The sequence below is a fragment of the Pseudomonas sp. Irchel 3E19 genome (assembly GCF_900187585.1).
GTDB lineage: Bacteria > Pseudomonadota > Gammaproteobacteria > Pseudomonadales > Pseudomonadaceae > Aquipseudomonas > Aquipseudomonas baetica.
The window spans coordinates 57,672-173,014 of the sequence record NZ_FYDT01000003.1 but is presented as its reverse complement, the minus strand read 5'-3'; the positions used below and the strand labels follow the sequence as shown (position 1 = coordinate 173,014).

At 60.6% G+C, this 115,343-nt stretch carries 95 protein-coding genes, 3 pseudogenes and 1 riboswitch (2 of these 99 cut by a window edge); of the genes and pseudogenes, 51 read left to right on the top strand and 47 right to left on the bottom strand.

Translation table 11 applies throughout. The features are described from left to right. The 10 genes in view from gspD to gspM are tightly spaced (at most 3 nt apart) and all read left to right on the top strand, a layout consistent with a single transcriptional unit that may run on beyond the window. Window positions 1-872: the 3' end of a type II secretion system secretin GspD gene (gspD, locus tag CKW18_RS03270; RefSeq protein ID WP_371857602.1), read on the top strand. 1,054 nt of this gene lie to the left of the window's left edge; the window shows 872 of its 1,926 coding nt (coding positions 1,055-1,926); the start codon falls outside the window, past its left edge; its stop codon occupies window positions 870-872. Further along, complete coding sequence (gene gspE, locus CKW18_RS03265) at window positions 869-2,350, top strand: type II secretion system ATPase GspE (protein ID WP_095187438.1); 1,482 nt, start codon at window positions 869-871, stop codon at window positions 2,348-2,350. Before gspD ends, gspE begins: the two co-directional genes overlap by 4 nt. A 2-nt stretch (window positions 2,351-2,352) precedes the next feature. Continuing rightward, complete coding sequence (gene gspF / locus CKW18_RS03260) at window positions 2,353-3,564, top strand: type II secretion system inner membrane protein GspF (protein ID WP_095187437.1); 1,212 nt, start codon at window positions 2,353-2,355, stop codon at window positions 3,562-3,564. Window positions 3,565-3,567: 3 nt separating this feature from the next. Then, window positions 3,568-4,017 (top strand): type II secretion system major pseudopilin GspG, encoded by a 450-nt coding sequence (gene gspG, locus CKW18_RS03255; protein ID WP_095187436.1) that lies wholly within the window; start codon window positions 3,568-3,570, stop codon window positions 4,015-4,017. Window positions 4,018-4,019: 2 nt separating this feature from the next. Continuing rightward, window positions 4,020-4,490, top strand: coding sequence for a type II secretion system minor pseudopilin GspH (gene gspH, locus CKW18_RS03250; protein ID WP_095187435.1), 471 nt, complete (start codon window positions 4,020-4,022; stop codon window positions 4,488-4,490). Beyond that, a complete protein-coding gene (gene gspI, locus CKW18_RS03245; protein ID WP_095187434.1) occupies window positions 4,480-4,845 on the top strand; it encodes a type II secretion system minor pseudopilin GspI in 366 nt (121 codons plus the stop codon). The genes gspH and gspI overlap by 11 nt, the downstream gene beginning before the upstream one ends. Further along, complete coding sequence (gene gspJ / locus CKW18_RS03240) at window positions 4,838-5,398, top strand: type II secretion system minor pseudopilin GspJ (RefSeq protein ID WP_095187433.1); 561 nt, start codon at window positions 4,838-4,840, stop codon at window positions 5,396-5,398. The genes gspI and gspJ overlap by 8 nt, the downstream gene beginning before the upstream one ends. Next, window positions 5,395-6,264: a general secretion pathway protein GspK gene (locus CKW18_RS03235; RefSeq protein WP_095187432.1), complete on the top strand. Its 870-nt coding sequence runs from the start codon at window positions 5,395-5,397 to the stop codon at window positions 6,262-6,264. Before gspJ ends, CKW18_RS03235 begins: the two co-directional genes overlap by 4 nt. Further along, window positions 6,261-7,370, top strand: a complete 1,110-nt coding sequence (gene gspL, locus CKW18_RS03230; protein ID WP_095187431.1) for a type II secretion system protein GspL — start codon at window positions 6,261-6,263, stop codon at window positions 7,368-7,370. Before CKW18_RS03235 ends, gspL begins: the two co-directional genes overlap by 4 nt. Next, complete coding sequence (gspM, locus tag CKW18_RS03225) at window positions 7,371-7,841, top strand: type II secretion system protein GspM (RefSeq protein ID WP_095187430.1); 471 nt, start codon at window positions 7,371-7,373, stop codon at window positions 7,839-7,841. It begins immediately after the preceding gene. A gap of 3 nt (window positions 7,842-7,844) precedes the next feature. Here gspM and CKW18_RS03220 read toward each other — a convergent pair whose 3' ends face one another. Beyond that, complete coding sequence (locus CKW18_RS03220; protein WP_095187429.1) at window positions 7,845-9,119, bottom strand: MFS transporter; 1,275 nt, start codon at window positions 9,117-9,119, stop codon at window positions 7,845-7,847. A 120-nt stretch (window positions 9,120-9,239) separates the two neighbouring features. Between CKW18_RS03220 and CKW18_RS03215 the strand changes: the two genes are divergently transcribed. Then, window positions 9,240-10,142 carry a LysR family transcriptional regulator gene (locus CKW18_RS03215; protein ID WP_095187428.1) on the top strand — a complete coding sequence of 301 codons (903 nt, stop codon included), beginning with the start codon at window positions 9,240-9,242 and terminating at the stop codon, window positions 10,140-10,142. Between the two features lie 142 nt (window positions 10,143-10,284). Here the strand turns inward: CKW18_RS03215 and CKW18_RS03210 are convergent, their stop codons facing one another. The 22 genes from CKW18_RS03210 to CKW18_RS03105 form a co-directional block, all read right to left on the bottom strand. Then, complete coding sequence (locus CKW18_RS03210; RefSeq protein ID WP_095187427.1) at window positions 10,285-10,722, bottom strand: excinuclease; 438 nt, start codon at window positions 10,720-10,722, stop codon at window positions 10,285-10,287. 147 nt (window positions 10,723-10,869) lie between these two features. Then, window positions 10,870-11,313 carry an excinuclease gene (locus tag CKW18_RS03205; protein WP_095187426.1) on the bottom strand — a complete coding sequence of 148 codons (444 nt, stop codon included), beginning with the start codon at window positions 11,311-11,313 and terminating at the stop codon, window positions 10,870-10,872. A 21-nt stretch (window positions 11,314-11,334) separates the two neighbouring features. Beyond that, the gene (locus tag CKW18_RS03200) at window positions 11,335-12,570 is read right to left on the bottom strand and encodes a beta-ketoacyl-ACP synthase (protein WP_095187425.1); all 1,236 of its coding nucleotides are present in this window, start codon (window positions 12,568-12,570) and stop codon (window positions 11,335-11,337) included. Further along, on the bottom strand, window positions 12,570-13,298 hold the full coding sequence (gene fabG / locus CKW18_RS03195; protein WP_095187424.1) for a 3-oxoacyl-ACP reductase FabG: 729 nt from the start codon (window positions 13,296-13,298) through the stop codon (window positions 12,570-12,572). Before fabG ends, CKW18_RS03200 begins: the two co-directional genes overlap by 1 nt. Further along, complete coding sequence (locus tag CKW18_RS03190) at window positions 13,291-13,755, bottom strand: hotdog family protein (RefSeq protein WP_095187423.1); 465 nt, start codon at window positions 13,753-13,755, stop codon at window positions 13,291-13,293. The genes fabG and CKW18_RS03190 overlap by 8 nt, the downstream gene beginning before the upstream one ends. Further along, window positions 13,752-14,948 carry a beta-ketoacyl-[acyl-carrier-protein] synthase family protein gene (locus CKW18_RS03185; RefSeq protein WP_095187422.1) on the bottom strand — a complete coding sequence of 399 codons (1,197 nt, stop codon included), beginning with the start codon at window positions 14,946-14,948 and terminating at the stop codon, window positions 13,752-13,754. Before CKW18_RS03185 ends, CKW18_RS03190 begins: the two co-directional genes overlap by 4 nt. Beyond that, window positions 14,945-15,412, bottom strand: coding sequence for a hypothetical protein (locus CKW18_RS03180; RefSeq protein ID WP_095187421.1), 468 nt, complete (start codon window positions 15,410-15,412; stop codon window positions 14,945-14,947). The genes CKW18_RS03185 and CKW18_RS03180 overlap by 4 nt, the downstream gene beginning before the upstream one ends. A gap of 140 nt (window positions 15,413-15,552) precedes the next feature. Continuing rightward, window positions 15,553-16,278: a class I SAM-dependent methyltransferase gene (locus CKW18_RS03175; RefSeq protein WP_095187420.1), complete on the bottom strand. Its 726-nt coding sequence runs from the start codon at window positions 16,276-16,278 to the stop codon at window positions 15,553-15,555. Further along, entirely contained in the window at window positions 16,275-17,522 is a 1,248-nt protein-coding gene (locus CKW18_RS03170; RefSeq protein WP_095187419.1) for an NAD(P)/FAD-dependent oxidoreductase, read from the bottom strand. The genes CKW18_RS03175 and CKW18_RS03170 overlap by 4 nt, the downstream gene beginning before the upstream one ends. Next, window positions 17,509-18,672, bottom strand: a complete 1,164-nt coding sequence (locus tag CKW18_RS03165; protein WP_095187418.1) for a sodium:proton antiporter — start codon at window positions 18,670-18,672, stop codon at window positions 17,509-17,511. Before CKW18_RS03165 ends, CKW18_RS03170 begins: the two co-directional genes overlap by 14 nt. Then, the gene (locus CKW18_RS03160; RefSeq protein WP_095187417.1) at window positions 18,669-21,008 is read right to left on the bottom strand and encodes an MMPL family transporter; all 2,340 of its coding nucleotides are present in this window, start codon (window positions 21,006-21,008) and stop codon (window positions 18,669-18,671) included. Before CKW18_RS03160 ends, CKW18_RS03165 begins: the two co-directional genes overlap by 4 nt. Beyond that, window positions 20,992-21,594, bottom strand: coding sequence for an outer membrane lipoprotein carrier protein LolA (locus tag CKW18_RS03155; RefSeq protein WP_095187416.1), 603 nt, complete (start codon window positions 21,592-21,594; stop codon window positions 20,992-20,994). Before CKW18_RS03155 ends, CKW18_RS03160 begins: the two co-directional genes overlap by 17 nt. After that, window positions 21,591-22,016 carry a thioesterase family protein gene (locus tag CKW18_RS03150; RefSeq protein ID WP_095187415.1) on the bottom strand — a complete coding sequence of 142 codons (426 nt, stop codon included), beginning with the start codon at window positions 22,014-22,016 and terminating at the stop codon, window positions 21,591-21,593. The genes CKW18_RS03155 and CKW18_RS03150 overlap by 4 nt, the downstream gene beginning before the upstream one ends. Then, on the bottom strand, window positions 22,009-23,553 hold the full coding sequence (hutH, locus tag CKW18_RS03145) for a histidine ammonia-lyase (RefSeq protein ID WP_095187414.1): 1,545 nt from the start codon (window positions 23,551-23,553) through the stop codon (window positions 22,009-22,011). The genes CKW18_RS03150 and hutH overlap by 8 nt, the downstream gene beginning before the upstream one ends. Beyond that, window positions 23,534-24,481: a glycosyl transferase gene (locus CKW18_RS03140; RefSeq protein WP_095187413.1), complete on the bottom strand. Its 948-nt coding sequence runs from the start codon at window positions 24,479-24,481 to the stop codon at window positions 23,534-23,536. Before CKW18_RS03140 ends, hutH begins: the two co-directional genes overlap by 20 nt. After that, window positions 24,478-25,212: a glycosyltransferase family 2 protein gene (locus CKW18_RS03135; RefSeq protein WP_095187412.1), complete on the bottom strand. Its 735-nt coding sequence runs from the start codon at window positions 25,210-25,212 to the stop codon at window positions 24,478-24,480. The genes CKW18_RS03140 and CKW18_RS03135 overlap by 4 nt, the downstream gene beginning before the upstream one ends. Then, a complete protein-coding gene (locus CKW18_RS03130; RefSeq protein WP_095187411.1) occupies window positions 25,205-26,884 on the bottom strand; it encodes an acyl-CoA synthetase family protein in 1,680 nt (559 codons plus the stop codon). The genes CKW18_RS03135 and CKW18_RS03130 overlap by 8 nt, the downstream gene beginning before the upstream one ends. After that, window positions 26,881-27,426: a hypothetical protein gene (locus CKW18_RS03125; protein ID WP_095187410.1), complete on the bottom strand. Its 546-nt coding sequence runs from the start codon at window positions 27,424-27,426 to the stop codon at window positions 26,881-26,883. The genes CKW18_RS03130 and CKW18_RS03125 overlap by 4 nt, the downstream gene beginning before the upstream one ends. Then, window positions 27,423-27,677, bottom strand: a complete 255-nt coding sequence (locus CKW18_RS03120; protein WP_095187409.1) for an acyl carrier protein — start codon at window positions 27,675-27,677, stop codon at window positions 27,423-27,425. Before CKW18_RS03120 ends, CKW18_RS03125 begins: the two co-directional genes overlap by 4 nt. A 9-nt stretch (window positions 27,678-27,686) precedes the next feature. Next, entirely contained in the window at window positions 27,687-27,947 is a 261-nt protein-coding gene (locus tag CKW18_RS03115) for a phosphopantetheine-binding protein (RefSeq protein WP_095187408.1), read from the bottom strand. Continuing rightward, complete coding sequence (locus CKW18_RS03110) at window positions 27,928-28,737, bottom strand: 1-acyl-sn-glycerol-3-phosphate acyltransferase (protein WP_095187407.1); 810 nt, start codon at window positions 28,735-28,737, stop codon at window positions 27,928-27,930. Before CKW18_RS03110 ends, CKW18_RS03115 begins: the two co-directional genes overlap by 20 nt. Further along, window positions 28,713-29,438, bottom strand: a complete 726-nt coding sequence (locus CKW18_RS03105; RefSeq protein WP_095187406.1) for a beta-ketoacyl synthase chain length factor — start codon at window positions 29,436-29,438, stop codon at window positions 28,713-28,715. Before CKW18_RS03105 ends, CKW18_RS03110 begins: the two co-directional genes overlap by 25 nt. Window positions 29,439-29,794: 356 nt before the next feature. Here CKW18_RS03105 and CKW18_RS03100 point away from each other — a divergent pair, with 356 nt between their 5' ends. Next, the gene (locus CKW18_RS03100; RefSeq protein WP_095187405.1) at window positions 29,795-30,565 is read left to right on the top strand and encodes a ParA family protein; all 771 of its coding nucleotides are present in this window, start codon (window positions 29,795-29,797) and stop codon (window positions 30,563-30,565) included. Between the two features lie 132 nt (window positions 30,566-30,697). Here the strand turns inward: CKW18_RS03100 and trxC are convergent, their stop codons facing one another. From trxC to CKW18_RS31385, 6 genes and pseudogenes are all read right to left on the bottom strand, one after another. Beyond that, on the bottom strand, window positions 30,698-31,132 hold the full coding sequence (gene trxC, locus CKW18_RS03095) for a thioredoxin TrxC (RefSeq protein ID WP_095187404.1): 435 nt from the start codon (window positions 31,130-31,132) through the stop codon (window positions 30,698-30,700). 80 nt (window positions 31,133-31,212) lie between these two features. Next, window positions 31,213-32,676, bottom strand: coding sequence for a protein adenylyltransferase SelO (gene selO, locus CKW18_RS03090; RefSeq protein WP_095187403.1), 1,464 nt, complete (start codon window positions 32,674-32,676; stop codon window positions 31,213-31,215). A 48-nt stretch (window positions 32,677-32,724) separates the two neighbouring features. Beyond that, on the bottom strand, window positions 32,725-36,078 hold the full coding sequence (gene mscK, locus CKW18_RS03085; RefSeq protein WP_095187402.1) for a mechanosensitive channel MscK: 3,354 nt from the start codon (window positions 36,076-36,078) through the stop codon (window positions 32,725-32,727). A gap of 34 nt (window positions 36,079-36,112) precedes the next feature. Next, the gene (locus tag CKW18_RS03080) at window positions 36,113-37,855 is read right to left on the bottom strand and encodes a potassium/proton antiporter (protein ID WP_095187401.1); all 1,743 of its coding nucleotides are present in this window, start codon (window positions 37,853-37,855) and stop codon (window positions 36,113-36,115) included. 240 nt (window positions 37,856-38,095) lie between these two features. Next, window positions 38,096-38,695 (bottom strand): annotated as a pseudogene (locus CKW18_RS31390) (methyl-accepting chemotaxis protein); the annotation flags it as partial. A gap of 303 nt (window positions 38,696-38,998) precedes the next feature. Then, window positions 38,999-39,655, bottom strand: a pseudogene (locus CKW18_RS31385) (MCP four helix bundle domain-containing protein); the annotation flags it as partial. A 346-nt stretch (window positions 39,656-40,001) separates the two neighbouring features. On the opposite strand from CKW18_RS31385, the gene CKW18_RS03070 reads away from it, so the two are divergent. Together CKW18_RS03070 and CKW18_RS03065 are read left to right on the top strand one after the other, a co-directional pair. Further along, window positions 40,002-40,232, top strand: a complete 231-nt coding sequence (locus CKW18_RS03070) for a hypothetical protein (RefSeq protein WP_095187399.1) — start codon at window positions 40,002-40,004, stop codon at window positions 40,230-40,232. Beyond that, window positions 40,229-40,531, top strand: coding sequence for a cell division protein ZapA (locus CKW18_RS03065; protein ID WP_095187398.1), 303 nt, complete (start codon window positions 40,229-40,231; stop codon window positions 40,529-40,531). Before CKW18_RS03070 ends, CKW18_RS03065 begins: the two co-directional genes overlap by 4 nt. A gap of 104 nt (window positions 40,532-40,635) precedes the next feature. Here CKW18_RS03065 and CKW18_RS03060 read toward each other — a convergent pair whose 3' ends face one another. Further along, complete coding sequence (locus tag CKW18_RS03060) at window positions 40,636-40,992, bottom strand: hypothetical protein (protein ID WP_095187397.1); 357 nt, start codon at window positions 40,990-40,992, stop codon at window positions 40,636-40,638. A gap of 210 nt (window positions 40,993-41,202) precedes the next feature. Here CKW18_RS03060 and CKW18_RS31380 point away from each other — a divergent pair. Beyond that, window positions 41,203-42,288 (top strand): annotated as a pseudogene (locus CKW18_RS31380) (cache domain-containing protein); the annotation flags it as partial. Between the two features lie 21 nt (window positions 42,289-42,309). Next, on the top strand, window positions 42,310-43,155 hold the full coding sequence (locus tag CKW18_RS31375) for a methyl-accepting chemotaxis protein (RefSeq protein ID WP_371857605.1): 846 nt from the start codon (window positions 42,310-42,312) through the stop codon (window positions 43,153-43,155). A 147-nt stretch (window positions 43,156-43,302) separates the two neighbouring features. Here CKW18_RS31375 and CKW18_RS03050 read toward each other — a convergent pair whose 3' ends face one another. Next, window positions 43,303-45,105 carry an acyl-CoA dehydrogenase gene (locus tag CKW18_RS03050; protein WP_095187395.1) on the bottom strand — a complete coding sequence of 601 codons (1,803 nt, stop codon included), beginning with the start codon at window positions 45,103-45,105 and terminating at the stop codon, window positions 43,303-43,305. A 260-nt stretch (window positions 45,106-45,365) separates the two neighbouring features. Beyond that, a complete protein-coding gene (putA, locus tag CKW18_RS03045) occupies window positions 45,366-49,319 on the bottom strand; it encodes a trifunctional transcriptional regulator/proline dehydrogenase/L-glutamate gamma-semialdehyde dehydrogenase (RefSeq protein WP_095187394.1) in 3,954 nt (1,317 codons plus the stop codon). Between the two features lie 456 nt (window positions 49,320-49,775). On the opposite strand from putA, the gene putP reads away from it, so the two are divergent. From putP to CKW18_RS03025, 4 genes are all read left to right on the top strand, one after another. Further along, window positions 49,776-51,260, top strand: a complete 1,485-nt coding sequence (putP, locus tag CKW18_RS03040; protein WP_095187393.1) for a sodium/proline symporter PutP — start codon at window positions 49,776-49,778, stop codon at window positions 51,258-51,260. Window positions 51,261-51,614: 354 nt separating this feature from the next. Beyond that, window positions 51,615-53,630 carry a type VI secretion system tip protein VgrG gene (locus CKW18_RS03035; protein WP_095187392.1) on the top strand — a complete coding sequence of 672 codons (2,016 nt, stop codon included), beginning with the start codon at window positions 51,615-51,617 and terminating at the stop codon, window positions 53,628-53,630. Continuing rightward, the gene (locus CKW18_RS03030) at window positions 53,620-54,324 is read left to right on the top strand and encodes a DUF4123 domain-containing protein (protein ID WP_095187391.1); all 705 of its coding nucleotides are present in this window, start codon (window positions 53,620-53,622) and stop codon (window positions 54,322-54,324) included. Before CKW18_RS03035 ends, CKW18_RS03030 begins: the two co-directional genes overlap by 11 nt. A gap of 331 nt (window positions 54,325-54,655) precedes the next feature. Further along, on the top strand, window positions 54,656-54,976 hold the full coding sequence (locus CKW18_RS03025) for a hypothetical protein (RefSeq protein WP_095187390.1): 321 nt from the start codon (window positions 54,656-54,658) through the stop codon (window positions 54,974-54,976). Between the two features lie 107 nt (window positions 54,977-55,083). Here CKW18_RS03025 and CKW18_RS03020 read toward each other — a convergent pair whose 3' ends face one another. Further along, complete coding sequence (locus tag CKW18_RS03020; RefSeq protein WP_095187389.1) at window positions 55,084-55,497, bottom strand: hypothetical protein; 414 nt, start codon at window positions 55,495-55,497, stop codon at window positions 55,084-55,086. A gap of 162 nt (window positions 55,498-55,659) precedes the next feature. Here CKW18_RS03020 and CKW18_RS03015 point away from each other — a divergent pair, with 162 nt between their 5' ends. Then, the gene (locus CKW18_RS03015) at window positions 55,660-56,499 is read left to right on the top strand and encodes a 23S rRNA (adenine(2030)-N(6))-methyltransferase RlmJ (RefSeq protein WP_095187388.1); all 840 of its coding nucleotides are present in this window, start codon (window positions 55,660-55,662) and stop codon (window positions 56,497-56,499) included. A gap of 109 nt (window positions 56,500-56,608) precedes the next feature. Here the strand turns inward: CKW18_RS03015 and msrA are convergent, their stop codons facing one another. The 5 genes from msrA to aceE form a co-directional block, all read right to left on the bottom strand. Then, the gene (gene msrA, locus CKW18_RS03010; RefSeq protein WP_095187387.1) at window positions 56,609-57,274 is read right to left on the bottom strand and encodes a peptide-methionine (S)-S-oxide reductase MsrA; all 666 of its coding nucleotides are present in this window, start codon (window positions 57,272-57,274) and stop codon (window positions 56,609-56,611) included. Window positions 57,275-57,483: 209 nt separating this feature from the next. Beyond that, window positions 57,484-60,180, bottom strand: a complete 2,697-nt coding sequence (locus CKW18_RS03000; protein ID WP_095187386.1) for a bifunctional diguanylate cyclase/phosphodiesterase — start codon at window positions 60,178-60,180, stop codon at window positions 57,484-57,486. Between the two features lie 253 nt (window positions 60,181-60,433). Then, a complete protein-coding gene (locus CKW18_RS02995) occupies window positions 60,434-61,831 on the bottom strand; it encodes an alkaline phosphatase D family protein (RefSeq protein WP_095187385.1) in 1,398 nt (465 codons plus the stop codon). Between the two features lie 281 nt (window positions 61,832-62,112). Next, the gene (gene aceF / locus CKW18_RS02990; RefSeq protein WP_095187384.1) at window positions 62,113-64,083 is read right to left on the bottom strand and encodes a dihydrolipoyllysine-residue acetyltransferase; all 1,971 of its coding nucleotides are present in this window, start codon (window positions 64,081-64,083) and stop codon (window positions 62,113-62,115) included. Window positions 64,084-64,094: 11 nt separating this feature from the next. Then, entirely contained in the window at window positions 64,095-66,740 is a 2,646-nt protein-coding gene (gene aceE, locus CKW18_RS02985) for a pyruvate dehydrogenase (acetyl-transferring), homodimeric type (RefSeq protein WP_095187383.1), read from the bottom strand. Between the two features lie 384 nt (window positions 66,741-67,124). Here aceE and glnE point away from each other — a divergent pair, with 384 nt between their 5' ends. The 15 genes from glnE (at window position 67,125) to CKW18_RS02910 (ending at window position 85,320) form a co-directional block, all read left to right on the top strand. Continuing rightward, window positions 67,125-70,064 carry a bifunctional [glutamate--ammonia ligase]-adenylyl-L-tyrosine phosphorylase/[glutamate--ammonia-ligase] adenylyltransferase gene (glnE, locus tag CKW18_RS02980; protein WP_095187382.1) on the top strand — a complete coding sequence of 980 codons (2,940 nt, stop codon included), beginning with the start codon at window positions 67,125-67,127 and terminating at the stop codon, window positions 70,062-70,064. A gap of 310 nt (window positions 70,065-70,374) precedes the next feature. Then, a complete protein-coding gene (waaF, locus tag CKW18_RS02975; protein ID WP_095187381.1) occupies window positions 70,375-71,409 on the top strand; it encodes a lipopolysaccharide heptosyltransferase II in 1,035 nt (344 codons plus the stop codon). Between the two features lies 1 nt (window position 71,410). Further along, window positions 71,411-72,472: a lipopolysaccharide heptosyltransferase I gene (gene waaC / locus CKW18_RS02970; RefSeq protein ID WP_095187380.1), complete on the top strand. Its 1,062-nt coding sequence runs from the start codon at window positions 71,411-71,413 to the stop codon at window positions 72,470-72,472. Continuing rightward, a complete protein-coding gene (locus tag CKW18_RS02965) occupies window positions 72,472-73,593 on the top strand; it encodes a glycosyltransferase family 4 protein (protein ID WP_095187379.1) in 1,122 nt (373 codons plus the stop codon). The genes waaC and CKW18_RS02965 overlap by 1 nt, the downstream gene beginning before the upstream one ends. After that, window positions 73,594-74,400, top strand: coding sequence for a lipopolysaccharide core heptose(I) kinase RfaP (gene rfaP / locus CKW18_RS02960; RefSeq protein ID WP_095187378.1), 807 nt, complete (start codon window positions 73,594-73,596; stop codon window positions 74,398-74,400). Continuing rightward, a complete protein-coding gene (locus CKW18_RS02955; RefSeq protein WP_095187377.1) occupies window positions 74,400-75,134 on the top strand; it encodes a lipopolysaccharide kinase InaA family protein in 735 nt (244 codons plus the stop codon). The genes rfaP and CKW18_RS02955 overlap by 1 nt, the downstream gene beginning before the upstream one ends. Further along, entirely contained in the window at window positions 75,131-75,883 is a 753-nt protein-coding gene (locus CKW18_RS02950) for a lipopolysaccharide kinase InaA family protein (protein WP_095187376.1), read from the top strand. The genes CKW18_RS02955 and CKW18_RS02950 overlap by 4 nt, the downstream gene beginning before the upstream one ends. Next, window positions 75,883-77,334 carry a lipopolysaccharide kinase InaA family protein gene (locus tag CKW18_RS02945; RefSeq protein ID WP_095187375.1) on the top strand — a complete coding sequence of 484 codons (1,452 nt, stop codon included), beginning with the start codon at window positions 75,883-75,885 and terminating at the stop codon, window positions 77,332-77,334. The genes CKW18_RS02950 and CKW18_RS02945 overlap by 1 nt, the downstream gene beginning before the upstream one ends. 215 nt (window positions 77,335-77,549) lie before the next feature. Next, the gene (locus tag CKW18_RS02940) at window positions 77,550-77,885 is read left to right on the top strand and encodes a YceK/YidQ family lipoprotein (RefSeq protein ID WP_095187374.1); all 336 of its coding nucleotides are present in this window, start codon (window positions 77,550-77,552) and stop codon (window positions 77,883-77,885) included. Window positions 77,886-78,057: 172 nt separating this feature from the next. Further along, entirely contained in the window at window positions 78,058-79,815 is a 1,758-nt protein-coding gene (locus CKW18_RS02935) for a carbamoyltransferase (protein WP_007967355.1), read from the top strand. Beyond that, window positions 79,799-80,929 carry a glycosyltransferase gene (locus CKW18_RS02930; protein ID WP_095187373.1) on the top strand — a complete coding sequence of 377 codons (1,131 nt, stop codon included), beginning with the start codon at window positions 79,799-79,801 and terminating at the stop codon, window positions 80,927-80,929. Before CKW18_RS02935 ends, CKW18_RS02930 begins: the two co-directional genes overlap by 17 nt. After that, the gene (locus CKW18_RS02925) at window positions 80,929-81,825 is read left to right on the top strand and encodes an antimicrobial resistance protein Mig-14 (RefSeq protein WP_095187372.1); all 897 of its coding nucleotides are present in this window, start codon (window positions 80,929-80,931) and stop codon (window positions 81,823-81,825) included. The genes CKW18_RS02930 and CKW18_RS02925 overlap by 1 nt, the downstream gene beginning before the upstream one ends. A gap of 8 nt (window positions 81,826-81,833) precedes the next feature. Further along, window positions 81,834-83,270 (top strand): PIG-L deacetylase family protein, encoded by a 1,437-nt coding sequence (locus tag CKW18_RS02920; protein ID WP_095187481.1) that lies wholly within the window; start codon window positions 81,834-81,836, stop codon window positions 83,268-83,270. Then, window positions 83,267-84,421, top strand: coding sequence for a glycosyltransferase family 4 protein (locus CKW18_RS02915; protein ID WP_095187371.1), 1,155 nt, complete (start codon window positions 83,267-83,269; stop codon window positions 84,419-84,421). The genes CKW18_RS02920 and CKW18_RS02915 overlap by 4 nt, the downstream gene beginning before the upstream one ends. A 14-nt stretch (window positions 84,422-84,435) precedes the next feature. Then, a complete protein-coding gene (locus tag CKW18_RS02910; protein WP_095187480.1) occupies window positions 84,436-85,320 on the top strand; it encodes a glycosyltransferase in 885 nt (294 codons plus the stop codon). 18 nt (window positions 85,321-85,338) lie between these two features. Here the strand turns inward: CKW18_RS02910 and CKW18_RS02905 are convergent, their stop codons facing one another. Then, the gene (locus CKW18_RS02905) at window positions 85,339-86,556 is read right to left on the bottom strand and encodes an acyltransferase (protein WP_095187370.1); all 1,218 of its coding nucleotides are present in this window, start codon (window positions 86,554-86,556) and stop codon (window positions 85,339-85,341) included. Next, window positions 86,556-88,418, bottom strand: coding sequence for an O-antigen ligase family protein (locus CKW18_RS02900; protein WP_095187369.1), 1,863 nt, complete (start codon window positions 88,416-88,418; stop codon window positions 86,556-86,558). The genes CKW18_RS02905 and CKW18_RS02900 overlap by 1 nt, the downstream gene beginning before the upstream one ends. A gap of 153 nt (window positions 88,419-88,571) precedes the next feature. Between CKW18_RS02900 and msbA the strand changes: the two genes are divergently transcribed. Together msbA and hldE are read left to right on the top strand one after the other, a co-directional pair. After that, window positions 88,572-90,374 carry a lipid A export permease/ATP-binding protein MsbA gene (msbA, locus tag CKW18_RS02895; RefSeq protein ID WP_095187368.1) on the top strand — a complete coding sequence of 601 codons (1,803 nt, stop codon included), beginning with the start codon at window positions 88,572-88,574 and terminating at the stop codon, window positions 90,372-90,374. 289 nt (window positions 90,375-90,663) lie between these two features. Further along, window positions 90,664-92,085 (top strand): bifunctional D-glycero-beta-D-manno-heptose-7-phosphate kinase/D-glycero-beta-D-manno-heptose 1-phosphate adenylyltransferase HldE, encoded by a 1,422-nt coding sequence (gene hldE, locus CKW18_RS02890; RefSeq protein ID WP_095187367.1) that lies wholly within the window; start codon window positions 90,664-90,666, stop codon window positions 92,083-92,085. Between the two features lie 85 nt (window positions 92,086-92,170). Here the strand turns inward: hldE and CKW18_RS02885 are convergent, their stop codons facing one another. The 4 genes from CKW18_RS02885 to CKW18_RS02870 form a co-directional block, all read right to left on the bottom strand. Further along, entirely contained in the window at window positions 92,171-93,139 is a 969-nt protein-coding gene (locus CKW18_RS02885) for a metal ABC transporter ATPase (protein ID WP_095187366.1), read from the bottom strand. Window positions 93,140-93,170: 31 nt separating this feature from the next. Further along, complete coding sequence (locus CKW18_RS02880) at window positions 93,171-93,983, bottom strand: aldo/keto reductase (RefSeq protein WP_095187365.1); 813 nt, start codon at window positions 93,981-93,983, stop codon at window positions 93,171-93,173. Then, window positions 93,980-95,155, bottom strand: coding sequence for an FAD-binding oxidoreductase (locus CKW18_RS02875; RefSeq protein ID WP_095187364.1), 1,176 nt, complete (start codon window positions 95,153-95,155; stop codon window positions 93,980-93,982). Before CKW18_RS02875 ends, CKW18_RS02880 begins: the two co-directional genes overlap by 4 nt. 200 nt (window positions 95,156-95,355) lie before the next feature. Beyond that, window positions 95,356-95,688: a multidrug efflux SMR transporter gene (locus tag CKW18_RS02870; RefSeq protein ID WP_007915730.1), complete on the bottom strand. Its 333-nt coding sequence runs from the start codon at window positions 95,686-95,688 to the stop codon at window positions 95,356-95,358. Between the two features lie 104 nt (window positions 95,689-95,792). Here CKW18_RS02870 and CKW18_RS02865 point away from each other — a divergent pair, with 104 nt between their 5' ends. Both CKW18_RS02865 and waaA read left to right on the top strand, forming a co-directional pair. Beyond that, a complete protein-coding gene (locus CKW18_RS02865) occupies window positions 95,793-96,695 on the top strand; it encodes a LysR family transcriptional regulator (RefSeq protein ID WP_170947212.1) in 903 nt (300 codons plus the stop codon). 11 nt (window positions 96,696-96,706) lie between these two features. Next, window positions 96,707-97,981 carry a lipid IV(A) 3-deoxy-D-manno-octulosonic acid transferase gene (gene waaA / locus CKW18_RS02860; RefSeq protein ID WP_095187362.1) on the top strand — a complete coding sequence of 425 codons (1,275 nt, stop codon included), beginning with the start codon at window positions 96,707-96,709 and terminating at the stop codon, window positions 97,979-97,981. Between the two features lie 84 nt (window positions 97,982-98,065). Here waaA and CKW18_RS02855 read toward each other — a convergent pair whose 3' ends face one another. After that, window positions 98,066-99,499, bottom strand: coding sequence for a TolC family outer membrane protein (locus tag CKW18_RS02855; RefSeq protein WP_095187361.1), 1,434 nt, complete (start codon window positions 99,497-99,499; stop codon window positions 98,066-98,068). A 204-nt stretch (window positions 99,500-99,703) separates the two neighbouring features. Further along, window positions 99,704-99,809, top strand: a riboswitch (TPP riboswitch). A 146-nt stretch (window positions 99,810-99,955) separates the two neighbouring features. Here CKW18_RS02855 and thiC point away from each other — a divergent pair. After that, entirely contained in the window at window positions 99,956-101,848 is a 1,893-nt protein-coding gene (gene thiC, locus CKW18_RS02850; protein ID WP_095187360.1) for a phosphomethylpyrimidine synthase ThiC, read from the top strand. 178 nt (window positions 101,849-102,026) lie between these two features. Next, a complete protein-coding gene (gene cytX, locus CKW18_RS02845) occupies window positions 102,027-103,319 on the top strand; it encodes a putative hydroxymethylpyrimidine transporter CytX (protein WP_095187359.1) in 1,293 nt (430 codons plus the stop codon). On the opposite strand, the gene CKW18_RS02840 is transcribed toward cytX, so the two are convergent. Next, on the bottom strand, window positions 103,288-104,034 hold the full coding sequence (locus CKW18_RS02840) for an RsiV family protein (RefSeq protein ID WP_095187358.1): 747 nt from the start codon (window positions 104,032-104,034) through the stop codon (window positions 103,288-103,290). The genes cytX and CKW18_RS02840 overlap by 32 nt on opposite strands. Window positions 104,035-104,262: 228 nt before the next feature. Here CKW18_RS02840 and CKW18_RS02835 point away from each other — a divergent pair, with 228 nt between their 5' ends. The 9 genes from CKW18_RS02835 to CKW18_RS02795 all read left to right on the top strand — a co-directional run bounded on the left by CKW18_RS02835 (window position 104,263) and on the right by CKW18_RS02795 (window position 113,643). Then, window positions 104,263-104,880, top strand: a complete 618-nt coding sequence (locus tag CKW18_RS02835) for an NUDIX domain-containing protein (RefSeq protein ID WP_095187479.1) — start codon at window positions 104,263-104,265, stop codon at window positions 104,878-104,880. Continuing rightward, on the top strand, window positions 104,871-105,323 hold the full coding sequence (locus CKW18_RS02830; RefSeq protein ID WP_095187357.1) for a DUF1249 domain-containing protein: 453 nt from the start codon (window positions 104,871-104,873) through the stop codon (window positions 105,321-105,323). The genes CKW18_RS02835 and CKW18_RS02830 overlap by 10 nt, the downstream gene beginning before the upstream one ends. Before the next feature lie 99 nt (window positions 105,324-105,422). Beyond that, on the top strand, window positions 105,423-106,238 hold the full coding sequence (cpdA, locus tag CKW18_RS02825) for a 3',5'-cyclic-AMP phosphodiesterase (protein ID WP_095187478.1): 816 nt from the start codon (window positions 105,423-105,425) through the stop codon (window positions 106,236-106,238). Window positions 106,239-106,395: 157 nt separating this feature from the next. Next, a complete protein-coding gene (locus tag CKW18_RS02820) occupies window positions 106,396-107,004 on the top strand; it encodes a YqiA/YcfP family alpha/beta fold hydrolase (protein WP_095187356.1) in 609 nt (202 codons plus the stop codon). Between the two features lie 41 nt (window positions 107,005-107,045). Further along, entirely contained in the window at window positions 107,046-108,953 is a 1,908-nt protein-coding gene (gene parE, locus CKW18_RS02815) for a DNA topoisomerase IV subunit B (protein ID WP_095047278.1), read from the top strand. Then, on the top strand, window positions 108,953-109,942 hold the full coding sequence (locus tag CKW18_RS02810; protein ID WP_095187355.1) for an esterase-like activity of phytase family protein: 990 nt from the start codon (window positions 108,953-108,955) through the stop codon (window positions 109,940-109,942). The genes parE and CKW18_RS02810 overlap by 1 nt, the downstream gene beginning before the upstream one ends. Beyond that, on the top strand, window positions 109,939-110,463 hold the full coding sequence (locus CKW18_RS02805; RefSeq protein WP_095187354.1) for a TIGR02281 family clan AA aspartic protease: 525 nt from the start codon (window positions 109,939-109,941) through the stop codon (window positions 110,461-110,463). The genes CKW18_RS02810 and CKW18_RS02805 overlap by 4 nt, the downstream gene beginning before the upstream one ends. A 7-nt stretch (window positions 110,464-110,470) precedes the next feature. Beyond that, window positions 110,471-112,735 (top strand): DNA topoisomerase IV subunit A, encoded by a 2,265-nt coding sequence (parC, locus tag CKW18_RS02800; RefSeq protein WP_095187353.1) that lies wholly within the window; start codon window positions 110,471-110,473, stop codon window positions 112,733-112,735. Between the two features lie 176 nt (window positions 112,736-112,911). Beyond that, entirely contained in the window at window positions 112,912-113,643 is a 732-nt protein-coding gene (locus CKW18_RS02795) for a membrane integrity-associated transporter subunit PqiC (protein WP_095187352.1), read from the top strand. Window positions 113,644-113,962: 319 nt separating this feature from the next. On the opposite strand, the gene CKW18_RS02790 is transcribed toward CKW18_RS02795, so the two are convergent. Next, window positions 113,963-115,343, bottom strand: partial view of an AhpA/YtjB family protein gene (locus tag CKW18_RS02790; protein WP_095187351.1) — the 3' portion only. Its footprint extends 125 nt past the window's final position; 1,381 of the gene's 1,506 nt are visible here — the last part of the coding sequence; its start codon lies beyond the right edge, outside the window; its stop codon occupies window positions 113,963-113,965.

Genomic DNA, 115,343 nt, shown 5'->3' with positions numbered 1-115,343 from the left:
TCTCCGGCGACATCAATGAAGCGCTCGGCGTGCAATGGGGCGTGAATGGCGGTGACGTCAAGGGCGGCATTACCTTTCCGGGCGCTGGAAGCACGATTGCCGGGCTCTTGGGTTCGGGAGCCAACGTCAAGTTGCCGGAAGGCGCTGCACTGAAAATCGGCGGTGATCGTTTCGGCGTTCTGGTGACCGCGTTGGCTAGCAATGCCCGTAACAATTTGTTGTCGACGCCGAGCCTGCTGACGCTGGACAACCAGCAGGCAGAAATTCTGGTGGGGCAGAACGTGCCGTTCAAGACGGGCTCCTACACCACCTCCAGCAGCGGCTCGGATAATCCCTTTACCACGGTCGAGCGCAAGGACGTCGGCATCAGCCTGAAGATCAAGCCACACATCAACGAGGGCTCGACACTCAGGCTGGAAGTCGAGCAGGAAAACTCCGAAATCGCGCCTGCGGTCAGCGGCCTCACCAGCGAAGACCTGATCACCAACAAGCGCTCGCTCAAGAGCACCATTCTGGCTGATGACGGCGAGATCATCGTGATTGGCGGCTTGATCAAGGACAGCGTGCGGACGGTGGAAAGCAGTGTGCCGTTCCTCGGCCGCATTCCGCTGATCGGCGGGCTGTTCCGCTCAAGCAAAGACACCGTGACCAAGACCAATCTCATGGTGTTCCTGCGCCCGACCATCGTCCGCAGCAGAGAGAACCTCACCGAGATCACCGAGGATCGTTACAACGACCTGCGTCACTTGAGCAAACCGGGCGCGCGGCAGAACAACTCATTGTTGTTGCCACGAGACCCACAACAATTGTTCGAAGGCTCCAACGACAATCAACTGATTGATCTGCGCAAAGACAAGGTGCGAGCACCATGAGTGCGGTGCCGAAGTCCCCTGCTAGATTGCCATTCGGCTTTGCCCGTCGTTTCGGGGTGTTGCTCGAAGGCGAGGGGGACGATTTGCGCGTACTGTTTCGCGATGACACCCCGTTGACTGCGCTGGCCGAAGTGCGCCGTTTGAGTCCCCGGGATCTGCCCTGGCAGCGGCTCGACGAACAGACGTTCGCCCTGCGTCTGGCGCAGTGTTATCGCGCCGGAAAAAGCGCCGCCGAGCAAGTCGCACAGGGGCTGGACGATGAACTGGATCTGGTCAGTCTGGCGGATCAGGTACCGCAGACTGCCGACTTGCTGGAGCAGGAGGGCGATGCACCGATCATTCGTCTGATCAACGCGTTGCTCAGCGAAGCCGTCCGCGAAAAGGCCTCTGACGTGCACCTGGAAACGTTCGAACAGTACCTGTCGGTGCGCATGCGGGTCGACGGTCAATTGCGTGAAGTGCTACGGCCCAAGCGTGAGCTGGCGAATCTTCTGGTGTCACGAATCAAGGTCATGGCCAGGCTGGATATCGCCGAGAAGCGTATTCCTCAGGACGGTCGTATCGCCTTGCGTCTGGCTGGCCACGAGGTTGACGTGCGGGTGTCGACCCTGCCTTCGGCCCATGGCGAGCGAGTGGTTTTGCGTTTGCTCGACAAGCAGGCCGGTCGCCTCGACCTGCAGCGTCTGGGCATGCCGGCCGAGACGCTGGTGCGGTTTCAACAAATGCTTGGCAAACCCCACGGGATCTTTCTGGTCACAGGTCCGACGGGCTCGGGCAAGACCACTAGCCTGTATGCCGCGCTGACCCATCTAAATGATCAGACACGCAATATCCTGACCGTCGAGGATCCGATCGAATATCACCTGCCGGGCATTGGCCAGACCCCGGTCAACCCCAAGGTCGATATGACGTTCGCCCGGGGTTTGCGGGCGATCCTGCGTCAGGATCCGGACGTGGTGATGGTGGGCGAAATTCGTGACCGCGAAACCGCGGAAATTGCTGTGCAGGCTTCCTTGACCGGTCACCTGGTGCTGTCGACCTTGCACACCAACAGCGCGGTGGGTGCAGTGACCCGGTTGCTGGACATGGAAGTCGACGCGTACTTGTTGGCGTCTTCGCTGGTCGGTGTGCTGGCCCAGCGTCTATTGCGTACGCTGTGCTCCGAATGCAAATCACCCTATGTGGCGGATGCGGCCCAGAGCCTGCGGCTCGGCTTGGCGGTCGATGCGGCGCCAAGCCTTTATCGGGCCGTGGGTTGTGAGCATTGCCAGCAGGGGTATCGCGGACGGATCGGCATTTATGAACTGATCAGCGTCAATCCGGCGTTCTCGGCATTGATTCATCGCGGGGCCAGCGAGCCGGAGCTTCAGCGTGAAGCACGCAACAGCTCCCCGAGCCTGTTTCAGGATGGGCTGCGGCGGGTACTTGATGGCTCGACCAGCCTCGATGAACTGTTGCGCGTGACCCAGGAGGACTGAGCATGCCGGCATTCGATTATCAGGCGCAGGATCGCAACGGTCGCAGGATCAGAGGCTCGCAAGAGGCGGAAAGTCCCAGGCAGGCGCGTCAGTTATTGCGTGATCGCGGCCTGATGACCACCCACTTGAGGGAGGCCCGACGGGTAAAAAATCCGGCCGGTCGGTTCACCAGTAACGCGCGCTTGAGTGCCAGCGAACTGGCCCTGGTCACACGTCAGCTATCGACGCTGATTCAGGCCTCGTTACCACTGGAAGAAGCCTTGCAAGCGGTAGCCTCGCAGAGTGAAAAACGACGTGTCAGCAGCCTGCTGCTATCGGTGCGCAGTCGTGTCCTTGAAGGTTACACACTGGCGTCGGCACTGGGCGGATTTCCCAAAGTGTTCCCCGAACTGTATCGCGCCACGGTCGCTGCGGGTGAGCGCTCCGGTCATCTGGAGCAGGTACTGGAGCAGTTGGCCGACTACACCGAGGCCCGTCAGCTTTCGCGCCAGCGCATTCAGCTGGCGCTGGTTTATCCACTGATTCTGATGTGCGCATCGTTGGCCATTGTCGGTTTGTTGCTGGCCTACGTGGTGCCCGACGTGGTGAAGATTTTTATCGACAGTGGCCAGCCATTACCCATGCTGACTCGCGGACTCATCGCTCTCAGCGATGGCTTGCGCGGTTATGGCCTGTGGCTGTTTTTGCTGATCTTCACTTTGGTCGCGGGTGTACGAGCGGCGTTACGTCAGCCCGCCATGCGCTTGCGCTGGCATGCATTGCTGCTGCGCATGCCGCTGCTTGGCGGGGTGTTGCGCGCGACTGAAGCGGCACGGTTCGCCAGTACCTTGGCGATTCTCGGCAAGAGCGCCGTGCCGCTGGTGGATGCTCTGGAAATAGCCGCCGCGGTGATTGCCAACCAGACCGTCCGCGCCCGCATGAGCGATGTCGCCCGCTCTGTGCGTGAGGGCGGCACGCTGGCTCGTGCCCTGGAACGCAGCGGTGATATCCCGCCGATGATGCTGCACATGATCGCCAGTGGCGAGCGCGCCGGTGAACTGGACAGCATGTTGGCGCGAGCCGCCGAGCAACAGGAAAAAACCCTGGCAGCGCGCATCGCACTGGCGGTGAGCCTGTTTGAACCTTTCATGCTGGTGGTGATGGGCGGCGTGGTGTTGCTGATCGTCCTGGCCATCCTGATGCCGATTCTGAGTCTTAATCAACTGGTGAGCTGAACCATGAAACCCTTTGTACATAGCGGCGCACGTACCCAACGCGGCTTTACCCTGATCGAAATCATGGTGGTCGTGGTGATCATCGGCATTCTCGGCGCGATCGTCGTCCCGCAGTTCATGAGCCGACCTGATCAGGCCAAGGTCACTGCTGCCAGAACCGATATTCAGGCGATCGCCACGGCGCTGGAAATGTATCGCCTCGACAATCACAACTATCCCTCGACTCAACAAGGACTCGAAGCGCTCAGCAAACGCCCGACAGGTACACCGACGGCGAAAAACTGGAACCCGCAGGGTTACCTGAAGAAACTCCCGGTCGACCCGTGGGGTACGCCTTATCAGTACCTGGGGCAGGGCGTTAAAGGGCCGGGTTATGACCTCTATTCCTTCGGTTCGGATGGCGTCGAAGGTGGGGAAGGGCACGCGGCTGAAATCGGCAATTGGGACAACTGAGGATGAAGCGCAACGCCCGTGGTTTCACGTTGCTGGAGATGCTCGTGGTGATTGTGGTGATCAGCGTGGTGATCGGAATGATCACCCTGGTGGCCGGCGAGAGCCCGGCACGTCAGGCGCGGCAGCAAGCCCTGGCCGTTGCCCAGTTACTGAACACCTCACGGGAAAGCGCGGTGCTGGAAGAGCGTGAATACGGCGTGCGTCTGGAGCGTGAGAGTTATCAGTTGTTGCGTTTCGAGCGTTCGACCTGGCAGCCCGTCGGCGCGCCAAGTCATTTGCCTGCGGGATTGTTCATGACGCTTGAGCAGGAAGGTCGACCGCTGACCTTGAGCGACTCGTCGGCGCAACCACAGATTTTGCTGCTCAGCAGTGACGAACTCAGCCCCTTTGTCTTGAGTTTTTCCAGCAAGAGTCAACGTTGGTTGAGTCTTTCCAGTGATGGTTTGAGTGAGCCGGTCATCGATGAAAACTGAGCGCGGATTTACCTTGCTGGAGGTGATGATCGCCCTTGCGATCTTCGCAACCCTGGCCGCCGCCGCCCTGTCGGCCAGTCAGTATGTATTGCAGCAGGGTGCCGGTCTGGAGGAGCGATTGTTTGCCTCATGGCTGGCGGATAACCAGTTGAACGAACTGAGCCTGCAACGCAATCTGCCATTGGGCAGTCAACGATTCGTTGTCGCCTTCGCCCAGCGAGAGTGGGTGCTCAGCCAAGTCATTCGAGCGGCAGAAGACTCGCGTCTGCTTGCGGTCGAAATCAGCGTGCGCCGTGGCGACAGTGACGACATCGTGAACCACAGCCAGCGCTGGTTGCAGGCGCGAGATGAATAGACAGTCGGGTTTCACCTTGATCGAGTTGCTGATCGCCATGGCCATTTTCGTTGTGTTGGGGATGGCGTGCTGGCGATTGTTCGACGGTGTTGCCAGCGCCGAGCGCAGCAGTGTCGACCATCAACTGGCTCTGCGCAGCTTGATGCGCGCCGTAGCGGTGATTGAGCGCGATGTGCTGCAGGTGGTGGAGTCGCACCCGGGGCGCACGATGCTGCTTGATGGCGGTTTGCTGAATTTTCAACGGGGTAACTGGCGCAACCCGCTGGATCAGCTGCGCAGTGAGTTACAGGAAGTCAGTTACACCTTCGAAGGTGAAACGCTGTGGCGTTACAGTCGCGCTGTTGGCCAGGCCGAGGCGCAACGGCAGAAGTTGCTCGAAGGCGTGACGCAGGTGCGTTGGCGGTTGTTTGATGAAAAAAGCGCCTGGCGCAGTGAGTGGCCCGTTGACGCAAAAATGCCGATGGCGCCGCCCCAGGCTGTGGAACTGCAGTTTTCCTCGCCGCGCTTCGGCCAGATCCGCCGCGTGTTCATTTTGCCGCAGGCTGTGCGATGAAGAGCCGTCAGCAGGGCGTTGCATTGATCACGGTGCTGCTGGTGATGAGCCTGGCGCTGTTGCTGGTCGGGAGTTTACTGCGCAGCCATCGCCTCGCCGTGCAAAGCAGTGCGCAGCAACTTCATCAATTGCAGTTGCGTCAGTTGGGGCTGAGCGGTGAAACCCTGGCTCGGCAATATCTGCAGAACCCACAATGGCGAGCGTCAAAAACGATTCAGCTGGGGCAAGAGTGGGGCCAGCGCCGTAGCGCATTCGACATCGACGGCGGGCGGGTGCACATCCACATCGAAGACCTCGCCGGGCGTTTCAATATCAATCAGTTGCTCAAGGCCGGTCAGGTCGACCAGATCACGCTCGGGCGCTGGTCGCGGCTGTTGCAGGCGCTGAACCTGAATGCCCCGGATTTGAGCGCTTTGCGCCCGCCCGATGGCCCGGGGCTGCTGTCCGATGTTTCCGGATTACGGTTGCTGCCCGGCGTCGATGCGCATTGGCTGGCGCGCATCAAACCGTGGATTGCCGTGCTCCCCAAGGAGGCCACGCTAAACGTCAACACCGCCTCGGCAACGGTCCTCGCGACCCTTGAAGGAATGACCATCGACAGCGCCCAAGCGTTAGTGGCGCAACGTCCTGATGAAGGTTACTCCAGTGTGCAGAGCTTCACTCAGGCGCCTGCCATTGAGGGCTTGGGTGTGCTCAGCCATGGGTTGGGCCTGAACAGCCGCTGGTTTCGCGTCACGGTGGATGCTGAGTTGGGCCAGCGCCGTCTGCGCCTGATCAGCCAATTTGAACGTGATTTGAGTAATGGCCGGCTACGACTGCAACAACGAAGTTTCGTGGCCTCGACTGAAAGTGAAACTGCCCAATGAAAACCTGGCTTTACCTGACCGCCGAAGGCTTGCCTAAGGCCTCACCCGATTGGCCATGCTGTTTCTGGCGTGACGACGAGGCGCCGAATCTCATGCCGTTGGCCAACGCCGCGACCGTGTTGGCCGGTGCCAGCGTCATGCTGATACTGCCAATGGAGGTTTGTAGTTGGTGGCTCACCGACGCGTGGCCTAACCGACGACGGCCTTCCGTACAGGCGCTGACGTATGCGATTGAGGACCAATTGGCGCAGGAACTGGACAGCGTTCATGTGGCGGTCGGGCGCTCAGACGCTACGCGACGTTATCCGCTGTTGGTAATCGACCGGCAGTGGCTGGAAACGTTGTTGGTCCTGCTGAAGTCCTTGGGTATCGAGCCGGCAAGCTGTTACGTCGATGCCGATCTGCTGCCCGACGATCAGCCTTGTGGCGCCTGGTGGTTCGGGCGCTGGATCGTCGGAGGGACTCAGCAAGCGAGGCTGGCGCTGACCGATCAAGGACGTGAAACCTTAAAGGAAAACCCGGCATCCCCCGTGCATTGGCTGAACACACCGGGCTCTGCGCTGACAGCGCTCAGCACTGTGCTGGCCAGACAATCCCGGCACGCCATAGACCTGCGTCAGGGCGAATATGCTCAGTCGCAGCGACGCTTGCCCTGGTCGCTTGTGGGGGGGGCGGTGGGTCTGACGTTCCTGATGCTGTGGGGGTTCACTCAGGCACGTAGCCATTTTCTTGAACAACAAGCCGGGCTTCTTTACGCCGACAGCGTGGAGCGGTTCAGAGCCATCTATCCCCAGGAAACCCGCATTGTTGACCTGGCTGCGCAATTGCGTGCCTTGCAAACGCAGGGTGATACGAATCAGCAAACCCGCCTGGCGCGTTTGCACAGCCTTGCCGAACAGGTAATCGGTGGCAGCAGCGTCGAGGTACAACGCATCGAGTATCGCGCCGGCGAGGGTTGGAAAGTGCAACTCACAGCCAACAGTTTTGCCGAACTTGAGCAGTTGCGCGAGCGCGGCAGACAGAGCGGCATGCCAATCAAGCTCGGCAGTGCCAGCAAAGACCAGAACCGCGTGCGGGCAATATTGACGCTGGAGGAGTCGTCCTGAATGAAGTCTTACCTGAAGTTACCGCCAGTCTTGCAGGAAAAATGGCAGCAACTGCCGCGCAGGGATCAGAAAATGCTGGTCTGGCTGGGCATTTTCCTGATCGCCGTGCTGATGTTCAGTGGGCTCTGGCAACCGGCACAACAGCGTCTGGCTGCCGCTGAACGACTTTATCAACAACGGTTGGCGCTGGCGCTGCAAGTGCAGCGCGCACTGCCGTCGCAGCAGCGCCCGCTGGTGTCCGCGCCGCTCTCCACCCGGCTCAGTGACAGCGCATTGGCGCAGGGGCTGGACCTGGAACAGTTCGAGGCCGATGACAATGTCCTGCGCATCACCTTGCGGGGCAATGCGCAGACATTACTGAAATGGCTGGAGGGCGTCGAACGCGACGGTGCTCAATTCGAATCCCTGAGCCTGGATAAAAAAGATCAGTTACTGGAAGCGCAACTGGTGGTTCGTGCCGAGCCATCCTGACGGTCAGGGTGGCGCGCTACCCAGTGTTGGCAATTTCGCCAGCTTCAACGCCACCAACAGCGCAATCAGCAACAGCGCGCCGATAAACAGGCCAATACCGTTCCATCCCCCCAAGTGCCAGAACACCCCACCCGCCGTGCCGGCAATGCTCGACCCTGCGTAATAACTGAACAGATACAACGACGACGCCTGCCCCTTGGCCTTCAACGCCCGTCGTCCGATCCAGCTACTCGCCACCGAGTGCGCGCCAAAGAAGCCGAAGGTGAAGATCAGCATGCCGATGATCACCAGCGGCAATGGTGTGAGCATCGTCAGCGCGAGGCCGACGAACATCAGCGCAATCGTCGCCCACAACACTTTGCGTCGCCCCAGTTTGTCCGCCAGTGAACCGATCTTCGCCGAGCTGTAGATGCCCGACAGGTACACCACCGAGAGCAAACCGACGAACAGCTGATCAAGGTTGTACGGTGCGGCCAGCAAGCGATAGCCGATGTAGTTGAACAGCGTCACGAACGCGCCCATCAGCACGAACGCTTCAAGAAACAGCAGCGGCAAACCGGCATCGCGAAAGTGCATGGTGAAACCGTCGAGCAGGCTACGCGGGTGCAGTGAGCGCGAGCGGAAGTTGCGTGATTCCGGCAGAATCTTCCAGAACACCGCCGCCGCAATCATTGCCAGACCGCCGATCACCAGCATTGCCGTGTGCCAGCTGACGAAGTCGATCAGCACCCCGGTGATCAACCGTCCGCTCATCCCGCCAATCGCGTTACCACCGATGTACAGACCCATCGCCAGACCGATGTGTTGCGGGTGAATCTCTTCGCTCAAGTAAGTCATCGCCACCGCCGCCAGACCGCTCAGCGACAAACCGATGAGCGCGCGCATGATCAATACACCTTCCCAGCTCGGCATCATCGAACTGGCGATGGTGCACAGCGCCGCTGCGAACAACGCGGTGACCATCACCGGTTTACGCCCGACCCGATCGGAAATCGGCCCGGTAATGAGCAGGCCGATGGCGAGCATGCCGGTGGCCACTGACAGAATCAGGCTGCTCTGCGCCGCGTTGATCCCGTACTCGTGGGACAGCAGCGGCATCATCGGTTGCACGCAATACAGCAGGGCAAACGTCGCAAACCCACCGCTGAACAGCGCCAGCACCGTGCGCATGAACATCGGTGTGCCTTTTTCGATGTAGAGCTCTTGCAGCTCGGCGACGACATCGTCGGCCGCAGCAGGTGGTACTTCATGGGCAAGAGGGGCGGCGGCGGTTTTCACATCAGACCTCGGGAGAGCACGGCCAGGCAGGCAATGGAAAAAAGCATATAGCTGGCTAATGTTTCTATCCAATATATTGTTCGACCTGTTTGATAGCTTTAACGACCTAATGGAGTTTTCATGGAATTGCGTCACCTGCGCTACTTCATCGCCGTTGCCGAAGAACTGCATTTCGGCCGGGCCGCACAGGTGCTGGGGATTTCTCAGCCGCCATTGAGCCAGCAGATTCAGTCGCTGGAGCAAGAGGTCGGCGCACGGCTGTTCGAGCGCACCAATCGTCGGGTCGAGCTGAGCGAGGCCGGCAGATTGTTTCTCGAGGAGGCGCGCTTGGTACTGGCGCAGGTCGACAAAGCGGCGGATGTCGCCCGTCGTGCGCAACTCGGCGAACTCGGGGAACTGAAGATCGGCTTCACCTCTTCTGCGCCGTTCAACTCGACGATTCCGCAGGCGATCTTTTCCTTTCGTCAGCGTTTCCCGGCGGTGCACCTGAACCTGCGGGAAATGAGCAGTACACAGGTCGCGGAGGCGCTGGTGGACGAGTCGATCGAAGTCGGCATCATGCGTCCGCTGGGCCTGCCCGATTCCTTGAGCGTGGTGGAATTGATGCGCGAGCCTTTGGTGGCTGTGCTCAGCGCCAAGCATCCGTTGGCCCAGGGCAGCGAGGAGGGCCTGTTTCTTTCGGCGCTGGCGCTGGAGCCGTTCGTGTTCTTTCCGCGCAGCTATGGCAGCGGTCTTTACGCACAACTGCTCAGCCTGGCGCGTGACGCAGGCTTCAGTCCGCACTTTGCCCAAGAGGCGGGGGAGGCGATGACCATCATTGGTCTGGTGGCAGCGGGGTTGGGCGTCTCTGTCTTGCCAGCCTCTTATCAGCGGATGCGCATCGACGGCGTGGTGTATCGGCCGCTGCTGGATCCTGAAGCGATTTCGGCGGTGTGGCTGGTGCAGCGCAAGGATCAGAAATCACCGATGGCCAAGGCGTTCGTCGAACTGCTCACGCGCAAGGTCGACCCTTTGATTGTGTAATGGCTGCTGGTCTCTTCGCGAGCAAGCCCGCTCCCACAGGGGATTTGTGTCATGCGTACAGTATGTGTTCACTGAAGATCAATTGTGGGAGCGGGCTTGCTTGCGAAGAGGCCGGCCGCTACGCCAAAAAATTCCAGAATGCCTAAGGCAACCGCACCAAATCCCCCTTCAATGCCACCCGCGTGACAAAAATCCCCGCCCGGCACTCATAGGTATTCAAATCCTTGCGCACATGCCGGTCGTAATAGCTGACGATATTGACCACCGCATTCGCCCCGACCCGCTTGGCCTCGGCCTGCAACTTGATCAGATTCGACTGCAACACCCACTCGCAGGAATTGTGGTCGCTCTTGTTGAAACCGTTGGTCTTCAGATCACTGATCACATCGCGGCGTAATAACTGCTGTGTGCCCTGCGGGCCATTGCCGACCAAATAGAACTTCACGCTGCCATCCAGCCGCCCGGCGCGAATCGCATCCGACAGCACGGTTTCGAAGGGCATGTACATCAGATTGGTGGCGTGGCTGGCGCTGGGCAGCAGGCTGAAGAGCGTGGCGGCGATCAGGGCTTTCACTTGCATGGTCATCTCCTTGACGGTGAAAGAGAAGCGCGAGTGCAGGGGGGATTGGGCTCGCCGCTCCGGCAGGCGGTGCGATGGCCTGTCAGGATGAGTGTAGATGCTGAAATGAGCAGGGCGCCGAATGGCGCCCTTTGTGGTTTCTGGCGTTTACTGCACCTTCGCCAGATCACCCTTCAACGCAACCCCCGCCATGATCGCGCCGGCGTGGCATTCGTAGGTCTGCGCATCCTTGCGCTCGTTGCTCTTGTAGAAGCTGACGATGTTGGTCACTGCGTTGGCGCCGGCGCTTTTCGCGGCCTGGTGCAGGCTGATGATGGCCGATTGCACGACCCACTCGCAGGCCTCTGTGTCGGACTTGTTGAAGGCGTTGGTTTTCTTGTTGGTCACGGCACCTGGGCTGAGCACGGTGACTTTGCCGGCCGGGGTGTTGCCGGCCAGATAGAACTTCACGCTGCCATCGATTTTTCCCGAACGGGTCGCTTCGGCGACGGCTTTGTCGAACGGCAGGTAAACCGCCGTGTCGCGGGCCTGGCTCACGGCCGGCAAGGCGCAGAGCAGCAGAGTGATGGCAGCGAGTTTCTTGAAGTGCATTGGAGGTCTCCTTGACCTGGATTAATTCGGTTGCGGCCAGCGGCGGAAAATCAACGAGGTGTTGACGCCACCAAAAGCGAAATTGTTGTTCATCACGTAGTCGTGGTGCATCTGGCGGAATTCGCCGCGTAGGTAATCGAGCTTGCCGCAGTGCGGATCGACCTCGTCGAGGTTGAACGTGTGCACGTACAGGTCGCGGTTCATCATCTCGATGCTGAACCAGGACTCCAGCGCGCCGCAGGCCCCGAGGGTGTGGCCGAGGAAACTCTTCTGCGAGCTGATCGGCATGCGTTCGCCAAACAAACTGCTGGTCGCCAGTGTTTCGGCAATGTCGCCCTGTTCTGTAGCCGTGCCGTGACCATTGACATAACCGATGGCATCCGGCGTCAGGCCGGCGTCTTCCAGCGCCAGCTCCATCGCACGGCGCATGGTGGTTTGTTCCGGGCGTGTGGTGTGCTGGCCGTCGGCGTTGCTGCCGAAACCGACGATTTCGGCGTGGATGTGTGCGCCGCGAGCGAGCGCGTGTTCCAGCTCCTCAAGCACCAGCATGCCGCCACCTTCGCCGATCACCAGGCCGTCGCGGCCCTTGTCGTACGGGCGCGGGCTGGTTTGCGGCGCATCGTTTTTCAGGCTGGTGGCGTAGAGCGCGTCGAAGACCATGGCTTCGGTCGGGCAGAGTTCTTCGGCGCCGCCGGCGAGCATCAACGGCAAGCGACCGAACTTGATCGCCTCATACGCGTAGCCGATGCCCTGGCTGCCGCTGGTGCAGGCGCTGGACGTCGGGATCAGGCGTCCGGTGAGGCCGAAGAAGATGCTGATATTGGCGGCGGTGGTGTGCGGCATCATCCGCACGTAGGAGTTGGCGTTCAGGCCTTCGGCCACCGAGTTGAGCAGCATGTTGCCGAAGGCTTTGATCTCGTCGGTGCTGCCGGTGGACGAGCCACAGGCCACGCCCATGCGCCCGTCCTTGATCGAGGCGTCGCCGAGCAAACCGGCGTCGGCCAAGGCTTGTTCCGCCGCACCGACTGCCAGCCGCGACACCCGGCCCATGCTGCGCAGTTGCTTACGGGTCCAATGCGCGGGCACCACGAAATCATCGATGGGCCCGGCCAGGCGTGTGTTGAGTTCGCTGAAGCGATCCCACTCGTCCATCCGCCGAATACCGCTGCGGTTGGCCGCGAAGTTGCCGGCGATGGTGTCCCAGTCGCTGCCCAGCGAGGTGATGCCGGCCATGCCGGTGACGACGACGCGCTTCATCAGCACAAGCCTCCGTTGACCGCCAGTACCTGACGGGTGATGTACGAGGCTTCCGCCGACATCAGGAAATTTACTGCAGCGGCCACCTCTTCGGGGGTGCCCATGCGTTGCGCGGGGATCATTTTCATCAGTTCTTCCACCGGCACGTTTTCGTCGAGCATCGCCGTGTCGATCAGGCCCGGCGCGACGCAGTTAACGGTGATTTTGCGCTTGCCCAGCTCAATCGCCAACGCTTTCGCTGCGCCGATAACGCCGGCCTTGGAGGCGCTGTAGTTGACCTGGCCACGGTTGCCGATCAGCCCCGATACAGACGTGATGCAAACAATGCGACCGGCGGCACGGCGGCGGATCATCGGCATCATCACCGGGTGCAGGACGTTGTAGAAACCGTCGAGATTGGTGCGCAGCACCACGTCCCAATCGTCATCGCTCAGCGCCGGGAACGCGCCGTCGCGGGTCAGACCGGCGTTGAGCACCACGCCGTAATAGGCGCCGTGGGTTTCGACGTCGGCTTCAAGAATGCTTTTGCAGGCTTCACGGTCGGCAACGTCGAATTGCAGGATGCGCGCGCTGCGGCCCAGCGCTTGGACTTCGGCTTGCACAGCTTGTGCCTCGGCAATGCCGCTGCGGCAATGCAGGACGATGTCATGCCCGGCTTGCGCCAGACGCAAGGCAATGGCGCGGCCGATGCCACGGCTGGAGCCGGTGACCAGTACGGATTCAGTCATCGTTCGACTCCTTTGCTTGTTGCAGATATTGGGTTGGCTGTGGCGGGCGGAACACGTTCAAGCGTGCGCTGGCGGCGATGCCTGCGCCGTTGATGTGACACTCGAAAACGCCCATGCCGTTGTCGTCTTCCAGCGAGCGGATGCCATGGATGGTCAACTCGCAGCCCGCAGGAAACGCGTCGACGTTGCACTCGAACTTGCGTGTGCCAAGCAAAAAGCCCAGCTCCACCGGATTGCCTTTGCGTCGCGCGTGGCAGCCGGCGAACGCGGCGACGCTCTGCGCCATCAGCTCGATGCCGACCCACGCTGGCAAACTGCCGTCGGGCAGGCTGAACAGGCCGTCAGGCTTGACCGTGAGGCGGGTGTAAATCTGCTCTTCGTCGAAGCTGAGAATCTGCTCGATCAGAATCATGTCGCCCGCGTGGGGCAGCAGTTCGGCGAGCGGCCAGTCGGTCATGGGGCGTCTCCGATAATCAGGCTGACGTTATTGCCGCCGAAGGCAAACGAGTTGCTCATCAGGTAGCGGGGTGCAATGGACGACAGGCGTTCGCTTGCGGTCACCCAGTTGAGCGGCGGCAGGGCTGGATCGGCCTGACCATCCCAGACGTGCGGCGGCAAGGCGTGTGTCGGGTTGTCATCGCTCAGGCTCAACCAGCAGAACGCGGCTTCCAGTGCGCCGGCTGCGCCCAGGGTGTGGCCGGTCATCGGTTTGGTCGAGGAGCAGGCGACCCCGTCGGGAAACAGTGTGGCGACGGCCAGGCTTTCCATGGCGTCGTTGTGCTGGGTCGCGGTGCCGTGCAGGTTCAGATAGTTGATTTGCGCCGCTTGCAGATCAGCGCGGCGCAAGGCTTTCTGCATCGCTTGCAGGGCGCCGCGACCGCTCGGCTCTGGCGCTGAGATGTGGTGCGCATCTGAGCTGGCGCCGGCACCGAGCAGGGCGATGGCTGGGCCATCGCCACGTCGCTTGGTCATCACGAACAGCACCGCCGCTTCGCCGATGTTGATGCCGTTGCGGTTGGCTGAAAACGGATTGCAGCGCTCGTCGGACACCGCGTCCAGTGAAGAGAAACCGTTGAGGGTCAACTTGCACAGACTGTCGACGCCACCGCACAGCACCGCGTCGCACAGACCGAGATCGAGCAGGCGTTGCGCGCTCATCAGTGCGCGGGCGCTGGACGTGCAGGCCGTGGAAATCACGTAGGCCGGGCCGCTCAGTTGCAGCCAGTCGGCGAGGAAATTTGCCGGAGCGCCGAGTTCCTGTTGTCCGTAGTCGTATTGCGCCGGGAAATGCTGCTCACGGAGGAAATGCGCCAGGCCTCGGCTGGCTTCATCGATGCCTGAGGTGCTGGTGCCGAGCACGACGCCGATGCGGTCGCGGCCGTAAGTCTGGATCGCGTGATCGATGTCGGCGCGAATCTGCAGCGCGGCTTCCAGCAACAACTGATTATTGCGACTGCTCTGGCCGGCCAGTTCTGGCGGGATCGGCGCCAATTCACCGTGTACGGCGGCCACCGGCAACTCACGCTCCGCCACCCAGCCCGACTCGGGGCGCATGCCCGAGCAGTCGCCGGCGAACAGATTGCGCGCGATTTCTTGCTTGTCGCGGCCAAGGGCGCAGATGACGCCGAGGGCATTCAGGTAGGCGGTCATGGCGTCGGTTCACCGAGTGGAGAAACGCGATAGTGCGGGCCTTGGGGCAGGTCTAATTCAAAGCTCAACGGTTGTACATAACGAATGTTCCAGCGCGCGGACAATGAACGTTGACCACCCTGTTGCTGCGCGGAGGGGTAATTGCGCATCAGTTCGCCAGACGGCGTCAGGGCGAACAGCAGCGCGGCGAACAGCTCCCGGGCTTCCGGATTGGGCGGCAGCAGACCGTCGGCCTGCCAGTGGCCGTCGATCAGTTGCTGACGGGCCTGAGGAATGCCCAGCGGGTCCATCATCGACCAACGGATGCCTGGGCCTTCGCGCTGAATGACGAGCAGCCAGTCCTGGCGTTGTTCGGCTTGTTGGCGTTCGATGTGCAGTTGCAAGGGCAGCGGCAACGTCGGGTTGCCGGTTGGCAGCGGCGCCTGGCTGGCGCAACCGCTTAGCAGGGCAAACATCGCCAGCATCAGCCACACCACAAACCCTGTGGGAGCGGGCTTGCTCGCGAAGGCGTCGGCACTTTCAACATTGGGGCTGACTGATACACCGCTATCGCTGGCAAGCCAGCTCCCACAGGGTTTGGAGTGTACAGGTCGAAAGTGTTGCATCAGATATCACCTGCCAATGGCTTGCGCGCGACAACGTTCACCAGCGTTTCCTCACGCTCGCCAAACGGCTTCGGCTTGCGCAACCCGAACCGCTCCAGCAAACCAAAATCCTTCGAGCGGCTCCACCACAAATACGGGTACGAGACGTTGCGCTCGCCAAACTCGAAACCCTGCTCGCGAATCATCTGCAGATACTGCGCAGCGCTCTTTTGCACATGCATCGGATGGCGGAACAGCCAGCGGATCACCCACGTATCGATGTAAGCCTCGGTGGATTCGGCGAACAGCAGATAACCGCCGGGCTTGAGCACTCGATAAAACTCGGCGAGGGCCTTTTCCTGCTCGACCAGATGATGAAAGGTCTGATGACAGAACAGCAGATCGACGCTGGCGTCCGGCACGTTCAGCGTCGCGCAATCGCTGCCGATCAACTCGACATCCAGGCCTTGGCGCACCGCTTCTTCGCCGCTCAATTCAAGGCTGTGCGGATCGGCGTCGATGCCGATCAAACGCTGTGGCGCGAAAGTCTGGCGCAGGTGACGGAACGACTTGCCCTGACCGCAACCGGCATCCAGCAACACCGGATTCGCCGGCAACGACTCGCTGAACAACCCGCGCAGATCGTTGATCGCCACGCGCAACACATGGTGTTGCCAGGTGTGGCTGCGCAGGAACCAGAAACCGAAGCGGGTTTCCTCGACGTAGCTGTCGCTCAGGTAAGTCATGGGGCGTCCTTTGCGCAAAGTTCGGAAATCATCTTCAACCGGCGGCGCGCTTCGCTGACGAACGGGTTGCGTTCGTCCCAGGCATAACCGGCGAGGATCGAGCAGATCATCCGGCGAATCTCCGCCTGGCTGTCTTCATAAAAAATCACGTCTTGAAAGGTCCCGGCGTACCAGCCCTCGACGTAGCAGCGGAAAGTGTCGACGCCGCGTTTCAGCGGTTCGGCAAATTCGCTTTGCCAGTCGACGGTTTCGCCCTGCAACTGACGGTGCAGCACCGCCGCTGCCATGCTCGCCGAACGCATGGCGATGGTCACGCCGGAGGAGAACACCGGGTCGAGAAATTCTGCTGCGTTGCCCAGTAGCGCGAAGCCTGGCCCATGCAAGGTTTTGACGTTGGCTGCATACCCGCCAAGCGTGCGCGCTGGCGTGTCCCACACGGCGTTGTTCAGGACGCCGGCCAGGCTTGGCGTCTCGGCGATGAAACCACGCAGACAGGCATCAAGATCGTCATCGCGGCCAGCGAAGTGCTCCGCTGCGGCAACCACGCCCACCGAGCAACGACCGTTGCTGAACGGGATCGTCCAGAACCAGATATCGCGATGCTGCGGGTGGGTGGTGACGAGGATTTTTTCGCGGTCGAACGCCGGGTTGTCGATGTGATCTTCGACGTGGGTGAACACGGCTTGGCGCACCGGGAAGTTCGATGGCGCTTCCAGATCCAGCAAGCGCGAGAGCACGCGACCGTAACCGCTGGCATCGAGGACGAAATCGGCCTCGACGCGGTATTCGCTGCCGTCTTCACGACGCACATCAAGTTGTGGTTTTGTCCGGTCGAAATCAACGCTGACGATGGCATCGCCATAGCGGATCTCGGCACCTTGCAGCGCCGCTTGATCGGCCAGCAATTTGTCGAAATCGGCGCGCTGCACCTGGAACGTGGTCGGCTTGCCGTGGGTGAAGGTGTCGCCAAAATCAAACGCGCTGTAGCGCTCGCCCCAGGCAAACGCGGCGCCGGTCTTGCGCTGGAATCCGGCGGCGTTGACGGCGTCGAGCATGCCGGCTTCTTCGACGAAGTCCAGGCAATGACTGAGCAGGCTTTCGCCGATGGAAAACCTTGGGAAGTGCTGACGCTCGATGACCAGCACGTCGTGGCCCTTGCGCTTGAGCAGTGCGGCGGCGATGGCGCCGGACGGGCCGGCGCCGATGATCACGACCTGACGGGATTCCATTTCAACGATTGGCACGTGAGCTCCGGGGTAATGAGGTAGGCAAATTCAGTGGCGCACGGTGCAGGCCGATCAGGGCCGGTAACAGCGTGGCGATCAGGCCCATCAGCATCAGCGCGAAGTACAGCGCCGGGGTGATGAGGTGTTGTTGCAACAGCAGATTGAGAAAGACGATTTCGCTGAGGCCACGAATGTTCAGCAGCACGCTTTCACGCCAGCGGCTGGCGCCTGCAAACGAAGCACCGGCCCAGCCGAGGCCGAGCCAGTTGCCGAGCAGTTTACTGGCAATCGGCAACAGCAGCAGCGCGGCCCATTGCCCGGCGCCGAGGCTGGCGAGAGCCGCGTGCACATCGATCTGGACGATGCCGAAGGTGAGGATCAGCGGGATCGCGATCCACGTCTGCAAACGGCTCATCCAGCGCGCCGGTAGCGGCAGCACCAGCGGTACTTTCAGCGCGGCCATGCACAGCAGATAACCGATGCCGAAAATCAGTGCGTTGAGTTTGTAGTGCTCGGCCATGACCAGCAGCGCGAAGAAACCGAGGCTGTAAGTCAGTGGTCGGCGCACACCGGACAGATACAGCACTAACGGCACGCACGCGAGGCCCAGCGGCAGCAACAGACCGCTCAGGTGCAAACTGCCCTGAGCGAGGCCGAACAGCGTCCAGCATGTCAGATCGATCAGGATCGCTGTCTGCACCAGGCGCCGGGTGGCAGAGGGCGGGTAATCGATGTGGCGCAGATACAAGTACAGCACCGGGATCGCGGTAATCGCGAACACCAGACCGATGGCCAGTGAGTTGAGCCACGGTTGCGCGGGCAGCAGCCAGTACGCAGCCGCCAGACCACAGGCAAACGGCACGGCGAAACTCGGCACGGCGATTTTCACGCTCTGGCGATCCAGGCGCAGATCGATCACATCGCTGAGGATATGCCCGAGCAACAGCGCAAAACTCAGGCTGTAGAGGTTTTTCAGCCACACCGGTGCGATCAGTTCGGCACCGCTGAGCTGCCAGCCCGGTTCGATCCAGAAATACATCAGCAGCGGCAAACCGAAACTCGCCAGCAGCAACTGGCTGACAATCGGTATCAGGCCGAAGTGGCGGCCGATGCGAGTAGCTAAGACGAACAACGCCAGGGCCAGCAGCCAGAAACCGATGACCATCATGCTGCACGCTCCGAAACGCTAGCGGTGTGTTCATGACGCCCGGCCCAAGGCGCGAGCATGAAACTGAACGCCAGACCTAGACTCACCGACAAACCGAAATTGCTCACCGCTGGTGTGCTGGAAACCGCCAACAAGCCAAACGACAGCCATGTGGTCACGGCCGCCAGCAAGGTGCCGAGCAGACTCACCGCCGCGCCGCCGATCTGCTCACGCATGAGAATCGCGTAGTCAACGCTGATCGCCGTCACCAGCAGCAAGCCGAACAAGCTGAACAGGGTCAGCGGCTGACCGAGCCAGCCGAGGCTGGCCAGACTGCACAGCGCTGCCAGCAACGGCAGAGCAACGATGCGCAAAGCCCCGCCGAAGCCGAAGGGCAGGATCAACACCAAGACGATCAACACGCAGGAGGCGAGTTTCAACTCGGCGGCGCTGATCTGCGTCGCGGCAAAAACGTTGTTCAGATCACCGAGGCGATCCACCAGCACCACGCCCGGCAGATCCAGCGCCTGCACGCGCAGCAGCGACGGATTGTTCAGGCCTTGCAGGCTGGTCATCGCCGCCACGCCGTCTTCGGTCGGACCGAGCCACAGCGTGCGGTACGGCTCGCCGAGCGGCCCGGCCAGTGCAACGTCGATGTCCTCAAGGGGCAGCGACTGCAACTGTTGCAGCTCGGTTTGCAGCGCGGCGACGGGCACGCCGAGATCGATCAACGGCTGCCAGAACTGTGGCAGTTTGTTCAGTGCTTCGCGCACTTGCTGTTGCTGACCCGGCGGGCTGAGCAGTTGATCGAGGGCCAGATAGCCTTGCAGCTTGTCGAGGTTGACCAGTTGCTGCAGACGCTCGCTCAGCGCCGCCTGACGTTCGAGCAATTCCTGCTGGTTGGCGGCGCGCACCAGAAAGAACTGGCTGGTCGGCTGATAGCCGGTGATGCGTGCGATGGTCTGCGCTTCATCGGTCAGGCGTTGCGGTGCGCCGACCCACTGGCGGATATCGTTTTTGCTTTGCAGTTGCAGCAGACCGCCTACGCAAAACGCGATCAGCAGTGCGAGCAACACCGGGGTGCGCACGCGTTCAAGTAGTTTTTCCCGCAGACCGACTAGCCGCTCGGCCAGATGCAGCGGCCATTGCGCCGGACGCAGTTCGACATTCTTCAGCAGCGCCGGCAGCAGACACACCGCCGACAGATAGGCGCCGAGCAACCCGGCAGCGGAGAACACTGCGATTTGCGTCAGCGCCGGGAACGGCGTCCACGCCAGCGCCAGATAACCGATGGCGCTGGTGATCAGGCTCAACGTCAGCCCGGACAGGGTCAGGCGCAAGGCCGGCCAACTGCGCCACGGCTTGAGGCTCCAGCTCTTGGATAGATAGTGCAGCGGATAATCCACCGCCACGCCGATCAGGCTGGAACCGAGCACCAGTGTCATCACATGCATATGACCAAACAGCGCCACACACGCCACCGCACCGAACAGCATGCCGACCAACACTGGCACGAAAGCCAGTAGCACCCGCCAGCGGCGGAACGCCAACAGCAGCAACAACAGAATGCCCAGCGTGGCGCCTCCGCCGACCCAGGTCATTTCGCGTGTGGCTTGTTGCTGGCCATTGGCGGCGTAAAGCAAACCGCTGGCGGCCAGTAATTGCACGTCGGACTGTGCCGCTTGGTCACGACTGTGCTGAAGCAGATCCGCCACTTGCAGCGGCAGGTTCATGTCGAAGGCATTACCGGTGGTGCGCGCGCGCAGCAGCACCCAGCTCTTGCCGTCAGCGTCGGCGACCAGCGCGCCGCTGCCGATGTCCAGTTGTACCGCGCCGTGTTTCGGCTGGCTGTTCTGGATGCGTCCGGTCAGGCCCAGCCAGTCATCCTGACTCGCCACCAGACTGAAACCGGTAAACGGGTCAAACAGCGCCTGCACCCGTTGCTGAATGAACGCGTCGGGGTGCTCGATCAGCAGTTGCCGATCATCTGCCGAGAGCATCGCCAGCCGCCCTTGCAGCAGTTGCGTGCGCAGGGCCGGCAGATCGGCTTGCAGGTTCCACTGCACTTTGTCGAACAGTCCGCTGGCCTGCCATTGCTCGCCCAGCGTCTGCGCCATGGCCAGCGCTTGCTGGCGATCAGCGTGACCGACCAGCACCAGCATTTCGCGATTCAGCGGTTCCTGCATGCGCTGTTCGGCACGCAGTTCGAGGGCGTCGGGGTTCGTGCCCGGCACCAGTTCCATCAGGTTCGCCGACAGCGGCGCACCGTTGCGCCACTGCCAACCGGCCAGCGCGATGACGGCCAGCAGCAGAATCAGGAACAGCCACGGCAGTCTGCGTTCACTCAGCAAAGTCATGTTGCTCCGCGTCGCTCAACGGTTGGCCGGCGCTGCTGTCCTGCATGCGCAGCACGGTGCTGTCGCCTTGGGTTTCCAGCAGTTCGATGGTTTGCACCAGTGCGCCGCCGTCGATGTTGATCTGCTTGAAGACTTGTTTGAGTAGCAATGAACGCGGCGTCAGCGTCAGTTTCCACTGCTGCGCATCGCCGCTCAGGGCCAGTTCGAAATCCCGTTGCAGACCACTGCTGTCGCCTTGCAGCACGGCGAGGAACAAGCGGTTCTGCTCGGCGCCAGCGCTCTTGTTCGGCAGCAGCTGCCAGCCGTTGCCGTCACGCCGGGCAATGCCTTTGGCGTTGATGCGGTAGTCCTGTTGCAGTGGTGATTTCAGCAGCCAGAGCAGGCCGTGATTTTTCGCGAGAACGAAGCTGCCCTTGCTGATCAGCGGCTGGGGCAGGGCGCGCAGGTGTTTTTCCTGGATGAACTGGCCGTGGATCACGTCCGGTTTCGCCAGTTGTTCACTGAGCTGTTGCAGATCGAAGGCGTTAGCCAGAGACGACATCGCCAGCAGCGCCAGTGCGCTCAAGCCTTTAACAAAAACATTCATCGCAGCATCCTTTCCACGGCATCGGTGAAGACTTTTGGTGAGGCCAGTTGCATCTCGCGGCTGCTCACTTCGACCGCCACTTGCACGGAGCTTGCGCGGGTCAGGCGCTCGCCGCTTTGCAGGTCGGTGATCAGGTAGTTGATCTTCAGGCGGTTTTCCCACTCCACCAGACTGGCGCGTACGTTGAGCTTCTGGCCGAACACTGCGCCGCGCACGTAGCGCAGTTGCAGGTCGATGATCGGCCAGGCGTAACCGGACTCGACCATGTGCGTGTAGTTGTGGCCGATCTTGTCGAGCAGCGCACAACGCGCTACTTCCAGGTATTTGACGTAATGGCCGTGCCAGACCACGTGCATGGTGTCGACGTCAAAAAACGGCACGAGGATTTCCGTATCGGCGTGAAGCACTCCGGCACTACGCATGCAGCCTCCAGTGTTGCGCGGCGATGCGTTGCAGGCACAGGCGCAGCTCGCCTTCCAGCGCACGGTCTTCGATGACCGGCGGGAAGTCCTTGGCCAGTTCTTCGTGCATCGCCGCGAGAGACGGTGGCAACGGTCGCGCGTCTTCAGCCTGACCTCGCAGCCACACGCCCTGGTTGGCGGCGAGCAGCGTGGCGGCGGCGACCTGTTCGGTCAGCTCCAGTACGCGGATCGCGTCGCGGGCGGCGATGGTGCCCATGCTCACCTTGTCCTGGTTGTGGCACTCGGTGGAGCGCGAGAACACGCTGGCCGGCATGGTGTTTTTCAACGCTTCGGCGGTCCAGGCGCTGGTGCCGATCTGCACAGCCTTGAAGCCGTGATTGAGCATCGCTCGATCGGCACTGGCGCCGGACAGGTTGCTCGGCAAACCGTGGTTGTAACGCTCGTCCACCAGCAACGCCAGTTGACGGTCAAGCAGGTCGGCGACGTTGGCCACCAGGTTTTTCAGGCTGTCCATGGCGAACGCGATGTGCCCGCCGTAGAAGTGCCCGCCGTGCAAAACACGTTCGGCTTCGGCGTCGATGATCGGGTTGTCGTTGGCGCTGTTGAGCTCGGTCTCGATGAACGCGCGCAGCCAGTTCAGGCTGTCGGCCAGCACGCCGAGCACATGCGGGGCGCAGCGCAGCGAGTAGCGATCCTGCAAGCGATGCAGCGGCGCAGTCGGCGCGTCGATCGCCAGATCCTTGCGCAGCCACGCGGCGACTTGCATTTGCCCAGGGTGCGGTTTGGCGGCGAACAGGCGTTCGTCGAAGTGTTCCGGGTTGCCTTGCAGCGCCACCACATTGAGTGCGGTGATGCGCGTGGCCAGTTGCAGCAGGTAATCGGCGCGGGCGTAGGCGAGGCAGGCGAGGCCAGTCATCACGGCGGTGCCGTTCATCAAGGCCAGCGCTTCTTTGGGGCGCAGCACCAACGGCGTCCAGCCCAATTCGCGGTGCACATCGGCTGCCTGACGACGCTCGCCGCGGAACATTACTTCACGCTCGCCGGACAGCGTCGCGGCGACATACGACAGCGGCGTCAGATCGCCGCTGGCGCCGACCGAACCTTCTTCCGGAATCAGTGGCAGGATGTCGTGTTCAAGAAAGGCGTGCAGACGCTCCAGCAGTTCCACGCGTACCCCGGATACGCCGTGGCACAGCGACTGCAAACGTGCCGCCAGCACCGCGCGGGTGGCCTGTGCGTCGAGCAGTTTGCCGAGGCCGCAGCCGTGGAAGGTGTAGAGGTGACGCGGCAACGCTTCAACGTGATGCAGCGGCACCGCAACCACGCAGGAATCGCCGTAACCGGTGGTCACGCCGTAGATCACGCCTTCCTTGTCCAGCAGCGAATCGAGGAACCGCGCGCCCTTGGCGATGCGTTCGCGGTAAGCCGCGTCGCTCTGCAACTGCACGGGCGCCTGACGGTTGGCCAGGGCCAGCACGTCTTCGATGCGCAGAGGGCGTTCGCCGAAGGTTACCGGCTCATGGGTTGGCGTCGTCATCGGTCTTCCAGAAAGGGTAAAAGTTGAACCATTGTTGCGGCGCTTCGAGGCAATAGTGACTCAGGCGCTGCGCATAGCGGGTGGCCCACTGATGAATGACCTGCTCGCGCTCACTGCGCTTCCACACCACGGCGTCAGCGAAGGGTTCGAGGGTCAGGCGATAGTGGCCGTCCGGTTGTTTGAGGCACATCAGCAGATTGACCGGGCACTTGAGCAAACCGGCCAGCAGCCAAGGGCCTTGCGGGAAGGGCGCGGGATGGCCGAGGAAGTCGACAGTAACGCTGCGCCCGCCATGCAGCGGCACGCGGTCGCCGGCAATCGCCAGCCACTCGCCGCGTTCCAGGCGTTCGTGCAGTTGCAGCATGATCACCGGGTCAAGTTCGCTGACCTGAATCAGGCGCAGATTGGTCGCCCCGGCCTCGCCGAGCAACCGGTTGAATTGCTCGGCGTGCTTGGTGTGTACGAGGACGTTCATCGTGACCTTTTCGCCGATCTCCGCCAGCGCCCGGCACACTTCGAGATTGCCCAGGTGCGCGCCGACCAGCAGTTGCCCGCGACTGCCGCGCAGTTGATTGCGCAGCAGCGCCGGATCGATGATTTCGATCTGCTCGATGCGCAGCTTGCCGTTCCACACGTCGAGCTTGTCGAGCATCGAATCGGCGAACGCCATGAACTGGCCAAACACGCGCCAATGACTCGGACGCAAGTCTTCGCGTTTGTTCCAGTCAGCCAAACGCTGCTGGTACTGCCAGGCACTGCGCCGGGCGGTGCGGCCAAACAGGAAAAAGTACAAAACGATGCCGTACAGCAACGGGCTCAGCAGACGCCGGCCAAGGACTTTGGCGGCGAGTGCGGTGAATTTCATCAGCAGGAAACTGCCGCGTTCTTCGCGGTCGGCCCAGTGCTTTTTGTCGGTCTCGAGGCTCATGTGCGCCACCGCCGCCAGAGGATGACCGGCAAGCGCAGCAACATGCCAAAGAACAGCCGCGTATGCATGCTGGAAATCAGCGCGTTGTCGTGGAGCAGCCGGAAGTGCGACACGCCATCGAGCGGGTAATGCACGCTGGTTTGCAGCCAGCGCATCGGCTGATTGCGCCATGACAGGCGCACCAGAATGTCCGAGTCGAAGTCCATGCGCTTGCCGACTTTTGCCGAATCGATCAGCGCGAGGGTCGGCGCCAGTGGATAGACACGAAAGCCGCACATCGAATCGCGAATCTGCAACGACAGCGTGTTGATCCAGACCATCACGTGAGTCAGGTAACGCGCGTACAACCGGCCCTTTGGCACGCTCTCGTCGAACAGCGGATAACCGCAGATCATCGCTTCAGGATGGGCGCGGGATTCTTCGACGAAACGAGCGACGTCGAGCAGGTCGTGCTGGCCATCGGCGTCAACCTGTAAGGCATGACTGAAGCCCAGGCGTGAGGCTTCACGCAGACCGGTCATCACCGCGCCGCCCTTACCCTGATTGACGGTGAGCCGCACCAGATAGACGTTATCGCGCTCGGCCAGGCCATCGAGCACGCGCGCGCAGGATGGCGTACTGGCGTCATCGACCAGGATGCACGGTAGATTTTGCGCGAGCAAAGCGTCGACCACGGTGCCGATGGCGGTTTCGTGGTTGTAAACCGGAATCACGGCGCAGGGGTTATGCATGATCCGCCCCCAGCAAAATCCGCCCGCTGGAGCAGGTCGCCGTGTCATTGCGGTAAGCGAAATACAGCTTGCGGCGCTCGGGGTCGAAGCGCAGATGCAACTGGATTTCATCGCCGGGGCGCACCAGTTGCTGGAACTTCAGCACTTCCATGCCGGTGAACGCTGCGTTCAGGTTCAGCAACTGGCGACCGAGGTTCAGCGCCCATTCGACCTGCACCACGCCGGGCAATACCGGGGCCTTGGGGAAGTGGCCGCTGAAGTAGGCCAGATCCGGTGGCACGCTGAGTTGCAGGCTCCATTCGCCGTCGGTTTCGACTTGCTCCAGCACTTCGGGGGCTTTCGGGCGATCAGCGATGAGCAGCGCTTCGATGTCGGCCTGCGGCAGCTTGCCTTGGCTGTTCAACGGCAGTTGCCGCACCAGACGCCAGCGCCGCGGCAGGGCCAGGGCCTCGCAATGCTGGCTCAGGTGCTTGCGCAGGGTTTCGGTCAGGCTGCGGCGGCCGTGTTCGCGTAACGCAAACAGGCCGTCTGCACTGAGCACCAGTAATGCGCCGAGGACGGCACGATTTTCCTGCACCACACCCAGACGCGCTTCGGCGACCCAATCGTGGGCGACCAGCGCTTGCTCGAGCATCGGCAGGGAAATGCGTTTTTCTTCAAGTTTGACGATACGGTCCAGCCGCCCCAGCAGTTCGAAGCGACCATCGGCAGCGATGCGCGCAGCGTCGGCGGTGTGTTCGACATGGCCGGCGGGCAGGTAAGGCGAGGCGATGAGCAGGGCGCCGTCGGCGTCCTGACTCAGTTCGACAGCGGCGAACGGCTGCCACAGGGTTTCGCCCTGACGCCAGGCAATGCCGCCGGTTTCCGAGCTGCCGAGGATTTCCGTCGGCCACTGTTGCAGGCGTTGATGCAGGCTCTGCGCGGCTTCGGCCGGCAACGCGCCGCCGGAGGAAAACACCCGGCGCACGGCGCTCAGGGCCGGCCAGTCGAGGTTGTCGCCCATGCGCTTGAGCAGCGCCGGACTGGCGACCCAGGCGAAGGCCGGATGCTCGCGACTGGCGCGCTGCAAATCCTCGGGGAAGGGCAGTTGCTTGCGCAAGAAGGTTCGCCCGGCGCACAGCGGCCACAGCACGCGAAACAGCAAGCCGTAAATGTGTTGGGTCGCGACGCTGCCGATGATGCAGGCTTCACCGAGGTCTGAGCCCCACAGCTGTTCCAGCGCTTGGACCTCATTGGCCATTTGACGCAGGGTCTTGTCGATACGCTTCGGTTCACCGCTGGAGCCGGAAGTGCACAGGCTCAAGCGGCACTCATCGAGGTTCAGCTCAGCGCCTGGCATTGCAGGCTCATGCAAGTCAGCCAGGCAGCTGTCACCGGTTTGATCGGTCAGCCACAGATCGACTTCGCCCGACCAGCGCTGGCGGGTCTGCGCTTGCAGATCCGCGGGCAGCAACACGCTGACGCCTGCACGCCAGGCGCCGAGCAGGGCGATGGCCAGTTCGGCGGCGTCTTCCAGATGCACGGCCAAGCGCTGCACACCTTGGGCTTGCAGGCCGGCGGCGACGCACAGCGCCTGTTCGCACAGTTGCGCGTGATCGAGTGCCGGTGCGTGGCTGATGGCCCGTGCCGGCAGGGTCTTGAGCAACAACTGCTCAAGTTTTATCCAGTTCATGTACGGCCTCTTACCCGTTGTCGTATCAGCCATTCAATGGCAAACATCAAGCCGATCAATCCGTAGGAGATCAGGCCGGTGTACAACATCCACCAATGCAGCGGCGCCCACAGGGTGAGGAGGGCGGCGCACAAACCGTTGCAGAAGAAAAACACGCTCCAGGCCACAGTGACCTTTCGGGTGTAGGCAATCGCGTTGGCCGGCAACTGCGGTTCGCGTAGCCGCGCCAGGCGCTCGACCATCGGCGGGCCGAATTTCAGACTCAGGCTGAACAGCACCAGCATGAAGCCGCTGATCAGCACCGGATACCAGCGCAGCAACAGCGGGCTGTCGAACACCGCCAGCAGCAGGCAGAAGACAATGGCCACGCAGGCCATCCACAGGCTGCCAGGCTTGCGTTCGCCGGTCAGCGCGCGCGCCAGCCACAGGCCGCCCAGCAGCAAACCAAACTGCCACGGGGCAAAGTGCTCCATGCCGAAATACACCGCAAAGGGGTACAGCAGGCCGGCCAGCAGCAGGCCCAGGCCGATCAATCGGCTCATGCGGCCGGTTGAACCAGACGGAAAACCGCCTCGACCACGTCACCGACGGTGCGCACCGATTTGAATTCTTCGGCGGCGATTTTCTTGCCGGTCTGACGCTTGATGTGATCGATCAGATCGACCGCGTCGATGCTGTCGATTTCCAGATCCTGATACAGGTTTGATTCCAGACTGATGCGCGCAGGCTCCAGTTCGAACAGCTCGACCAAGGCATCGCGCAGGGTGTTGAAAATATCGTCACGAGTTTGCATGGTCCGGTCTCAAGCTGCCTGTTTTGCCGTGACGAAGGCCGCGAGGCTCGCCACATTGGTGAAGTGGTTACGGGTGTCTTTGGCGTCGGCGTCGATCTTGATGCCGTATTTTTTCTGGATCGCCAGACCCAGTTCCAGCGCGTCGACCGAGTCCAGGCCCAGGCCTTCGCCAAATAGCGTCTGGTCGTCGCCAATGTCGTCGACGCTGATGTCTTCGAGGCCGAGAGCGTCGATGATCAGCAGTTTGATGTCACGATTCAGATCGCTCATCTTCGGCGAGCTCCTTAATAAAGTAAGAGTGCAAATAATCGTTGAGCTTGCGCGAGGCCTGCGGGGCAGGGCCCATCGCGGCAAAGGTCTGTGGGTCTATATCGGCCCCGACACGAAAACTGAAGTGCACGCGACGGCGCGGGATCCGATACCAGGGTTCGGCCTTGGTCAAAGTGGTCGGGCTGACCTTGATGATCACCGGGGTAAGAATCTTCGCACCACGCAGGGCAATCGCCGCTGCTCCCCGATGAAAGGCCGGTGCCTGGCCCGGTTGAGTACGGGTGCCTTCGGGAAAAATAATCAGCGTCTGGCCGTTTTGCAGGGACTCGGCGGCGGCATCGAGCATGTCCATGCTGCCGTCGTTGCTGATGTATTCGGTACGGCGTAGCGGGCCACGGGTAAAGGGGTTTTCCCACAGGCTTTTTTTCACCACGCAATTGGCATGGCGCACCAGTCCTATGAGGAAAACCACATCGATCAGCGACGGGTGGTTGGCGATGATCATTTGCCCCGGACGGCCCAAGCGCTCGGCGCCCTGAATGTCATAGGTCAACACGCCGGTGCGGGCCATGAACTGCACGAAGAACCAGAACAGCCGACTCACCGTTTGCCGCGCACGCTGGCGGTGTCTGGCAGCATCGCCTGGCAGGCAGGCGAGCAGTGGAAAAACCACCAAACGCAGGCACAGCCCGCCGAGCCCGAACAGAGCAAAGCTTGCTGCGGTCGCCAGCAAGCGCCAGTAGTAGGCGTCGCGGTTTTTCTCGGTCACGGGTTGCGTTGCCAGGTCCATACACGATTTTTCCAGGCATGTTGGCAAAGGGATTGCTGGCCAAGCAGGGTGCGCAGCAGGTTGAGCGCATGGGGCCAATGCGCTTTGGACAGTGCTTCGGTGCTGCTGTTCAGGGTCAGCCGCCAGTCGGTACCGGGGGTGAGCAGCAGTCCCAGCGCGTAAGGAAACGGTACATCGTCGATCCACTGCGAATAGGCGGCGGGCGGTTGTTCTTCAGTGATCACCAGCAACACCGCCGGAGCGCCTTCATTGAGCAGCGCCGCCGCTTCGAGCATGCCGTGTTCCAGACCGTCGCCCGCGGCGGCGAGGGCGGTCATTTCGCTGGTTTCGCCGCGCATGATCGACCACAGACCGATGATCGCGTTGTGCACCGACAGGCTGAACTGAGTCGGCGACAGCGGTTCATCTTTGGCAAGGTCGCTGAGAATGTCGTAGGTGCGCGGGGTTTCGCCGTGTCGCGAGACAAACACCAACGGCAGGTTTTCCCGACCATCGGCCAGTGGCCAGCCGACACTGAAGGCCATTCGGGCCAGACGGCTGAGGCGGCGGCGTTGCATGGCCGGTAAAAACGACACATCGGGCGCGGCATCGTTGCTCTGGAGCACGACCGGCTGTCGGCTCCAGGCCTGCCAGGCGTCCACGCTGTCGAGCCCAGGGGCCCACGCGCGCCATTGGGCGATGTTGAAGTTGATCACGGACATTCATCCCGCCCCTGCGGGCTTTTGTTGACGCGTTGAATCGCCAGAGCCGCAGCAGACTTGACGTGGCGCATGGCGCCGGGTGGCGCGCATTATCCCGGTGCGACGAGTCTGTAGCAAATGCTGGTTACATTTTGCGCAATGAAATGTACCGAGTGGTTCGCAGAAAAACTGTCACTTGGCCATTATCCAGATTGATTGGGATTTGTCTGTCAGGCATCTCGACGATTAATGACGTTTTCTGCTCTGTCGGTATTCGGATATTTGCATCAGACCTTGTAGTCCGCTTCCGTGAAGGTAGCGAAGCGAGGTCTCGCGCATCTACACTCGGTCATTCTTTGATACACGGAGGTTTTGTCATGCGGCGCGTGGTGTTCAATCAGAAAGGTGGCGTAGGCAAGTCCAGCATTGCCTGCAATCTCGCAGCGGTGAGCGCCAGCGAGGGTTATCGCACGCTGTTGGTGGACCTCGATGCCCAGGCCAACTCCACTCAGTATCTGACCGGGCTCACCGGCAACGACATCCCGATGGGTATTGCCGACTTCTTCAAGCAGACACTGTCTTCCGGGCCGTTCTCCAAGAAGAATCAGGCGGACATCTACGAAACGCCGTTCGACAACCTGCACATCATCACCGCGACCGCCGAGCTGGCCGATCTGCAGCCCAAGCTTGAGGCCAAGCACAAGATCAACAAGCTGCGTAAGTTGCTCGATGAGCTATCGGAAGATTACGACCGGATCTACCTCGATACGCCTCCCGCGCTGAATTTCTACGCTGTATCGGCGCTGATTGCCGCGGATCGCGTGCTGATCCCTTTCGATTGCGACAGCTTTTCGCGCCAGGCCTTGTATGGCTTGCTGGCGGAAATCGAAGAATTGAAGGAAGACCACAACGAAGGGCTGGAAGTCGAAGGCATCGTGGTCAACCAGTTCCAGGCCCGGGCGAGTCTGCCGCAGCAAATACTGGATGAGTTGATCGCCGAAGGTTTGCCGGTGTTGCCGGTGTACCTGACCAGCTCGGTACGGATGCGTGAGTCGCACCAAGCCAATACGCCGTTGATCCACCTCGATCCGCGACACAAGCTGACTCAGCAGTTTGTTGAGCTGCACAACCTGCTTGAAGATCACTGATTTGCCGGATTGCACCCAACCTACCTGTGGGAGCGAGCCTGCTCGCGAAGCGGTCGGTAGATTCAACATCTGAGTTGACTGACCGAACGCCTTCGCGAGCAGGCTCGCTCCCACAATTGGAGTTGCGTTGGGTCAGATCCCCTGGCTACGCAGCCACGCCATCAACTGCGGCAACGGAAACGCGCCACTCTGGCGCGCCACTTCCCGGCCGTTCTTGAACAGAATCAAACTCGGAATCGAGCGAATCCCCAACTGCGCTGACAACTGCTGATTGGCTTCGCTATCAAGCTTGGCCAAGCGGCACTTGCCGGCCAATTGCGCAGCCGCCTGCTCGAACACCGGCGCAAACGACTTGCATGGCCCGCACCAGTCCGCCCACACGTCCACCAATAACGGCAGATCGCCCTTGATCTGGCTGGCGTAGTCGCCTTGCTTGAGTTCGAACGGTTTGCTTAACAGCACTGCAGATTTGCAGCGCCCGCACTTCGGCTGGTCGGCGAGGCGCTCGGCTGGAATGCGGTTAAGGCCGTTGCAGGATGGGCAGGGGATGAGGAGTGGGTTGGTCATGTTCGGCTCGGAGAAGTTTTACGATGCGTACGCCTTATCTGGAGACGCACGAATCGCTTATCAAGATGGAGTTCAGCCCTTTAAGAAGAACAACTGATCTCCAAATGCTTGCCCCACTCCGGCGGCCGCTCTGCATAACTCTCCATCCCCGGCTGTTCCTCGAACGGCTTGCTAAGCACAGCATGCAAGCGACGAACCTCCGAGTAGTCGCCTTGCTCGGCGGCATCGATGGCTTTTTGCGCCAGATAGTTACGCAGGATGTACAGCGGATTGACCGCGTGCATCCGCGTGCGGCGCTGTTCCTGATCGAGCGCGCCTTCACGGGCAACCCGAGCTACATAACGCTCGCCCCAGGCATCGAAGCCTTTGATGTCGACGAAGTCGTCACGCAATTGCGTAACGGCCAGTTCCGCAGATTGATCACCCAGGCGGCGGAAGAACAGCGTGTAATCAACGCCGCTGTTCTGCATCAGTTGCAGCAGGTTTTCCAGCAGCAATTGATCGTCATCTTCAGCGGTGGTGAAGCCGAAGCGGCGGCGCATCAGGTCGAGGTAGTGCGCCTGAAACAGCGGCAAATACAGACCCAGCGTTTCGCGCAGGGCTTCGACGCTGATGAACGGCGTCAACGCTTGGGCGAGGGCGCTGAGGTTCCACTGGCCGATGGGCACTTGATTGCTGAACGAGTAGCGGCCCTGATCGTCCGAGTGGTTGCAGATGAAGTTGGCGTCGAAGTCATCAAGAAAGGCGAACGGGCCGAAGTCGAAAGTGATGCCGAGGATCGACATGTTGTCGGTATTCATCACGCCGTGGCAGAAGCCGTAGGCCTGCCATTTGGCGATCAGTTCGGCATTGCGCTCGACGATCTCGCGGAACATCGCCAGATACGGTTCCGGCTGTTCCAGGCATTCGGGGTAGTGCATCGCCAGCACATGTTCGCCGAGCTGCTTCTGCTGCTCGGGCCGTTTGGTGTAGTAGAAATATTCGAAGTGGCCGAAGCGGATATGGCTCGGTGCCAGACGCAGCACCATCGCCGCGCGTTCCTGCTTTTCGCGCCAGACCGGGGTGTCGGAACCGATCACGCAGGCCGCGCGCGAAGACGGGATGTTCAGCGCATGCAGCGCTTCGGAGGCAAGGAACTCGCGGATCGACGAACGCAGCACCGCACGGCCGTCGCCCATGCGCGAAAACGGCGTCTGTCCGGCGCCCTTGAGGTGCAAGTCCCAGTGTTCGCCGGCTTCGTTGTAAACCTCGCCCAGCAACAAGCCCCGGCCATCGCCCAATTGCGGGGTGTAGCCACCGAACTGATGCCCGGAATAGACCATCGCCCGCGGCTCGGCATCGGCCCACAGCTTGTGGCCGCCAAACAGTTCGGCAAATTCCTCGGTTTGAGCGGTCGCCAGGTCGAGGTCCAGCAAGGCCAGGGCCGCCGGACTGGCGACGACCAGACGCGGATTGTCGATCGGCTCGGGTAGCACGTGGGCGCAGAACGCGTCGCCCAGGCGGGCGAAGCGATTGTCGAAGGTCAGTTCGTCGAGGGCTTTCAAGGGCCTGCTCCAGCAGAATGTCCGAGCATTCTGCTGGGATTAGACCGGTTAGTCGAGTTTGGCCGGCGGCGGCTCTTGCAGCGGTTTCTGATCGTCGGGCACCGCGACGATGGTTTTGGTTTCCGGCTCGATCGGCACCATCTTGTATTCCTGGCCGTGCAGGTTCTTCAGATAAACCTCCATCTGCCGGAACGAGATGTTGATGTGCTGCTTCTTGAACTCGCGGTTGATGAAGCGGTTGACCTCGTCGAGCACCGGGTTGCGGTCACCGAGGTCACGCACATGCATACGCAGTTCGTGGTCGAGGGTGCTTTCGCCGAAGTTGAGGAAGTACACGTGCGGCTCGGGTTCCTTGAGCACGCGCGGGTTTTCCCGGGCAGCCTTGAGCAGCAGTTCTTTCACCAGATCCAGATCGGAGCCGTAATCGACACCCAGCTTGAGCGTGACTCGGGTGATGGTATCTGTCAGCGACCAGTTGATCAGTTGCCCGGTGATGAACGTCTTGTTCGGGACAATGATGTCCTTGCGGTCGAAGTCGGTGATGGTCGTGGCGCGGATGCGGATCTTGCTCACCGTGCCGGACAGGTTGCCGATGGTGATGGTGTCACCGATCCGCACCGGGCGTTCGAACAGGATCATGATGCCGGAGATGAAGTTGGCAAAGATCTCCTGCATGCCGAAACCGAGACCAACCGACAGCGCTGCCACCAGCCACTGCAACTTGTCCCAGCTCACACCAAGCGTCGACAGGGTCGAGACGAAGCCGACGCCGGCGATCACGTACGACAGCAGCGTCGTGGTGGCGTAAGCACTGCCCTGAGCGAGATTGAGCTTCGACAGCACAAACACTTCGAGCAAACCGGGCAAGTTGCGCGCGAGGGCGAAGGTGATGCCGATGATGATCAGCGCGCCGAGCATGTCGCCGATGCTGATCGGCACCATGCTCATGTTGGCGCCGGTGCCGCTGGTGTATTCGTAGAGGGTGATGTTGTCCAGGTACGAGAACACCGAAATCAGGTCCGACCAGACCCAGTACAGCGCCGCGATAAAGCCGCCGAGCAGCGCCAGGCGAATCAGGCGCAGAGACTGTTCGTTGACCTTTTCGATGTCCAGGGTCGGTTCTTCGATCACCGCTTCGCCGTCGCCGGCCTCTTTCGCTGCCTGGCGTTTGGCCAGGGCGCGCTGATAGGCCAGACGCCGCGCCGCCACGCTCAGGCCACGCACGAAGGTGGCTTCGATCACCAGCCAGAACATCAGCAGGTAGAGGGTGTTGATCAAGCGGTCGCTGAGTTTCAGTGCGGTGTAGTAGTAGCCGAAGCACACCGCGACGAACAGGGCGATGGGCAGCAGGGTGAACATTACCCCGACAGCCTTGCGAAACAGTGAAGCGTTTTCGTGGGCCGGGCTGCTGATCAGCAAGCGACTGAGCAACCACGCCATTAACGCGTAGCAGGTCAGCACCACCGGCATACCGAGCACATCGTCGGCGAGTGCCGCCGGTTGCAGTTCGGCGACCGCCACTACGGCGACCAGTGCCATGACCACCAGCCCGAGTCGGCGTACCCAGCCTTGAAGGAATTCGACCTGGGGTTTTTCCCAGCGGAAATGCAGTTCGGCGACGCCACCCGGCGCGAGAATCCGGTAGGCGGTGTAGAACACCAGCCACGCCTGCCCCATTTGCAGGAGCGCCGCGCCCATGTTGGCGTTCTGGCCGCGGGCGTCGATCTGCAAGGCCAGACCACACAGGCCCAGACCGAGCGCCACCGGCATCGCCAGCAGAATGTTGATCAGAATCGCCTGCGGGGTGTGCCACTGACTGTCGCGTTTGAAATGGCCGATGTCCTGGTGAACCTTGTTCAGGCGACCGTAGAGACTTTTACGCCGCCACAGCAGTGCGCCGATCAGCAGTGCCAGCGGCAGGAACAGCAGCGGTCGCTGGGTCAAACCGTCGGTCAGTTCGCTCAGGCTCGAAGCCCATGGCAGGGTGTCGACCTGACGTTTGAGACGCTCCGGCACGCCGCGCATCCATTCCAGATCCAGCGGCTTGTTGCTCGGGATCCAGAACATCTGCTCATCGAGGGTCGCGCGCAGGCTTTGCGCGGTGCTCAACAGTTGCTTTTGATTGAGTTGCAGGGTGATCGATTCGTTGAGCATCGCGCTCAACTCGCGATTCAGACGCTCCAGCAAGTCGGCGCGGGTGTTGGCCAGATCCAGCAGGCTTTTGCGCAGTTGCGGGGTGACTTGTTCCGGTGGCTGAGCGGACAGCAGGTTGTCGACGTAGGCCGCCGGATTGCTCAGTTGTTCACGCTGCTGGCTGACGTCAAATTGCCACAGACGAATGTCGGCGATCTGATCCGCCAGGTCGCGGTCGACCTTGAGCCGTGGCAGGGCCTGTTTCTGTTTATAGAGAATCTTCGACAGCAGCAGGCTGCCCTTGAGCACGCTGATCTGCTCGTCCAGAGCCGAGTCGCTTTGGGTCAGGGTGTCGAGTTGCTGTTTGGTTTGCAGATTCTGCTGGGTGACTTCGTTGAGGCGGTCGGTGCTTTTGAGCAGATAGTCCGACAGCTTGAGGTTGGCCGTGCTTTCGATAGCAAGCAAGCTGCTGCTGCCGGCCTTCTGCGCTTCGATTGACTGCTGGGTGACGGTTTCCTGCGATTGTGCCAGACGCTTCTGGTTGATCAGCGTTTGCAGTTCCTGAATTTCGCGATCGAGGCGCTCGGATTTCTCCGAGAGCAGGTCATGCTGGGCGTTGCCCAAGTCTTGCAACTGGCTGTTGCCGGCCAGTTCCTGACGGCGCAATGGGATCAACGCATTCAGTGCCGACAGTTCCGCGTTCAACTGGTCGCGTTGCTCGGCGGTGATGGTTTTTCCCGCGTCCTTGCCGGACTTGAGGATGTTGTTGATCTGCTGGATGCGCGTCTGGCTCGTGGAGATTTCCGCCTGGGCGCGCTCGGGCCGGGTCTGGGCGGTAATGATCAGGCTGTTGGCGTCGGCCAGGGCCTTTTGCAGATCACTTTGCTGGGTCGAGCGATCCGTCAGAATCTGCTCCAGTTGCTGGATCGACTCCTTCGGAAAGCGCTGCGCCACTGGCACCACTGCAGTCGCCTTCAGGCGCGTCAGTTCGCGGGTGTTTTCGATGGTCTGCTTCGGCGCGGTGGCCAGTTGCTGCTTGAGATCGATCAGATTCTGTTCGTAATCACGCTGATTATTGAGTTGAGTCAGCGTGCTCTGCAGGATGGTTTGCAGGGTCTTTTTGTCAGCGTCGGGCAGCTTACTGTCGGCGAGCTTGTCCAGACGGGCCTGCACGGCTTCGCTGGACGGTGGTTCGGCGGCATAAAGCGGGCCGACAGTAAGACTAAGGCCCAACAGGGCCGCGGCGAAAAAGGAGCGCAGGGTAGGCATAGAGACCGGTCGAGCAAGTGATAGTGGACGCAGTTTAGAGGAAGAGCCCGGGGCCCGGGCGACTTCCTTCGGGGAATCTGACGCCCACTTTGCCGATCTTGTTCCCGTCCATGACTGCAACTGTCCAGTGGGTGTTGTTCCACTCCACCTGGTCACCGACGATCGGCGCACCGCCGACTTTATGGGCAATGAAGGTGCCGAGGGTCATGTCTGGGTCGATGCCTTCGGCCGGCAAGCCATAAAGCGCGGCAACCGCTTTAAGCTGGGCGTCTCCTTCGAGCACGAAGTCGCCGAAGAAACGCAGATCGAGGCCGCGTTGCGGCGCCTGGCTGAACAGTTTTCCCAGGGCCGGCAAGTTGTGTTCATGGCCGATGACACACAGCAAATCATCGACCTCCAGCACCGTACTACCCGACGGATGGAGCAGTTGCTGGCCACGAAACAGCGCGGCGATCCGTGTACCTTCGGGCATTTTCAACTCGCGCAGGGGCGAACCGATGCACCATTTCTCGGCGCCGAGCTTGTAAACGAACAGCTCCCACTCGCTGGTGATGTGCACTTCCAGTGCGGATCGGGAAATCGGCGCGGGCTCCGGCGGTACCGTCACCTTCAGCAGTTTGGCCACCCACGGCAGGCTCGTGCCCTGCACCAGCAGCGACACCAGCACGATAAAGAACGCGAGGTTGAAGTACAGCTGCGCATTCGGCAGCCCCGCCATCAACGGGAACACCGCGAGAATGATCGGTACCGCGCCACGCAGGCCAACCCAGGAAATAAAGGCTTTCTCGCGACCATGGAAGGCCTTGAACGGCAGCAGGCCAACGACCACTGACAGCGGCCGCGCGAACAGAATCATCCACAGCGCAAGGCCGAGGGCTGGCAGGGCGATTGGCAACAGATCGTGCGGCGTGACCAGCAGCCCCAGTACCAGGAACATGCCGATCTGCGCCAGCCACGCCATGCCATCGAGCATGTGCAGAATGCCGTGGCGGCTGCGCACCGGGCGGTTGCCGATCACCAGACCGCAAAGGTACACCGCGAGGAAGCCGCTGCCGTGCAAGGCATTGGTCAGGGCGAACACCACCAGACCACCGGCGATCACCAGAATCGGATACAGGCCGGCGGCGAGGTTGATCCGGTTGACCAACTGCAGCATCAGCCAGCCACCGCCCAGCCCGATGACGCCACCGATACCGAACTCGCGGATCAAGTGGGTCAGCAGGCTCCAGTGCAGGCCGGTCTGGCCGCTGGCGAGCATGTCGATCAGGGTGACGGTGAGAAACACCGCCATCGGATCGTTGCTGCCGGATTCGATTTCCAGGGTGGCGGTCACCCGTTCGTTCAGGCCTTTGCCGCCGAGCAGCGAAAACACCGCTGCGGCGTCGGTCGAACCGACGATGGCGCCGATCAGCAGACCTTGAATCAAGTTCAGATCGAACAGCCACGCCGCCGCCATGCCGGTCAGCCCGGTGGTGATCAACACCCCGACCGTGGCCAGCGACAACGCCGGCCATAACGCCACGCGGAAACTGGAAACCCGCGTGCGCAAGCCGCCGTCGAGCAGAATCACCGCCAGGGCGAGGTTGCCGACCAGATAGGCCGTCGGGTAATTATCGAAAATAATCCCGCCGCCATCGACCCCGGCCGCCATGCCGACCGCGAGAATGATGACCAGAATCGGGATGCCGAGACGGGAAGACAGAGAGCTGACAAGAATGCTTGCGCCTACCAGCAACGCGCCGATCAAGAACAGGCTGTTGATGGTCGTCGCATTCAAAGGCAGTACTCCAGAAGCGTAAAGACGGGCACAAACTGACCATGCAGTCTGCGTGCCAGCGATTCTAACCTGTTGAAATGTGATGCTGTCAAAAAGCTTTTTGCGCTGGGGCCGTTGATCGTTCCCACGCTCTGCGTGGGAATGCCTCAATGGACGCTCTGCGTCCGCTTGGGACGCGGAGCGTCCCCGGCTGCATTCCCACGCAGAGCATGGGAACGATCGACAGCAGAGCAGGCAGGTTTAAAGACTGAACCGCCCAACCATATTGTTCAGGTCCAGCGCCAATCGCGACAGCTCGTTGCTTGCCGCACTGGTCTGATTCGCCCCGGTCGCCGATTGCACCGACAGATCGCGGATGTTCACCAGGTTGCGATCCACTTCCCGCGCCACTTGCGCTTGCTCTTCGGCGGCGCTGGCGATGACCAGGTTGCGTTCGTTGATCTCGACGATGGCGGTGTTGATGGTGTCCAGCGACATCCCGGCACCACGGGCAATGTTCAAAGTCGACTCGGCGCGCTCGGTGCTGTTACGCATCGAATCCACAGCGTGTTCGGTGCCGCTCTGAATGCTGCCGATCATCCGTTCGATTTCGCTGGTCGACTGCTGGGTACGGTGCGCCAGGGCACGAACTTCGTCAGCCACCACCGCAAAACCACGACCGGCTTCACCGGCACGCGCAGCTTCGATCGCAGCGTTCAGGGCCAGCAGGTTGGTCTGGTCAGCCAGACCACGGATCACGTCCAGCACCTTGCCGATGTCGCGGGATTCGTTGGCCAGATCGCCGATCAGGCTCGCTGTGCTCTGCACATCGGCGCTCATGCGTTCAATGGCGCTGACGGTTTCCTGCACGAGGTCACGGCCGTCGCCGGCAGAGGTGGTGGCGTTCTTCGAAGCTTCCGAAGTGCTCACCGCGTTGCGCGCCACTTCTTCCACCGCGCTGGTCATTTCGTTGACGGCGGTAGCAGCCTGTTCGATTTCGTTGTTTTGCTGAGTCAGGCCACGGGCGCTTTCGTCGGTGACGCTGTTGAGTTCTTCCGCAGCCGATGCAAGCTGCGTGGCCGAACCGGAGATCCGCTGCAAGGTATCGCGCAGCTTCGATTGCATCTTGGCCATGGCCGCCAGCAGGCGCCCGGCTTCGTCGGAGCCGTCGACGTGGATCGACTGTGTCAGGTTGCCCTCGGCAATGGTTTCAGCGGCATCCAGTGCCTTGGCAATCGGCCGTGTGATGCTGGTGGTCAGCAGCCAGGCGAACAGAAAGGTCAGGCCGGTGGCGATCACTAGCAGAGTGACCACCAGGTCGAACGCCGATGAGTACTGTTCAGCGGCTTTTTGATTGGTTTCGCTGATCTGACGCCCGTTGAGCTGCATCAAGCTATTGAGTACGGTATTCATCGCTTCGGAGTTGTCCAGCAACTCGGTGTTGATCAGGTTGCGCAGTCCATCCACCTGATTGTTGCGCGACAGGGTTTTCATCCGGTCTTCGATCTGGCGGTACTGGCCCAGCAACTGCACATATTGATCGTATTCCGCGCGTTCCTGCGGGCTGGCAATCACCGGCTCGTATTCTCTCTGGGCTGCGCTGATCTGCTGATTCCGCATGTCCAGCAACTCGATGGTCTTCTGTTGCAAGTCCGGTTCGCGGTTGACCAGCAAACGATACGACAACACGCGCAGACGTAACGTCAGCTGAGTGAATTCATCAAGGCTCTTGATGCTTGGCACGCTGCTGGTGGTGATGAGCTCTGCGGCGCCGCGAATTTTGCTCATCTGGTTCAAGGCGAATACGCCGAGAATCAGCATCAGGCCGCCGATCAGGGCGAAGCCGGTAAACGCCCGGGGGGCGATGTTCATATTGCGAAGGGACATGGTGCGGATACCAAGAAAGGGCCGCATCCATGCGGGCTGAGACTGCTGTATGGATGACTTATCGGTCATACGGCTTAACTCTTGAGCGCGTGTGCGTCTTTGTCGCAGCGCCCCCGGGGCGACGAAGTGCAGGAACCAGATCGGCAGATGACAGTCTTTTAAACTCGTGAGAGCGTTCGCCCACCAGGAAAATCAAGGCCTTGCGCCGGTTTAACCCTGGCATCCGTGGTGACTTTTCTTTATCGTACGCGCCCTTTGAAAAACGCTTGGAAGATCAAAAATGTTGGAAGCATCCCTCAGCCAATTGGAACAGCTCGTCAGCGATCTGGTGCAACAGAACCAGAGCCTTGCGCAAACCAACCAGACTCTGTCCACGGAACTGGCCCAGGCCAAGGATGAAAACGAAAGCCTGCAACTGAGCCTGATGGAGCAGGAAGAGAAGCACGGCGCCACTGCAGCACGCATTCAAGCCCTGGTTGATCGCGTCAACGCAGGTCCTGTCAGCGCATGAACCACCACACAGCAGGGGTAAAAGTTGTCTCCATTCTTGGGGAGGACTATTCGATCAAGGCACCGGCCGGGGAAGAACAGACCCTGCTGGACGCCGCTTTGATGCTCAAGGCCGCGTTGGCGGACACCAAAAGGAAATACCCGACGCTGATCGGTGACCGCCTGCTTGTGCTGGCGGCAATGAATCTGTGCTCGCAGCAGATCGAAATGAAGAAGCAGCATCAGGAAGAACTCGACCGTTACCAAGAGCAAGTCAGCGCCACGGTAGATGTCATTGCCAAAACAATGGGTCAGGGTTGAAAAAGCGTTGATAACAAACTGATCTGGCAGAGGCGCGAACGCGCAATGGAAATCAGGGGGAGGGTTTCTCCCCCCAGAAAATCAGCGATCCTGCCCCAGTTCTTTTATCGCTCATCAAGCATAATTATCGGATCAAACTTACCTTCGTCGTTCGCTTGGAACATTATGTGGGAAACACGCCCGGTCCCGGAGGGATGGATCACTAAGTCGCCCTTTGTTAAATATTTCGCGATTTCGCTCAGGCTTGATGGAGCCGTCTCTACCGGACGGGGCTTGCCGTCAGCTAAATCCATCAGTATTAACTTCAGTTTCCAATCCTCACCCTCGCTGATCAGCGTTTTTGAGATGACTCTCGCGTTGCCCCTCCCGTCTCCAAATGAGACTTCGTCTCCCGGCTTGAGATACTTGGACATTTCGGCTTCAGTAACAGGTTGTTTATTTGCGCCTTCATTCAGTTTCATGGGTTTTCCCCTGTGCACTTATCGAGTGGTCACTCATTGAATATCCACCGGCAGTGTTTTCTTTCTCATGAAATCTAACAACTGTTAGAAATAACAGTGTATCGATTCAGCTGCGCGTATCTGTTTGATTGTATACAATTATTTTGATTTTTGTATGCGATCGGCACGGCTGTTGCATTGTTTCAGCCACTTATTCTTTGGGGGTGCTCCATGCAGTTGTGGCGACGCAGTATTCAATGGCAGCTGATTCTCAGCATGGGCACCGCTCTGCTGGTCAGCATTCTGATCGTGGTTGGCATTTATACCCTGGTGGTCAACCGCCTCGCCCAGAGCTATCTGGTCGAACAAGCGCTGCCGTCGAGCATTGAAGCGACGCGCAACGACATTGAGCGCATCCTCGTCCAACCCCTCACCGCCGCTAAAGACATCGCCAGCAATTCCATGGTGCGCGACTGGTTGGCAGCGGGTGAAGACAGCAGCAAAACGGCGGCCTTCGCGCAGTATCTGGAAGGCATCCGCGCCGAACACAAGGCATTTACCGCTTTGATCATCGGCACCGAATCCAATCACTACATCACCGAAAAAGGCCTGGATCGCACCCTCAGTCGCGCCAAGCCGGCCGATGCCTGGTTCTATTCCTTCCTCGACAGCAACCAGCCGCGCACCCTCAATATCGACAACGATGGCGCTACCGGGGAGCTGGCGCTGTTCATCGATTTGAAGGTCGAGCAGGCCGGCAAAGTGGTGGGTGTTGCCGGGTTGGGTCTGAGCATGAAAGAGCTTTCGGAGTTGATCCACAACTTCAGCTTTGGCGAGCGCGGCAAGGTCTATCTCGTGCGTTCCGACGGTTTGATTCAGGTGCATCCTGAAGCGCAATTGAGCGGCAAACGCACCTTGAGCGAGCAGATCGGTGCCGATGCGGCGCAGTCGGTCATGGGGCAGCTCTCCACCTCAAAGGCAGTTGCCGTGACCAGCAGCTTTAAGCGCGACGGCGAAGACTTCCTCGCCTTCAGCCTGCCGCTGCGCGATTTAGGCTGGACACTGGTGGCCGAAGTGCCGCAGGCGCAGATCTATGCCGAAGCCCGCAACGCAATGTGGATGAGCGGCGGCATCGGTCTGGCGGTGGCGTTGGTGTGTCTGGCGCTGATCGTGTGGCTGGCCCAAGGTCTGGTGCGGCCGATTCGTCAGGTAACAGCCGCACTGGTAGCAATCGGTAGCGGTGGGGGAGATTTGACCCATCGGTTAGATTCCAGTCGCGCCGATGAACTGGGCGACCTTGCCCGTGGCTTCAACCGCTTCCTCGACAGTCAGCGCGGGATGATCGGTGAAGTGCTGACCACCAGCGAGCGCTTGCGCACGGCTGTTGGCCAGGTAGCAAAAGTCGTTGAAAACACCGCCGAGCGTTCCGGCCGCCAACAGGAAATGACTGACATGGTCGCCACGGCTGTCCACGAAATGGGCCTGACCGTGCAGGAAATCGCCCAGAACGCCGGCAACGCGGCGCTCGCTTCGCAAATCGCTCGGGATGAAGCGATGCAGGCGCGGGAAGTGGTCGGCGGTTCGATTCGACATATAGAAAGCATGTCCGATGAGATCGGTCTGGCGGCCGGCGCTGTGGGTGAGTTGGCGGATCAGGTGGCGTCGATCGATTCGGTGCTGGCGGTGATTCGTGGTGTCTCTGAACAGACCAATCTGTTGGCGCTGAACGCTGCCATCGAAGCGGCACGTGCCGGCGACATGGGCCGAGGATTTGCGGTGGTGGCGGACGAAGTGCGTACCTTGGCGCGACGGACTCAAGCGTCCACCGACGAGATCCAGCAGATGATCGGCAGCCTCAAGCAAGGCGCCGAAAACGCTGTGTCGTCGATGCGCACCGGACAGGCAGCGACCGGCACAGGGGTAGAGTCGAGCCAGCGCACCGGGGCGTCGTTGACGGCGATTACCGGGCAGGTCGAGCGCATCAGTGACATGAACCATCAGGTGGCGACGGCGACGGAAGAGCAATCGGCGGTGACTGAAGAGATCAATCGCAACGTGCAGGGGATTTCCGATCTGGCTAGGGCCACTGCGGGGGAGGTTCGGGCGTGTCGTGAGGATTGTCAGATGTTGCAGCGGTTGGCGGATGATCTGGCGCGGCAGATGGGTGGGTTCAAGCTGTCCTGAAAGGTATGTTGTTTGAACTGACGCCTTCGCGAGCAGGCTCGCTCCCACATTGGGTCCGGTGTATCCACAAACCCTGTGAACAACACAAAACCCTGTGGGAGCGGGCTTGCCCGCGAAGACGGCATCAGCCGCTACACAGCATTTGGATCAGAACCACGAATCTTGCATGTTCAGACACGTCTCATCCCGCGCTTCCAGCAACGCCAGCTCATGGTGACAGCCCGGCACTTCCCACGTCAGGAAATACCGCGCCGCCTGCAACTTGCCCTTATAGAAGTCGACATCCGCCGCATTACCCTTGGCCAACCCTTCTTCGGCACGAATCGCCTGCTCCAGCCAGCGCCAGCCAATCACCGTGTGCCCGAACACCTTCAGGTACAGCGCCGAGTTCGCCAGGCTGCTGTTGACCTTGCCTTGGGCCAGATCGGTCAGCAAACCGAGGGTCACCACTTGCAGACGTGCGACCAGTTTCTCCAACGGCTCACGCAGCGCAGTTAACGATTCGTACGCGCTAGCGCGCTCGGCCGTGTCGGCGATCAGGCGAACCAGTTGCTTCAATCCGGCGCCACCGTTCTGCGCCAGTTTGCGCCCGAGCAGGTCCAGCGACTGAATGCCGTGGGTGCCTTCGTGGATCGGGTTCAAACGGTTGTCGCGGTAATACTGCTCCACCGGATATTCGCGGGTGTAACCGTGGCCGCCGAGGATCTGGATCGCCAGTTCGTTGGCTTTCAGGCAAAACTCCGACGGCCAGGATTTGACGATCGGCGTGAGCAGGTCCAGCAGTTCGTGTGCTTGCTTGCGTTCGGCTTCGGTTTCAAGCGTGGTGGTGTCATCGAACAAACGTGCGGCGTACAGCCCGAGGTCAAAGGCACCTTCGACGTAGGACTTTTGTGTCAGCAGCATGCGTCTGACGTCGGCGTGCTGAATGATCGCCACGGGCGCGGTGCTCGGGTCCTTGCTGTCCGGTACCCGGCCTTGCGGACGTTCGCGAGCGTATTCCAGCGAATACAGGTAACCGGCGTAACCGAGCATCACCGCGCCCATGCCAACGCCGATCCGCGCCTCGTTCATCATCTGAAACATGTAGCTCAAACCGTGATGCGGCTTGCCTACCAGATAGCCGACACACTCACCGTTATCGCCGAAGTTCAGTGCGGTCGATGTTGTCCCGCGCCAGCCCATCTTGTGGAACAACCCGGCCAGCAGCACGTCGTTGCGTTGGCCGAGGCTGCCGTCATCGTTGACCAGGAATTTCGGCACGATGAACAGCGAAATGCCTTTCACCCCCGGCGGGGCGTCCGGCAGTTTGGCCAGGACCATGTGCACGATGCTTTCCGACAGCGGGTGATCGCCGCCGGAAATGAAGATCTTGTTGCCCTTGAGGCGATACGTGCCGTCGGACGCGGGTTCTGCGCGGGTGCGAATATCCGACAGGGACGAACCGGCGTGGGGCTCGGTCAGGGCCATGGTGCCGAAGAAACGGCCGTCGATCATCGGTTGCAGGAAGCGCTGTTTCTGCTCTTCGGTGCCGAAGCTTTCGATCAGATTGGCCGCGCCCATGGTCAGGAACGGATACGACGTCGAAGCCGCGTTGGCCGACTGGAAATGTGCGAAGCAGGCTTGCGACAGCAGCGTAGGAAGTTGCATGCCGCCGGCATCGAAACTTCGCGCGGCGTTGAGGAAACCGGCCTCGAGGAAGGCATCCACCGCTGGTTTCACCTCGGGAATCAGGATCGCCTTGCCGTCCTCGTAGCGCGGCTCGTTCTCGTCGCCTTTGCGGTTGTGCGGCGCGAAGTACTTCTCGGCGATGCTGCGCGCGGTGCCGATGGCAGCGTCGAAGGTCTCGCGGTTGTGTTCGGCAAAGCGCTCACGCCGGGTCAGGCCCTCGGCATCGAGGACTTCGTACAGCTCGAAAGCCAGATTGCGGGAACTGAGCAGCGTCTCGGACATGGCGGCCTACCTGAAATGGGGGTTGGACCGAGTCTAGGCGTGCGGATAAAGGCTGAACAGGATGATTGATGGGCGTGATGTCGGGCCAGAGCGCCGACTTAACCAACACCCCATAACAACTGTGGGAGCAGGCTTGCTCGCGAAAGCGGTGGGGCAGGCAACATTGATGTCGACTGATTTACCGCATTCGCGAGCAAGCCCGCTCCCACAGGGGAATTACCTGCCAGGCGACCATTGCGGTCGCCTGGAGTTACAGCGGTTTAACCGATCGTCATCAGGCTGGCATTACCACCTGCCGCAGCGGTGTTAACACTCAATGCCCGTTCAATCACCAGACGCTCCAGCGCAATGTTGGTCTCGCCCTGGGACAAGCCCTGAACCCCAACGATCGCACCGGCACGCTTGGCGATCTGCTGGCAAACCCCGCGCAACTGGTCGGAATGGCCGTGATGCAGAACCGCATCAAACACCACTTCGTCCTTGTTCCAGTCGGAAGTCAGCTTGATCCGCGCCTGAATTTCTTTCGGCAGGCGCGCGAACAATGCCTTGCTGATGTCGGACTCCGGCCATACCGCCGAACCACCTACGGCCAGTACAGCGGCCAGTTGCGTCAGCAGATCGCCTTCGACGTCCGCCAGGCACAGCACGTGCTCGCGCGGCAGGATCGCATAGCTGTTCTTCTCACCGGTCGGGCCAGCCAGCACGCGGGTAATGCCGCTCTGCGATTGTGCGGCGTACTGCGCGCACAGCGTGCTCAGTTCTGCGTACTTGTTGCTTTCAGCCCAGGCTTTCAGGGTGTTCAGCGGCTTGCTCATGGCGTCGCGCAAACGAACGTCCGGCGCGACGGCAGCATCACCGCGAGCGAAGGATTGTTCGATGGCGTCCGTAGGACGGGTCGACAGCAAACGGTACAGATACAGCGGGCCACCGGCTTTCGGGCCAGTACCCGACAAGCCTTCGCCGCCGAACGGCTGCACGCCGACCACGGCACCGACGATGTTGCGGTTGACGTAGACGTTACCGGCATTGACGTTGTCGATCACCTTGGCGATGGTCTCGTCGATGCGCGTGTGCACGCCGAGTGTCAGGCCATAACCGGAAGCGTTGATCTGGCCGATCAACTGGTCGATCTCTTTGCGCTTGTAGCGAACCACGTGCAGCACCGGGCCGAAGATCTCGCGTTGCAGCTCGTCGAAGCTTTCCAGCTCGATCAGGGTCGGCATGACGAAGGTGCCGCGTTTGACTTCTTCGGTATCGGCGATCGCCACCTGGTACACGTTGCGACCTTTATCGCGCATGCCCTGGATGTGCTTGTCGATGCCAGCCTTGGCTTCGGCGTCGATCACCGGGCCAATGTCCACGGACAGACGCTCAGGGTTGCCGAGACGGCTTTCAGCCATCGCACCTTTGAGCATTTCGATGACGCGATCGGCGGAATCTTCCTGCAAGCACAGCACGCGCAGTGCCGAGCAGCGCTGACCGGCGCTGTCGAAGGCCGAGGACACCACGTCGATCACCACTTGTTCGGTGAGGGCCGACGAGTCGACGATCATCGCGTTCTGGCCGCCGGTTTCGGCGATCAGCGGAATCGGACGGCCCTGGTTGTCCAGACGCCCGGCGATGTTGCGTTGCAGCAGACGCGCCACTTCGGTGGAGCCGGTGAACATCACGCCTTTGACGCGCTCATCACCGACCAGGCCGGCGCCGACGGTTTCACCGCGACCCGGCAGCAGTTGCAGCACGCCTTCCGGAATCCCGGCTTCGAGCAGCAAACGCACGGCTTGAGCAGCGACCAGCGGCGTTTGTTCGGCCGGTTTGGCCAGTACCGGGTTACCGGCAGCCAGAGCGGCGGCAACCTGACCGCTGAAGATCGCCAGCGGGAAGTTCCACGGGCTGATGCACACCACCGGGCCCAGTGGGCGGTGGGCGTCATTGCTGAAATCGTTGCGCGCCTGCACTGCGTAATACCGCAGGAAGTCGACGGCTTCGCGCACTTCAGCGATGGCGTTGGCGAAGGTCTTGCCGGCTTCACGAGCCAGCAGGCCCATCAGCGGCTGGATCTCGCCTTCCATCAAGTCAGCGGCACGCTCCAGAATCGCGGCGCGTTCGGCCGGCGGGGTGGCCTGCCAGATCGGTGCAGCGTTCAGCGCGCATTGAATGGCGTTGTCGACGTCTTCGACGGTGGCTTCTTGAACGTGGCCGACCACATCACGGTGATCTGCCGGGTTCAGGACAGGCGCCGCAGCTTCAGTGCTGGAAGCGCAACCGAGCATCGGCGCGGCTTTCCAGTTGTTGTGCGCGGTAGCGAGCAGCGCGCAGGACAGCGAGGCCAGACGATGTTCGTTGGCCATGTCGATGCCGCTCGAGTTGGCGCGCTCAGAGCCGTACAGATCACGCGGCAGCGGAATGCGCGGGTGCGGCAGGCCGAAACCACCTTCCACGGTCGCCATCTGCTCGATCTGGGCAACCGGATCGGCCACCAGTTCCTGAATCGAAATCGACTGGTCGGCAATGCGGTTGACGAACGAAGTGTTGGCGCCGTTTTCCAGCAGGCGACGAACCAGATAAGCCAGCAGGGTTTCGTGAGTACCGACCGGGGCGTACACGCGGCACGGACGGTTCAGCTTACCTTCGGAAACTTTGCCTACAACCTGCTCGTAGAGCGGTTCGCCCATGCCGTGCAGGCACTGGAATTCGTACTGGCCCGGGTAATAGTTCTGACCGGCAATGTGATAAATGGCCGACAGGGTGTGGGCGTTGTGCGTGGCGAACTGCGGGTAGATGACTTCCGGTACCGACAGCAGTTTGCGTGCGCAAGCGATGTAGGAAACGTCGGTGTACACCTTGCGGGTGTAGACCGGATAGCCTTCCAGGCCTTCGACCTGGGCGCGCTTGATTTCGCTGTCCCAGTAGGCGCCTTTTACCAGGCGGATCATCAGGCGATGACGGCTGCGACGTGCCAGATCAATCACGTAGTCGATCACGTACGGGCAGCGCTTCTGGTAAGCCTGGATGACGAAACCGATGCCGTTCCAGCCGGTCAGTTGCGGCTCGAAGCACAGGCGCTCCAGCAGATCCAGCGACAGCTCGAGACGGTCGGCTTCTTCGGCGTCGATATTCAGGCCGATGTCGTATTGCTTGGCCAGCAGGGTCAGCGACAACAGGCGCGGGTACAGCTCATCCATCACACGTTCGTACTGCGCACGGCTGTAACGCGGGTGCAGTGCCGAGAGCTTGATGGAAATGCCCGGGCCTTCATAAATCCCACGACCGTGGGAGGCTTTGCCGATCGAGTGGATCGCTTGTTCGTACGAAGCCAGGTACTTCTGTGCGTCGTGTTCGGTCAGTGCCGCTTCGCCGAGCATGTCGTAGGAGTAGCGGAAGCCCTTGGCTTCGAACTTGCTCGCGTTGGCCAGTGCTTCGGCGATGGTTTCGCCGGTCACGAACTGCTCGCCCATCAGGCGCATGGCCATGTCGACGCCCTTGCGGATCATCGGCTCGCCGCTCTTGCCGATGATGCGGCTCAGCGACGACGTCAGGCCGGCTTCGTTGTGGGTCGACACCAGTTTGCCGGTCAGCAGCAGGCCCCAAGTGGCGGCGTTGACGAACAGCGAAGGGCTGTTGCCCAAATGCGGGTGCCAGTTGCCGGTGCTGATCTTGTCGCGGATCAGTGCGTCGCGAGTGCCTTTGTCCGGGATACGCAGCAGCGCTTCGGCCAGGCACATCAGGGCTACGCCTTCCTGGGACGACAGGGAAAACTCCTGCAGCAGACCCTGAACAATGCCTGCACGACCGCCAGCACTTTTCTGGTTACGCAGTTTTTCCGCGATGTTTGCTGCGAGCTTGTTGGTGGCTTCGGCCATCGGTGCTGGCAGGCGAGCCTGCTCGATCAGCATCGGCACCACTTCCGGCTCTGGGCGACGGTAAGCGGCGGTGATCGATGCGCGCAGTACCGATTGCGGCAAGATGCTTTCGGCAAATTCCAGGAAGCATTGGTGAGCGTGATCGGTGTGGACTTCGCCCGCGTCGTCGGCGTCCTTGGCGGTCAAACCGTTCAGCTCGGTCAGGGTTGCACCACCCTCGAGTTTTTCCAGGTAATTGAAAATTGCCTGCTTGATCAGCCAGTGCGGTGTGCGATCAATCGAGGTCGCGGCAGCCTTCAGGCGCTCGCGGGTCGGGTCATCGAGTTTGACCCCAAGGGTGGTGGTAGCCATATTTTTATCCTCATGGTTGCCACAGTTGCGTGGCATCAGCTGGCCGCAAGATTAGCCGTGCGCTGAAAGAGGTGCAACCGGGTGCAACCCTTTTTTTGTCGGAATAATAAGCAGCTCGTCAGGAATTATTTTCGGGTACGAAAGTACTGCTCTTGCTTGGTGCTTTTGCTTCTGAAAAAGACTCCGGACTGCGCTAAAAGGGAGCAAGAACGGTGCATTTAGTGGGAAATCCGACTAGGTGCAACTTATTCGCTCGAAACTGGTTGCACCTTATTTGATTTGTTGCATAGCATTCGCGCCCAAGGTGCAACCGGAATATCCGGTGCACCAGCTGGTGGCTTTCCTGGGGAAACATCAGTCCTAAATGCGCGGGATCCGGAATCGTCTGCCAAACACCATCGTTTGCGCGCGGTTCATCACCGCTGCTACATAAAAACAAAGCCAGGGCGTAACTCAATGAGCGTAAGCAATCCAACACTGATCACGTTCGTGATCTACATCGCAGCAATGGTGCTGATCGGCTTGATGGCCTATCGCTCCACCAACAACCTTTCTGACTATATTCTGGGCGGCCGCAGCTTGGGCAGCGTCGTCACGGCTTTGTCTGCCGGTGCTTCCGACATGAGCGGCTGGTTGTTGATGGGCCTGCCGGGCGCCATTTACATGTCCGGTCTGTCCGAAAGCTGGATCGCCATCGGCCTGATCGTCGGCGCCTACCTGAACTGGCTGTTTGTCGCCGGCCGTCTGCGTGTGCAGACCGAGCACAACGGCGATGCCTTGACCCTGCCAGACTATTTCGCCAGCCGTTTTGAAGACAAAAGCGGCCTGCTGCGGATCATCTCGGCGATCGTGATTCTGGTGTTCTTCACCATTTATTGCGCTTCCGGCATCGTGGCTGGCGCTCGCTTGTTCGAAAGCACCTTCGGCATGACTTACGAGACGGCGCTGTGGGCCGGTGCTGCCGCGACCATTGCCTACACGTTCGTGGGCGGTTTCCTCGCGGTGAGCTGGACCGACACCGTACAAGCCACGCTGATGATCTTCGCGCTGATCCTGACGCCGATCATCGTCCTGCTGGCCACGGGTGGCGTCGACACCACGTTCCTGGCGATCGAAGCACAAGATCCAAGCAACTTCGACATGCTCAAGGGCACCACCTTCATCGGCATCATCTCGCTGCTGGGCTGGGGCCTGGGCTACTTCGGCCAGCCGCACATCCTCGCGCGTTTCATGGCTGCGGACTCGGTGAAGTCGATTGCCAACGCCCGTCGCATCTCCATGACCTGGATGATCCTGTGCCTGGGCGGCACCGTGGCGGTGGGCTTCTTCGGTATCGCGTATTTCTCGGCACACCCGGAAGTGGCCGGTCCCGTGACCGAGAACCACGAGCGCGTATTCATCGAACTGGCCAAACTGCTGTTCAATCCATGGATTGCCGGTGTTCTGCTGTCGGCCATTCTGGCTGCGGTCATGAGTACCCTGAGCTGCCAGTTGCTGGTGTGCTCGAGCGCCCTGACCGAAGACTTCTACAAAGCATTCATCCGCAAAGCGGCTTCCCAGAAAGAGCTGGTATGGGTCGGTCGTGCCATGGTGCTGCTGGTTGCATTGGTCGCCATTGCTTTGGCAGCCAACCCGAAAAACCAGGTACTGGGCCTGGTGTCCTACGCCTGGGCCGGCTTCGGTGCGGCATTCGGTCCGGTTGTGCTGATCTCGGTCGTCTGGAAGGGCATGACCCGCGACGGCGCACTGGCCGGTATCCTGGTCGGCGCGATCACCGTGGTGGCGTGGAAGCAATGGGAAGTGATGGGGCTGTACGAAATCATCCCGGGCTTCATCTTCGCCAGCCTGGCGATCTACATCGTCAGCCTGCGGGGCGAGCCAACCAAAGGCATGGTGCAGCGCTTCGAAGCGGCGGAAAAAGACTTCCACCTGAACAAGTGATGCATTGAGCACAGGCTCACAGAAAAACGGCCCGTCTCCAACAGGAGGCGGGCCGTTTTTTTGTGTCTGCAATATCCCTGATTCAGCATAGATCTCCTGTGGGAGCGGGCTTGCTCGCGAAAGCGGTGGGTCAAATGAAATCAATGTCGGCTGACACAGCCCCTTCGCGAGCAAGCCCGCTCCCACAGTCGTTCGGTGGTGGGTTTGAGAGGGTTGTCTGTAGTCGAATGCTCCGATTTCAGGAGGATTATTCGACAGTAAAAGTAGGGCAAATCTGATTTCCCCGTCACCCTCTCAACACCCCTTGCCCCTCAGGCAGAATCGCCCGCCCTTCATTCTGCAGAGATACATCGGATGTTCGCGCCTGCCAATCAACCGCGTTTCACGTTGACCCTCGAGGGCGTCCTACATGACCTCAAAGTCCTTGAGTTCACGGGCAAGGAGGCGATCAGCCAACCCTTTCGATTCGAGCTGGAACTGGTCAGTGAGCGGCCGGATCTGGATCTCGAAAGCCTGCTGCACTGTCAGGCGTTTCTGAGTTTTGATGCGGGCGGTTCCGGTGTACACGGTCAGATTTATCAGGTCGGGCAGGGCGACTCCGGGAAACGTCTGACGCGCTATCACCTCAGCCTTGTCCCACGTCTGACGTACCTCGGGCACCGAGTCAATCAGCGGATCTTCCAGCATCTGACGGTGCCGCAAATCGTCGCGCAGGTGCTCAAGGATCACTCGATTCTGCGCGATGCTTTTGAATTCCGCCTCGGCAGTGAGTACCCGCCGCGCGAATACTGCGTGCAGTACGCCGAGAGTGATCTGGCGTTCATTCAGCGGTTGTGTGCCGAGGTCGGCATTCATTACCACTTTCAGCACCGTCCGGAAGGTCACCTAGTGGTGTTCGGTGATGACCAGACTGTGTTTCCCCGGCTGGCCGAGCCGACGCTGTATCTGCCGGGCAGCGGCATGGCCGGTGGCGCGCCGGCGATCAAACGGTTCAACGTTCGCGTGGAAACCCGTACCAGCGTGGTCACTCGGCGCGACTACAGCTTCGTAAAGCCGCGCCTGCAACTGGAAAGCCGCATCGACGGCGAACAGCGCCCGGTGCTTGAGGATTATCACTTCCCTGGCCAGTTCAATGATCGTGAAACCGGCAAGCACCTCGCCCAGCGGGCGCTTGAAAGGCATGTCGCCGACTACCGTCAGGCCGAGGGCATCAGCGACGAATCTGCGCTGGTTTGCGGACATTTCCTGCAACTGAGCGACCATCCGCGCAATGACTGGAATGATCTGTGGTTGCTGACGGCCATCGAACACCGTGGCCGACAGCCGCAAGTGCTGGAGGAATCGGTGACCAGCGATGGCGAAGGATTCCAGGGTTACCGAAATACCTTTCTCGCCACACCATGGGACGTGTTCTTCCGCCCAGCGCTAGGGCCTGAAAAGCCGCGCATGCTCGGCTATCAACCGGCCGTTGTCACCGGGCCGCAGGACAGCGAAATCCACTGCGACGAGCACGGGCGAGTCAAGGTGCAACTGGCCTGGGACCGCGACGGCGAGATGAACGAGCATTCCAGTTGCTGGCTGCGAGTTGCCAGCGGTTGGGCTCACGATCGTTACGGAAGCGTGTTGATCCCACGGGTAGGCATGGAGGTGCTGGTTGGTTTCATCGACGCCGATGCCGATAAACCGTTGGTAATGGGTTGTCTGCCCAACGCCGCCACCCCGGTGCCGCTGGATCTTCCCGCCGACAAAACCCGCAGTATCTTTCGCAGCCAGAGCACCCCAGGTGGCGGGGGCTACAACGAACTGCGCATCGAGGACAAAAAAGGCGCCGAGGAAATCTACCTGCGCGCCCAGCGCAACTGGACCCAGCATGTGTTGAACGACCAACAAGTGCAGGTCGACAACCAGCGCAGCATCGTCGTCACCGGCATCGCCAGGCATGAGTTGAAGGCCGACGAGCAACGCATCACCCACGGCCAGCGCCAGACCGAAGTGAAACAGGACGATCATCTGACGGTGGTGGGCGATCGGCATATCCGCGTGAGTAATCAGGCGACCAGCGCCAGTGCGCAATTCCATGTCAGCGCCGGCCAGCAAGTGGTGATTGACGGCGGCGCCAGCGCGACGATTCAGGCCGGCGGGCAATGGATCAACATCGGCCCCGGCGGCATTTTCAGCAGCGTGCCGATTGTTGTGGGTGGGGCGCCAATGGCGGCGATGAATGCGGCGCCGAGTGTGCCGGGGTTGCCGGATAAATTGACGGCGGCCCCGGCAGCAATGCTGACGGCCGCGCAAATCATGAGTTTTAAAGGTGAAGCGCCATTCTGCGAAGAGTGTGAGCGTTGCAAGGATGGTGTTTGTGCAGCCTGATTTCCTTTTACCTGCCGATTGGCTGGCGCGTGAGCCGTTGAGTGCTGCCGAGCAATTGTTCGCGGTGTTCAGTAACGCCGGTGATGCCAAACCACCCCAGGTGGCGTCGAGTCCGATCTGGGCGACCACGATTTACGCCGAGTGGGATGCGGTGATGCCTTATGTGGGAATTGTCGCTGCGGACAGTGAGTTTCTGGATTGGGTGGCGACTACCGCGTCCCGTGACTGGGGGTGGTTGGCGGTTTCTTCGGCGAGCCTTGAAGTGGTGGTTGAGCATCTTCGCAGCCTGACGCAAGTGTTGATGCCGGACGGGAAAGCTGTGTTTTTCCGGTTTTGGGATGGGCGGTTTCTGTTGCCGATCCTGCAGTCTGAAGAAGTGCAATCGGCGCAGTTGTTGCCGATGATCTCGCGCGGACTCATCAATGGTCAGGCTGTTGATATCGGGGGCAGAGCGCAGGTTTCGGGACAGGTGTTTCCTTGGTGGAAGGTGCCGGCTTCGGTATTGGCTGCGAGCGGTGATGACGTTCAAGTCAGCAATACTGTGCAGTGGCTGAGCGAGGAGCATCCGGTGTTGTTCGAGGCATTTCCCGAGGCGGTTTTGCGCTGCAAGGTCGGGCAGTTTTTTCGGGTTGCAGCGTCGGAAGAATCGTCGCAATCGGCGTTATTGGCGTATTTGCTGGCAGAGTCGGCGTGAGATTTCCGGGCGAAGGCCTCGGACGTTTCCTTCGAGTCGCGGCGGCTTTCATGAACTGGTGGGCGGTGGGTTGCAGGGGTAGTCTTGAATTGTCACCGCAGATGCGGCGACGGGGTGTAGGAGCCTTGAGACTAGAAGAGTGCATAAACGTCGTTGCCCGATTTGCGGCAGTCTACGTGCGTCCGTAAGATCATTTGCGGCGGTTATGCGCGGGCACGCTTCGGCGTGACCGAGTTCTCTGGTCTCGGTACTCCTACCCCGCGCATGGCTGCCACCCAAACCCGTAGGAGGGAAATGGTGGAAGCCCACTTCACTACCAGAGGTTCAAAAGATGACTGCGCTTAAACCCGATCCACCTTACGAAAAATACGTCCCCCATCCCGACAACCGCTACATGGCCCTGACCGGCAATTGCAGCGACATGCCGACCCTGTTCATCGACACCCACGTCCCCTCCGACATCCTGATGGACGCCGCCAACTACCGCATCCGCACCGTCGTCCAGGTGCTGGAAAACCTGTGCATGCGGGGCTCGATCGAGTGCGACTCGATGATCCTCAGCGACTTCGCCCAGCTCTGCGTGATTCCGTTGCGTGATGGGTGTGATGTACTCGATGTCATCGGCAAGCGGTTGCGCGCGATGCCTTCCTGAATTTTCAGGAGCAAGATCAAAAGATCGCAGCCTTCGGCAGCTCCTACATTGAATCCTCTGTAGGAGCTGCCGAAGGCTGCGATCTTTTGACGTTGAGGGTGCGTCAGTCAGTCTGCGATGTAGCGATCCTGAGTCTTGATAAAACTCTCGAAAGCCTCTGAGTTGTAGACCTCCAGGCACCCATAAAAAACGACATTACTGTTCGAGTGTTTGCTGATCGACGGGGTCTGCTCGTAGGCCGCATACACATAGTTTCTGGTTTCTTTATATGGATCGTGCAGCACTTGCAGCGTGTCTTCATTCTGCAGGACGGAGTGCATGCCTTTGCCCATGAATGAGTAGGCGCCAGCGGACAGACCGATGTCCTTTTCCAAGGCTGAATTTTCTTTGAACGGCTTCAGGATGCAGTGACTCAAGCCGTAGTTCTTGAGCATTTGGCGGGCCTGCGCAATGTGGTTTTCGCCCGAAACAGCGTGCATTGAGCAGATCAGGCACAGAGAGAAAAAGATCGGGTGACGCATGGGTGGACTTCCTGTCGGCTAGTACCTGCCAGTTAAGCGAGATAAATGACCTGTGGCGAGGGGGTTGGGTCAGATTCTTAACATGTAAGAGGCCGCTCGGCTGCGAACCCCTGACTTGCCGCCCGGTAAAAGGTAAACTTTGCGCCCTTCGCAGGAGCAGCCATGAATTATCGTCACGCCTTCCATGCCGGCAATCACGCCGATGTGTTCAAACACCTGACCTTGACCCGCCTCATCGCCCTGATGTCGCGCAAGGAGCAGCCGTTTGCCTATCTCGACAGCCACGCCGGCATTGGTCTGTATGACTTGCAGGGCGATCAGGCCAACCGTACCGGCGAGTACCTGGAAGGCATTGCGCGCTTGTGGGATCAGCCTGACTTGCCGGCGCTGACCGCCGACTACATGAAGGTGCTGCACGAGATGAACCCGGATGGCCAGTTGCGCTATTACCCGGGCTCACCGGAGCTGGCGCGGCGTCTGACCCGCCCGCAGGATCGGGTGATGCTCAACGAGAAGCACCCCGAAGACGGCGTGCTGCTCAAGGACAACATGGCCGGTGATCGTCGGGTGAAGGTTCATTTGGGCGAGGGCTGGCATGTGGCGCGGGCGATGTTGCCGGTGCAGGAGAAGCGTGCGGTGATGTTGATTGACCCGCCGTTCGAACAGCTCGATGAGATGCAGCGGTGCGCGGCGTCGATGAAAGAGGCGATCGGCCGGATGCGCCAAACCGTGGCGGCGATCTGGTATCCGGTGAAGGATCAGCGTGCGCTGCGGCGTTTCTATCAGGATCTGGCCGGCACCGGTGCGCCGAAGTTGTTGCGCGTGGAGTTGCTGGTGCATCCGCTGGATACGCCGAACAGCCTGAACGGCTCGGGGATGGCGATTGCCAATCCGCCGTGGGGGCTGGAGGAGGAGTTGCGTGAGTTGCTGCCGTGGTTGTCGATGAAATTGGGCCAGACCCAGGGCGGCTGGCAGATGGATTGGTTGATTGCCGAGAGTTGATCAGTTGCTTTGATGGTGTCTGATCGGACGCCTTCGCGAGCAAGCCCGCTCCCACTTTTGGAATGCATTTCAAATGTGGGAGCGGGCTTGCTCGCGAAGCTCCTAAGCTTCAGTTACCCGCCAGGCTCGGTGGCATGCACACGCCAGTGCCGCCAATCCCGCAGTAGCCTTCCGGGTTTTTCGCCAGATACTGCTGGTGATACGCCTCGGCGAAGTACACGGTCGGTGCCTGTTCGATCTCGGTGCTGATTTCGCCCAGACCCGCCTTCGACAATTCAGCCTGATAGGTCGCCTTGCTCTTCAGCGCCGCGTCCAGATGTTCTGGACTGGTCGCGTAGATCACCGAGCGGTACTGCGTGCCGATGTCGTTGCCCTGACGCATGCCCTGCGTCGGGTTGTGCAGTTCCCAGAACATCGCCAGCAGTTCTTCGTAGCTGACTTTGTCCTTGTCATACACCACCAGCACGACTTCAGCATGGCCGGTCAGGCCCGAGCAGACTTCTTCGTAGGTCGGGTTCGGCGTGAAACCGCCGGCGTAACCGACCACGGTGCTGACCACGCCTTCACGCTGCCAGAAGCGACGTTCGGCGCCCCAGAAGCAGCCCAGACCGAAAATCGCAAAGTCGACGTCCTGGAAAAACGGGCCAAGCAGTGGGGTTTCTTCGAAGACGAAGTGCTTTTCAGGCAGGGTCATCGCGGTTTCGCGGCCGGGCAGAGCTTGTTCTTTCGTCGGGAGCACGTTTTTGTTCACCAGAATTTCCGAGCGCAGAACCATGATCGTTCCTCTCAGTCAGGATGGGATGTAAAAAGTCAGACCGCCAGTGTGCCGAATGATGCCCGATTTCGCACTATTCAAATGTGGGGGCGACGGTGCGACGATTCGACCTGCTCGCGAAAGCGGTGTGTCAGGCGACGATGATGTCGACGGCTATAACGCCTTCGCGAGTAGGCTCGCTCCCACAGGGGGGCTTCGACAGATGGGATTTAGAGGCAGAGCGGCCCGCGCGGGTAGCGTTTCAACGCTTGGATGAGTTCTGCGCCCGGGATCGGCCGGTCGAACAGGTAGCCTTGGCCGACATCGCAGCGATGACGACGCAGGAACGCCAGTTGCTCGGCAGTCTCGATGCCTTCTGCCACAACCTTGAGTTTCAGGTTGTGGGCCATGGCGATCACCGCGGAGGTGATTTCCATGTCGTCCTGGTTGTCGGGGATTTCGTGGATGAAGCTGCGATCGATCTTGATGATGTCGATCGGGAATTTCTTCAGGTAGCTGAGCGATGAATAACCAGTGCCGAAGTCGTCCATGGCAAGGGTCAGGCCCAGACGCTTGAGCTGATCGAGCTGCAAGTGCGTGTCTTCGGTGGCTTCCAGCAGCAGGCCTTCGGTCAGTTCCAGTTCGAGCAGATTGGCCGGCAGCGCTTCTTCCTTGAGGATCTTGGCGATGGAGGCGACCAGATCCGGGTCGGAGAACTGTTTCGGTGACAGGTTGATCGCCACCTGCAGATTGCCCATGCCGGCGGCGGTCAGGGCCTTGCTCATGCGGCAGGCCTGACGGGCGATCCACTTGCCGATCGGAATGATCAGGCCGGTTTCTTCGGCGACGCTGATGAACTGATCCGGGCGGATCATCCCGCGCTCCGGGTGGTTCCAGCGCAGCAGCGCTTCCATGCCCAGCAGGCGACCGCTGCGCAGGCACAGCTTGGGCTGGTAGAACACGTCGAGCTCGTTCTGGGTCAGGGCGCGGCGCAGGTTGTTCTCGACGAACAGCTTGTAGCTGGCCTCGGCGTTCAGCGCTTCGGTGAAGACTTGTACCTGATGTTTGCCGTTGGCCTTGGCCTTGTGCAGCGCCAAACCTGCGTTGCGCATCAGGGTCTGCGGATCGCGGCCATGCAGCGGCGCGCACGCGAGGCCCACCGAGCCGGTGACGCTGATCAACTGATTGTCGACGAACATTGGCTTGTCGAGGGTTGTCAGCAGTTGGCTGGCGATCTGCTGGCCGGTCTCAAGGTCGGTGTTGTCGAGCAGGACAGCGAATTCGTTACTGGCGAACCGCGCAAGGCTGCCGCTCGGGCTCAGGCTGTTGCGCAGGCGCCGGGCGAGGCTGATCAACAGTTTGTCGCCGGTCTGGTGGCCGAGGCTGTCGTTGATCCGCTTGAAATTATCGATGTCCACCAGCAACAGGCTGATCGGCGTATCGCTGTCGCGGGCGAAGCGTTCGTCCAGGTTGCGGATAAACGCCGGGCGGTTGCCGAGGTTGGTCAGGTTGTCGGTGTAGGCCAGACGCTCGATGCGCTGCTGCGCCAGTTTGGTCTGGGTGATGTCTTCGTAGATGCCGATGTAGTGGGTCAGCTCGCGGTTGTCGCCATACACCTTGGAGATCGACAACTGGCCCCAGTAAGGTTCGAGGTTCTTGCGGCGGCTTTTGAATTCGCCCTGCCAACTGTTGCTCTTGGCCAGCGCCGAGGGCGCGTCGAACAGCAGTTCGCTGAGGTTTTCCAGGGCCGGCAGTTCCGACAGGCGCTGGCCGTGGACTTCCTCGGTGGTGTACTGGGTGATCGCGGTGAAGCTCGGGTTGACGTACTCGACCACGCCGTCGCAGTTGACCAGCAAAAAAGCGTTGGCGCTTTGCTCGACCGCCCGCTGGAACAGGTGCAGGGCGCTGGTGGCAGTGCGGCGGTTATGGTTGTTGATCACTTGCGCGAACTGGTCGGCGAGCTCACCGGCGAAGGCAATCTCGTCGGACTGCCAGGCGCGGGTGACGCCGGTCTGTGCCAGACACAACACGCCGACCACATGGCCGTCGACGCGGATGCTGGCGTCGAGCATGGCATTCACGTCGCGCGGGCGCAGGGCTTCGGCCATCTCACGGGTGCGTGGGTCGCGCATTGCATTGTGCGCATCGATGGCGCGGCTGCTGTGCAGCGCTTCCATGTAGTCGGGGAAGCTACTGATGTCGATCACGTCCGGGAGGATGTATTCCTGGGTCGCGCGGTGGTAAGCCGAGATCGGCACCAGTTGCTGGCCTTCGAGGTTCCACAGGCTGGCGCAATCGATTTCGTAGATATCGCAGGCGCAGCGGGTGATCAGTTCGGCGGCTTCTTGCAGCGAGTTGTGCGTGCTGTAGCGCTGGCGCGCGAGCAGTAGAATCAGGTCTTGCTGGGCGCGTACGCGATCCAGGTGCTGCAGTTGTTCTTGCTGGGCGCGCTGGTTCAGTTCAAGGGCGATTTGCAGGCGCGAATTCTGGGTTTCGAGGTCGACGCAGGGCACCTGCGGCACTTCGTAGAACACATCATCGACCGCCAGCAGATAGCCGCGCAGCAGGTGACGATTGTGTTGTTTGTAGGCTTCGCCCAACTCGAGGATGTTCAGCTTGCCTGCGGTGGTGTGCAACGTGTAGCGCACCAGATAATGCGGGCTGTCACGCAGTTGCTGCTGGATCGCGTCATGCTGTTGATAGCGTGCTTGCGGTTCCATCAGGCTGGCGTAGGGTGAACCGACCAGAGCACACAGCTCAACGGCTGGTTGACCGAACTGGCGTTCGCAGTTGGGATCAAGAAACAGCATCGCCCAGCTGGCTTCATTCAAGCGCTCGAAACGCAGCATGCCGAGCCGCGAGGGCACGGGCAACTGCGTCACTACCTCGGCCACCATACAGCTGGCGGCATCGGGTTGGCTCTTCATGAAGGGAACTCGCTTGGAAATATGCTGAACGCGCCGGGCTCTCGCCCTTTTTACTGTTGCCTACGGCAAGGTTGCATCATTGCGGCACTGACTGACAAGAGTGATGAAGGCCAAGTGCTATAAGAATGTGTCGGCTGCGTCGGGCATTTCTCCAGCGTCTCTTGGAAAACAGCAAAAGATCGCAGTCTGCGACAGCTCCTACAGGCACCGCGATCCCATGCAGGCGCTGCCGAAGGCTGCGATTTTTCAGGGATCAACGCAGTTTTATGACGATCGATTGCAGCTGTTTGCCATCCCGATCGTGGTAATTGACCAGAATCTGATCAGCCTCAACCACCACATGAGCAAAGTTGTCCTCACTCACCACTTGGCTGGTCAGCTCATGCCGATAATCGCCCGCTGCTGTGCGCGTCAGCGGTTGATCGAGAATGAACGTGGACGCCTTGGCGTACGGCAAGAGTTTGCTGTTGCACAGCGGCGAGGAAACGATGGTGTGGACTTCGAAGTCCGGGTCTTCGCTGTGGGTCAGGCGCGCGGTCAGCGAGCCATGTACGTCGCCAGAGATGAACACGACATTCTTGATCTGCCGCGTGCGGATGGTTTCCAACAGGCGCAGGCGCTGTTCCGGGAAGGCTTTCCAGGCGTCATCGCCATGCAGTTTGCGATCGGGGTAGAACATCACGCTGGTGACCACGAACTTGATCCGTGCCGGGCTGTTGATCAGCCATTTGAGTAATGCCTGTTCCTGAGCCTCATCAAGGATGCGTCGATCATCGGCCGACAAGTTGCGACGCGTGCGGCTGTCGGTCACGAACCATTCGATATCACCGTCGCTGAATTGATACCAGTAATGCTCAAGGATCGAGCGATTGATCACCCCGTCAGTGGTGAGTGGATGTACCGGGCTGTGACTGGCTTGATACAACTCATAGGCGGCCATGGCATTGCGATATAAATCGCCATCGGACTTGCCGGCATTGGCGGGCCAGTTATCTTCGATTTCATGATCGTCGAGAATCATGTAAGTCGATATGCCAGACATCAGCCGTTTAATATTCGGTTGGGAGAAGGCTGCACGGTATTTTGCAAGTATGTCGTGGTATTCACGATCCGGCGCGATCAAGTTCATATCATCGACATAGATTTGATCGCCGGTCATTAACGTTGCGCTGATCGGCGGTTGTGCACCTTCAATCAATTGATTGATTGAAGCAAAGATCCGGTCACCCAGTAGCGGCAGCGATGCAATGCCGGCGGTCATGCGCAAGTAGCGGCAAGAACCGACGATGTAAGCCCTTGCCTGCAAGGCTTTGCTGGAGCGGGTGCGAAACCGGTAGATCTCCCTCGGCCACTGCAGCGGTAACTCCGCCACACTGTCCAGGGTGTGCACCGGATTCATCGGGCTGAACCAGCCCGCCTGATATTCATATTCGGTATCGCCGCTCAAGTTGTTGAGCGCGAAAACTTCCGACATGTCTCGAAGTTCATTCAATTGGACAAAAATGGGGGGTGACCATTGTTGTGTTTCAGCGATGCGATAACGAATTGCAGCAAATACATTTGCGTTGTTTCGTCTGTCGCCACGAATAAATATCCGTGCGTGGTTAGTTGTGGTGTGGCCGATGATTGGGCCGATAACGGGTTTTAACATGTCGAATCCATTCGAATGATTACTAAAAGGGTATGTGTTGATTATAAGTTGCAATGGGGGTAACTATTCCGCGCCAAGGTTAGTTGCACCGGGAATAAAAAAGATCGGCGTGAAGCCGACTCGGGTTGTGGCTGATGTCAGCGCAATCTGTAGGAAAAAACAAAGCCTGGTTTTTTCAGGCAAAAAAAAACCCCGTCAATTGACGGGGTTGAGGTACGAGCGTGTGGCGCTCGAAAACGTGAAACACAAGCGGCCCTCCGTTATCAGAGGGCCGCTTGGGATTACAGCAGGATGGTGCGGATGTCCGCCAGCAGGCTGCCCAGACGCTGGGTGAAGCGTGCGGCAGCGGCGCCGTTGATCACGCGGTGATCGTAGGACAGCGACAGTGGCAGCATCAGTTTCGGCTGGAAGGCTTTGCCGTCCCAGACTGGCTGGATGGTGGCCTTGGAAACACCGAGGATCGCCACTTCCGGCGCGTTGACGATCGGCGTGAAGCCGGTACCGCCAATGTGGCCGAGGCTGGAAATGGTGAAGCAGGCGCCTTGCATGTCGTCAGCGGTGAGCTTCTTGTCGCGGGCTTTGGCAGCCAGCGCAGCAGCTTCAGCAGCAAGCTGCAACAGGCTCTTCTGGTCGACGTTCTTGATGACCGGTACCAGCAGGCCATCCGGGGTGTCGACGGCGAAGCCGATGTTGACGTATTTCTTGCGAATGATCGCTTTGCCGCTTGGCGCCAGCGAACTGTTGAAGTCCGGCAGCTCCTTGAGCATGTGTGCGCAGGATTTGAGCAGCAGTGGCAGGATGGTCAGCTTGACGCCAGCCTTCTCTGCAACGGCTTTCTGCGCCACGCGGAACGCTTCCAGCTCGGTGATATCAGCCGAATCGAACTGAGTCACGTGCGGGATGTTCAGCCAGCTGCGGTGCAGGCTCGACGCGCCGATCTGCATCAGGCGAGTCATCGGCACTTCTTCGATTTCGCCGAAACGGCTGAAGTCGACGACCGGAATCGGCGGGATGCCCGCGCCACCGGTTGCGCCAGCAGCCGCGGCCGGTGTTTCCTTGGCCTTCTGCATCATCGCTTTGACGTAAACCTGCACGTCTTCTTTCAGAATGCGACCGTGTGGACCGCTGGCGCCAACAGCGTTCAGCTCGACGCCGAACTCACGGGCCAGTTGACGCACGGCAGGGCCGGCGTGAACTTTCGCGCCTGGCTTGGCCGGTGCGGCGGCTGGAGTGGCAGCAGGTGCAGCAGGTGCAGCAGGTGCAGCGGCAGCCGGAGCAGCAGCGGCTGGTGCTGGAGCACTTGGCGCAGCGGCCGCTGGAGCCGGGGCAGCCGCAGGGGCCGCGCCTTTGACTTTGAGCTTGAGGATCAGGTCGCCGGTGCCGACTTCGTCGTCCAGCTTGATGGAAACGCTTTCCACCACGCCAGCGGCAGGCGATGGAATTTCCATGCTGGCCTTGTCGGATTCCAGAGTGATCAGCGATTGATCAGCCTCGACGGTGTCGCCAGCCTTGACCAACACTTCGATGATCTTGGCCTTGCCGGCCGAACCGATGTCCGGCACGTGGATGTCCTGAACGCTGTCGGCAACCGGTGCAGCCGTGGCTGCCGCAGGAGCCGGTGCAGCGGCAGCGGCTGGCGCAGCAGCCTGAGCCGGAGCGGCCGCAGCCGGGGCCGCAGCGCCCGCCACTTCCAGATCCAGAATCAGGTCGCCGGTGCCGACTTCGTCGTTGAGCTTGACGCTGATGGCCTTGACCACGCCCGCGGCAGGCGACGGGATTTCCATGCTCGCCTTGTCGGATTCCAGGGTGATCAGCGATTGATCAGCCTCGACGGTGTCGCCGACCTTGACCTGGATCTCGATGATCTGGGCCTTGCCCGACGAGCCGATGTCCGGCACGTGCACTTGCTGAACCGAAGCGGCAGCAGGTGCAGCGGCTGGTGCGGCGGCAGCAGGAGCAGCAGCCGGTTTGGCTTCAGCTTTTGCAGCAGGCGCAGCGGCAGGGGCCGCTTCAGCGGCGCCCTCGACTTCCAGCTCAAGCAGTTCGTCGCCTTCTTTCAGGCGGTCGCCCAGCTTCACTTTCAGGCTTTTGATGACGCCGGCTTTCGGGGCTGGCACTTCCATGCTGGCCTTGTCCGATTCCAGGGTCAGGATGCTCTGGTCGGCTTCGATACGGTCGCCGACCTTCACAAACAGTTCAATTACTTCACCTTCACCGCTGCCGATGTCAGGTACGCGAATGAGTTCGCTCACAGAGTTTCTCCTCAGCAGTCCAGTGGGTTGCGTTTTTCCGGGTCGATGCCGAACTTGGTGATGGCTTCAGCCACGACCTTAGGTTCGATATCACCACGGTCAGCCAGTGCTTCCAGGGCTGCCAACACCACGAAATGACGGTCGACTTCGAAGAAATGACGCAGTTTCTTGCGGCTGTCGCTGCGGCCGAAACCGTCGGTGCCCAGGACTTTGAATTCCTTGGACGGTACCCACTGACGGATCTGCTCGGCGAACAGCTTCATGTAGTCGGTGGATGCGATGACCGGACCTTTACGACCGCTCAGGCATTCTTCGACGTAGCTCTGCTTAGGCTTCTGGCCAGGCTTCAGACGGTTGCTGCGCTCTACGGCCAGGCCGTCGCGACGCAGTTCGTTGAAGCTGGTGACGCTCCACACGTCGGCGCCGACGTTGAACTCTTCACGCAGGATCTTCGCCGCTTCACGCACTTCACGCAGGATGGTGCCGGAGCCCATCAGCTGTACGTGGTGTGCCGCTTCGCGGGTGTCTTCTTCGAGCAGGTACATGCCTTTCTTGATGCCTTCTTCGGCACCGGCCGGCATGGCTGGCTGCTGGTACGATTCGTTCATCACGGTGATGTAGTAGAAGATGTCCTGTTGCTCTTCGGTCATCTTCTTCATGCCGTCCTGAATGATCACCGCCAGCTCGTAGCCGTAGGTTGGATCGTAGGTGCGGCAGTTCGGGATGGTCGCGGCCAGCAGGTGGCTGTGACCGTCTTCGTGCTGCAGGCCTTCACCGTTCAGGGTGGTCCGGCCGGCGGTGCCGCCGATCAGGAAGCCACGGGTACGGCTGTCGCCAGCGGCCCAGGCCAGGTCGCCAATACGCTGGAAGCCGAACATCGAGTAGAAGATGTAGAACGGCAGCATCGGCTGGTTGTGGCTGGAGTACGAAGTACCTGCAGCGATGAACGAGCTCATGGCGCCTGCTTCGTTGATGCCTTCTTCAAGGATCTGACCTTTCTGGTCTTCCTTGTAGAACATCACCTGGTCTTTATCGACTGGCTCGTAGAGTTGGCCGACGGACGAGTAGATACCCAACTGACGGAACATGCCTTCCATACCGAAGGTACGGGCTTCGTCCGGGATGATCGGAACGATGCGCGGGCCGATTTCCTTGTCCTTGACCAGTTGCGCGAGGATCCGCACGAACGCCATGGTGGTGGAAATTTCACGGTCGCCCGAACCATCGAGGATGGCTTTGAGGGTGTCCAGATCCGGCGTCGGTACGCTGAAGCTCTGCGCGCGGCGCTGTGGTACGAAGCCGCCCAGTGCAGTGCGGCGCTCGCTCAGGTAGCGGGCTTCGGCGCTGTTTGGCTCTGGCTTGAAGAACGGCAGGTTCTCCAGCTCTTCGTCTTTTACCGGAATGTCGAAACGATCGCGGAACAGCTTCAGGCTTTCAACATCAACCTTCTTGGTGTTGTGCGCGGTGTTTTTCGCTTCGCCGGCACCGGTGCCATAACCCTTGATGGTCTTGGCCAGGATGACGGTAGGTTGTTCTTTGTGGTTGACCGCTTCGTGGTACGCCGCGTAGACCTTGTACGGGTCGTGGCCGCCACGGTTGAGTTTCCAGATCTCGTCGTCGGACAGGTCTGCAACCATTGCCTTGAGTTCAGGCGTGTTGAAGAAGTGTTCGCGAACGAACGCGCCGTCTTTGGCTTTGTAGTTCTGGTACTCGCCGTCGATGACTTCGTCCATGCGACGTTGCAGGATGCCGTCGACGTCTTTGGCCAGCAGTGGGTCCCAGAAACGGCCCCAGATGACTTTGGTCACGTTCCACTGAGCACCGCGGAACACGCCTTCGAGTTCCTGGATGATCTTGCCGTTGCCGCGAACCGGGCCGTCGAGGCGCTGCAGGTTGCAGTTGATGACGAAGATCAGGTTGTCCAGCTTCTCGCGGCCGGCCAGGGAGATGGCGCCCAGGGATTCCGGCTCGTCGCACTCGCCGTCGCCCAGGAAGCACCAGACTTTCTGTTTGCCTGGCTGGATGAAACCGCGGTGTTCCAGGTACTTCATGAAGCGAGCCTGGTAGATCGCCTGGATCGGACCCAGGCCCATCGATACGGTCGGGAACTGCCAGAAGTCAGGCATCAGCCAAGGGTGCGGATAGGACGACAGGCCCTGACCGTCGACTTCCTGGCGGAAGTTGTTCATCTGGTCTTCGGTGATGCGGCCTTCCATGAACGCGCGGGCGTAAACGCCTGGCGAGGTGTGGCCCTGGAAGTAGATCAGGTCGCCGCCGTGTTCGTCGGTCGGGGCCTGGAAGAAGTAGTTGAAGCCGATGTCATACAGGGTCGCACTGGAAGCGAAGCTGGAGATGTGACCACCCAGGTCAGAATCTTTCAGGTTCGTACGCATTACCATGGCCATCGCGTTCCAGCGTACCAGCGAGCGAATGCGGCGTTCCATGAACAGGTCGCCAGGCATGCGTGCTTCGTGGGTAACGGGGATCGTGTTGCGGTAAGGCGTGGTGATGGCGTAAGGGAGCTGCGAGCCGCTGCGGGTCGCGAGTTCGCCCATACGGGTCATCAGATAGTGAGCACGGTCTTCGCCTTCTTTGTCGAGAACCGATTCCAGGGCGTCCAGCCATTCCTGGGTTTCGACGGGATCGAGGTCTTGCATGGCTTGCTCCAGGGCGGAAAGGCTTCCAGAATCGGTTGCCTGAGTTTGCGACTGGCCTTGTGGGCAGACGATTTAAAATTCTTGGATTGCCGACAGGTTGTTCCGGCGGCGTGTAGTTTTACTACAAATCTTCCGGCATTTCAGCCTTTCGAATGTATAGACGAGTAGTAAAACTACAGATGAAAGGCTTGTGGCCTCCGACTGCGTTGTGAGAATAATCGTTAAGGTTGGTCGATTACCATCCGAAAAAGGTGAAATATTGATGCTGAATGCCAAAGAAGAAGAAATTTCAGCTATTTCTAACTTTTGTTCGACAGTCCTTCGCGTAGCGGGTTTTCACCATTCACTACAAGCGGCCATTTACACGCCGATCAAGGATAGACCATGACCCTGCCCGTGCTTGCCGAACTGCCTGCCATTCTCCTGCCGTTGGTCAGCCGATCGGAGCAGTCGTTCCGTACGGCCGTCGCCTCGCTTGAAGAAGATTATGGCTTTTCAAACTGGACGCCGGAGCGCTGGGCGCAATTTGCCCGCGTCAGCGCCGCCAGCGAGTTTGTCATTGAACAGAGCGTTCGTGACCCTTTGATGTTGCTGTCGCTGGTGCAGTCCGGTGAGCTCGACCGCGCCTTCGCGCCAGGTGAACTGTGCGCACAGATCGCCGCCGCCGCGAATGCCGCGCAGACCGAGGATGAGCTCGGTCGCGTACTGCGCCGCCAGCGCGCTCGTCATCAGGTGCGGATCATCTGGCGAGACCTGACCCGCCAGGCCGATCTGGTGCAGACCTGCCGCGATCTTTCGGACATGGCCGACGCCAGTATCGACCAGGCTTATCAATGGTTGTACAGCCGCCATTGCCAGCAGTTCGGCACGCCGACCGGGCGGCGCAGCGGTTTGCCACAGCAGATGGTCGTCCTCGGCATGGGCAAGCTCGGCGCGGTCGAGCTGAACCTGTCTTCGGACATCGACCTGATCTTCGCCTACCCCGAGGGCGGCGAAACCGTCGGCGTGAAGCGTGCGCTGGATAATCAGGAGTTCTTCATCCGCCTCGGCCAGCGCCTGATCAAAGCGCTTGATCCGATGACTGTCGACGGCTTTGTGTTCCGCGTCGACATGCGCCTGCGCCCGTACGGTTCGTCCGGCGCGCTGGTGCTGAGCTTCAATGCGCTGGAGCAGTATTACCAGGATCAGGGCCGCGACTGGGAACGCTACGCGATGATCAAGGCGCGGGTGGTGGCTGGGGATCAGGTGGCCGGCGCGCAGTTGCTCGACATGCTGCGGCCGTTCGTTTACCGGCGCTATCTGGACTTCTCGGCGATCGAAGCGCTGCGCACCATGAAGCAGCTGATCCAGCAGGAAGTCCGGCGCAAGGGCATGGCTGACAACATCAAGCTGGGTTCGGGCGGTATCCGCGAAGTCGAGTTCATCGCCCAGGCCTTTCAGTTGATCCACGGCGGGCGCGACCTGAGTCTGCAACAGCGTCCTCTATTAAAGGTGCTGAGCACACTGGAAGGGCAGGGCTATCTGCCGCCGGCGGTGATCAGCGAGTTGCGCGAAGGCTACGAATTCCTGCGTTACACCGAACACGCGATTCAGGCGATTGCCGACCGCCAGACCCAGATGCTGCCGGACGGCGCGCAGGATCAGGCGCGCATTGCCTTCATGCTCGGTTTCGCCGATTGGGAGGCCTTCCACGAAAAACTGATGTTCTGGCGCGGTCGCGTGGCCTGGCACTTCGCGCAAGTGATCGCCGATCCCGATGAGGACGAGGGCACTGAAAGCGAAGTGGTGGTAGGCGGCGAATGGTTGCCGTTGTGGGAAGAGGCGCAGGACGAAGAGGCCGCATGCCGCCAGTTGGAAGAAGGCGGTTTTGCCGACGCGACCAAGGCTTTGAAAGCATTGGCCGGTTTGCGCGGCAGTCCGCAACTGCGGGCGATGCAGCGTCTGGGCCGCGAGCGCCTTGATGCCTTTATTCCGCGCCTGATTGCGCAGGCTGTGGAGCATGACAATCCGGATCTGGTCCTCGAACGCGTGCTGCCGCTGGTTGAGGCGGTCGCCCGACGTTCGGCTTATTTAGTCTTGCTCACGGAAAACCCTGGCGCCTTGCGGCGGTTGCTGACGTTGTGCGCGGCGAGCCCGTGGATTGCCGAGCAGATCACCCGTTTCCCGCTGCTGCTCGATGAGTTGCTCAACGAGGGCCGGCTGTTCAAGCCGCCATTGGCGCCAGAACTTGCCGCCGAGTTGCGCGAGCGTCTGACGCGCATTCCTGAAGACGACCTCGAACAACAGATGGAAGCCTTGCGCCATTTCAAACTGGCGCACCGCTTGCGCGTCGCCGCCTCTGAAATCGCCGGCAGCCTGCCGCTGATGAAAGTCAGCGACTATCTGACCTGGCTGGCCGAGGCGATTCTGGAACAAGTGCTGGCCCTGGCCTGGCGCCAGACCGTGGCCAAATACGGCACGCCGCTGCGCACTGACGGCACGCTGTGCGATCCCGGCTTCATCATTGTCGGGTACGGCAAAGTCGGCGGCATTGAATTGGGGCATGGTTCCGATCTGGATCTGGTGTTTATCCATGACGGCGATCCGCAGGCGGAAACCGATGGGCCTAAGCCGATTGATGGGGCGCAGTTCTTTACGCGTCTGGGGCAGCGGATCATTCACTTGCTAACGGCGCAGACCAACTCCGGCCAGCTCTATGAAGTGGATATGCGCCTGCGGCCGTCCGGTGCGTCCGGACTGCTGGTGAGTTCGCTCGGCGCCTTTGCCCGCTATCAGGAAAATGAAGCGTGGACCTGGGAGCATCAGGCGCTGGTGCGGGCGCGGGTGTTGGTCGGCAGCCAGGATGTCGGCCAGGCTTTCGAGAAAGTTCGCGCGCAAGTATTGGGTAAAGCACGGGATCTGCCGAAGTTGCAGCAGGAAGTCAGCGAGATGCGCGCGAAGATGCGCGACAACCTCGGTAGCAAGAGAACTGCAGCCGGTACGTCGGCAAATGCCTTCGAGGCCGCGGTGCCGTTCGACCTCAAGCAGGACGCCGGAGGTATCGTCGATATTGAATTTATGGTGCAATACGCGGCCCTGGCGTGGTCGCACAGCCACCCGCCATTGCTGCGCTGGACCGATAACATCCGCATTCTGGAAGAGCTGGAACACGAAGGGCTGATGCCTGCCGAAGATGCCAGTCTGTTGCGCGAGGCCTATAAGGCCTACCGCTCCGCCGCCCACCGGCAGGCCTTGCAGAAGGATGCCGGGGTGATAACGGGTGACCAGTTTGCCGACGAGCGTCGGCAGGTATTGCGGATCTGGCGTGAGTTGGGGCTAAGCTGAAGTGCGCCAGTGAGTGCAATGAGATTCAAGTGTGGGAGCGAGCCTGCTCGCGAAAACGGAGTGTCAGTCGACATTGATGCTGGATGTGCCGGCCTATTCGCGAGCAGGCTCGCTCCCACAGTGGATCTGCGGTGATCGCAGATTTACGGCAAGACGAACTTACCATGTAGGAGCGAGCCTGCTCGCGATAGTGGAGTGACAGTCGACAGAAATGTTGAAGGTAATGACCCATCGCAAGCCGCCACATTCCCACAGTGATTCTCGAGGCGGGGAGGCGTAAATGCCTCCCCGGTTCGTTTTTGGAAACCACATGAATATTCTGATCGTTGGGCCCAGTTGGGTCGGTGACATGGTGATGGCGCAGACACTGTTTCAATGTCTGAAACAACGCCACCCGCAATGCGAAATCGACGTGCTGGCCCCCGAGTGGAGCCGGCCGATCCTTGAGCGCATGCCAGAAGTGCGCAAGGCCTTGAGCTTTCCGCTCGGCCACGGCGCGCTGGAACTGGCGACCCGTCGGCGCATCGGCAAATCCCTTGCTGGCCAGTATGACCAGGCGATCCTGCTGCCCAACTCGCTGAAATCGGCGCTGGTGCCGTTTTTCGCTGGCATCAAGAAGCGCACCGGCTGGCGCGGCGAATTCCGCTACGGCCTGCTCAACGACGTGCGCACCCTCGACAAAGAACGCTATCCGCTGATGATCGAGCGTTTCATGGCCCTGGCCTACGAGCCGAACGTCGAGTTGCCAAAACCCTATCCGCGCCCAAGCCTGCAAATCGACCCGGTGACCCGCGAAGCGGCGCTGGCGAAATTCGGTCTGACCCTCGACCGCCCGGTATTGGCCCTGTGCCCCGGCGCCGAGTTCGGCGAATCCAAGCGTTGGCCGTCCGAGCATTACGCGAAAGTCGCCGAGGCGCGCATTCGTGAAGGCTGGCAGGTGTGGCTGTTCGGCTCGAAAAACGATCACGCGGTAGGCGAAGACATCCGCGCGCGGCTGATTCCCGGTCTGCGAGAAGAGTCGGTGAATCTCAGCGGCGACACCTCGTTGGCTGAGGCCATCGACCTGCTGTCCTGCGCCGACTCGGTGGTGTCCAACGACTCCGGCCTGATGCACGTCGCCGCCGCGCTGAACCGGCCGCTGGTGGCGGTCTACGGTTCGACTTCGCCGGGCTTCACCCCGCCACTGGCCGAGCATGTCGAAATCGTCCGTCTGGGCCTCGAATGCAGTCCTTGCTTCGACCGTACCTGCCGTTTCGGCCATTACAACTGCCTGCGCCAGCTGATGCCGGACGCGGTCAACGATGCCTTGCAGAAATTGCAGGGCTCCGTGGTCGAGGTTCATTAAGTTGCGGGTACTGCTGATCAAGACTTCGTCGCTGGGCGACGTGATTCACGCGTTGCCGGCGCTGACCGACGCGGCCCGGGCGATCCCCGGGATCAAGTTCGACTGGGTGGTGGAAGAAGGCTTCGCCGAGATTCCAACCTGGCACCCGGCCGTCGACAAAGTGATTCCGGTGGCGATCCGTCGCTGGCGCAAAAACCTCTGGAAAACCATCACCAGCGGCGAGTGGAAGCGCTTTAAACAAAGCGTGCGGGCCAACAAATACGACTTGGTGATCGACGCCCAAGGCTTGCTGAAAAGTGCCTGGCTGACCCGTTACGTCAAAGCGCCGGTGGCCGGCCTCGATAAAGGCTCGGCCCGTGAGCCGATGGCTTCGCGTTTCTACGATCGTAAATTGGCCGTGGCCCGTGGCCAGCACGCGGTTGAACGCGTGCGTCAGTTGTTCGCCATTGCTCTGGGTTACGACTTGCCAAAAGGCCTGGGCGACTACGGCCTCAACGTCGAACGTCTGGTCGAATTGCCGCGCAAAAACGCTTTCGTGGTGTTCCTCCACGGCACCACGTGGGACACCAAGCACTGGCCCGAAGCCTACTGGCGCGAGCTGACCGAGCGGGTTGGTTATCTCGGCGTCGGCGTGAAACTGCCGTGGGGCAACCCGCTGGAGAAGGCCCGCGCCGAACGCATCGCCGCCGGCTTCAAACACGCTGAAGTGCTGCCGAAACTGAATCTGGCCGGTGTCGGCAAGGTGCTGGCCGGGGCTCAGGCCTGCGTGGCGGTGGACACCGGTCTGGGCCACCTTGCGGCAGCGCTGGACGTGCCGACGATTTCGTTGTTCGGTCCGACCAATCCGGGCCTGACCGGCGCCTACGGCAAACTGCAGATTCACCTGGGCAGCGATTTCCCGTGCGCGCCGTGCCTGCAAAAGAAATGTACCTATCAACCGACCGCGCAGGATGCCCGTCAGTTTGACCTGAAACGCGAGCAGCCTCTGTGCTTCACGCGTCTGAATCCCGAGCGTGTCGCCAGCCGACTGAGCACGTTGTTAATGGCTGAGGAGCTGCGCTGATGCAATTGGCTTTTGTCCTGTACAAATATTTCCCGTTTGGTGGTTTGCAGCGCGACTTCATGCGCATCGCCCTCGAATGCCAGAAGCGCGGCCACCAGATCCGCGTCTACACGTTGATCTGGGAAGGCGACGTGCCGCCCGGTTTCGAAGTGTTAGTGGCGCCGGTCAAGGCATTCTTCAATCACCGTCGCAACGAAAAACTCAGTGCGTGGATGGAAGCGGATCTGGCCAGGCGCCCGGTGGACCGCCTGATCGGCTTCAACAAGATGCCGGGTCTGGACGTCTATTACGCCGCCGACGGCTGCTTCGAAGACAAGGCGCAGAACCTGCGCAATTCGCTGTACCGCCGCTGGGGCCGCTATCGCCACTTCGCCGAATACGAGCGCGCGGTGTTCGCCAAAGACGCGAAAACCGAAGTGCTGATGATTTCCGAAGTGCAGCAGCCGCTGTTCATCAAGCATTACGACACCCCGCTTGAGCGCTTCCACCTACTGCCGCCGGGCATTGCCCAGGATCGCCGCCGGCCGGCGGATGCCGACGAGATTCGCACCGGCTTCCGCGCCGAATTCAACCTCAAGGACGACGACCTGCTGCTGGTACAGATCGGCTCCGGGTTCAAGACCAAAGGCGTCGATCGCAGCCTCAAAGCCTTGGCAGCGTTGCCCGCCGAACTGAAGAAACGCACCCGGCTGTTTGTAATCGGCCAGGATGACCCCAAATTGTTCCAGATGCAGAGCGCCACTTTGGGGCTCGGTGACAACGTGACGTTCCTCAAGGGTCGTAGCGATATCCCGCGGTTCCTGCTCGGTGCCGATCTGTTGATTCACCCGGCCTACAACGAAAACACCGGCACGGTGCTGCTTGAAGCGCTTGTCGCCGGTTTGCCGGTGCTGGTCAGCGCGGTCTGCGGCTACGCCCATTACATTGCCGAGGCGGATGCCGGGCGAGTGCTGGACGAGCCGTTCGATCAGACGCAACTGACGCAGTACCTGACCGATATGTTGAACGACGACGCTGCACGCGCGGCCTGGAGCCGCAACGGTCTGGCCTTCGCTGAGACGGCCGACCTCTACAGCATGCCGCAGCACGCGGCGGATGTGATTCTGGCGGAGCACGCTTAAATGAAGTTGATGCTGGCTGAACCGTTCAAGAGCCTCTGGGCCGGACGCGACCCGTTCGCCGAAGTCGAGGGCTTGCAGGGCGAGGTTTACCGCGAGCTGGAAGCCCGCCGGACATTGCGCACGGAAGTCGACGGCAACGGTTTCTTCGTCAAGATTCACCGTGGCATCGGCTGGGGCGAAATATTCAAGAACCTGCTCACCGCCAAGCTGCCGGTGCTCGGCGCGGGTCAGGAGTGGCAGGCTATCCAGCGTTTGCAGGAAGTCGGTGTGCCAACCATGACTGCCGTCGCCTATGGCGAGAAGGGCAGCAACCCGGCCGATCAGCACTCGTTCATCATTACCGAAGAGCTGGCGCCGACGATCAGCCTCGAAGACTTCAGCATTGACTGGATCAAGCAGCCGCCCGAGCCAAAGCTCAAGCGTGCGTTGATCGCTGAAGTGGCGCGCATGACCGGCATGATGCATCGCGCCGGCGTCAACCACCGCGACTGCTACATCTGTCACTTCCTGCTGCACACCGACAAACCGGTGACAGCGGGTGATTTCAAACTCTCGGTGATCGACCTGCACCGTGCTCAGACCCGCGCAAAAATCACCCGGCGCTGGCGCAACAAGGATCTGGCGGCCCTGTATTTTTCGGCGCTGGACATCGGCCTGACCCGTCGCGACAAACTGCGTTTTCTCAAAGGCTATTTCCAGCAACCGCTGCGCCAGATCCTGGCTGAAGAAGCGCCACTGCTGAACTGGCTGGAAGGCAAGGCCAACAAACTCTACGCGCGTAAACAGCGATACGGGGATGCGCTCTGATGGCGGGTTGGACTCTTGAGCCGCAATACAGCGATCTGGCCGAAGACTTCGGCAGCCTGGAAGCGGTATTTGCACTGCAAGGCGAGCGCCTGACCCGCGACCCGCTGTCCGAGGTCATTCGCGTGCAGCGCAACGGCGTCAACTATTACGTCAAGCGCTATGTCGGCGCCGGTAAAGGCTTGCGCCGTTACCTCGGCAAGCCACGGGTGAAGATGGAGTGGCAGAACCTCAAGCGCTTCGCCAAGTGGGGCATTCCCACTGCCGAGGTGGTGGCTTGGGGGTTGGAGCGACGCGGAGCGGCCTATGCCCGTGGCGCAATGATTACGCGTGAACTGCCGCGCACCGAAGACCTCTCGGCACTGGCCGAACGCAATGATCCCAAACTCAAGGATCGCGCCTGGGTCGACGGTATCAGCCGCCAACTGGCCGGCTTCACGCGGACCATGCACGATCATCGCTTCACCCATAACGATTTGAAGTGGCGCAACCTGCTGATCGACGATCAGGCGCAGCTGTTTCTGATCGACTGCCCGAACGGCGATTTCTGGCGCGGCTTCTGGCTCAAGTACCGGATCACCAAGGATCTGGCGTGTCTCGACAAGGTTGCCAAATATCACCTGTCGAACACCCAGCGTCTGCGCTTCTACCTGCAATACCGCGGGCGTGACCGGCTCAATGCTGCCGACAAAAAACGCATTCGCCACGTGGTGAGATTTTTCGAGGGACGCGAATGACTGATTTTCTGGCCGCTGTAGACCGTGCGCTGCTCGAACGCCACGGCCTCGGCACCTTCGACGCGTTGTGGGCCAAACAGCTCGAAGCGGTGGATGAACCGAACACCGACGGCGGCGGCTGGAGTAGCGTGTTTCGCCTGGAGCTGGAGGGGCACGGCTATTACCTCAAGCGCCAGAGCAACTACCTGACCCGCACCCTGCACGCGCCGTTCGGCGAACCGAGTTTTGCCCGCGAATTCCGCAATATCAGTCGCTACAACAAACTCGGCATTCCAGCGCTGCAAGCGGCGTTTTTCGGTGAGCGCAAGGTCAAGGGCGAGGTCCACGCGATTCTGCTGACTCGCGCGCTCGATGGTTGGGATGATCTCGACTCGCTGTTGCAGCGCTGGTCCCAGTTGAGTGCCGGGCAGCAGTCGGCGATTCTCAAAGCCTGCGGGCAATTGGCGCGCCGCCTGCACGGTGTGCGCCAGGTGCACGGCTGCTTCTACCCCAAACACATTTTTCTGCAGGCTGATGGCGACGGCTATCAGGCGCAGTTGATCGACCTGGAAAAGACCCGGCCTTTGCTGTTTGGCCTGCGTGATCGGGTCAAGGATCTGGAGCCGTTGCTGCGCCGTGCGCCGCAATGGAGCGAGGCGCAACTGCGTGAGTTGCTGGCGGCGTATCTCGATCAATCGACAGACAGTTCGCTGGTCGACAGTTGGGTCACGCGCCTGACGGTACGGCGCAGTCGCAAGGAGACCCGCTGATGCAGTTGTCCGACCTGAAAAACGCCGGACGTACACCGAGTCTGCCGCTGACAGTTGCTCTGGCGGATGCGGCGGGCCCCGCAGATTTGCAATTACTGAGTCTGCTGCGGGTGTTGCCGGGTCAGCGCTACGTCGGCGCAGGCGTCTGGCGTGGCCGGCCGGTACTGGCTAAATTACTGGTCGGTAGCAAGGCCGCGCGACATTTTCAGCGCGAGCTTGCCGGCGTCAAACTGCTCGCCGCCCAAGGCCTGACCACGCCGCTGCTACTGGCCGATGGGTTGCAGGACGGCGAGGGCGGATGGCTGCTGTTCGAATTGCTCGAAGATGCCCAAAGCCTGGGTGATGCCTGGCAACAAGTGGAATCGCTGCCAGTGCTGGCGGATGAACAATCGACGGTGCTGGCCGAGGCGCTCGGCGCGATTGGCCATTTGCACAGCAAAGGCCTGTGGCAGGAAGACCTGCATCTCGATAACTTGCTGCGTCACGACGGTCAGCTGTACTTGATCGACGGCGCCGGAATCTGTGTGGAAACGGCCGGTCAGCCGTTGTCGCGGCAAAAAGTGTTGGAGAACCTCGGGGTGTTTTTTGCCCAGTTACCCAAGTCACTGGAGCCGTTCACCGAAGAATTGCTGGTGTATTACCTACTGAGTAACGCCGAACATGCGTTGCCACTGGAAGCCTTGCAGAAGCAGATCGACAAGGTGCGCGCCTGGCGCCTCAGGGACTACCTGATCAAGGTTGGTCGTGAATGCACGCTGTTTAGCGTACAGCGCGGGGCGTTTGGTCTGCGGGCGATTCGCCGCGAGGAAGAAGCGGCGATGCTGCCGGTGCTGGAGCAGGCGGATGCGCTGCTGGATCAGGGGCATCTGTACAAGACTGGCGGTGCGGCCAGTGTCGGCAAGGTGGATGTGGCCGGGCGGCAATTGGTGATCAAACGCTACAACATCAAAGGCTTCGCCCACTGGCTCAAGCGTTTCTGGCGCCCAAGCCGCGCGTGGCATTCGTGGCGCGAAGGCAATCGTCTGGCGTTCCTCGGCATTGCTACACCCAAACCGCTGGCAGTGCGGGAAGAGCGCTTTTTGTGGCTGCGCAGCCGTGCCTACCTGGTCACTGAGTTTCTACCGGGGCCGGACATCATCGAGCGCTTTGCTCCGTACGTCGAAAGCGGCGCGGCGCCGGAAGCCGAGTTGCAGGCGCTGGATCAATTGTTCGCACGATTGATTGCCGAGCGCATCAGTCATGGCGACTTCAAGGGTCATAACCTGTTCTGGCACGAGGATCGCTGGGCGCTGATCGATCTGGATTCGATGTGTCAGCATGGTTCTGTCGCAAGTTTCGCACCGGCCTACGCTCGGGATCGAGCGCGGTTCATGCGCAACTGGCCCGAGAGCAGCGCGTTGCATCGAGTGATTGATCAGCGGTTGCCCAAAGACATTTCCAGCGCTGCCTGAATCCATTCGCCAGCAGGCTGGCTCCCACATTGGAAATGCATTCCCCTGTAGGAGCCAGCCCGCTGGCAATGAGGCCCGCTCAAACACTGCACATCCCTCCGGGAGAAACGGTGGACAAACTCCACTGACTTCTCCTACAGCTTCTACAGAAGCCATGAACTGTGCGGTGTTCAGCCCCGATGCTAGTTTGCCCAGACCACTTAGGAGGGCAAAACTTGACCATCAAAAAGGCTGTAGCACTGGGCGCCTGCTCGTGGATTTTATCCGGATGCGGCACCGCCGCCTCGGTACTGCAAATGGACGCCGACGTCGCCCGCGACCTGCGCAAGCAGAAAACCTACTGCCAATCGATTCCACGGATCTACAGCGGTCTGGCGTTCGATTTCTGCGTGTTGAACGCACCGCCCGACCCTACCGGGGTACTGCTGCCATTTGTGTTGCTGGACCTGCCGTTGTCCGGGGTGCTGGACACGGTGGCGCTGCCGTACACGATTTATCGACAGGCTACTGACGGCAATCTCAGTATTTATTGGCTTACGGGCAGTTATTGACGCCGCAGCCCTGAATTCTTCGGGTCGTTCACCCTGGGACAATTCGCACAGGGTCATTCCCGCCATGTTTACGCTATAATCCCGCCCTTTAGCTGTCTCTCGCCCGGTGCGAGGGCACATCAATTTTCAAGGCGCATCGCGCCTGCATGCAGACTAAAGAGGCTAGACCCCTGTGGCATTGACGATTCTTGGCCTGTCCGGCGCCCTTAGCCATGACCCTTCAGCCGCGTTGTACATCGACGGCAAGCTGGTGGCGGCGGCTGAAGAAGAGCGCTTCGTCCGCGATAAGCATGCAAAGAACCGCATGCCCTACGAATCGGCGAAGTTCTGCCTCGAACAGGCTGGCATCAAGCCGTCCGACGTTGACGTGGTGGCGATTCCGTTCGCCCCGATCAGCCTTTTCGGCAAGGCCCGCTGGCACTACGCCAAGCGCTACTGGTACGCCCCGGACCGCGCACTTGATGCGATCCTGATGGGCAACCGTCGCTACAAGCGCTATCGCAACAAGATCGTCTGGTGCCTGGAACAACTGGGTTTCGATCCGAAGAAGATCAAGATCGAGCCGGTCGAACACCACTTGGCTCACGCCTCCAGCGCCTACCACTGCTCGGGTTTCAAAGAGAAAACCGCGATTCTCGGCATCGATGGCAAGGGCGAATACGCCACGACCTTCTTTGGTTATGGCGAGAACGGCAAGATCCACAAGATAAAGGAATTCTTCGATCCGGATTCTCTCGGCGGCCTGTATGGCGCGATTACCGAGTTCCTTGGTTTCGAGATGCTCGACGGCGAGTTCAAGGTCATGGGCATGGCGCCTTACGGCGACGCCAGCAAATACGATTTCTCGCGTCTGGCCTCGTTCGAGAACGGCGAGCTGGTGATCAATACCGACTACGCCAACGTGATCGGCCTGCGTCGCTACAAAGAGAAGGGCAAAGGCTTCTACTTCTCGCCGAAGCTGATCGAGTGGCTGGGGCCGAAGCGCGAAGGCGACATCGCTGACGAACCGTACATCCACTACGCTGCGAGCATGCAGGCGCTGTTCGAGAAACTGGCGTTGCAGATGATCGACTACTACCTGGGCGATGTGCTCAAGGAAACCGGCAAGCTGGCTTTCGCCGGTGGCTGTGCGTTGAACGTCAAGCTCAACCAGAAAATCATCGCCCGCGATGACATCAAGGAACTGTTCGTACAGCCTGCTTCCGGCGATGCCGGCACCGCGGTTGGCGCCGCAGCCTATGTGTCCCACGCCCGTGGCGTGCCGGTCGAGAAGATGGAACACGTCTACCTCGGCCCGTCCTACAGCAACGAAGATGTGATCGCCGCGTGCGCCCGTCACGAGAACAAACCGACCTGGCGCAAGCTCGACAACATGCCCGAGCAGATCGCCAAAATCATGGTCGATGGCAACCCGGTGGCCTGGTTCCAGGGGCGCATGGAGTTCGGTCCGCGTGCACTGGGCGGGCGTTCGATCATTGGTTGCCCAAGCGTGGCCGGTGTAGCTGACCGCATCAACCACCAGATCAAGTTCCGCGAGCGCTGGAGGCCTTTCTGCCCGTCGATGCTCGACACCGTTGCGCCACAGATGATCAAGATCGATCACCCGGCGCCGTTCATGACCTTCACCTTCGAAGTGGCTGAAGAGTGGAAGACCCGCGTGCCGGAAGTCGTCCACGAAGATGGCACTTCCCGTGCCCAGGTGCTCAAGCGCGAATACAACCCGCGCTACTACGACATGATGAAGGCCCTGGAAAACCTCACCGGCAACGGCGTGTCGCTGAACACCTCGCTGAACCGTCGCGGTGAACCGATGATCTGCTCGCCGACCGACGCCCTGAACATGTTCTTCGGCTCTGATCTGCAGTACCTGATCATGGAAGACATTCTGGTGGTCAAAGAGGGCGCAAACGCTTATGACTCGCTCGGCTGAACGCCATGTGTTGCAGTTCTGTCACGGCTATGACGGGCCGTTCCTCGACTGCGCACGGCAATACGCCAGCCTGTTCGCGGGTACCGGTTATCGGGTGACCACGGTCTTTCTGACCGGGGCCGCCGACAGCGAGGTAGCCGCCGCGTGTGCTTCCGATGAAGTGTTGTTCATGGAATACAGCTCCAAGGCCATTCGTGGCCTGAAGCTGGGCGCCATCGGCGATCTGCGCAAGATCGCCGCTTCACGTAATTTCAGTTTCTGCATCGCCCATCGCTTCAAGCCGATCTATATCGCCTTGCTCGGCACTTCGCTGCCGGTGATTGGCGTGCATCACGCGTTTGACGATTACAAACGCGGCACGCGCAAGCTGTTCGCACATATTTTCCGCAAGCGCCTTAGTCTGCTTGGCGTCTCTGATGCCGTGCGCGACGACATGCGTCGTTGCCTGCCGAAGTGGCCGACCACGCGCATCCAGACCCTTTACAACCGTATTGACGTGGCTGCGCTGCAATTCAATCAGGTGTCGGCCCGTGAAGCCCGCGAGACTCTCGGTCTGGCGGCGGATGCGTGGATTGTCGGCAACGTCGGGCGGCTGCACCCGGACAAGGATCAGGCCACTCTGCTGCAAGGTTTTGCCGCGGCATTGCCGGGTTTGCCCGCTAATAGCCAGCTAGTGATCCTCGGCAAGGGCCGGCTGGAGCAGGATCTAAAGGAGCTGGCTCGCGAGCTGGGTATCGGTGACCGGGTGCTGTTTCTCGGACAGGTGCCGGACGCGCGTAATTACTTCCGCGCCTTCGATGTGTTTGCCCTGAGCTCTGATCACGAACCGTTCGGCATGGTGCTGCTGGAGGCCATGGCCGCTGGCGTGCCTTTGCTGGCCACCGCGTGCGGCGGGGCCAAGGAAGTGGTCGAAGGCGTGGGCATTCTGTTTCCGCTGGGCGATGCCGAACACCTTGCGCAAGGCCTGCAACATTTGGCGGGTATGGATGATCAGCAGCGCCTGCAATGTGCCGAGCTGATGCTTGATCGCCTGCGTGAGCGTTTCTCCGACCGTGCGGTGCGCGACACCTTCTGGCGTCTGCCGCAAGTTACCGATCTGGCACCGAGGGGCTGATGCTCAACCGATTTCAAGGCTGGCGCGAACGTGGCTGGTCGCCCGTCGACGCCTCCACCTATGCAACCGCCTGGCAGCGTTTTGGCGGCAGCGTCGCGACCCATCCACTGGTGGTCGAACGTCTGGCCGCGCTAGCCGGCATCCCGGTCCGTTATCTGGCGTGGGAGCAGGGCGGCGAAGTCAAAGCCGCGATCCCGACATGGGGCCGCGATCTGGCACTGTCCAAGGATGTACTCAAGCGCCACGGCAAAAAAGGCCTGTTCGACCTCGGCAACGCCGAGCTGATTCTGCCGGCCGCCGCGGACGCTCAAGCGCCATTGCGTCATCGTGGGCGCTACTTGTCGGCTCTCAACGAAAGCCGCTTCAGCGGCATGAAGTTGCAGACCGAACAATTGGCCATGGCCCGTACCCCGGAAGAGCTGTCGAAGAAGTTTCGCTACAACCAGCGCCGCGAACTGCGCCTGCTGGAAGAGGCGGGCGGTGTGGTGCGGCCGGTGGGCGAGTTTTCCAGTGCGGAGCTGGCCGCGATCTACTGTGATCTGTTCCAGCGCCGCTGGGGTTTTCCGGCCACCGGCGCGGCACGCATGGCCGAGGTGATCGAGCTGCTGCGGGAACTGCTGATCGGTTCGGTGATCTTCCTCAACGATGCGCCCATTGCCATTCAACTGGTGTACCGCGTCGAAGCCCCCGAGTGGATCAGCGTCGAGTACATCAACGGCGGCGTCGACCCTGAAACCCGTGAATTCAGCCCCGGCAGCGTACTGAGCTTTCTCAATACACAGGGCGCCTGGGAACACGCGCGGGCGCTGGACAAGCCGCTGCGTTTCTCCTTTGGTCGTGCCGACCGTGAATACAAGGATCGCTGGTGCAATCCTGTGCCGGTGTTCACCGTATGAGTCAGCCCATGAGCCGCAAACAGCAACTGCTCAAGCGTCATCGTCGCAATAAACGCATCACCTTGCTGATCGCCCTGCTTGTGCTGATCGCGCTCGGCGTGCTGGTCGCGTGGTGGTTGCCGCTGATACTCGCCGTGGTCGGCTGGATCGCCCACGAAGCGTGGTTTGCCGATCACTTGTTCTACTCGCCAAAAGACGATTACCAATACAGCTTCCCTCCGTACACCCCGCAGCCGAAAGTGCATCTCAGTGGCGAACAGTTACGTCTGGACGAGGGCGTTATGCTGCTGGACGAGGCCACGCTGATACTGGCGGTGCGCGTCAAAAGCACTTGGCTGGGGCGCTTTTTCGATCCGCGCGTCGAGCTGGTCGGTGGGACGAATCCTGATGCGCAAACCTTCGAGCGCGGCGTCAATGGCCTGCGTTACCTGAACCTCAGCGGTCAGGCGCAAGCCTTGTCGCAAGGCCAGTTGTGTCTGCGCGGGCGGTTCTGCCGGGTGGCCGGTGAGCCGGTGCTGTGGGCGCTGGAGCAACCGGACTATCGCCGTCAGCGCGTGATGGTGATTGCACCGCACGCCGACGATGCCGAACTGGCCGCCTATGGCTTGTACAGTCAGGCCGATACCGCCTGGATTGTCACCCTGACCGCTGGCGAAATCGAAGCCGAACACTATCAACAGATGGGCATGAACAAAGTCGAGGCGGCGCGGCTCAAGGGCCGTCTGCGTGCCTGGGACAGCCTTGCCGTGCCGCGATGGGCCGGCGTGCCGCAGGAACACTGTGTGCAGCTCGGTTATTTCTGCCTGCAACTGGCAGCTATGCAGGCTGCGCCGAATCAGGCGGTGGGTTCTCGGGAAGCTGACCTGAACGACACGCGACTGTTTCGTCAGTTGAATCCGTTCACTCTGCCGGGCGATGCCGACGGCGCACCGACCTGGAACAATCTGCTGGCCGATCTGCGTGAAGTGCTGCTGCGCGCCCGTCCGGACGTGATCGTGTTGCCACACCCGACACTTGATCCGCATCCCGATCATATCTGCGCTCAGCAAGCTGTACTGCAGGCCTTGAGCGGGCTCGACTGGCAGCCGACGTTGCTCGGTTATGCCAATCACTTGCATGACAACGATCGCTGGCCGATGGGGAACGCCGGCCAAGGCATCGCGCTGCCTCCGGCCTTCGATGCGACGGTGCCGATGCAGCCGCTGTGCCTGCCGTTGTCCATCGAGCTGCAACGCGACAAAGCCATGGCGCTGGGCATGATGCATGACCTGCAGCCACCGGCACCGTTCAAGCGCCGTTTGCGTCGACTGATCCAGCGTTTGCTCGCCTGTCGGGCGCCGTCGATGTATGGCGAAAACGAGTTTTTTCGAAAAGCGGTCAGACGCCAGGAATTGCTCTGGTTACTGAAGCAAGGTGAGGCTGGCGTCCACCGGGGAGAGTTATGAGTCAACGGTCAAAGGTTCTGCAGCTGCAACCTGACTACAACGTCAAAGCCAATGATTTCGCCGACCTGGCCGAGCAGATCGTCAAGGCGCTGCCATCGGATCGCTATGAAGTGACCGCAGCGTTTCTGCGGGGCAAGCCAGGACCCGGCGAGCCGGTGAGTCGCGCCGACCGTTCGGTGTATTTCGAATTTTCCGACAAGTCGCTCAAGGGCATGCGCCTGCGAGCGATGTGGCAGTTGTACAAGTTCTGCCGTCGGGAAAAATTCGACGTGGTGATCTGCAACCGCTTCAAGCCGGTGAACATGATGCTTACCCTCAACCGCTGGTTGAAGGTGCCGCTGTGTATTGGCATCTCCCACGGCTTTGGCGAGTACGATCGTTTCTACCGGCGCCGTCAGACCCAGCGCCTGATCGATCGGCACTGGCGTTTCGTCGGCGTGTCGCCGGCGGTCAAACAGTATCTGCTGGACTGTGATTGCGGCTTTACCGAGCAGAACACCTACGCCATCACCAATGCGATCGACATCGAGCAGGCCGAAGGCTTGCAGCACAGCCGCGAAAAAGCCCGCGAGCTATTGGGCATTGAGCCGAATGTGCGTTTGATTGGCGCGCTGGGGCGACTGGTCTCGGTCAAGGGCCACACCTATTTGCTCCAGGCCTTTGCCGCGCTGAAAGACAAATACCCGAACACTCAACTGGCAATTATCGGTGCCGGTCGCTTGCAGGCGCCGCTGGCGGCCGAGATCGAGCAATCAGGCCTGAGCGGTCGTGCGCACCTGTTGGGTTTCAAGGAAAACGCTCTGCAGTACGTGCGTGCCTTTGATATCTGGACCATGCCGTCGCTGGCCGAAGGCCTCGGCCTGGCCTTGCTCGAAGGCATGAGCGGACACCTGCCGGTAATCGCCTCGAACGTGCCGGCGATGCTGCCGCTGATCGAAGGGGCTGGCGGTCTGGCAATCACCCCCAAGGACGTGCCGAGTCTGGTAGCGGCACTGGATAACTATCTGGCGCTGTCGGACGACGAGCTCAAGGCCAAGGGCGAGCAAGCCTACCGCTATCTGCAGGAACAACATGATATCGAGGTGTTCCGTCAGGAGTACCTGGACCTGATCGACTCCGGCCTGGAACAGGCCCGCAAGGAGCAGCCGTGAGCGAAGAAAAAGCCATGAGCGCGATGCAACCCATCGTCACCGTCATCATCGCCTCGTACAACCATGGCCCGTACATTGAGGAAAGTATCCTCAGCGTCCTCAACCAGAGCTACAAAAACATCGAGTTGCTGGTGGTCGATGACGGTTCGCAGGATGACAGTGCCGAGCGCATCAAGGCGTTACAGGCTCAGCACGGTTTCGATTTTCGCGTGCAGCAGAATCAGGGCCTGACCAATACGCTGAACGGTGCCATCGCCCGCTCGAAAGGCAGCCTGATTGTGCCGTTCGGCTCCGACGACATCATGTGCCCGGAGCGTATCGCTACTCAGGTCGCCTACATGGATGGCAAGCCGGAGGTCGGCATCTGCGCCGGCAACATCGAGTTGATGCACGCCGACGGCAGCCTCTACCCGGAGAAGCGTCAGCGCCGCGATGTACCGTTCCGTCGCCTGGATTTCGATGACATGTTTCTGGAGCGCAAGCCGTATCCACCGGCGCCAACCCTGATGATCCGTCGTGAAGCACTGGACAAGGTTGGCGGATTCGATCCGACGATCCGGCTGGAAGACCTTTATATCGAGCTGAAGGTGACCCGTGCCGGTTACTTCATTGATGGCCTGAATGTGGTGATGGCGCGCTACCGCAAGCACGCCACCAACTCGTACAAGAATCATCGCTTCATGATCGAGAACATCCTGCGCACCTACGCGCAGTTCAGCGACCATCCGCTGTACGACGAAGTGCGCTACAAGTCGCTGAATTCGATGTTCCTCAAAACCGCCAACCGTGATCGCAAGCTGGCTCGGGAACTGCTGGCGCAGATCCCGTTCAAGGCATGGAACAAAAAGACCTGGCGCGGTCTGGGGCGGCTACTTTTTTCGCCGCTGGAAAAGGACTGAGGCAGCGCTCGCTCGCTTTCAGCGAGCGACTTTCTCCGACAGGCGCTTGTCGCCCTTCTGGCGCTGGCGCAACCAGTTCAGAAGCTTCCTGCCGGCGGCCATGCCCGGCAATTCGATGTAGAGGAAGGTCGCGCTGCTGATCAGAATCAGCAAGCAGGTGCAGATCGCCAGCAACGGCAGATACACCCAGGTTTCCCGTGCATCCACATGCACAATCAGCGGCAGACGCTGCACCATCAGCCACAGCACGAAACCATGCAGCAGGTAAGTGCTGTAGCTGATCTCGCCCAGCCAGCGGATGCTGCGTGGTTTCAAAACACCGAACAGGTTGTTGCCCGAAGCCACGATCACGAAGAACACCGACAGCAGCATGAGCGGCGCCATCTTGAAGGCTCGATTGAAGGCGGTGAACGCGATCACCAGGGCGAGCAGGGCGATGAAGCTGGCCAGACGTGACTGGCTCCACGCTAGCAGGGCGGGTCGCCGAATCCAGTATGCGGCGGCGATCCCTCCGAGGAAGCTGGCGAGGAAATGCTTCTTCAGCGAGTGTTCCCAGCCGACCAACTGATACAGCGCGTAAATGCCAATCAGGCACAGCACCACTTGCAGCCAGCTGCCGCGGTAAATGAACACCAGCGCCGCCAGTGGCAGCGCCAGATAGAAGAACACTTCGTAGGCCAGGGTCCAGGTGACGTTGGAAATCAACATGCCGGTCTGGTGATATTGATTGATGTCGGGCCGATCGAACGTCAGCCAGGCGAGGATCTGTTTGAGCAGCTCTGTGACCGGCTCTTTCAGTTCCCACTGCTGTAGATGGAACACGGTCACGAACACGATCAACATCAGGGGCAGGTAGAGTGGGTACAGCCGAAACAGTCGCGAAATCCCGAACGCCAGCCAGTCGTGCTGGCGGCCCTGGGTCAGCAGGCGGTTCCAGAACAGAAACCCGGTGATCATGAAGAACAGTGCGACGCAGCCCTGGCCGAGCATCGAGTAAAAATTGCTCGGTGGAAACGCGAAGACCCCGGTGCGCAGAAAGATCCAGGTAATGATCGCGTGGTGTACGAATACACCAAACGCCAGATAACCGCGCAGGCCATCGATGCTGGCATAGCGACTTTCACCGGAATGCTGCAGATGTCGGCTGATTTTCGGAACCGCGCGCACTAACAGGGCGGCGGATACGATGGCCAGCAGATAAGCTGCCAGCGCGATGAACGGATCGGTTTCGGTCATTAATGAACTCGGGCCGTCAGGTTTCCGGCCAGCACTTGCCTGTGCAGATTATCCACAGCGGAGGGTGACGCCGTCATGGCGTATCCCTGAAGCAGCGCATCGAGGTGATCCTCGAACAGCCAGCGCTTGTCGACGGTGTAACGTTGCATATGGCGCAAATTGCGCTGACGCAGCGAATGACTCAGTGCGCTCGGGTAGATGCGCAAATCCGCCAGATCAATCAGCCCGAACTCACCATCTTCCAGCACCAGCACGTTGCCCAAGTGCAGCGAACGGAAGTACACCCCTTTTTCATGCAATTGCGCCATGAATTTGCCGAAGCGCTCCACCAGCGCCTGACGCACGCCCGGGGCGGTGATGCTTTGCAGCACCTGGCGCAGCGTGTGACCGGGTAGCGGAGCGTAATGCACGGCGCTGCTGCCATCATCGAGGCGATACAGGTGCAACACTTGCGGGGTAGGAATGCCCATCTGCCGCAGTTGTTCACTGTTGACCGCGAAGCGCTCGGAGTAGGGGTTGAAGCTGCCGGAAGTGTACCAGCGCCGACGGCGGAACAGCTTCAGGAAGCTGCCATCGGCCAGGCGCAGGACTTTCGGGCCGAGGCCATCTTCTTCGATGATCTGTGCCGCGCTGCTCAATTGCTCCAGGCCTGTGGCCGAAAGCTTCTGCACCGGCAGGGTCAACAAGCGGCGAGCGCGCTGATTGATGCTGACGGCCGCGATCAGTGCCAGTGGAATCCACAGCAGGAACCAGTGCTCCTTGGGCCGCGAAATGATCCCGCCACCTTCGGTCAGCCCCGCGCCAATGCCGAACACCAGCAAGCTCGAGGCGATGATCAACAGCGGCTGGACCCGTTGGCGCCAACTGCTCAACAAGCCCCAGAACAGGAAAAACAGCCACGGCAGCAGGCCGAAGATCCCGACGTAATACAGAACGCCCAGGGCGAAGCTGTGGGGCTCCTGGAAGCTGTAACCCACACCGGGGTCGACCGACAGCGTGGCGCTGAAGCCATGTCCGACCCACGGATGGTCGGCAATCTTTTGCAGCACCTGCTGCCAGATTTCCAGACGGTAGGAGTCGCCACGCTCGATGATCATTTGCGCAAACAGGCTGAGGACTGTCGCACCGCTGATGGCCAATGCAATCAACAGCCTCAGTGAACGGCGGTTCCAGCAAATGAAGCAGAGCCAGACAGCGGCCATGGTCAGTGCCACCAGGGGGGTCCTGGATCCCGTGCCGATCACGGCCATGAACATGATCGCCATGGCTGGCACGCTCAGCCACATCATCTGGCGGCGTTTACAGGTCATGGTCACGGCTAGCCAGTACGCGCTGAAGAAGCCGAACAGGTGCGAACTCAGAAGCGGGTTGTCAAAAGCACCGCCGCCGATCAGGCGCATCCCTGGCTGGTAAACCTGGGCGAACTTGAACAAAAAGAACGTTGTGGCAATCAGGGCGACCAGCGCGGCGGTAAATAGCAAGGGTTGCAGGATATCGTTGCGATAACGCACCAACAGGTAGCTGCCTGCAAACAAGAGCACGGTATGCAGTGGCGGCTTGAACATCCCGCCGATCGGCTCATCGCCCGGGCTCCAGCAAAGGCTGAGCAGTGCCCAGGCGACGAACATTAAAAGCGCGATAAAGATTGGCTCGCGCAGCAGCTCCTTGAGCTCGCGCGGCCGCAGACACAGGGCGATCAATGTCGGAATGCTGAACAGCCCGTAAAAAAGTTTGTGGTGCAGACTTCGGCCCGGCAAAAAGAACAGCGCACACAAGAGCAAGAGATAGCCTGCGGGAAGAATCCACAGGCAGATGAAATCGAAAACTCGATTGGACGTACTGTTGAAGCCGCGAAGTTGCATGCTGTGAGATTCAATCCTGAAGTTGATCAACCATTCGGATGATGGCTATTTGATGCTGAAACCCTGCATAACAATAACAGCCTTTCGCCGATTGCCAGAACCCTGAAGAAGCTGTGCTAAAGTCAGCGTCCTTTTTATCGACTTTCGCGTGATATGACCGATTCCAGTCCCGCCGCAAGCCCTTCGAGCTTGAAAATCTACTTCCGCCTGCTCGGCTACGTCCGGCCGTACATCAGTCTGTTCCTGATCAGCATCGTCGGTTTTCTGATTTTTGCTTCGACCCAGCCGATGCTCGGTTACATCCTCAAGTACTTTGTCGATGGCCTTTCGAATCCCGAAGCGGTGCTGTTTCCAACCGTCCCCTACCTGCGTGACCTGCAATTATTGCAGGCAGTGCCGTTGCTGATCATCCTGATCGCCGCGTGGCAGGGACTGGGATCTTATCTGGGTAACTATTTTCTGGCCAAGGTTTCTCTCGGCCTGGTTCATGACCTGCGTGTGCAGTTGTTCAACAACCTGCTGGTTTTGCCCAACCGTTACTTCGACAAGCATAACTCCGGTCACCTGATTTCGCGTATCACCTTCAACGTGACCATGGTCACGGGGGCGGCAACCGATGCGATCAAGGTCGTTATCCGTGAAGGCATGACGGTGATCTTCCTGTTCGCCTCCCTGCTGTACATGAACTGGAAGCTGACGCTGGTGATGGTTGCGATTCTGCCGCTGATCGCCGTGATGGTACGCACTGCAAGCAAGAAATTCCGCAAACAGAGCAAGAAGATCCAGCTGGCCATGGGCGACGTCACCCACGTTGCTTCGGAAACCATTCAGGGTTATCGCGTGGTTCGCAGCTTCGGCGGCGAGGTCTATGAAGAGAAACGCTTCCTCAAGGCCAGTCAGAGCAACACCGACAAACAACTGCGCATGACCCGTACCGGTGCGATCTATACGCCGATGCTGCAACTGGTGATCTACAGCGCCATGGCGGTGTTGATGTTCCTGGTGCTTTACCTGCGGGGTGATGCCTCGGCCGGTGACATGGTCGCCTACATCACCCTGGCGGGTCTGTTGCCCAAGCCGATCCGCCAGTTGTCCGAAGTCAGCTCGACCATCCAGAAAGGTGTCGCTGGTGCTGAAAGCATCTTCGAGCAGCTGGACGTCACGCCGGAAGTCGATACCGGTACGGTCGAGCGCGATTCGGTCAGCGGTCGTCTGGACGTGCGCAACCTGAGCTTCACCTATCCGGACACCGAGCGCCAGGTACTCGACAACATCAGCTTCTCGGTCGAACCGGGGCAGATGGTCGCCCTGGTGGGGCGTTCGGGCAGCGGCAAGTCGACGCTGGCCAACCTGATTCCACGCTTCTATCACCACGACAAGGGCGAGATCCTCATCGATGGCGTGGAAATCGAGCAGTACAAACTGCTGAACCTGCGTCGCCACATCGCTCAGGTCACCCAGCATGTGACGCTGTTCAGCGACACGGTCGCCAATAACATCGCGTATGGCGATCTGGCCGGCGCGCCGCGTGAAGACATCGAGAAAGCTGCACGTGACGCCTACGCCATGGACTTCATTTCGCAGCTGCCCGAAGGCCTGGACACCCAGGTCGGCGAAAACGGCGTATTGCTTTCCGGTGGTCAGCGTCAGCGTCTGGCGATTGCCCGGGCGCTGCTCAAGAACGCGCCGTTGCTGATTCTCGACGAAGCCACTTCGGCCCTCGACACGGAGTCCGAGCGGCACATTCAGGCGGCGCTGGATCAAGTGATGAAGGGCCGCACCACACTGGTGATTGCGCACCGTCTGTCGACCATCGAGAAGGCCGATCTGATTCTGGTCATGGATCAGGGGCGGATTGTCGAGCGGGGTACTCACGATGCGCTGCTGGCGCAGAAAGGTTACTACGCACGCCTCAACGCCATGGGCCTGGATGCCCCGACCGAAGACATCGCCTGAACCGATAGCTGACCCTCCTGTGGGAGCGAGACTGCTCGCGATTGCAGTTGCAGACCCGACAACCCTGTCGGCGAATGCACCACCATCGCCAGCGGACTCGCTCCCACCGTTGTTTTTGCCATGCCCAAACGGGTCGAGCGCCATTGCGTCTAACGCTTGATCAGCCGTCTGCCTGCTCAAGAGGTGAGCAAAAAGCACACCTGTTTCATCCTGTTGCAGCCTGCGCGCAAGCCTTCGCCAACCCTGTGTTAATATCGCGCCCCTGTTCATTTTGTATGTGGGTTGCTCCATGAAGTTGTCCATGCCGCGATTCGATCAAGCCCCAGTATTGGTGGTCGGCGATGTCATGCTCGACCGTTACTGGCATGGTGGAACCTCACGGATTTCCCCTGAGGCACCGGTCCCGGTCGTAAAGGTCGAGCAAATCGAAGATCGTCCCGGCGGTGCCGCCAACGTTGCCTTGAACATTGCCGCGCTGGGTGCGCCGGCGTCGCTGGTCGGAGTGACCGGTGATGACGAAGCTGCCGACAGCCTGAGCAACAGTCTCAAGGGCGCGGGTGTGCGAGCGCTGTTTCAGCGTATTGCGCATCAACCGACCATCGTCAAGCTGCGGGTCATGAGCCGGCACCAGCAACTGCTGCGTATCGACTTCGAAGAACCGTTTGCGACCGATTCGCTGGCCCTCGCTTCGCAGGTCGACGATCTGCTTGAAGGCATCAAAGTGCTGGTGTTGTCCGACTACGGCAAAGGCGCGCTGAAAAATCATCAGGCGCTGATCCAGGCTGCGCGGGCCAAAGGCATTCCGGTGTTGGCCGATCCCAAGGGCAAGGATTTCTCGATTTACCGTGGCGCCAGTCTGATCACTCCGAACCTCAGTGAGTTCGAAGCCATCGTCGGTGGTTGCGCCGATGAGCACGAGCTGGTGAGCAAGGGCGCGACCCTGATGCACGACCTCGAGCTCGGCGCGCTGCTGGTAACCCGTGGCGAACACGGCATGACCCTGTTGCGTCCGGATCACCCGGCGCTGCACCTGCCGGCCCGTGCCCGTGAAGTGTTCGACGTGACCGGTGCCGGCGACACGGTGATTTCCACCCTGGCAGCGGCGATTGCTGCCGGTGAGGAACTGCCGCACGCAGTGGCACTGGCTAACCTGGCTGCCGGCATCGTGGTGGGCAAGTTGGGTACGGCGGCTATCAGTGCCCCGGAACTGCGCCGCGCGATTCAGCGTGAGGAAGGTTCCGAGCGTGGAGTGCTGGGGCTCGAACAACTGGTGCTGGCGGTAGCCGATGCCCGTGCGCATAACGAGCGCATCGTCTTCACCAATGGTTGCTTCGACATCCTGCACGCCGGACACGTGACCTATCTCGAGCAGGCGCGGGCCCAAGGTGATCGTCTGATTGTGGCGATCAACGATGATGCCTCCGTCAGCCGTTTGAAAGGTCCGGGTCGGCCGATCAACAGTGTCGATCGGCGCATGGCCGTACTGGCCGGTCTCGGTGCGGTGGACTGGGTGATCAGCTTCCCTGAGGGCACCCCGGAGAACCTGCTGCGCGAGGTCAAACCGGATGTGTTGGTCAAAGGCGGTGATTACGGCATCGACCAGGTGGTCGGCGCCGACATCGTCAAGGCCTACGGTGGTACCGTAAAAGTGCTTGGGCTGGTAGAAAACAGCTCGACGACCGCGATTGTGGAAAAAATCCGCGGTAACTGATTGAAGCAAAAAAAGATCGCAGCCTGTGGCAGCGCCTGCATAGTGATTCTTGTAGGCGCTGTCGCAGGCTGCGATTTTTTGTTTTTCAGGAGCTGACTTTCTTGCGCGGTACGATCTTCTTCAGCAATTGCCTGGCCTTGCCGCGCAAGCGCGCCAATCCTGTGGCCTTTTCCGGCGGCGTCAAACCCTGTTGGCGCAGCCAGTCCTTCCAGCGAATCCGCTCCTCGCGCACCAGCCAGCCATCCTGTTTGGCGAAGCTCTCGGCCAGATAAAGGCCACGGGTGCCTGCCGGATACAACTGGCCTTTTTTCAGCGTATAGAGCTCGGCCAGCGGCTCGCCGTCCTGCAACGGCATCAGGTAAAGGTCCGGACGTTTGCGGTCGAGTCTCGCGACCAGTTGATCGCCCTCAAGACGTTCATCGACATGAAACAGACTCAAGGATTTGGCTTCCTTGGGCACGTCCAGGCGCAGGTCGTAGATCAATTGCAGTGAGGCGGTCGGCAAATGCACGTAGGCGCGCGGCCGTTCAACCAGTTGCAGATTGGCGCAACGAATCGGGCGCGCCGAGCCGGACAGCGGTGTCAGGCGAAACGGCAGGGCTTCACGGTAATGCAGCGCGGACGCGTAGGGCGCCGGTAGCCAGGTGTCGTTGAAACGCCCGCCGAGCCAGCCTTCCGGAGTTTCCAGCAAACACTCTTCGGCGATTTCCTGAATGGCCGTGTGCAGCGGGATGTTCAGTTCGTGGGCCGGCACGTAACCGGAAATCAGCTTGAGCACGACATCGCCGCGATCCTGCCGCCGCTGGCGCACCAACACCCAGTAATCGCGATTTTGCCAATGCAGGGTCAGGCGCACCGAGACCCCGAGGTTGGCCAGTTCCAGCGAGAAGCGCTCGGCGTCCGCCACGCTGACCGGTTTACGCCGTTGCAAGGTCTGCGCGAAGTTCAGCGGCATGCCGACGCTCTGATAGGTCAGGCCTTCGGGCGTAGCTTCGACGAACAGCGGCAGGGTCTTGAAGTTGCTCGGGTTCTTTCTGATGAGCGTGCGCGGCATATCGGCTCCTGCTTAAGGCCGCGAGGCGGCGTCAGTGACCACGTAGGACCTGGGCAACGGTCGCAACGTTGTGGGCGAGGTGCAGCGGATTGATCGTCCCGACAATAGCACTGGCCACGCCAGGTTGCGCGAATAGCAATTCGAAGCTGGCGCGCACCGGATCGACGCCGGGGCTCAGGCAAACATGGCCGCTGGCCAAGGCTTTTTTCACCAGAATGGCTTTGCCGTGGGCAGCAGCATAGTCAATGACAGCTTTCTCGTTTTGTTCGTTCAGATTGTAGGTGACCATCGCGCAGTCGCCTTGCTCCAGTGCTTTCAAGCCACCCTCGACGGTTTTGCCGGAAAAGCCGAAGCCGCGAATCTTGCCTTCGGCCTTGAGCGCTGCGAGCGTGGCATAGACCGCTTCGTTCTCAAGGATGGCCATGTCGTTGCCGTCGGAGTGCACCAGCACCAGATCGATGAAATCCGTTTCCAGACGTTGCAGGCTGCGTTCCACCGACATCCGCGTGTGCGCCGCGCTGAAATCGTGGCGCGACAGGCCGTCGGCAAATTCTTCGCCGACTTTGCTGACGATCACCCAGTCTTGACGTTGGCCGCGCAATAACGGGCCGAGGCGCTCTTCGCTGCGACCGTAGGCCGGCGCGGTGTCGATCAGGTTGATGCCCAGATCGCGCGCCTGTCTGAGCAGCATGCGCGCTTCGTCGTCATCGGGAATCTGAAAGCCGTTAGGGTATTTCACGCCCTGGTCGCGGCCCAGTTTGACCGTGCCCAGGCCTAGCGGCGAAACCATCAGGCCGGTACTGCCCAATGGGCGGTGCAAGTCGTGCAGGGTCGCAATGGTCATGGCAGCAGCTCCTCCCAGGCGGGTACGCCCAATGGCGGTTTTGGCAGGGCCGGCAAAGGTTCGCTGGCTTGCGGCTGGATGCCGTCGCGTTGCAGCGAAGCAATCACGCGATCAGCGAAGTCTGGCGCCAGCGCCAGTTTGGTTGGCCAACCGACCAACAAACGCCCTTCTTCGGCGAGGAAGGCGTTGTCCGGGCGCGTCAAACCGGTTTGCAGCGGCTCGGCACGGTCGACGCGCAGCGTCGCCCATTGCGTGGTGCTGAGGTCGATCCAAGGCAGCAACTGCGCGATTTCTTTTTGCGCGGTGGCGATCTGTTCGGCCGGCTCGCGGTTCACGCCTTCGCTTTCGGCGATGTCGCCGCCCATGTACCAGACCCACTGGCCATCAGCTGCCGGATGAGTTGTCACTGTGATGCGCGGTTTGGTGCCGCCGCCCAGGCAGTGGGCATACAGCGGTTTCAGGCCCGGGCCTTTGGCGAGGATCATGTGCAGTGGCCGGCGTTGCATGGCCGGGTGGCTCAGGCCGAGGGCGGTGAGCAGGTCGGCGGTGCCGGCACCGGCGCTGAGAACGATGCGCTGGGCACGGATCTCGCGGCCGTCGACCTTCAGGCCGACCAGCACGCCAGCCTCCAGCAGAGGCTCGATGGTTTGCCCGGCAAGCAAGCCGTCGCCCGCCAGGTCGGCCAGGCGCTGGATCAGGCTCGGCACATCTACTACCAGTTCGGCGAGGCGATAGACTTTGCCCTTGAAGCGTTTGTCTTGCAGGGCCGGTGGCAATTGGTCGCCCTTGACCTGGTCGACGCGGCCACGTACGGCTTTGCTGGCGAAGAAACTGGTGAGGTTGCCGGCGAGGGTGCCCGGCGACCACAGGTAATGCGCTTCGGACAGCAGGCGCACGCCGCTCAGATCCAGCTCGCCATCACCGGCCAGCGCTTCACGCCAGCGTCGTGGCATGTCGGCGATGGCTTCCGAGGCGCCGGTCAGCGCGCCGTGCAACGCGTACTTGGCGCCCCCGTGGATGATGCCTTGGGATTTCACACTCTGCCCGCCGCCGAGGCTGGCGTTTTCCACCAGCACGGTCGAAAAACCCTGGCGGCGCAGACGCGCATTCAGCCAGAGGCCGGCGACACCAGCGCCGACAATCAGAACGTCGGTGGAAATAACGGATGGCATGCAGCGACCTCAGTGTTCAAGACGAGGGCGCAGTATACAGACTCGGCAAAGGGGCGGATTTGTCGATGATCAACAGGCCGAACACAAATCCAAATGTGGGAGCGAGCCTGCTCGCGAAGAGGGCGTGTCAGATGGCAATGATGTCTCTGATACAACGCTTTCGCGAGCAGGCTCGCTCCCACAGGGATTGTGCTTGGATTTTAGTGCCCGGCAGTTTTCGAGAACAGTTGAATCACCACCACGCCGAGTACGATCAACGCCATCCCGAGCATCGCCGGGATGTCCAGTTTTTGCCCGTAGATAAACAGCGCCGCGACGCTGACCATCACAATGCCCATGCCCGCCCACACCGCGTAGGCCACGCCGACCGGAACGGTGCGCACCACCAGCGTCAGCATCCAGAATGCAATCGCGTAGCCGACGATAACCAGCACCAACGGCAGCGGCGTGCTGATGCCTTTGACGGCTTTCATCGACACAGTGGCGATCACTTCGGCGCAGATGGCAATGGCCAGGTAGGCGTAGGCGTTCATGGTTCAGATCCTCAATGTAAAACGTTGCTTGCTGAGGCGGCATTCTAGTGATTCACCAGATGGGGTAAAGTCATTACCTATCTGTTCTGAAGATGGGTTGGCGAATCAGCATGCAGTGGAATCTGGATCAACTTCGGGTGTTTGTCGATGTGGCCGAACATCGCTCGTTTTCCGCCGTGGCACGCCAGCAGCGCAAGGCGCAATCGGCGATCAGCAACGCGATTGCCATGCTTGAAGATGACCTTGGCGTGAGCCTGTTTGAGCGTAGCAGCGGTCGCCAACCTAGCCTCACTGAGGCCGGGGAAGCACTACTCGAAGAAGCACGGGAAGTGTTGCGTCAATGCGAGCGCCTCAACGGCCGGGCGATGGCAATGATGCGTGGTCAGGAAGCGCAACTGCGCGTGGCCCAGGACGAGGCGATGCCCTATCAGGCGCTGGTGGAAAGTTTCGGTGAACTGGCCGAGCAATTCCCCAGCCTTGAAGTGCAACTGACCAGCGCCGCGCAAGGCGAAGTCGCGCGAAAACTGGTCGAACGTCGCGCCGACCTCGGCCTGCTTTTCTATCACGATGAAATCCCCGAGGCCTTGGAGCGCCGCGTCCTCGGCAGCGTGGAAATGGTCACGGTCTGTGGCGTCAATCACCCGCTGGCGACGCAGTCCTACGTGACCTGCCAACAACTGGCGCAACACCGACAGTTGCTGATGTCGACGCAAACCAGCGTCTATCCCGGCAACGAGCCGGCCAGCCCGCAGGTGTGGCGCGCCGACAGTTTCTACGTGATGTCCGAATGGCTGGTGCGCGATCTTGGCTGGGCCTGGTTGCCGCGCCACGTGGTGCAGTACTCGGCGTATCAGGGCTTGATGGTTGAACTCGACAGTGAGTGGACGCCGCCGGCGCTGGTGGTTGAGCTGGTCTGGCGACGCAACGAGCCGCTCGGCCCGGCCGCGCGTTGGCTGGCGGAACGTTTTGCCGTGCACTTGCGGGCGATCGGCGACAAAAGTCGATAAACTCCGCCGCCATGAATAGAACTCTCTACACCGCGCTGTTTTACCTGGGGCTGCCATTGGTGGCGATTCGGCTATGGCTGCGCTCGCGCAAGGCGCCGGCGTATGCCAAACGGATTGGCGAACGTTTCACTTATGGCATGCCGACGTTGCACCCCGGCGGCATCTGGGTGCACGCGGTGTCGGTGGGCGAAAGCATCGCCGCGGCGCCGATGATTCGTGCCTTGTTGCAACGTTATCCAACGCTTCCGATCACCGTGACCTGCATGACCCCGACCGGTTCGGAGCGGATTCAGGCGCTGTTCGCCAACGAACCGCGCATCCAGCATTGCTACCTGCCGTACGACTTGCCGTGTGCAGCGGCGCGTTTTCTTGATCGCGTGCAACCGAAATTGGCCGTGATCATGGAAACCGAGCTATGGCCCAACCATATTCATCAATGCACCAAGCGCGCAATCCCGGTGGCGCTGGCCAACGGGCGTTTGTCCGAGCGCTCAGCCAAGGGCTACGGGCGCTTCAGCAAACTGACCGCGCCGATGCTCGCCGAGATGAGTTTTTTTGCCGTGCAGACCGAAGCTGAAGCGCAGCGTTTCCGCGATCTGGGCGCGCGACCAGAAACAGTCGAAGTCACTGGTTCGATCAAGTTCGACCTGACCATCGACCCGCAACTGCTGCAACGCGCCGCCCAATTGCGCGGCCAGTGGCAAGCGCTGGAACGTCCGGTGTGGATCGCCGCCAGCACTCACGAAGGCGAGGACGAAGTGGTCTTGAACGCTCATCGGCGTTTGCTGGCCAACTATCCCAACGCGCTGCTGATTCTGGTGCCGCGTCACCCGGAGCGGTTCAACTCGGTGTTCGAACTGTGCCAGCGCGAAGGTTTCGCCACGGTGCGCCGTTCGACCGGGACGAGTGTTGACGGCGAAACGTCGGTGCTGCTCGGCGATACCATGGGCGAGTTGCTGTTTCTCTATGCCCTGGCCGACAGCGCCTTTGTCGGCGGCAGCCTGGTGCCGAACGGCGGGCACAACCTGCTGGAGCCGGCAGCCTTGGCGAAACCGGTAATCAGCGGCCCGCACCTGTTCAACTTCCTCGACATCGCCGCGCAATTACGCGAGGCCGGCGCGCTGGCCGAAGTGGATCATGCCGAAGGGCTGGCAGTGGAAGTGCAGCGTTTGTTCGAATTGCCACGGGATGCACAGCGTATGGCTGATGCCGGGCTGGCGGTGATGCGCCGCAATCAGGGCGCGTTGCAGCGTTTGCTGGATGGCTTGGGCCGACTGATCAAATAAAGCAAAAAGATCGCCGCCTTCGGCAGCGCCTGCATGGAAATGCATTCCAATGTAGGCGCTGCCGAAGGCTGCGATCTTTTGCTTTTAAGGGCGGGCCTTGAGTTGCGCTTCGGCAGCCTTGGCCAGATCCGGTGGCAAGAAGTCCTTGTCCGGGTTGTAGTCGGCTTTCAGGTAGCGCGTCAGGTCCTGCAAGTCGCCCGGGTTCAACGTGCCCGCCGCCTGCTTCAAGCGCAGGTTGTCGAGGATGTAGTCGTAGCGAGTGTTGTTGTAGTTGCGCACCGAGGTGTACAGCTGACGCTGCGCATCGAGCACGTCGACGATGTTGCGTGTGCCCACCTGATAGCCGATTTCCGTGGCTTCCACCGCGCTCTGGTTGGAGATGATCGACTGACGGCGCGCCTGTACCTGCTCGACGTCGGTGTTCACCGCGCGGTGCAGATTACGGGTGTTCTCGACGACCTGCCGACGCAGGGATTCGCGCTGCTGTTCGCTTTGGTTCAATTGCTCATAAGACTGACGCACTTGCGAGCTGGTCAGCCCACCGCTGTAGATCGGGATATTTACTTGCAGGGCCAGCGTGCGTTGTTCGACGTTGCCACCGTACGGTGTGCCGAAGGCGTTCGGGTTGGCGAAGCCGAGGGCGTCGTTGTCACCTTTCTCATACTTCGCGACGGCGTCGAGGGTCGGCAGGTGGCCGGCCTTGCGTTGCTTGAGCGTCTGTTCGGCCGAACTGACGGCGTAGTTGCTGGCCAGCAGATTGAGGTTCTGTTTCGCCGCGGTGTCGACCCAGGCCTTGGCGTCGTTTGGCGCTGGCGGCAGGATTGGCAGCGTGTGGACGATGCCCTGAATCGAGTTGTACTGACGGTTGGTCAGGGTGATCAGCGCTTCGAACGCATCATCGACCTGACGCTGTGCGACGATCCGGTTGGCCCGCGCGGTGTCGTAGCTGGCTTGCGATTGCAGCACGTCGGTCTTGTCCGAGAGGCCGACATCAAAGCGCTCGTTGGACTGGTCGAGCTGGCGCTTGAACGCGGCTTCTTCAGCCTTGGTCGAGGCCAGGGTGTCCTGGCTGCGCAGCACGTTGAAGTAGCTTTCGGCCGATTGCAGGATCAGGTTCTGCTCGGTGGCGGACAGTTGCAGCGCTGCCTGTTCGTTGACGTCCTTGGCGGCCTGGTACTGGAACCAGCGATCGGCGCGGAACAACGGCTGCGCCAGGGTGGCTTGATAAGAATGGGCGCTACGGTTGGCGATGGCCGAAGGCTGGTCGATCGAGGTGCGCACGTCGGCGATTTCGGCGCCGCCTGACAGGTTCGGCAGCAATCCGGCGCGAGCCTGCGGCACCACTTCTTTCTGGGCACCGTACTGCGCGCGGGCGGCGGCCAGATCGGCATTGTTGTCGACCGCTTCCTGATAGACGCTGACCAGATCGGTTTTGCTCGACAAGGGCGCTTCTGCTGCCCAGGCCATTGCGTTGGACGCACAAGACACGGCAAGAGCCAGTGAAAGTTTGCGCAGCATGAGGCGATCCCTAGCAAATATTATGGAAATAATCCGGGCGCCAAAGGTAAGGCGCGGCCCATGCTGCGTCAAGGCGCAGCATGGCGTAGCGAGTGTAGTTGGGCAATCGGGCGGCAACAATCCTGCAAGTCCTGCCAATTGCGCCATTCATCATGGTGTTTGCCGCGGTGTTGGCGTTCTTTGCCGGTTGTGTCTAGACTGGCCGGGTTCTTGTCGGGGTGCCTTGCTATGAGGCTGAGATCGAATAATTTCGGATCCCGTTGAACCTGATCAGGTTAGCGCCTGCGTAGGGAACAAGATTTCTCGTCACCCGGCGAGTCCTCTTGTGCTTCGTCCGGGAAATTGTTCGACAATCGAACGCTCGACGACGATGCACAGCACCGGTCCTGGTGCGTCCGTGCCTTTCAGGTTCTGCTCCGACAATCCACTGCCTGGATGCTGTCTGGAGAGCCCGTGATGACGATTACAAAATCAAAAAACGCGATCAACCTGAGTGACTCGGCCAAGGTCGATGAGCAATCGGTCAAGCCGTTCACCCGTTCGCAAAAAGTCTACGTTCAGGGCTCGCGCCCGGACATCCGCGTGCCGATGCGCGAAATCACCCTCGATGTAACCCCGACCGACTTCGGCGGCGAAATCAACGCGCCGGTCACTGTCTACGACACCTCGGGTCCGTACACCGATCCGAACGTGGTGATCGACGTACGTAAAGGCCTGGGCGATGTGCGTTCGGCGTGGATTGATGACCGTGGAGATACCGAGCGCCTGCCGGGCCTGAGTTCGAATTTCGGCCAGGAACGCCTCGCTGATCCAGAGCTGACCAAACTGCGTTTCGCCCACGTCAACAACCCGCGCCGCGCCAAGGCCGGGGCCAACGTCAGCCAGATGCACTACGCGCGCCAAGGTATCATCACCGCCGAGATGGAATACGTCGCCATCCGCGAAAACATGAAGCTGCAAGAGGCCCGCGCCGCGGGACTGTTGACGCAGCAACACGCCGGCCACAGCTTCGGCGCGAGCATCCCGAAAGAAATCACCGCTGAATTCGTCCGCGAAGAAATCGCCCGCGGTCGCGCGATCATTCCGGCCAACATCAACCACGTCGAACTGGAACCGATGATCATCGGCCGTAACTTCCTGGTGAAGATCAACGGCAACATCGGCAACAGCGCCCTGGGTTCGTCCATCGAAGAAGAAGTGGCGAAACTGACCTGGGGCATTCGCTGGGGTTCGGACACCGTGATGGACTTGTCCACCGGTAAACACATTCACGAAACCCGCGAATGGATCATTCGTAACTCGCCAGTACCGATCGGCACCGTGCCGATCTATCAGGCGCTGGAAAAAGTTAACGGCGTCGCCGAAGATCTGACCTGGGAGCTGTTTCGCGACACGCTGATCGAGCAGGCGGAGCAGGGCGTCGACTACTTCACCATCCACGCCGGCGTACTGCTGCGCTACGTGCCGCTGACCGCCAAACGCGTGACCGGTATCGTTTCCCGTGGCGGTTCGATCATGGCCAAGTGGTGCCTGGCGCACCACAAAGAGAACTTCCTCTACACCCATTTCGACGAAATCTGCGAAATCATGAAGGCCTACGACGTCAGCTTCTCGCTGGGCGACGGCCTGCGTCCTGGCTCGATTGCCGACGCCAACGACGAAGCGCAATTCGGCGAACTGGAGACCCTCGGCGAGCTGACCAAGATCGCCTGGAAGCACGATGTGCAGTGCATGATCGAAGGCCCGGGCCATGTGCCGATGCAGTTGATCAAAGAGAACATGGACAAGCAGCTCGAGTGCTGCGACGAGGCGCCGTTCTACACCCTCGGCCCACTGACCACCGACATCGCCCCGGGCTATGACCACATCACCTCCGGCATCGGCGCAGCGATGATCGGCTGGTTCGGTTGCGCGATGCTTTGCTACGTGACGCCGAAGGAACACTTGGGCCTGCCAAACAAGGATGACGTGAAGACCGGGATCATCACCTACAAGATCGCCGCGCACGCAGCGGACTTGGCCAAAGGGCACCCGGGCGCACAGATCCGCGACAACGCCTTGAGCAAGGCGCGGTTCGAGTTCCGCTGGGAAGACCAGTTCAACCTCGGTCTGGACCCGGACACCGCCCGTTCGTATCACGATGAAACCCTGCCGAAGGACTCGGCCAAGGTCGCGCATTTCTGTTCGATGTGCGGGCCGAAATTCTGCTCGATGAAGATCACTCAGGAAGTCCGCGAATACGCGGCCAACCAGCGGATCGACGCGGTCGACGTGGACGTCGCCCAAGGCCTGGCGGAACAGGCCGAGCGGTTCAAGAAGGAAGGCAGTCAGCTGTACAAGAAGGTTTGATCTGACCTGAAATTGATGGTGCCTGTGATGGCCTCTTCGCGAGCAAGCCCGCTCCCACATTTGATCGCATTCCTCCTGAAGGAACCGGTTCAAAATGTGGGAGCGGGCTTGCTCGCGAAGGCGTCAGAACAGGCACCAGAAATCTCAATGACAAAAATACTCCTCCGAGATAACACCCTTGAGCATTCAACCCGGCACTTATTCTCCCGACCTCGCCGTGCCCGCCGACAAGCGTGTATTCGGCGGTCGCGATCTGTTTTCCCTGTGGTTCTCCCTCGGCATCGGCCTCATGGTTCTGCAGACCGGCGCATTGCTCGCGCCAGGCCTGGGCCTGTCCGGTTCGCTGCTGGCGATTTTCCTCGGCACGCTGGTGGGCGTACTGTTGCTGGCCGCCGTCGGCGTGATCGGCAGCGATACCGGCCTGTCGTCCATGGCCGCCCTCAAACTGAGCCTCGGCAGCAAAGGCGCGAGCCTGCCGGCGTTGCTCAATCTGCTGCAACTGATCGGTTGGGGCTCGTTCGAAATCATCGTCATGCGCGATGCTGCCAGCCTGCTCGGCACCCGTGCGTTCAGCGAAGGTTCACTGTGGTCGAACCCGATGTTGTGGACGCTGTTTTTCGGCGCGCTGGCGACCTTGCTCGCGGTCAGCGGGCCGCTGACTTTTGTGCGGCAGATTCTGCGCAAGTGGGGCATCTGGCTGCTGTTGGCGGCGTGCCTGTGGTTGACCTGGAACCTGTTCGCCAAAGCCGATCTGGCCGATCTCTGGTCGCGCGCCGGTGACGGTTCGATGCCGTTTGCCGTGGGCTTCGACATCGCCATCGCGATGCCGCTGTCGTGGCTGCCGCTGATCGCCGACTACTCGCGTTTCGGCAAGCGTGCGAAGAATGTTTTTGGTGGCACTGCGGTCGGTTTCTTTATCGGCAACTTCTGGCTGATGAGCCTCGGCGTCGCTTACACGCTTGCGTTCGCGCCGAGCGGTGAAGTCAATGCGCTGCTGCTGGCACTGGCCGGTGCCGGTCTGGGGATTCCGCTGCTGTTGATTCTGCTGGATGAGTCGGAAAACGCTTTTGCCGACATTCACTCGGCGGCGGTCTCCAGCGGGATTCTGTTGCGCCTGAAAGTCGAGCATCTGGCCTTGGCCATCGGCGTGATCTGCACGCTGATCGCACTGTTGGCGCCATTGGCGCAGTATCAGAATTTCCTGCTGCTGATCGGTTCGGTGTTTGCGCCGCTGTTCGGCGTGGTGCTGGTGGATCACTTCATCCTGCGCAAGCGCAGTGCTCAGGTCGCTTCAGCCGCCTTGCGCTGGCCGGCGCTGTTGGCCTGGCTGGGGGGTATCAGCACCTATCACTTGCTGGCGAATCTGTATCCGGATGTCGGCGCAACCCTGCCGGCGCTGGTGCTGGCAGGGCTGTTACAGCTAGTGCTCGGCCGGGCCTTCAGTTACGGCCGGGAAACAGCTCGGGCTTGAGAATGCCGTTCAGACGCGGATAAGGGATCTTCAGTTCGACGTGGCCCAGCGCGTAAGGCGCGATGGTGCTCACCTCGTACTTGAGGATCACGCCGCCGTAAGTCAGTGCCACGTGCGGGGTTTTCTTGAACGGCCAACTCGACACGAATTCCGCTTCCTGATCGAGCTTGGTGCTGATCAGCCAGCTGTTATGCGCAACCTGCGCAGCCTTCCAGAAGGCGTCTTCCTGACCCGGCATCAGCATGTCCGCCAGGTTCAGCACTTTGTGCTGCTGGCGCGAATAATTGATGAAACCGCGACCCGGGGTGCCATGGGCGCCGCCGGTGTCGAGGTAGCTCGACAACTCGATGATCACCAAGCCGTCATGCTGCTCGCGTACTTTGGCTTGCAGGTAGCTGCTGTTGCGCGGGCCGGCATTCGCCAGAAACTGCTCGCGATAGGCCGCCAGGGTCGGCGTCACTGGCGCGCTCGGCTCGGTGCGGGTCATTTGCAGCAGGCGTTTTTCGATGATGCCGTCCAGGGCAGGTTCGGCCGGGAAGCGCAGGGTGTCGATGTTCACCAGTGGGCAGTCAGGGTTGGAACAGCCGGGTTTCAGCTGTTCCGAGGCATCGCGGGTGGTTTCCAGCGGGGTACGGTAGTTGGGTTGAAACAGGCTGGCGCACGCGCCCAGGGTCAGGGCGATGGCGGCCACGGAGGCAATTTTGAAAAGCGACATGGGCGTCCTTTCTGAAACAGGGGAAGGCAAAAAGATATCGCTTCGACTCTCGCGGAAGCGGTCAGTTCGCCACTAAGCTAATTAGAGTGGGTTTCGCCTTCACCGTCCATCCCGCTGACGGTAAAGGGGCTGCATCAGACGGTGCGGGCGCGTTAGGATGGCGCGAAGTCGAGGTTGCAAGTAACACAATGGAACCTCGTAATGGATTTGCAGTAACCGAGGATGCTCATGACTGACTTTGCCAACGCCACGCCAACCACCGTCGAGATCGTGCGACGCGAACGATGCTACGAGGGCTTTTACAAGCTCGACCGTCTGCACCTGCGCCATGAGCTGTTCGCCGGCGGCATGAGTCGCGAAATCAACCGTGAAGTCTTCGTGCGCCACGACGCGGTGTGCATGCTGCCCTACGATCCGCAGCGCGATGAAGTGGTGCTGATCGAGCAGTTTCGCGTCGGCGCCATGGGCAAGACCGATAACCCGTGGCTGGTGGAACTGGTCGCCGGTCTGATCGACAAGGATGAGCAGCCGGAAGAAGTTGCTCACCGCGAGGCGCAGGAGGAAGCTGGGCTGGACATCAAGGCCCTGTGGCCGATGACCAAATATTTCCCGTCGCCGGGTGGCAGCAACGAATTCGTGCATTTGTATCTGGGGCGTTGCAGCACTGATGGCGTCGGCGGTTTGCATGGCCTTGAAGAAGAGGCCGAAGATATCCGCGTTACGGTCTGGGCCTTCGAAGATGCCTTGCAGGCCGTCCGTGACGGACGCATTGCCAATGCGGCAAGCATCATCGCTTTGCAGTGGCTGGCGCTTAACCGCGCCGAAGTGAGGGGGCTATGGTCGTAAACAAGCTGCGCGATCGTTATCGAGTCGACCTCGTGGGGCTGCAAGCTGCCTGCGAGGCCAACTACGCGCGCCTGATGCGACTGTTGCCGGACATGCGTAACGAGCCTGAGGCGCGGCGCATCGCCGTGACCCAAGGCGAGCAGATGCTCGGCGTGCTGGCCCTCGAAGTGCTGCAAACCTGCCCGTACACCACCACCTTGCAAGTGCGTCAGGAACACAGTCTGCCGTGGCTGCCGGTGCCGCAACTGGAAGTGCAGGTCTATCACGACGCGCGCATGGCCGAGGTGATCAGCGCCGAACATGCACGACGCTTTCGTGGCATCTATCCTTACCCGAACGCCGCGATGCATCAGCCCGATGAAAAAGCTCAGCTCAATCTGTTCCTGGGGGAATGGCTGAGTCATTGTCTGGCGCTGGGGCACGAGTACGAAGTCGTACGCTAGTTGTGAACTGCGTCCGGTTCGCAGGTTTCCCCTTTCAGTGATCCCCCAGCATAATTGCGGCACTTGAACGATTCCGTGCTTTTGCCTTGGGAGAACGCCTTGCCGAGCGTATCCACGTTGACCACCGCCGATCCGGCATTGCTGGTGCAGTTGTCCGACAGCCATTTGTTCGCCGAGGCGGACGGCACACTGCTGGGCATGAACACCCGCCAGAGCCTGCAAAAAGTCATCGAGCGGGTGCAGGAGCAACAACCGAGGATCGATCTGATTCTGGCTACCGGCGATATTTCCCAAGACGGCACTCTTGAGTCTTATCAACTGTTTCGCCAAATGACCGCGCAGATCGATGCACCGGCGCGCTGGATTCCCGGCAATCACGACGAACCGCAGATCATGGCGCAAGCGGCGGTGCAGAGTGCGCTGCTGGAGTCAGTAGTCGATGTCGGCAATTGGCGCGTGACCTTGCTCGACTCGGCGGTGCCGGGTTCGGTGCCGGGGTATTTGCAGGACGATCAACTGCAACTGCTGGCGCGTTCGCTGAGCGAAGCACCGGAGCGTCATCATCTGGTGTGCTTTCACCATCATCCGGTGCCGATCGGGTGCGGGTGGATGGCGCCGATCGGCCTGCGCAATCCAGAAGCGTTTTTCGAAGTGCTGGATCGTTTTCCACAGGCTCGCGCGGTGTTGTGGGGCCATGTGCATCAGGAGATTGATCGCGAACGCAATGGCGTGCGGTTGATGGCATCGCCGTCGACCTGCATTCAGTTCGAGCCAAACAGTGAAGACTTCAAGGTCGGCGAACAGGCGCCCGGGTATCGCTGGTTGCGGCTGTTGCCGGATGGGCGGTTGGAAACTGGCGTGGAGCGGGTTACCGGTTTTGCTTTTACCGTTGATTACGGTTCTGACGGTTACTGAGCCCCATCGGGCCTCTTCGCGAGCAAGCCCGCTCCCACAGGGGGACGCATTCCAAAGTGGGAGCGGGCTTGCTCGCGAAGGCGTCCTTACAAACACCCACGATCTCCCTGACTCCCTGTAAACTCCGCTATCTTTCGCCGACACTCAGGGAGCTCAAATGTCCGGTTCGATCCTCTATATCCACGGTTTCAACAGCGCCCCGGCCTCGAAAAAGGCCTGTCAGCTGGTCGCGGTGATGGAGCGGCTGGGCTTGAGCGATCAATTGCGTGTCCCGGCCCTGCATCATCGTCCGCGTGAAGCCATCGGTCAGTTGGAGCAGGCGATTGCCGAGCTGGGCCGACCGCTGCTGGTGGGAAGCTCACTCGGCGGCTACTATGCGACTCACCTGGCCGACCGCCATGGCCTGAAAGCCCTGCTGGTCAACCCGGCCGTCAGTCCGCATCGGATGTTCGACGGTTATCTGGGCACGCAGAAAAACCTGTACACCGATGAAACCTGGGAATTGACCCACGACCACGTAACGGCCTTGGCCGAGCTGGAAGTGCCGGCGCCCCAGGACGCGCAGCGTTATCAGGTCTGGTTGCAGACCGGCGATGAAACACTGGACTATCGCCTCGCCCAGCAGTATTACCGGGCCTGTGCCTTGCGCATTCAGGCCGGCGGCGACCACAGTTTTCAAGGTTTTACCGGGCAATTGCCGGCGTTGTTGAGTTTTGCCGGCATTGGCGCCGATGTGTATCAGGCAATCGATTTCACCGCACTGTGAAGTCTTGCCCCTATTTCATGAATGACTGACGACGAGACCCTATGGCCACTCCCAGCGCTAGCTCTTATAACGCCGACGCCATCGAAGTCCTCTCGGGCCTCGACCCGGTGCGCAAACGCCCCGGCATGTACACCGACACCAGTCGGCCGAACCACCTGGCCCAGGAAGTCATCGACAACAGTGTCGACGAAGCCTTGGCTGGCCACGCCAAATCGGTGCAGGTCATCCTGCACGCCGACCATTCCCTGGAAGTCAGCGATGACGGCCGTGGCATGCCGGTCGACATTCACCCGGAAGAGGGTGTTTCAGGCGTCGAACTGATCCTCACCAAGCTCCATGCGGGCGGCAAGTTTTCCAACAAGAACTACCAGTTCTCCGGCGGTCTGCACGGGGTGGGTATTTCTGTGGTCAACGCCTTGTCGACCGAAGTCCGGGTGCGTGTAAAGCGTGACGGCAACGAATACCAGATGACCTTCAACGACGGCTTTAAAGCCTCTGAGCTGGAAATCGTCGGCACGGTCGGCAAGCGCAACACCGGCACCAGCGTGTATTTCGCGCCGGATCCGAAGTATTTCGATTCGCCAAAATTCTCCATCAGTCGCCTCAAGCACGTGCTCAAGGCCAAGGCTGTGCTGTGCCCGGGGCTGCTGGTCAGTTTCGAAGACAAAGGCACCGGCGAGAAAGTCGAATGGCATTACGAAGACGGCCTGCGCTCTTATCTGGTCGACGCAGTCAGCGAATTCGAGCGCCTGCCGGACGAGCCGTTCTGCGGTGCTTTCGCCGGTAACAAAGAAGCGGTCGACTGGGCGCTGCTGTGGCTGCCGGAAGGTGGCGACGCGGTGCAGGAAAGCTACGTCAACCTGATTCCGACGGCGCAGGGCGGCACCCACGTCAACGGTTTGCGTCAGGGCTTGCTCGACGCCATGCGCGAATTCTGCGAATTCCGCAGCCTGCTGCCACGCGGCGTGAAGCTGGCGCCGGAAGACGTCTGGGAACGTATCGCCTTCGTCCTGTCGATGAAAATGCAGGAGCCGCAATTCTCCGGCCAGACCAAAGAGCGTCTGTCGTCCCGTGAAGCGGCGGCATTCGTTTCCGGCGTGGTCAAAGACGCTTTCAGCCTGTGGCTCAATGCCAACCCGGAAACCGGTCTGGCGCTGGCGGAGCTGGCGATCAATAACGCCGGCCGTCGCCTCAAGGCGAGCAAGAAAGTCGAGCGCAAACGCGTCACCCAGGGGCCGGCACTGCCGGGCAAACTGGCCGACTGCGCCGGGCAGGACCCGATGCGTTCCGAACTGTTTCTGGTCGAAGGTGATTCCGCCGGCGGTTCCGCCAAACAAGCGCGGGACAAGGAATTCCAGGCGATCCTGCCGTTGCGCGGCAAGATCCTCAACACCTGGGAAGTCGACGGCAGCGAAGTGTTGGCCAGTCAGGAAGTGCACAACATTGCCGTGGCCATCGGTGTCGATCCGGGCGCGGCCGACATGAGCCAGTTGCGCTACGGCAAGATCTGCATCCTCGCCGACGCCGACTCCGACGGGCTGCACATTGCGACACTGCTCTGCGCGCTGTTCGTCCAGCATTTCCGCCCGCTGGTGGATGCCGGTCACGTCTACGTCGCGATGCCGCCACTGTACCGCATCGACTTGGGCAAAGAGATTTACTACGCCCTCGACGAAGCCGAGCGCGATGGCATTCTCGATCGTCTGGTGGCCGAGAAGAAACGCGGCAAGCCGCAGGTCACCCGATTCAAAGGTCTGGGTGAAATGAACCCGCCGCAGCTGCGTGAAACCACCATGGACCCGAACACCCGACGTCTGGTGCAACTGACGCTGGGCGAAGATTTTGCCGAAACCTCGGAAATGATGGACATGTTGCTGGCGAAGAAACGCGCCGGCGACCGCAAGACCTGGCTCGAATCCAAAGGCAACCTCGCCGAGGTGCTGGCTTGATGCGGTTCGGTTGGGTATTGGCGAGTGCGTTGCTACTGAGTGCGATGACGGTGTCGGCGGAGCCTGTACCGGAACTGAAGTTACTGGCCGAGCATCCGGTTGACGGCCTACGCGGCGGTAACCTGTCTGGGCTGGCGGTGTGCGGTAAGGATTTGTGGACGGTCTCTGACCGGGACGATGACCAGATCTACCGTCTCAATACCGCCGATCAGGTCTGGCAGGCTGAAACCGTGCGTGTCGACGTGCCATCGTTGCCAGACAGCGGATTGCCTTGGGGGTTGAGAATGCGCACCTGGGCGGCATCGTTCGTTCGTGGCGGCGATCTGGATTTCGAAGGTATCACCTGCGACAACGCCGGCAATCGCTACATCGTCAGCGAAGCCCATGCAGCCGTGTTACAGGTGTCGCCGGAAGGCACTGCGTCGTGGCTGAAAATTTCGCCGATGCTGGTTCGTGAAGCACGGGCCAGCGGCATGCTGCTGAACTTCAACGCTTTGTTCGAAGGCCTGACGATCAACCCGGCGGGCGATGAAATATGGCTGGCCGCCGAGCGCGAACGGCGTGGGCTGCTGAAAATCAAGCGCCAGCAAACGGTCTGGGATTGCGATGGCGGCTGTGTGCTGCTTAGCGAAGCCGGGGTGGAGATGCAGCCGCCGCAGTTTCCCAAAGCCCGGGTGGTGACGCGCGACTTCGCCGACCTGTCGTTGTTCAACGGCAAACTGTTCACGCTGGAGCGCAACGCGTACCAACTCTGCCGCCGCGATGCGGTGACGGCCAAGGTCGAGCGTTGCTGGTCGTTCGCCGAGGAAGCCTTGCAGCCGCTGCGACGTTACTCGCAGGCCTTTGGTCTGGCGGAAGCGCTGGTGGTGGACGCCGACGGTGCCTGGATCGGCCTCGACAACAACGACGGTGCCCGTGCCGACGGCGAAAAACGCCCGATCGTCTGGCGTTTCGCCGCACCTGAAGGTGGATGGAGCGCCAAACCATGAGCCAGCACCCGCCGGGCAAACGCGCCGGGCGTGTGCTGATGATTGTGGCGTGGTGCGCGGCGCTGTTTCTGGCCACGCGGTTTTTCGGCCAGTGGGAACAGCGCCAGCAGAATCCGAACGTCGTCGTCAGTTCGGAACAGGGCGAAGGCTTTATTGAAGTGAAGCTGGCGAGCAATGCCCAGGGGCATTTTGTCGCCAGCGGCCAGATCAACGGTGAGCCGGTGGAGTTCATGCTCGACACCGGCGCGACCGACGTCGCGATCCCGGCAGATCTGGCCAAGCGTTTGAAGCTCGAAGAAGGTTTCGGTGTGACTCTGAGCACGGCCAATGGCCTGAGCCAAGGCTACCGGACAAAAATTGCCCGCCTGCAGCTGGGCGACATCGTGCTGCGGGATGTCCGCGCACTGGTGGCGCCGGGGTTGCATGGCGATCAGGTGCTGCTTGGCATGAGCGCCCTGAACAAACTTGAATTTACTCAGCGCGGTGGCACCATGCTGCTGCGCCAGACAACGAACCGATGAGGCCTGCATGAGCAACCCCCTTGATCTTAGCCTGGACGGTGTAGAACGCCGCTCGCTGGCTGACTTCACCGAAAGTGCCTACCTCAATTACTCCATGTACGTGATCATGGACCGTGCTCTGCCGCATATCGGCGACGGCCTGAAACCGGTACAGCGGCGTATCGTCTACGCCATGAGCGAACTAGGGCTGGACGCTGATTCCAAGCACAAGAAATCGGCGCGTACCGTCGGTGACGTGCTCGGTAAGTTCCACCCGCACGGCGATTCGGCCTGTTACGAAGCGATGGTGCTGATGGCCCAGCCATTCAGCTATCGCTACACGCTGGTCGATGGCCAGGGTAACTGGGGTGCGCCGGACGATCCCAAGTCCTTCGCCGCCATGCGTTACACCGAAGCACGCCTGTCGCGTTATTCCGAAGTGCTGCTCAGCGAACTGGGCCAGGGCACGGCCGACTGGGGTCCGAACTTCGACGGCACCCTGCAGGAGCCGCTGGTGTTGCCGGCGCGCCTGCCGAACATTCTGCTCAACGGCACCACCGGTATCGCCGTGGGCATGGCCACCGACGTACCGCCGCACAACCTGCGCGAAGTCGCCACCGCTTGCGTGCGCCTGCTCGATGAGCCGAAGGCCACCGTTGAACAGCTCTGCGAGCACATTCAGGGCCCGGACTATCCGACCGAAGCGGAAATCATCACGCCGCGCGCCGACCTGCTGAAAATGTACGAAACCGGCAAGGGCTCGGTGCGCATGCGCGCCGTGTACCACGTCGAGGATGGCGACATCATCGTCACCGCGCTGCCGCACCAGGTCTCCGGGGCCAAAGTGCTGGAGCAGATCGCCGCACTGATGCAGGCCAAGCCGTCGAAAGCCCCGCAGATCGCCGACCTGCGTGACGAATCCGACCACGAAAACCCATGCCGCATCGTGATCATCCCGGTCAACAGCCGCGTCGATCACGAAGCGCTGATGCAGCACCTGTTCGCCAGTACCGAGCTGGAGTCGACTTACCGGGTCAACGTCAACATCATCGGTCTGGACGGCAAACCACAGCTGAAAAACCTGCGCGCGTTGCTCGTTGAATGGCTGGAATTCCGCGTGCTGACTGTGCGTCGGCGCCTGCAATTCCGCCTCGACAAAGTCGAGCGTCGCCTGCACCTGTTGGACGGTTTGCTGATCGCCTACCTCAACCTCGATGAAGTGATCCACATCATCCGCACCGAGGAACACCCGAAAGCCAAGCTGATCGAGCGTTTCGCCCTCAGCGAGATTCAGGCCGACTACATTCTCGATACTCGTCTGCGTCAGTTGGCGCGACTGGAAGAGATGAAGCTGCGCGACGAGCAGGACGAACTGCTCAAGGAACAAGCCAAGCTGCAAGCCCTGCTGGGTAGCGAAGCCAAGCTGAAGAAACTGGTGCGCACCGAGCTGATCAAAGACGCCGAAACCTATGGCGACGACCGCCGCTCGCCAATCGTCGAGCGCGCCGAAGCCAAGGCGCTGACCGAACACGATCTGCTGCCGAACGAAAAAGTGACTGTCGTACTGTCGGAAAAAGGCTGGATACGTTCCGCCAAAGGGCACGATATCGACGCCACGGGCCTGTCGTACAAGGCCGGCGACGGCTTCAAAACCTCGGCGGCGGGGCGTTCCAACCAGTCTGCCGTGGTGATTGACTCCACCGGCCGCAGCTATTCGGTCGCCGCGCATACGCTGCCCTCGGCGCGTGGCCAGGGTGAACCGTTGACCGGCCGTCTGACGCCGCCACCGGGCGCATCGTTCGAATGCGTGCTGATGCCGGAAGACGACGCGTTGTACGTGATCGCTTCCGACGCCGGTTACGGCTTCGTGGTCAAAGGCGAAGACCTGCAAGCCAAGAACAAGGCGGGTAAGGCCCTGTTGAGCCTGCCGAACAACGCCAAGGTTATCGCCCCGCGTCCAGTGGCCGATCGTGAGCAGAACTGGCTGGCCTCGGTCACGACCGAAGGTCGCCTGCTGATCTTCAAAATCAGCGATCTGCCACAATTAGGGAAGGGCAAAGGCAACAAGATCATCGGTATTTCCGGTGAGCGTGTGGCCAGTCGCGAAGAATATGTCACGGACATCGCCGTACTTCCGGAAGGCGCCACGTTGGTGTTGCAGGCCGGAAAACGTACCTTGTCGCTGAAGGCCGACGACCTCGAACACTACAAAGGTGAGCGTGGGCGGCGCGGCAACAAGCTTCCAAGGGGCTTCCAGAGAGTGGATGCGCTGCTCGTCGAAAACCTCAATTAGGCGTCCTAGAGGCGTCGATCCACGATTTAACGCGTAGATCGACGCTTTGGCGCTGGAGTCGGAACGCATATTCACGGATGATATGGCCTTTCAAGCGCCGGCGTGGCCGAGCGTTCTTCATATTTATTGAGTATTTTCACTGTGGTCAGCCTTGTGGCGGCCACTTGGACGGGATGATGACTGCTCTGCGCCCCCTTATTTTCCTGCTCGCCGGCGTTTTGGGCCTGGCGGGTTGCAGCGTTCACCAGCCGGTGTCGCTGTATCAGCTGGACAGCGGAAGTCCGGTTCAGCCTGCGCAAAGCGCGGGCATGGCGGTTTTGTTGGGTCCGGTTGTGTTGGCCGATTACCTGCAACGTGAAACCTTGCTGCAACGTCAACCCGACGGTAGCCTGCAAGCGGCGACCGATGGTCGTTGGGCGGGCAGCCTTTCGTCGGATATCGATCAGTTGCTGATGCGTCAGGTCGCCGGTCATCTCGACAGCCAACGTGTCGTGCTGTCGCCAGCCACGGGCGGGTTTACCCCGGATGTGCAGGTATTACTGACCATCACGCGTCTGGACTCTGGCGAAAAACAGCCGGCGATTCTTGATGCGCAATGGCGCTTGATCGACCGTCGTGGTCGGGTGCGCGATAACCGCATCGTGCATCTGCAGGAGCTGCATGCCGGTAGTACGGCTTCGCAGGTTAAAGCACAGGGGATTTTGTTGCAGCGTCTGGCCGAGCAGCTGTCGGTAGCGCTCAAGCCGTTGGCCAATCAGCCTCCGGTCGCCGAAGCGCCGCGTAAAGCGGCACCGAAGCCGGCGGCGCCGGCGCCGGCGGCGCCGGCGCCGGCGGCGGAAGCCGAGAAGCAGCCGAAGATCCCGATGGCCTCACCGATTCGCACGGATATGGAAGTGTTCCGCTTCTGAGTCTGGTTTGAGTCAAGACAAAGCCCGCCTTGTGCGGGCTTTGTTGTGTCTGGGGCTGTAGATCCTTGTCGCCAGCGCTGGCGCCTTCGCGAGCAAGCCCGCTCCCACAGGTTCATGGAGTGCTGCACGAGTCGTGTGAGCGCCGCAAATCCCTGTGGGAGCGGGCTTGCCCGCGAAGAGGCCAGAACAGACGCCACAAGATACAGGGGGGGTACGACGATTCACTGTAGCTGCCGAAGGCAACGATCTTTTCAGCACGCCACAAAAAAGCCCGCAGACAATCGCTCGTCTGCGGGCTTCTGTGCATCTAGGCTAAGGCTTACGCCCGACGCTCATGCATCCGCGCCAGTTGCCGCTCCAGCATCGATGGATAAGGCTCCATCAACCGCTCCACGCAGCACGCCCCTTCAGGGCTGGCAATCGGCCGAATCCGCGCACGCTGACGGATCAGCGCGTCATCGCTGATCTTGCGCTCGACCAGCAGCAGATTGCGGCTGTGCTGCGACAAGGCCAAGGCATCCTGAGCCGAATCGGTCAGCAGCAGATCAATCTGGCTCAGGCCGAACAACTCATCGCCAAGGGTCAGGCCCAGCTGCAATTGCAGGGTGATGCCGCTGTCGGCGACTTCAATCTGCAACTGATGGCCCAGCGCCCGCAGCAGTTCGCCGCAGCAGATCGCGTTGGTCAGGTAGTCGTCGCCGCAGTCTTCGGTGTGGAACAGCATCAGCGTGCTGCCATCGTTCAGGGTTTCGATTTCGCCCTGATACAGCGAAGCGGCCTGATCCAGGCAATCGCGATAGCGTTCCTGCAACTCCTCCAGACGCGCACGTGGCAGACGGCGCAGTTGCTCCTGCGAACCCAGCTGTACCGCTAGCACGGCCGTGTGTTGCGGCACGCTTGGTGTGGCTCGGCGAACCACCGGTTGCGCGGTTTCACTCAGCGACTCGTCGCGCAGATCGGCGAACGCGTCATCGTCGTCATCGTCTTCGACGGTGCTGACCAGGTGGCGTGGTGCAGGCTTCTGCGCGGCCATTGGGCGGGTTTCGTCAAAGCTCGGATCACGCAGGTTGCGCACTTCGAATTCGGGCTCGTCTTCCTCGTCTTCGAACTCGGGTTCCGGTTCAGGCGCAGGTTCAGGCGCGTAATTGGCGTGCAGCTGACGGGCCAGATCGCCGATTTCATCCTGACGCTCAATGCCCGGTGTGTGCTCGTCAATCCGGCGCAGCCAGACACGCAATTGCAGCAGCGGCGTCGACAGGTAGCGGCCCATGCGCAGGCTCAAGGCCAGCGATAGCGCCAACAGAATCGCACTCAAGATGCCCATGCTCTGCAGGCTGATGGTCATCGGCTGCTGGAACTGATCCATGTCCAGACTGATGCGCAGTTGTCCGGCAGTCACGTCCTGGAACGTGATCTTGCTCTCGTACATGCCCTCGGCCTCGCCCAACAGGCTGTGCTTGGGGCGCTGACCGGATTCGGCGAGGATGCGGTTATCCACGCTATAGATCGCCGCGTGGGCCACCAGTTTGTTCTTGGTCAGGTTGTTGAGCAGCACGTTGAGGCTGAGGATGTCGTTGGACACCAACAGCTCCGTGGCGGACGTGGCGGTCTGCGTGGTCAGGCTTTCGCCCAGCGCATCGGCCTGCTCGTGCATGGCCTGCTTGAATTGCAAGCCCATCACGCCGGCATAGATCACCAGC

Excerpts from the sequence above, each read along its gene's own strand:
- CKW18_RS03165 (WP_095187418.1), bottom strand. The coding sequence starts at position 18,672 with ATGATGGTCATCGGTTTCTGGCTGCTGGCCCTGGCGTTGTTCGTCTTA.
- CKW18_RS31375 (WP_371857605.1), top strand. The coding sequence starts at position 42,310 with ATGATCGGTGAAGTGCTGACCACCAGCGAGCGCTTGCGCACGGCTGTT.
- CKW18_RS02880 (WP_095187365.1), bottom strand. The coding sequence starts at position 93,983 with ATGACCATTGCGACCCTGCACGACTTGCACCGCCCATTGGGCAGTACC.
- gspJ (WP_095187433.1), top strand. The coding sequence starts at position 4,838 with ATGAATAGACAGTCGGGTTTCACCTTGATCGAGTTGCTGATCGCCATG.
- CKW18_RS02870 (WP_007915730.1), bottom strand. The coding sequence starts at position 95,688 with ATGAACGCCTACGCCTACCTGGCCATTGCCATCTGCGCCGAAGTGATC.
- msrA (WP_095187387.1), bottom strand. The coding sequence starts at position 57,274 with ATGGTTCTGCGCTCGGAAATTCTGGTGAACAAAAACGTGCTCCCGACG.
- CKW18_RS03100 (WP_095187405.1), top strand. The coding sequence starts at position 29,795 with ATGCGGCGCGTGGTGTTCAATCAGAAAGGTGGCGTAGGCAAGTCCAGC.
- gspH (WP_095187435.1), top strand. The coding sequence starts at position 4,020 with ATGAAGCGCAACGCCCGTGGTTTCACGTTGCTGGAGATGCTCGTGGTG.
- CKW18_RS03015 (WP_095187388.1), top strand. The coding sequence starts at position 55,660 with ATGAATTATCGTCACGCCTTCCATGCCGGCAATCACGCCGATGTGTTC.
- hldE (WP_095187367.1), top strand. The coding sequence starts at position 90,664 with ATGAAGTTGTCCATGCCGCGATTCGATCAAGCCCCAGTATTGGTGGTC.
- CKW18_RS03185 (WP_095187422.1), bottom strand. The coding sequence starts at position 14,948 with ATGACCGCCTACCTGAATGCCCTCGGCGTCATCTGCGCCCTTGGCCGC.
- CKW18_RS02905 (WP_095187370.1), bottom strand. The coding sequence starts at position 86,556 with ATGACCGAAACCGATCCGTTCATCGCGCTGGCAGCTTATCTGCTGGCC.
- CKW18_RS02995 (WP_095187385.1), bottom strand. The coding sequence starts at position 61,831 with ATGTTAAAACCCGTTATCGGCCCAATCATCGGCCACACCACAACTAAC.
- gspF (WP_095187437.1), top strand. The coding sequence starts at position 2,353 with ATGCCGGCATTCGATTATCAGGCGCAGGATCGCAACGGTCGCAGGATC.
- CKW18_RS02855 (WP_095187361.1), bottom strand. The coding sequence starts at position 99,499 with ATGCTGCGCAAACTTTCACTGGCTCTTGCCGTGTCTTGTGCGTCCAAC.
- CKW18_RS03035 (WP_095187392.1), top strand. The coding sequence starts at position 51,615 with ATGTTCGCGCCTGCCAATCAACCGCGTTTCACGTTGACCCTCGAGGGC.
- CKW18_RS03020 (WP_095187389.1), bottom strand. The coding sequence starts at position 55,497 with ATGCGTCACCCGATCTTTTTCTCTCTGTGCCTGATCTGCTCAATGCAC.
- gspI (WP_095187434.1), top strand. The coding sequence starts at position 4,480 with ATGAAAACTGAGCGCGGATTTACCTTGCTGGAGGTGATGATCGCCCTT.
- CKW18_RS02795 (WP_095187352.1), top strand. The coding sequence starts at position 112,912 with ATGACTGCTCTGCGCCCCCTTATTTTCCTGCTCGCCGGCGTTTTGGGC.
- CKW18_RS02885 (WP_095187366.1), bottom strand. The coding sequence starts at position 93,139 with ATGCCGCGCACGCTCATCAGAAAGAACCCGAGCAACTTCAAGACCCTG.
- CKW18_RS03065 (WP_095187398.1), top strand. The coding sequence starts at position 40,229 with ATGAACCACCACACAGCAGGGGTAAAAGTTGTCTCCATTCTTGGGGAG.
- CKW18_RS02840 (WP_095187358.1), bottom strand. The coding sequence starts at position 104,034 with ATGTCGCTTTTCAAAATTGCCTCCGTGGCCGCCATCGCCCTGACCCTG.
- gspM (WP_095187430.1), top strand. The coding sequence starts at position 7,371 with ATGAAGTCTTACCTGAAGTTACCGCCAGTCTTGCAGGAAAAATGGCAG.
- waaA (WP_095187362.1), top strand. The coding sequence starts at position 96,707 with ATGAATAGAACTCTCTACACCGCGCTGTTTTACCTGGGGCTGCCATTG.
- gspG (WP_095187436.1), top strand. The coding sequence starts at position 3,568 with ATGAAACCCTTTGTACATAGCGGCGCACGTACCCAACGCGGCTTTACC.
- CKW18_RS03105 (WP_095187406.1), bottom strand. The coding sequence starts at position 29,438 with ATGTCCGTGATCAACTTCAACATCGCCCAATGGCGCGCGTGGGCCCCT.
- CKW18_RS02830 (WP_095187357.1), top strand. The coding sequence starts at position 104,871 with ATGGTCGTAAACAAGCTGCGCGATCGTTATCGAGTCGACCTCGTGGGG.
- putA (WP_095187394.1), bottom strand. The coding sequence starts at position 49,319 with ATGGCTACCACCACCCTTGGGGTCAAACTCGATGACCCGACCCGCGAG.
- glnE (WP_095187382.1), top strand. The coding sequence starts at position 67,125 with ATGACCCTGCCCGTGCTTGCCGAACTGCCTGCCATTCTCCTGCCGTTG.
- CKW18_RS02950 (WP_095187376.1), top strand. The coding sequence starts at position 75,131 with ATGACTGATTTTCTGGCCGCTGTAGACCGTGCGCTGCTCGAACGCCAC.
- putP (WP_095187393.1), top strand. The coding sequence starts at position 49,776 with ATGAGCGTAAGCAATCCAACACTGATCACGTTCGTGATCTACATCGCA.
- CKW18_RS03125 (WP_095187410.1), bottom strand. The coding sequence starts at position 27,426 with ATGAGCCGATTGATCGGCCTGGGCCTGCTGCTGGCCGGCCTGCTGTAC.
- CKW18_RS02920 (WP_095187481.1), top strand. The coding sequence starts at position 81,834 with ATGAGCCGCAAACAGCAACTGCTCAAGCGTCATCGTCGCAATAAACGC.
- waaF (WP_095187381.1), top strand. The coding sequence starts at position 70,375 with ATGAATATTCTGATCGTTGGGCCCAGTTGGGTCGGTGACATGGTGATG.
- fabG (WP_095187424.1), bottom strand. The coding sequence starts at position 13,298 with ATGACTGAATCCGTACTGGTCACCGGCTCCAGCCGTGGCATCGGCCGC.
- CKW18_RS03060 (WP_095187397.1), bottom strand. The coding sequence starts at position 40,992 with ATGAAACTGAATGAAGGCGCAAATAAACAACCTGTTACTGAAGCCGAA.
- CKW18_RS03115 (WP_095187408.1), bottom strand. The coding sequence starts at position 27,947 with ATGAGCGATCTGAATCGTGACATCAAACTGCTGATCATCGACGCTCTC.
- msbA (WP_095187368.1), top strand. The coding sequence starts at position 88,572 with ATGACCGATTCCAGTCCCGCCGCAAGCCCTTCGAGCTTGAAAATCTAC.
- CKW18_RS02875 (WP_095187364.1), bottom strand. The coding sequence starts at position 95,155 with ATGCCATCCGTTATTTCCACCGACGTTCTGATTGTCGGCGCTGGTGTC.
- CKW18_RS02955 (WP_095187377.1), top strand. The coding sequence starts at position 74,400 with ATGGCGGGTTGGACTCTTGAGCCGCAATACAGCGATCTGGCCGAAGAC.
- CKW18_RS03180 (WP_095187421.1), bottom strand. The coding sequence starts at position 15,412 with ATGCTGGCGATGTTTGCCCTGCTAAGCGGTTGCGCCAGCCAGGCGCCG.
- CKW18_RS03160 (WP_095187417.1), bottom strand. The coding sequence starts at position 21,008 with ATGACTTTGCTGAGTGAACGCAGACTGCCGTGGCTGTTCCTGATTCTG.
- CKW18_RS03200 (WP_095187425.1), bottom strand. The coding sequence starts at position 12,570 with ATGAAGCGCGTCGTCGTCACCGGCATGGCCGGCATCACCTCGCTGGGC.
- CKW18_RS02805 (WP_095187354.1), top strand. The coding sequence starts at position 109,939 with ATGAGCCAGCACCCGCCGGGCAAACGCGCCGGGCGTGTGCTGATGATT.
- CKW18_RS02915 (WP_095187371.1), top strand. The coding sequence starts at position 83,267 with ATGAGTCAACGGTCAAAGGTTCTGCAGCTGCAACCTGACTACAACGTC.
- CKW18_RS02925 (WP_095187372.1), top strand. The coding sequence starts at position 80,929 with ATGCTCAACCGATTTCAAGGCTGGCGCGAACGTGGCTGGTCGCCCGTC.
- CKW18_RS03150 (WP_095187415.1), bottom strand. The coding sequence starts at position 22,016 with ATGCGTAGTGCCGGAGTGCTTCACGCCGATACGGAAATCCTCGTGCCG.
- CKW18_RS03025 (WP_095187390.1), top strand. The coding sequence starts at position 54,656 with ATGACTGCGCTTAAACCCGATCCACCTTACGAAAAATACGTCCCCCAT.
- mscK (WP_095187402.1), bottom strand. The coding sequence starts at position 36,078 with ATGCCTACCCTGCGCTCCTTTTTCGCCGCGGCCCTGTTGGGCCTTAGT.
- CKW18_RS03140 (WP_095187413.1), bottom strand. The coding sequence starts at position 24,481 with ATGAGCCTCGAGACCGACAAAAAGCACTGGGCCGACCGCGAAGAACGC.
- gspE (WP_095187438.1), top strand. The coding sequence starts at position 869 with ATGAGTGCGGTGCCGAAGTCCCCTGCTAGATTGCCATTCGGCTTTGCC.
- CKW18_RS03190 (WP_095187423.1), bottom strand. The coding sequence starts at position 13,755 with ATGACCGACTGGCCGCTCGCCGAACTGCTGCCCCACGCGGGCGACATG.
- CKW18_RS03210 (WP_095187427.1), bottom strand. The coding sequence starts at position 10,722 with ATGCAAGTGAAAGCCCTGATCGCCGCCACGCTCTTCAGCCTGCTGCCC.
- thiC (WP_095187360.1), top strand. The coding sequence starts at position 99,956 with ATGACGATTACAAAATCAAAAAACGCGATCAACCTGAGTGACTCGGCC.
- rfaP (WP_095187378.1), top strand. The coding sequence starts at position 73,594 with ATGAAGTTGATGCTGGCTGAACCGTTCAAGAGCCTCTGGGCCGGACGC.
- CKW18_RS03135 (WP_095187412.1), bottom strand. The coding sequence starts at position 25,212 with ATGCATAACCCCTGCGCCGTGATTCCGGTTTACAACCACGAAACCGCC.
- CKW18_RS03070 (WP_095187399.1), top strand. The coding sequence starts at position 40,002 with ATGTTGGAAGCATCCCTCAGCCAATTGGAACAGCTCGTCAGCGATCTG.
- CKW18_RS02930 (WP_095187373.1), top strand. The coding sequence starts at position 79,799 with ATGACTCGCTCGGCTGAACGCCATGTGTTGCAGTTCTGTCACGGCTAT.
- CKW18_RS02835 (WP_095187479.1), top strand. The coding sequence starts at position 104,263 with ATGACTGACTTTGCCAACGCCACGCCAACCACCGTCGAGATCGTGCGA.
- CKW18_RS03205 (WP_095187426.1), bottom strand. The coding sequence starts at position 11,313 with ATGCACTTCAAGAAACTCGCTGCCATCACTCTGCTGCTCTGCGCCTTG.
- CKW18_RS02900 (WP_095187369.1), bottom strand. The coding sequence starts at position 88,418 with ATGCAACTTCGCGGCTTCAACAGTACGTCCAATCGAGTTTTCGATTTC.
- hutH (WP_095187414.1), bottom strand. The coding sequence starts at position 23,553 with ATGACGACGCCAACCCATGAGCCGGTAACCTTCGGCGAACGCCCTCTG.
- CKW18_RS02965 (WP_095187379.1), top strand. The coding sequence starts at position 72,472 with ATGCAATTGGCTTTTGTCCTGTACAAATATTTCCCGTTTGGTGGTTTG.
- CKW18_RS03110 (WP_095187407.1), bottom strand. The coding sequence starts at position 28,737 with ATGGACCTGGCAACGCAACCCGTGACCGAGAAAAACCGCGACGCCTAC.
- CKW18_RS03120 (WP_095187409.1), bottom strand. The coding sequence starts at position 27,677 with ATGCAAACTCGTGACGATATTTTCAACACCCTGCGCGATGCCTTGGTC.
- CKW18_RS03235 (WP_095187432.1), top strand. The coding sequence starts at position 5,395 with ATGAAGAGCCGTCAGCAGGGCGTTGCATTGATCACGGTGCTGCTGGTG.
- parC (WP_095187353.1), top strand. The coding sequence starts at position 110,471 with ATGAGCAACCCCCTTGATCTTAGCCTGGACGGTGTAGAACGCCGCTCG.
- aceE (WP_095187383.1), bottom strand. The coding sequence starts at position 66,740 with ATGCAAGACCTCGATCCCGTCGAAACCCAGGAATGGCTGGACGCCCTG.
- CKW18_RS03130 (WP_095187411.1), bottom strand. The coding sequence starts at position 26,884 with ATGAACTGGATAAAACTTGAGCAGTTGTTGCTCAAGACCCTGCCGGCA.
- CKW18_RS03155 (WP_095187416.1), bottom strand. The coding sequence starts at position 21,594 with ATGAATGTTTTTGTTAAAGGCTTGAGCGCACTGGCGCTGCTGGCGATG.
- CKW18_RS03050 (WP_095187395.1), bottom strand. The coding sequence starts at position 45,105 with ATGTCCGAGACGCTGCTCAGTTCCCGCAATCTGGCTTTCGAGCTGTAC.
- CKW18_RS02820 (WP_095187356.1), top strand. The coding sequence starts at position 106,396 with ATGTCCGGTTCGATCCTCTATATCCACGGTTTCAACAGCGCCCCGGCC.
- CKW18_RS03000 (WP_095187386.1), bottom strand. The coding sequence starts at position 60,180 with ATGAAGAGCCAACCCGATGCCGCCAGCTGTATGGTGGCCGAGGTAGTG.
- CKW18_RS03175 (WP_095187420.1), bottom strand. The coding sequence starts at position 16,278 with ATGACTTACCTGAGCGACAGCTACGTCGAGGAAACCCGCTTCGGTTTC.
- CKW18_RS03215 (WP_095187428.1), top strand. The coding sequence starts at position 9,240 with ATGGAATTGCGTCACCTGCGCTACTTCATCGCCGTTGCCGAAGAACTG.
- parE (WP_095047278.1), top strand. The coding sequence starts at position 107,046 with ATGGCCACTCCCAGCGCTAGCTCTTATAACGCCGACGCCATCGAAGTC.
- CKW18_RS02945 (WP_095187375.1), top strand. The coding sequence starts at position 75,883 with ATGCAGTTGTCCGACCTGAAAAACGCCGGACGTACACCGAGTCTGCCG.
- CKW18_RS02910 (WP_095187480.1), top strand. The coding sequence starts at position 84,436 with ATGAGCGCGATGCAACCCATCGTCACCGTCATCATCGCCTCGTACAAC.
- CKW18_RS02810 (WP_095187355.1), top strand. The coding sequence starts at position 108,953 with ATGCGGTTCGGTTGGGTATTGGCGAGTGCGTTGCTACTGAGTGCGATG.
- gspL (WP_095187431.1), top strand. The coding sequence starts at position 6,261 with ATGAAAACCTGGCTTTACCTGACCGCCGAAGGCTTGCCTAAGGCCTCA.
- trxC (WP_095187404.1), bottom strand. The coding sequence starts at position 31,132 with ATGACCAACCCACTCCTCATCCCCTGCCCATCCTGCAACGGCCTTAAC.